111 protein-coding genes and 1 pseudogene are annotated in these 111,594 nt (G+C 66.7%); 62 read left to right on the top strand and 50 right to left on the bottom strand.

Features of this window, described 5'->3' with window-relative positions:
- The 6 genes from G369_RS0126630 to G369_RS0126655 all read right to left on the bottom strand — a co-directional run.
- The coding region (locus G369_RS0126630; protein WP_038115927.1) for an acyl-CoA dehydrogenase family protein at positions 1-702 on the bottom strand (702 nt) is incomplete at its 3' end.
- Between the two features lie 108 nt (positions 703-810).
- The gene (locus tag G369_RS0126635; protein WP_019657110.1) at positions 811-1,347 is read right to left on the bottom strand and encodes a MarR family winged helix-turn-helix transcriptional regulator; all 537 of its coding nucleotides are present in this window, start codon (positions 1,345-1,347) and stop codon (positions 811-813) included.
- 74 nt (positions 1,348-1,421) lie between these two features.
- A complete protein-coding gene (locus tag G369_RS0126640; RefSeq protein WP_019657111.1) occupies positions 1,422-2,228 on the bottom strand; it encodes an alpha/beta fold hydrolase in 807 nt (268 codons plus the stop codon).
- A 130-nt stretch (positions 2,229-2,358) separates the two neighbouring features.
- Positions 2,359-3,576 (bottom strand): xanthine dehydrogenase family Fe-S subunit, encoded by a 1,218-nt coding sequence (locus tag G369_RS0126645; RefSeq protein ID WP_026346655.1) that lies wholly within the window; start codon positions 3,574-3,576, stop codon positions 2,359-2,361.
- A 6-nt stretch (positions 3,577-3,582) separates the two neighbouring features.
- Entirely contained in the window at positions 3,583-4,434 is an 852-nt protein-coding gene (locus G369_RS0126650; RefSeq protein WP_019657113.1) for an FAD binding domain-containing protein, read from the bottom strand.
- Entirely contained in the window at positions 4,431-6,812 is a 2,382-nt protein-coding gene (locus G369_RS0126655) for a xanthine dehydrogenase family protein molybdopterin-binding subunit (RefSeq protein WP_038115901.1), read from the bottom strand. Before G369_RS0126655 ends, G369_RS0126650 begins: the two co-directional genes overlap by 4 nt.
- Before the next feature lie 430 nt (positions 6,813-7,242).
- Between G369_RS0126655 and G369_RS0126660 the strand changes: the two genes are divergently transcribed.
- From G369_RS0126660 to G369_RS0126720, 13 genes are all read left to right on the top strand, one after another.
- Positions 7,243-7,560 carry a non-heme iron oxygenase ferredoxin subunit gene (locus G369_RS0126660; protein WP_019657115.1) on the top strand — a complete coding sequence of 106 codons (318 nt, stop codon included), beginning with the start codon at positions 7,243-7,245 and terminating at the stop codon, positions 7,558-7,560.
- Positions 7,557-8,828: an NAD(P)/FAD-dependent oxidoreductase gene (locus G369_RS36345; protein ID WP_019657116.1), complete on the top strand. Its 1,272-nt coding sequence runs from the start codon at positions 7,557-7,559 to the stop codon at positions 8,826-8,828. Before G369_RS0126660 ends, G369_RS36345 begins: the two co-directional genes overlap by 4 nt.
- Positions 8,829-8,837: 9 nt before the next feature.
- Positions 8,838-10,148: an aromatic ring-hydroxylating dioxygenase subunit alpha gene (locus tag G369_RS0126670; protein ID WP_019657117.1), complete on the top strand. Its 1,311-nt coding sequence runs from the start codon at positions 8,838-8,840 to the stop codon at positions 10,146-10,148.
- Positions 10,145-10,660 (top strand): aromatic-ring-hydroxylating dioxygenase subunit beta, encoded by a 516-nt coding sequence (locus G369_RS0126675; RefSeq protein WP_019657118.1) that lies wholly within the window; start codon positions 10,145-10,147, stop codon positions 10,658-10,660. The genes G369_RS0126670 and G369_RS0126675 overlap by 4 nt, the downstream gene beginning before the upstream one ends.
- A 17-nt stretch (positions 10,661-10,677) precedes the next feature.
- A complete protein-coding gene (locus tag G369_RS0126680; RefSeq protein WP_019657119.1) occupies positions 10,678-11,673 on the top strand; it encodes an amidohydrolase family protein in 996 nt (331 codons plus the stop codon).
- A 23-nt stretch (positions 11,674-11,696) separates the two neighbouring features.
- Positions 11,697-12,740 carry a 2,5-dihydroxypyridine 5,6-dioxygenase NicX family protein gene (locus G369_RS0126685; protein ID WP_019657120.1) on the top strand — a complete coding sequence of 348 codons (1,044 nt, stop codon included), beginning with the start codon at positions 11,697-11,699 and terminating at the stop codon, positions 12,738-12,740.
- A complete protein-coding gene (locus tag G369_RS0126690) occupies positions 12,737-13,381 on the top strand; it encodes an isochorismatase family protein (protein ID WP_019657121.1) in 645 nt (214 codons plus the stop codon). Before G369_RS0126685 ends, G369_RS0126690 begins: the two co-directional genes overlap by 4 nt.
- Positions 13,382-13,470: 89 nt before the next feature.
- Positions 13,471-14,649: an ABC transporter substrate-binding protein gene (locus G369_RS0126695; protein ID WP_019657122.1), complete on the top strand. Its 1,179-nt coding sequence runs from the start codon at positions 13,471-13,473 to the stop codon at positions 14,647-14,649.
- Positions 14,650-14,664: 15 nt separating this feature from the next.
- Positions 14,665-15,534: a branched-chain amino acid ABC transporter permease gene (locus G369_RS0126700; protein WP_019657123.1), complete on the top strand. Its 870-nt coding sequence runs from the start codon at positions 14,665-14,667 to the stop codon at positions 15,532-15,534.
- Positions 15,531-16,544 carry a branched-chain amino acid ABC transporter permease gene (locus tag G369_RS0126705; RefSeq protein ID WP_019657124.1) on the top strand — a complete coding sequence of 338 codons (1,014 nt, stop codon included), beginning with the start codon at positions 15,531-15,533 and terminating at the stop codon, positions 16,542-16,544. Before G369_RS0126700 ends, G369_RS0126705 begins: the two co-directional genes overlap by 4 nt.
- On the top strand, positions 16,541-17,308 hold the full coding sequence (locus G369_RS0126710; RefSeq protein WP_019657125.1) for an ABC transporter ATP-binding protein: 768 nt from the start codon (positions 16,541-16,543) through the stop codon (positions 17,306-17,308). The genes G369_RS0126705 and G369_RS0126710 overlap by 4 nt, the downstream gene beginning before the upstream one ends.
- The gene (locus tag G369_RS0126715; RefSeq protein ID WP_019657126.1) at positions 17,289-18,011 is read left to right on the top strand and encodes an ABC transporter ATP-binding protein; all 723 of its coding nucleotides are present in this window, start codon (positions 17,289-17,291) and stop codon (positions 18,009-18,011) included. The genes G369_RS0126710 and G369_RS0126715 overlap by 20 nt, the downstream gene beginning before the upstream one ends.
- Positions 18,012-18,126: 115 nt before the next feature.
- Entirely contained in the window at positions 18,127-18,999 is an 873-nt protein-coding gene (locus tag G369_RS0126720; protein WP_020723279.1) for a LysR substrate-binding domain-containing protein, read from the top strand.
- Between the two features lie 19 nt (positions 19,000-19,018).
- On the opposite strand, the gene G369_RS0126725 is transcribed toward G369_RS0126720, so the two are convergent.
- The 6 genes from G369_RS0126725 to G369_RS0126750 form a co-directional block, all read right to left on the bottom strand.
- On the bottom strand, positions 19,019-20,002 hold the full coding sequence (locus G369_RS0126725; RefSeq protein ID WP_019657128.1) for a Bug family tripartite tricarboxylate transporter substrate binding protein: 984 nt from the start codon (positions 20,000-20,002) through the stop codon (positions 19,019-19,021).
- A gap of 109 nt (positions 20,003-20,111) precedes the next feature.
- Complete coding sequence (locus G369_RS0126730) at positions 20,112-20,888, bottom strand: enoyl-CoA hydratase/isomerase family protein (protein ID WP_019657129.1); 777 nt, start codon at positions 20,886-20,888, stop codon at positions 20,112-20,114.
- Positions 20,889-20,901: 13 nt separating this feature from the next.
- The gene (locus G369_RS0126735) at positions 20,902-22,092 is read right to left on the bottom strand and encodes a CaiB/BaiF CoA transferase family protein (RefSeq protein ID WP_019657130.1); all 1,191 of its coding nucleotides are present in this window, start codon (positions 22,090-22,092) and stop codon (positions 20,902-20,904) included.
- Positions 22,093-22,135: 43 nt separating this feature from the next.
- A complete protein-coding gene (locus G369_RS0126740) occupies positions 22,136-22,915 on the bottom strand; it encodes an SDR family NAD(P)-dependent oxidoreductase (protein WP_019657131.1) in 780 nt (259 codons plus the stop codon).
- An 11-nt stretch (positions 22,916-22,926) separates the two neighbouring features.
- Entirely contained in the window at positions 22,927-24,063 is a 1,137-nt protein-coding gene (locus G369_RS0126745; protein WP_019657132.1) for a thiolase family protein, read from the bottom strand.
- A gap of 6 nt (positions 24,064-24,069) precedes the next feature.
- On the bottom strand, positions 24,070-24,426 hold the full coding sequence (locus G369_RS0126750; RefSeq protein WP_026346657.1) for a Zn-ribbon domain-containing OB-fold protein: 357 nt from the start codon (positions 24,424-24,426) through the stop codon (positions 24,070-24,072).
- Between the two features lie 187 nt (positions 24,427-24,613).
- Here G369_RS0126750 and G369_RS36350 point away from each other — a divergent pair, with 187 nt between their 5' ends.
- On the top strand, positions 24,614-25,807 hold the full coding sequence (locus tag G369_RS36350; RefSeq protein WP_063827425.1) for a 2-methylaconitate cis-trans isomerase PrpF family protein: 1,194 nt from the start codon (positions 24,614-24,616) through the stop codon (positions 25,805-25,807).
- The gene (locus G369_RS0126760) at positions 25,804-26,583 is read left to right on the top strand and encodes an SDR family oxidoreductase (RefSeq protein ID WP_019657135.1); all 780 of its coding nucleotides are present in this window, start codon (positions 25,804-25,806) and stop codon (positions 26,581-26,583) included. The genes G369_RS36350 and G369_RS0126760 overlap by 4 nt, the downstream gene beginning before the upstream one ends.
- Here the strand turns inward: G369_RS0126760 and G369_RS0126765 are convergent.
- Positions 26,574-27,452, bottom strand: a complete 879-nt coding sequence (locus G369_RS0126765; protein WP_019657136.1) for an AraC family transcriptional regulator — start codon at positions 27,450-27,452, stop codon at positions 26,574-26,576. The genes G369_RS0126760 and G369_RS0126765 overlap by 10 nt on opposite strands.
- 145 nt (positions 27,453-27,597) lie before the next feature.
- Here G369_RS0126765 and G369_RS0126770 point away from each other — a divergent pair, with 145 nt between their 5' ends.
- From G369_RS0126770 to G369_RS0126790, 5 genes are read left to right on the top strand one after another with little or no spacing between them, the layout of a single operon-like run.
- The gene (locus tag G369_RS0126770; RefSeq protein WP_019657137.1) at positions 27,598-29,625 is read left to right on the top strand and encodes an FUSC family protein; all 2,028 of its coding nucleotides are present in this window, start codon (positions 27,598-27,600) and stop codon (positions 29,623-29,625) included.
- A complete protein-coding gene (locus G369_RS0126775; protein WP_019657138.1) occupies positions 29,622-29,828 on the top strand; it encodes a DUF1656 domain-containing protein in 207 nt (68 codons plus the stop codon). Before G369_RS0126770 ends, G369_RS0126775 begins: the two co-directional genes overlap by 4 nt.
- Before the next feature lie 27 nt (positions 29,829-29,855).
- Complete coding sequence (locus tag G369_RS0126780) at positions 29,856-30,842, top strand: HlyD family secretion protein (RefSeq protein ID WP_051127655.1); 987 nt, start codon at positions 29,856-29,858, stop codon at positions 30,840-30,842.
- Positions 30,839-32,293, top strand: a complete 1,455-nt coding sequence (locus G369_RS0126785) for an efflux transporter outer membrane subunit (RefSeq protein WP_026346660.1) — start codon at positions 30,839-30,841, stop codon at positions 32,291-32,293. Before G369_RS0126780 ends, G369_RS0126785 begins: the two co-directional genes overlap by 4 nt.
- Before the next feature lie 53 nt (positions 32,294-32,346).
- Entirely contained in the window at positions 32,347-33,282 is a 936-nt protein-coding gene (locus G369_RS0126790) for a LysR family transcriptional regulator (protein ID WP_019657141.1), read from the top strand.
- A gap of 150 nt (positions 33,283-33,432) precedes the next feature.
- On the opposite strand, the gene G369_RS0126795 is transcribed toward G369_RS0126790, so the two are convergent.
- Complete coding sequence (locus tag G369_RS0126795; protein ID WP_019657142.1) at positions 33,433-34,323, bottom strand: LysR substrate-binding domain-containing protein; 891 nt, start codon at positions 34,321-34,323, stop codon at positions 33,433-33,435.
- A gap of 112 nt (positions 34,324-34,435) precedes the next feature.
- Between G369_RS0126795 and G369_RS0126800 the strand changes: the two genes are divergently transcribed.
- The 9 genes from G369_RS0126800 to G369_RS39580 are packed head-to-tail and all read left to right on the top strand — an operon-like array spanning position 34,436 to position 42,017.
- On the top strand, positions 34,436-35,449 hold the full coding sequence (locus G369_RS0126800; RefSeq protein WP_019657143.1) for a Bug family tripartite tricarboxylate transporter substrate binding protein: 1,014 nt from the start codon (positions 34,436-34,438) through the stop codon (positions 35,447-35,449).
- 10 nt (positions 35,450-35,459) lie between these two features.
- Positions 35,460-36,278 carry an alpha/beta fold hydrolase gene (locus G369_RS0126805; RefSeq protein WP_019657144.1) on the top strand — a complete coding sequence of 273 codons (819 nt, stop codon included), beginning with the start codon at positions 35,460-35,462 and terminating at the stop codon, positions 36,276-36,278.
- Positions 36,279-36,330: 52 nt separating this feature from the next.
- Positions 36,331-37,758 (top strand): FAD-dependent oxidoreductase, encoded by a 1,428-nt coding sequence (locus G369_RS0126810; RefSeq protein WP_019657145.1) that lies wholly within the window; start codon positions 36,331-36,333, stop codon positions 37,756-37,758.
- The gene (locus tag G369_RS36355) at positions 37,755-38,573 is read left to right on the top strand and encodes a sugar phosphate isomerase/epimerase family protein (protein ID WP_019657146.1); all 819 of its coding nucleotides are present in this window, start codon (positions 37,755-37,757) and stop codon (positions 38,571-38,573) included. Before G369_RS0126810 ends, G369_RS36355 begins: the two co-directional genes overlap by 4 nt.
- Entirely contained in the window at positions 38,560-39,375 is an 816-nt protein-coding gene (locus G369_RS0126820; protein ID WP_020723280.1) for a shikimate dehydrogenase family protein, read from the top strand. Before G369_RS36355 ends, G369_RS0126820 begins: the two co-directional genes overlap by 14 nt.
- Positions 39,372-40,262: an alpha/beta fold hydrolase gene (locus G369_RS0126825; protein WP_019657148.1), complete on the top strand. Its 891-nt coding sequence runs from the start codon at positions 39,372-39,374 to the stop codon at positions 40,260-40,262. The genes G369_RS0126820 and G369_RS0126825 overlap by 4 nt, the downstream gene beginning before the upstream one ends.
- 23 nt (positions 40,263-40,285) lie before the next feature.
- Positions 40,286-41,347 (top strand): SMP-30/gluconolactonase/LRE family protein, encoded by a 1,062-nt coding sequence (locus G369_RS36360; RefSeq protein ID WP_020723281.1) that lies wholly within the window; start codon positions 40,286-40,288, stop codon positions 41,345-41,347.
- Positions 41,348-41,375: 28 nt separating this feature from the next.
- Complete coding sequence (locus G369_RS39575) at positions 41,376-41,759, top strand: nuclear transport factor 2 family protein (protein ID WP_019657150.1); 384 nt, start codon at positions 41,376-41,378, stop codon at positions 41,757-41,759.
- Between the two features lie 42 nt (positions 41,760-41,801).
- On the top strand, positions 41,802-42,017 hold the full coding sequence (locus G369_RS39580; RefSeq protein ID WP_019657151.1) for a hypothetical protein: 216 nt from the start codon (positions 41,802-41,804) through the stop codon (positions 42,015-42,017).
- A 61-nt stretch (positions 42,018-42,078) separates the two neighbouring features.
- On the opposite strand, the gene G369_RS0126840 is transcribed toward G369_RS39580, so the two are convergent.
- Positions 42,079-43,293 (bottom strand): L-dopachrome tautomerase-related protein, encoded by a 1,215-nt coding sequence (locus G369_RS0126840; protein ID WP_019657152.1) that lies wholly within the window; start codon positions 43,291-43,293, stop codon positions 42,079-42,081.
- Between the two features lie 59 nt (positions 43,294-43,352).
- Positions 43,353-44,072: a type 1 glutamine amidotransferase domain-containing protein gene (locus G369_RS0126845; protein ID WP_019657153.1), complete on the bottom strand. Its 720-nt coding sequence runs from the start codon at positions 44,070-44,072 to the stop codon at positions 43,353-43,355.
- Between the two features lie 119 nt (positions 44,073-44,191).
- Between G369_RS0126845 and G369_RS0126850 the strand changes: the two genes are divergently transcribed.
- The 3 genes from G369_RS0126850 (at position 44,192) to ligD (ending at position 48,799) form a co-directional block, all read left to right on the top strand.
- Entirely contained in the window at positions 44,192-45,103 is a 912-nt protein-coding gene (locus G369_RS0126850; RefSeq protein WP_019657154.1) for a LysR family transcriptional regulator, read from the top strand.
- 176 nt (positions 45,104-45,279) lie between these two features.
- A complete protein-coding gene (gene ku / locus G369_RS0126855; RefSeq protein ID WP_019657155.1) occupies positions 45,280-46,230 on the top strand; it encodes a non-homologous end joining protein Ku in 951 nt (316 codons plus the stop codon).
- Positions 46,231-46,261: 31 nt separating this feature from the next.
- On the top strand, positions 46,262-48,799 hold the full coding sequence (gene ligD / locus G369_RS0126860; protein ID WP_019657156.1) for a DNA ligase D: 2,538 nt from the start codon (positions 46,262-46,264) through the stop codon (positions 48,797-48,799).
- Positions 48,800-48,933: 134 nt separating this feature from the next.
- Here ligD and G369_RS0126865 read toward each other — a convergent pair whose 3' ends face one another.
- The 4 genes from G369_RS0126865 to G369_RS0126875 all read right to left on the bottom strand — a co-directional run bounded on the left by G369_RS0126865 (position 48,934) and on the right by G369_RS0126875 (position 51,602).
- Positions 48,934-49,716, bottom strand: a complete 783-nt coding sequence (locus tag G369_RS0126865; RefSeq protein WP_019657157.1) for an exodeoxyribonuclease III — start codon at positions 49,714-49,716, stop codon at positions 48,934-48,936.
- A gap of 45 nt (positions 49,717-49,761) precedes the next feature.
- Positions 49,762-50,097 carry a hypothetical protein gene (locus G369_RS0126870; protein WP_019657158.1) on the bottom strand — a complete coding sequence of 112 codons (336 nt, stop codon included), beginning with the start codon at positions 50,095-50,097 and terminating at the stop codon, positions 49,762-49,764.
- 69 nt (positions 50,098-50,166) lie between these two features.
- Complete coding sequence (locus G369_RS38750) at positions 50,167-50,592, bottom strand: hypothetical protein (protein ID WP_157773793.1); 426 nt, start codon at positions 50,590-50,592, stop codon at positions 50,167-50,169.
- Positions 50,593-50,690: 98 nt separating this feature from the next.
- On the bottom strand, positions 50,691-51,602 hold the full coding sequence (locus G369_RS0126875; RefSeq protein ID WP_019657159.1) for a LysR family transcriptional regulator: 912 nt from the start codon (positions 51,600-51,602) through the stop codon (positions 50,691-50,693).
- Positions 51,603-51,704: 102 nt separating this feature from the next.
- Here G369_RS0126875 and G369_RS0126880 point away from each other — a divergent pair, with 102 nt between their 5' ends.
- Together G369_RS0126880 and G369_RS0126885 are read left to right on the top strand one after the other, a co-directional pair.
- Positions 51,705-52,031 (top strand): nuclear transport factor 2 family protein, encoded by a 327-nt coding sequence (locus G369_RS0126880; RefSeq protein WP_026346663.1) that lies wholly within the window; start codon positions 51,705-51,707, stop codon positions 52,029-52,031.
- Positions 52,028-52,810, top strand: coding sequence for an SDR family oxidoreductase (locus tag G369_RS0126885; protein WP_019657161.1), 783 nt, complete (start codon positions 52,028-52,030; stop codon positions 52,808-52,810). The genes G369_RS0126880 and G369_RS0126885 overlap by 4 nt, the downstream gene beginning before the upstream one ends.
- A gap of 142 nt (positions 52,811-52,952) precedes the next feature.
- Here the strand turns inward: G369_RS0126885 and G369_RS36370 are convergent, their stop codons facing one another.
- The 4 genes from G369_RS36370 to G369_RS0126905 all read right to left on the bottom strand — a co-directional run bounded on the left by G369_RS36370 (position 52,953) and on the right by G369_RS0126905 (position 57,175).
- Entirely contained in the window at positions 52,953-54,443 is a 1,491-nt protein-coding gene (locus tag G369_RS36370; RefSeq protein WP_063827426.1) for a serine hydrolase domain-containing protein, read from the bottom strand.
- Positions 54,443-55,435: a Bug family tripartite tricarboxylate transporter substrate binding protein gene (locus G369_RS0126895; RefSeq protein ID WP_019657164.1), complete on the bottom strand. Its 993-nt coding sequence runs from the start codon at positions 55,433-55,435 to the stop codon at positions 54,443-54,445. Before G369_RS0126895 ends, G369_RS36370 begins: the two co-directional genes overlap by 1 nt.
- Positions 55,436-55,500: 65 nt before the next feature.
- The gene (locus G369_RS0126900) at positions 55,501-55,806 is read right to left on the bottom strand and encodes a DUF4387 domain-containing protein (RefSeq protein WP_019657165.1); all 306 of its coding nucleotides are present in this window, start codon (positions 55,804-55,806) and stop codon (positions 55,501-55,503) included.
- The gene (locus tag G369_RS0126905; RefSeq protein WP_038115948.1) at positions 55,799-57,175 is read right to left on the bottom strand and encodes an acyclic terpene utilization AtuA family protein; all 1,377 of its coding nucleotides are present in this window, start codon (positions 57,173-57,175) and stop codon (positions 55,799-55,801) included. The genes G369_RS0126900 and G369_RS0126905 overlap by 8 nt, the downstream gene beginning before the upstream one ends.
- Before the next feature lie 92 nt (positions 57,176-57,267).
- On the opposite strand from G369_RS0126905, the gene G369_RS0126910 reads away from it, so the two are divergent.
- From G369_RS0126910 to G369_RS0126945, 8 genes are all read left to right on the top strand, one after another.
- Positions 57,268-58,077, top strand: coding sequence for a GntR family transcriptional regulator (locus tag G369_RS0126910; protein WP_019657167.1), 810 nt, complete (start codon positions 57,268-57,270; stop codon positions 58,075-58,077).
- A gap of 386 nt (positions 58,078-58,463) precedes the next feature.
- Positions 58,464-59,939 (top strand): NHL repeat-containing protein, encoded by a 1,476-nt coding sequence (locus G369_RS37240; RefSeq protein ID WP_019657168.1) that lies wholly within the window; start codon positions 58,464-58,466, stop codon positions 59,937-59,939.
- A gap of 480 nt (positions 59,940-60,419) precedes the next feature.
- Positions 60,420-61,268 carry an STAS domain-containing protein gene (locus tag G369_RS0126920; protein ID WP_019657169.1) on the top strand — a complete coding sequence of 283 codons (849 nt, stop codon included), beginning with the start codon at positions 60,420-60,422 and terminating at the stop codon, positions 61,266-61,268.
- A gap of 20 nt (positions 61,269-61,288) precedes the next feature.
- Positions 61,289-61,663, top strand: coding sequence for an STAS domain-containing protein (locus tag G369_RS0126925; RefSeq protein ID WP_020723284.1), 375 nt, complete (start codon positions 61,289-61,291; stop codon positions 61,661-61,663).
- A complete protein-coding gene (locus tag G369_RS0126930; protein WP_019657171.1) occupies positions 61,653-62,057 on the top strand; it encodes an anti-sigma regulatory factor in 405 nt (134 codons plus the stop codon). Before G369_RS0126925 ends, G369_RS0126930 begins: the two co-directional genes overlap by 11 nt.
- Positions 62,048-63,067 carry an ATP-binding protein gene (locus G369_RS0126935; RefSeq protein ID WP_019657172.1) on the top strand — a complete coding sequence of 340 codons (1,020 nt, stop codon included), beginning with the start codon at positions 62,048-62,050 and terminating at the stop codon, positions 63,065-63,067. Before G369_RS0126930 ends, G369_RS0126935 begins: the two co-directional genes overlap by 10 nt.
- Before the next feature lie 3 nt (positions 63,068-63,070).
- Positions 63,071-63,943, top strand: coding sequence for a sensor histidine kinase (locus G369_RS0126940; protein ID WP_019657173.1), 873 nt, complete (start codon positions 63,071-63,073; stop codon positions 63,941-63,943).
- Positions 63,940-65,955: a hybrid sensor histidine kinase/response regulator gene (locus G369_RS0126945; RefSeq protein WP_019657174.1), complete on the top strand. Its 2,016-nt coding sequence runs from the start codon at positions 63,940-63,942 to the stop codon at positions 65,953-65,955. Before G369_RS0126940 ends, G369_RS0126945 begins: the two co-directional genes overlap by 4 nt.
- Positions 65,956-66,161: 206 nt before the next feature.
- On the opposite strand, the gene G369_RS0126950 is transcribed toward G369_RS0126945, so the two are convergent.
- From G369_RS0126950 to G369_RS0126960, 3 genes are all read right to left on the bottom strand, one after another.
- On the bottom strand, positions 66,162-67,079 hold the full coding sequence (locus G369_RS0126950; RefSeq protein ID WP_019657175.1) for an MBL fold metallo-hydrolase: 918 nt from the start codon (positions 67,077-67,079) through the stop codon (positions 66,162-66,164).
- A 7-nt stretch (positions 67,080-67,086) separates the two neighbouring features.
- A complete protein-coding gene (locus tag G369_RS0126955) occupies positions 67,087-68,082 on the bottom strand; it encodes a Bug family tripartite tricarboxylate transporter substrate binding protein (protein ID WP_020723285.1) in 996 nt (331 codons plus the stop codon).
- A 609-nt stretch (positions 68,083-68,691) separates the two neighbouring features.
- On the bottom strand, positions 68,692-69,225 hold the full coding sequence (locus G369_RS0126960) for a TetR/AcrR family transcriptional regulator (RefSeq protein WP_019657177.1): 534 nt from the start codon (positions 69,223-69,225) through the stop codon (positions 68,692-68,694).
- Between the two features lie 126 nt (positions 69,226-69,351).
- On the opposite strand from G369_RS0126960, the gene bdcA reads away from it, so the two are divergent.
- Complete coding sequence (gene bdcA, locus G369_RS0126965; RefSeq protein WP_019657178.1) at positions 69,352-70,071, top strand: SDR family oxidoreductase; 720 nt, start codon at positions 69,352-69,354, stop codon at positions 70,069-70,071.
- 5 nt (positions 70,072-70,076) lie between these two features.
- On the opposite strand, the gene G369_RS0126970 is transcribed toward bdcA, so the two are convergent.
- Positions 70,077-71,054, bottom strand: a complete 978-nt coding sequence (locus tag G369_RS0126970) for a Bug family tripartite tricarboxylate transporter substrate binding protein (protein ID WP_019657179.1) — start codon at positions 71,052-71,054, stop codon at positions 70,077-70,079.
- Positions 71,051-72,040 (bottom strand): amidohydrolase family protein, encoded by a 990-nt coding sequence (locus tag G369_RS0126975; protein WP_019657180.1) that lies wholly within the window; start codon positions 72,038-72,040, stop codon positions 71,051-71,053. The genes G369_RS0126970 and G369_RS0126975 overlap by 4 nt, the downstream gene beginning before the upstream one ends.
- A 93-nt stretch (positions 72,041-72,133) precedes the next feature.
- On the opposite strand from G369_RS0126975, the gene G369_RS36380 reads away from it, so the two are divergent.
- Positions 72,134-73,039 (top strand): LysR family transcriptional regulator, encoded by a 906-nt coding sequence (locus G369_RS36380; protein ID WP_167333979.1) that lies wholly within the window; start codon positions 72,134-72,136, stop codon positions 73,037-73,039.
- 270 nt (positions 73,040-73,309) lie between these two features.
- Here G369_RS36380 and G369_RS0126985 read toward each other — a convergent pair whose 3' ends face one another.
- Complete coding sequence (locus G369_RS0126985; RefSeq protein ID WP_019657182.1) at positions 73,310-74,194, bottom strand: AraC family transcriptional regulator; 885 nt, start codon at positions 74,192-74,194, stop codon at positions 73,310-73,312.
- Positions 74,195-74,373: 179 nt separating this feature from the next.
- Between G369_RS0126985 and G369_RS0126990 the strand changes: the two genes are divergently transcribed.
- Genes G369_RS0126990 through moaA form a run of 4 tightly spaced genes read left to right on the top strand, consistent with a single transcriptional unit; the run spans position 74,374 to position 79,230 of the window.
- Positions 74,374-76,500, top strand: a complete 2,127-nt coding sequence (locus G369_RS0126990) for a molybdopterin-containing oxidoreductase family protein (protein WP_019657183.1) — start codon at positions 74,374-74,376, stop codon at positions 76,498-76,500.
- A 38-nt stretch (positions 76,501-76,538) separates the two neighbouring features.
- Positions 76,539-76,844, top strand: a complete 306-nt coding sequence (locus tag G369_RS0126995; RefSeq protein WP_019657184.1) for a ferredoxin family protein — start codon at positions 76,539-76,541, stop codon at positions 76,842-76,844.
- Entirely contained in the window at positions 76,841-78,199 is a 1,359-nt protein-coding gene (locus G369_RS0127000; RefSeq protein WP_020723286.1) for an FAD-dependent oxidoreductase, read from the top strand. The genes G369_RS0126995 and G369_RS0127000 overlap by 4 nt, the downstream gene beginning before the upstream one ends.
- Positions 78,193-79,230, top strand: coding sequence for a GTP 3',8-cyclase MoaA (moaA, locus tag G369_RS0127005; RefSeq protein ID WP_019657186.1), 1,038 nt, complete (start codon positions 78,193-78,195; stop codon positions 79,228-79,230). Before G369_RS0127000 ends, moaA begins: the two co-directional genes overlap by 7 nt.
- 57 nt (positions 79,231-79,287) lie before the next feature.
- On the opposite strand, the pseudogene gstA reads toward moaA, so the two are convergent.
- Positions 79,288-79,917 (bottom strand): annotated as a pseudogene (gene gstA, locus G369_RS36385) (glutathione transferase GstA).
- Positions 79,918-80,056: 139 nt separating this feature from the next.
- On the opposite strand from gstA, the gene G369_RS0127015 reads away from it, so the two are divergent.
- Positions 80,057-80,380 (top strand): winged helix-turn-helix transcriptional regulator, encoded by a 324-nt coding sequence (locus G369_RS0127015; protein WP_019657187.1) that lies wholly within the window; start codon positions 80,057-80,059, stop codon positions 80,378-80,380.
- 117 nt (positions 80,381-80,497) lie between these two features.
- Here the strand turns inward: G369_RS0127015 and G369_RS36390 are convergent, their stop codons facing one another.
- Positions 80,498-81,049, bottom strand: coding sequence for an MFS transporter (locus G369_RS36390; protein ID WP_157773794.1), 552 nt, complete (start codon positions 81,047-81,049; stop codon positions 80,498-80,500).
- Here G369_RS36390 and G369_RS36395 point away from each other — a divergent pair.
- The 6 genes from G369_RS36395 to G369_RS0127050 all read left to right on the top strand — a co-directional run bounded on the left by G369_RS36395 (position 80,986) and on the right by G369_RS0127050 (position 86,814).
- Positions 80,986-81,564, top strand: a complete 579-nt coding sequence (locus tag G369_RS36395) for a LysR substrate-binding domain-containing protein (RefSeq protein WP_080647913.1) — start codon at positions 80,986-80,988, stop codon at positions 81,562-81,564. The genes G369_RS36390 and G369_RS36395 overlap by 64 nt on opposite strands.
- A 376-nt stretch (positions 81,565-81,940) precedes the next feature.
- On the top strand, positions 81,941-83,062 hold the full coding sequence (locus tag G369_RS0127030) for an ABC transporter substrate-binding protein (RefSeq protein ID WP_244164386.1): 1,122 nt from the start codon (positions 81,941-81,943) through the stop codon (positions 83,060-83,062).
- Between the two features lie 13 nt (positions 83,063-83,075).
- The gene (locus G369_RS0127035) at positions 83,076-84,113 is read left to right on the top strand and encodes an adenosine deaminase (protein ID WP_019657191.1); all 1,038 of its coding nucleotides are present in this window, start codon (positions 83,076-83,078) and stop codon (positions 84,111-84,113) included.
- A gap of 31 nt (positions 84,114-84,144) precedes the next feature.
- Positions 84,145-84,951: an ABC transporter ATP-binding protein gene (locus tag G369_RS0127040; RefSeq protein ID WP_019657192.1), complete on the top strand. Its 807-nt coding sequence runs from the start codon at positions 84,145-84,147 to the stop codon at positions 84,949-84,951.
- The gene (locus G369_RS0127045) at positions 84,951-85,772 is read left to right on the top strand and encodes an ABC transporter permease (RefSeq protein ID WP_019657193.1); all 822 of its coding nucleotides are present in this window, start codon (positions 84,951-84,953) and stop codon (positions 85,770-85,772) included. The genes G369_RS0127040 and G369_RS0127045 overlap by 1 nt, the downstream gene beginning before the upstream one ends.
- Positions 85,773-85,803: 31 nt before the next feature.
- On the top strand, positions 85,804-86,814 hold the full coding sequence (locus G369_RS0127050; protein ID WP_019657194.1) for an isopenicillin N synthase family dioxygenase: 1,011 nt from the start codon (positions 85,804-85,806) through the stop codon (positions 86,812-86,814).
- 12 nt (positions 86,815-86,826) lie between these two features.
- Here G369_RS0127050 and G369_RS0127055 read toward each other — a convergent pair whose 3' ends face one another.
- On the bottom strand, positions 86,827-87,777 hold the full coding sequence (locus G369_RS0127055; protein ID WP_019657195.1) for a LysR family transcriptional regulator: 951 nt from the start codon (positions 87,775-87,777) through the stop codon (positions 86,827-86,829).
- A 260-nt stretch (positions 87,778-88,037) separates the two neighbouring features.
- On the opposite strand from G369_RS0127055, the gene G369_RS0127060 reads away from it, so the two are divergent.
- Positions 88,038-88,367, top strand: coding sequence for a hypothetical protein (locus G369_RS0127060; protein WP_019657196.1), 330 nt, complete (start codon positions 88,038-88,040; stop codon positions 88,365-88,367).
- A gap of 53 nt (positions 88,368-88,420) precedes the next feature.
- Entirely contained in the window at positions 88,421-90,205 is a 1,785-nt protein-coding gene (locus tag G369_RS36400) for a RecQ family ATP-dependent DNA helicase (protein ID WP_347876445.1), read from the top strand.
- A gap of 63 nt (positions 90,206-90,268) precedes the next feature.
- Here the strand turns inward: G369_RS36400 and G369_RS36405 are convergent, their stop codons facing one another.
- Complete coding sequence (locus G369_RS36405) at positions 90,269-91,402, bottom strand: YihY/virulence factor BrkB family protein (RefSeq protein WP_019657198.1); 1,134 nt, start codon at positions 91,400-91,402, stop codon at positions 90,269-90,271.
- A gap of 340 nt (positions 91,403-91,742) precedes the next feature.
- Positions 91,743-92,645, bottom strand: coding sequence for a LysR family transcriptional regulator (locus G369_RS0127075; protein ID WP_019657199.1), 903 nt, complete (start codon positions 92,643-92,645; stop codon positions 91,743-91,745).
- 127 nt (positions 92,646-92,772) lie between these two features.
- On the opposite strand from G369_RS0127075, the gene G369_RS0127080 reads away from it, so the two are divergent.
- Positions 92,773-93,783 carry an aldo/keto reductase gene (locus tag G369_RS0127080; protein ID WP_019657200.1) on the top strand — a complete coding sequence of 337 codons (1,011 nt, stop codon included), beginning with the start codon at positions 92,773-92,775 and terminating at the stop codon, positions 93,781-93,783.
- 24 nt (positions 93,784-93,807) lie between these two features.
- Here G369_RS0127080 and G369_RS0127085 read toward each other — a convergent pair whose 3' ends face one another.
- Both G369_RS0127085 and G369_RS0127090 read right to left on the bottom strand, forming a co-directional pair.
- The gene (locus G369_RS0127085; protein ID WP_019657201.1) at positions 93,808-94,029 is read right to left on the bottom strand and encodes a hypothetical protein; all 222 of its coding nucleotides are present in this window, start codon (positions 94,027-94,029) and stop codon (positions 93,808-93,810) included.
- A 155-nt stretch (positions 94,030-94,184) separates the two neighbouring features.
- Complete coding sequence (locus tag G369_RS0127090; RefSeq protein WP_019657202.1) at positions 94,185-95,078, bottom strand: SDR family oxidoreductase; 894 nt, start codon at positions 95,076-95,078, stop codon at positions 94,185-94,187.
- A gap of 128 nt (positions 95,079-95,206) precedes the next feature.
- Here G369_RS0127090 and G369_RS0127095 point away from each other — a divergent pair, with 128 nt between their 5' ends.
- Complete coding sequence (locus G369_RS0127095) at positions 95,207-95,728, top strand: TetR family transcriptional regulator (RefSeq protein ID WP_244164388.1); 522 nt, start codon at positions 95,207-95,209, stop codon at positions 95,726-95,728.
- A 314-nt stretch (positions 95,729-96,042) separates the two neighbouring features.
- Entirely contained in the window at positions 96,043-97,641 is a 1,599-nt protein-coding gene (locus G369_RS0127100; protein ID WP_020723288.1) for a phospholipase D-like domain-containing protein, read from the top strand.
- Between the two features lie 39 nt (positions 97,642-97,680).
- Here G369_RS0127100 and G369_RS0127105 read toward each other — a convergent pair whose 3' ends face one another.
- The 5 genes from G369_RS0127105 to G369_RS0127125 all read right to left on the bottom strand — a co-directional run bounded on the left by G369_RS0127105 (position 97,681) and on the right by G369_RS0127125 (position 102,295).
- Positions 97,681-98,223 carry a TetR/AcrR family transcriptional regulator gene (locus G369_RS0127105; protein WP_020723289.1) on the bottom strand — a complete coding sequence of 181 codons (543 nt, stop codon included), beginning with the start codon at positions 98,221-98,223 and terminating at the stop codon, positions 97,681-97,683.
- Between the two features lie 97 nt (positions 98,224-98,320).
- Positions 98,321-99,121 carry an SDR family NAD(P)-dependent oxidoreductase gene (locus G369_RS0127110; protein ID WP_019657207.1) on the bottom strand — a complete coding sequence of 267 codons (801 nt, stop codon included), beginning with the start codon at positions 99,119-99,121 and terminating at the stop codon, positions 98,321-98,323.
- 39 nt (positions 99,122-99,160) lie between these two features.
- Positions 99,161-100,114 (bottom strand): enoyl-CoA hydratase/isomerase family protein, encoded by a 954-nt coding sequence (locus G369_RS0127115; protein ID WP_019657208.1) that lies wholly within the window; start codon positions 100,112-100,114, stop codon positions 99,161-99,163.
- 23 nt (positions 100,115-100,137) lie between these two features.
- Positions 100,138-101,124: an acrylyl-CoA reductase (NADPH) gene (acuI, locus tag G369_RS0127120; RefSeq protein WP_019657209.1), complete on the bottom strand. Its 987-nt coding sequence runs from the start codon at positions 101,122-101,124 to the stop codon at positions 100,138-100,140.
- Between the two features lie 259 nt (positions 101,125-101,383).
- Complete coding sequence (locus G369_RS0127125) at positions 101,384-102,295, bottom strand: LysR family transcriptional regulator (protein WP_019657210.1); 912 nt, start codon at positions 102,293-102,295, stop codon at positions 101,384-101,386.
- A 94-nt stretch (positions 102,296-102,389) separates the two neighbouring features.
- On the opposite strand from G369_RS0127125, the gene G369_RS0127130 reads away from it, so the two are divergent.
- Positions 102,390-102,836: an ester cyclase gene (locus G369_RS0127130; RefSeq protein WP_019657211.1), complete on the top strand. Its 447-nt coding sequence runs from the start codon at positions 102,390-102,392 to the stop codon at positions 102,834-102,836.
- A gap of 22 nt (positions 102,837-102,858) precedes the next feature.
- Positions 102,859-103,779 (top strand): NADP-dependent oxidoreductase, encoded by a 921-nt coding sequence (locus tag G369_RS0127135; RefSeq protein WP_019657212.1) that lies wholly within the window; start codon positions 102,859-102,861, stop codon positions 103,777-103,779.
- A 125-nt stretch (positions 103,780-103,904) separates the two neighbouring features.
- Here the strand turns inward: G369_RS0127135 and G369_RS0127140 are convergent, their stop codons facing one another.
- The 8 genes from G369_RS0127140 to G369_RS0127175 form a co-directional block, all read right to left on the bottom strand.
- A complete protein-coding gene (locus tag G369_RS0127140) occupies positions 103,905-105,293 on the bottom strand; it encodes an amidase (protein ID WP_019657213.1) in 1,389 nt (462 codons plus the stop codon).
- Between the two features lie 33 nt (positions 105,294-105,326).
- Positions 105,327-106,079 (bottom strand): SDR family NAD(P)-dependent oxidoreductase, encoded by a 753-nt coding sequence (locus G369_RS0127145; protein WP_019657214.1) that lies wholly within the window; start codon positions 106,077-106,079, stop codon positions 105,327-105,329.
- A 10-nt stretch (positions 106,080-106,089) separates the two neighbouring features.
- Positions 106,090-106,851 carry an SDR family NAD(P)-dependent oxidoreductase gene (locus G369_RS0127150; RefSeq protein WP_026346672.1) on the bottom strand — a complete coding sequence of 254 codons (762 nt, stop codon included), beginning with the start codon at positions 106,849-106,851 and terminating at the stop codon, positions 106,090-106,092.
- Positions 106,848-107,681: a polysaccharide deacetylase family protein gene (locus G369_RS0127155; protein WP_019657215.1), complete on the bottom strand. Its 834-nt coding sequence runs from the start codon at positions 107,679-107,681 to the stop codon at positions 106,848-106,850. The genes G369_RS0127150 and G369_RS0127155 overlap by 4 nt, the downstream gene beginning before the upstream one ends.
- Positions 107,682-107,761: 80 nt before the next feature.
- Positions 107,762-108,553 carry an ABC transporter permease gene (locus tag G369_RS0127160; protein WP_019657216.1) on the bottom strand — a complete coding sequence of 264 codons (792 nt, stop codon included), beginning with the start codon at positions 108,551-108,553 and terminating at the stop codon, positions 107,762-107,764.
- Complete coding sequence (locus G369_RS0127165; RefSeq protein WP_019657217.1) at positions 108,550-109,401, bottom strand: ABC transporter permease; 852 nt, start codon at positions 109,399-109,401, stop codon at positions 108,550-108,552. The genes G369_RS0127160 and G369_RS0127165 overlap by 4 nt, the downstream gene beginning before the upstream one ends.
- Positions 109,398-110,504 (bottom strand): ABC transporter ATP-binding protein, encoded by a 1,107-nt coding sequence (locus G369_RS0127170; protein ID WP_019657218.1) that lies wholly within the window; start codon positions 110,502-110,504, stop codon positions 109,398-109,400. The genes G369_RS0127165 and G369_RS0127170 overlap by 4 nt, the downstream gene beginning before the upstream one ends.
- 43 nt (positions 110,505-110,547) lie before the next feature.
- A complete protein-coding gene (locus tag G369_RS0127175; protein ID WP_019657219.1) occupies positions 110,548-111,573 on the bottom strand; it encodes an ABC transporter substrate-binding protein in 1,026 nt (341 codons plus the stop codon).
- Positions 111,574-111,594: the final 21 nt, after the last annotated feature.

Raw genomic sequence — 111,594 nt, forward strand, 5'->3', positions numbered from 1 at the left:
GAGGAACTTCGGCACGACGAACAGGCTGATGCCCTTCACGCCCTCGGGCGCGCCGGCCACGCGTGCCAGCACGAGGTGCACGATGTTCTCCGCCATGTCGTGCTCGCCGTAGGTGATGAAGATCTTGGTGCCGAACACTTTGTAGGTGCCGTCGGGCTGCGGCTCGGCGCGGGTGCGCACCAGGGCGAGGTCGCTGCCGGCCTGCGGCTCTGTGAGGTTCATCGTGCCGGTCCACTGGCCGCTCACGAGTTTCTCGAGGTAGGTGGCCTTGAGTTCGTCCGAGCCGGCCGTGAGCAACGCCTCGATGGCGCCGTCGCTCAGCAGCGGACACAGCGCGAAGCTCATGTTGGCCGAGTTGAGCATCTCGCCGCAGGCCGCGCCGATGGTCTTGGGCAGGCCCTGGCCGCCGAAGTCCGCCGGATGCTGCAGCCCCTGCCAGCCACCCGCCACGTACTGCGCGAAGGCTTCCTTGAAGCCCGGCGTGGTGGTGACGGCGCCATCCTTGAACGACGAGGGATCGCGGTCGCCCGCCACGTTCAGTGGCGCGATCACGTCCTGGTTGAAGCGCGCGCACTCTTCGAGCACGGCCTGTGCGGTTTCGAGGCCGGCATCCTCGAAGCCGGGCAGCTTCGCGATCTCGCCGATGTTGGCCAGGTGTTCGATGTCGAACAGCATGTCTTTAAGGGGCGCGACGTAACTCATCTCGATTTTTCTTTCGAAGCAGATCCAAGGTAAATGAAAATCCCGGCCCCTCCCGAAAAGGAGCGCCGGGCACACGGCAGGACGACGCGAAGCTTCAAGCCAGACGGGCTAGCTCTGCTTCTCCATCTTCTCGTGGGCATCCACGAGCTGAGCGAGTAACCTCATGAAGACGGCGCGGTCCTCGGGCGACAGCGGCTCGATCAGCAGCTCCTGCGAGCGGTGGATGCTCTCCTGCAGGCCGTTGATCAGGTTCAGTCCGTCCTTGGTGATCACCGACAGCCTCGATCGACGATCGTCCGGATTGACGCGCGTCTCGACCAGTCCCTTGTCGACCAGGCGCTTGACCACTTCGGCCGTCGTCGTTCGATCCAGTGAAAGCTCGCGGCCGAGGGCCTTCTGATCGAGCCACGGATTCATCGAAAGCGCGGTCAACATGCCGATCTGCAGCGGCGTGATGCTCTCGGACTTGCAGAGATCGAAGAAGATCGCCTGACCGATCTGAGTGAGCCGGCGGATCAGGAAGCCCGGGCGCCGCCACATGACTTCGCGCAGCGGATTGAACGGCTCTGGACCCTTGGGCTTTGGCGCCTCCACCTCGGTGGTGCCACCTGTCTTCTTCCGGGCGGGAGAACGCTTCGTCATCATCTCGAGATCGCCAATAGTGTCAGCCGGCGAGTGTATCGGCTCCCTCATGTGCAAAGGAACGAGAACGCCCGCCGCTACGGCAGGTCGACCTCGAGGTACTCGCCCAACAGGCGGTGGAAGTCCAGCTCGTCGTCCCACGGGATCATGTGGCCGGCATCGCTCGCCGTGCACTGCCTCAGGTGGGGTGCGAGGGTTTCGATCTCCGCCAGGTCTTCGGCGAGCACGACGCCGCCACGCCCCGCGGTCATGAGCAGCCCGGGCGTCTGCAGGCTCGCCAGATCGGCGTGGATGTCGTCGCCGTGAAAACCGGCATGCGCCTGGGCGACCGCCTCCTCGCTGCAGGTGTGGAGCCACTCGGCGCGCAGCTGCAGTTGTTCGTCCGTCCAGGTCGGCGCGTAGGGACGCAACTCGTCTGCCGTGATGCCCTGGATGGCCATCCGGATGGAATCCACGTACCACGACAGCGGCACGGGATAGGGGCGGCGGCTGGGGCCGGAGACGGGCGGATCGATCAGCAGCAACCGGTCGAGGCGGCGTGCATCGCGCGACGCGGCGCGGATCGCGACGCGCGCTCCCATGGAGTGCCCCAGCAGCGTGACGGACGACCACCCCTGCACCTCCAGCAGATCGAGCACGTCGTCCGCCATGGCATCCAGGCTGGCGTCCATGCCGGGCGCGCTGGAGGACAGGCCCCGCCCGCGGAAGTCCAGCACATGGACGTCGAAGTGGCGAGTCAGGCGCTCGGCGACGAAGCCCCACGTGATGGCCGGGCTCGTGATGCCGGGCAACACCAGCATGCGCGGGCCCTGGCCGCCATAGCGCAGCAGGTGCAGCCGCACCCCGTTGGCGCGCACGTGGTAGCCATGAAGAAATGAACTCATTGCGACTCCGAGGTGTTGCGTTCACCGACCGATCCCACTCCCGCTGCGGTTCCGGCTGGCAACGCAAACGGCATCGACACGTAGCTTCGCCGCTGCGCTGGAAGGGATGCGGCAGCCGGCACGAACGGTCTCATGACTGCGGCGGCCTTCCCAACCAGCCTCGAATGCGGTTCCACAGCACGCTCCACATCATTGCGGCCATGGAGACCGTGGGTTGCGACTCGTCGACCGAAGCAGCCTGCCCGCACAGCCTGCGGGAGATCTGCTTGCCGAAGTCCGCCACCATGCGGCGTACGAAATCCTTCACGAGCCCCGATCGCGAGAACTGCGCGAGCGGCCCCTGCAGTGCGTAGATCATGTCCACGTGGACGCGGGTGCTGTCAGCGGTGAGCGCTTCGAGCCGATAGGTGATGTCGCCCTGCGTGCGCGACTTGCTCAGGCTGTCCTGGCCCGCACCTCGAAGAACGGCGCGCCGGGCGGCGTCGTCGCGCTCCAGCCGCGCCGCACCGGCGAAGGCTGCGGACATCGGACCGAACTTGATGGCGATCGTGCCCTTGACTTTTTCACCCTCGTGCGAGTCGATGGTCGCGCCCGGCAGGCAGGACGCCACCGCGGGCAGGTCGCCCATGAATGCCCACACCCGGTCGACCGGATGAGGCACGTCGAAATGAACCTCGATGGCGTTGCCTTTCGCCTTGGCCTTGGCCATCGCCACGGGATCGACCTCCGCCATGTCCGTCGCGGCGGCAGAGCCGGATGCCGCGGTCCTGCCGGGCGACGGCATCGGCGATTCGGCGGGCGCCGCTGCGGCAACGCGTTTCAGCGCGATCGTTCGCGGTGCGGCCAGTCGCTGGCGCAGCTGCTCGAACTGCGCGTCGGGGGTGTCTCGCTGCTGCTGGAGCACGTCCAGGATCGCGTCGACGATGCCCTGGTAACCCGTGCAGCGGCACAGGTTGCCCGACAGCTCGAGGCGCACGCGCGCTTCGTCGGCGTCGGGTAGGCGAAGCACGATGTCACGTGCCGTGGTCAGCATTCCCGGCGTGCAGAAGCCGCATTGCAGCGCATGGTGGCGCGTGAATGCCTGCCGCAGCCGCTGCATCGCCGCATCGTCTTCGTAGCCCTCGATGGTGGTGACCTCCCGGCCTTCGCATGCCACGGCGAAGGTGATGCACGAGCGCGTGGGCTGGCCGTCGACGAGCACGGTGCAGGCGCCGCACACGCCGTGCTCGCAGCCGAGGTGCGTTCCGGTGAGGCGCAGTTCGTCGCGCAGGAAATCGCCCAGATGCACCCTGGGCTCAGCCGGCCGGCTGATGCTGCGACCGTTCACTTGAATGGAAATCGGGTCCAAGTCTTTTTACTCCGCGTGTTTGGCGCCCGCCAGGACGCCGGACTGCTCGAGTGCGCGTTCCAGGCAGGCGGTGAAGAGCTTCTGGTCGATGGCGTCGCGTTCGGGGAGCGCAGCGCGCACCGCTGAGCGCAGCGACTCGCGGCCAGCCGCGCCGGCACCGTTGCGCGCGATCTCGGCTGCGAGCGCAAGCAGCAAAAGGGGAGGGCCGTCGGCAGCTCCGAGGACGATCCGCGCACGCTCGCGCGAAGCGTCGAAATACACCGCCGCACTGGCCTCTGCGAACTCGCCCGGCTTGCGGCAGACCTTGTGATATCCCCAATGCGTGGAGGATGTCTCCGAGGGCACGGCGACCGACACGATCAGTTCATCGGACTCGAGCACGGTCGTGTAGGCGCCGAGCATGAGCGCATCGGCGTCGATCGTGCGTTCGCCGCGCGGCGACCTGACCATCATGCGCGCGCCGAGGGCCGCCAGCACCACCACCCAGTCGGCCGCGGGGTCGGCATGCGCCAGGCTGCCGCCCACGGTGCCTCGGGTGCGGATCGCGCGGTAGGCGATCCCGCCTGCGACCTGGCGCATGGGATGCGCGGCCAACGGCGGGTACACGCCGTCCTCCACCTCCGCATGGGTGACGGCGGCACCGATCTCGATCCAGTCGCCCTTGCGGCTGACGGTGCGCAGGCTGGGAATCTGCGCGACGTCGACCACCTGGGCAGGCCGCGCCAGCCGCAGGTTGAGCATCGGGCCGAGGGACTGGCTCCCGCTCATGGCCTTCGCGGCGCCTGCGCCTGCTGCCAGCGCAGCGATCGCCTCGTCGACATCGAGGACGCGCGTGTATGCGAACTTCGGCGCTTTCATCGGGCGTGCTCCTCTTCGCGCTTCGCGCTTTCGAGGGCCGCGAGCAGGCGGCGTGGCGTCAGGGGCGTCATGAGCACCTCGGCAGCGCCGGTGCCGCGCAGGGCGTCGTTCACCGCGTTGAAGATCACCGCCGGCGGCGCGATCGCACCGCCTTCGCCGACGCCCTTAGCTCCGAATTCGGTGTGCGGCGAAGGTGTCTCGAAATGGTCGATGCGGATGCGCGGCACCTCGGTGGCGCCCGGCAGGATGTAGTCCGCCAGGGTGGAGGCCAGCGGCTGGCCTTGTTCGTCGTACGGACTCTCCTCGTACATCGCGGTGCCGATGCCCTGTGCAATGCCGCCGATGGTCTGGCCTTCCACGATCATGGGATTGACCATGGTCCCGCAGTCCTCCACGACCACGTAGTCGAGGATCTCGACCTCGCCGGTTTCGGTGTCGACGGCCACCACCACCGCATGCGTCGCATAGGTGAAGGTGCCGGTATCGACCTTGGGCTTGTACGCACGGGACACCTCCAGGCCGCCGAGATGAACGTCGGCGGGCAGGTCCTGCGGCGTGAGGTACCACGCGCCCCCGACCTCCGACAGCGAGATCGACTTGTCGCCGGACACGGCGCGTCCTTCGATCAATGCGACAGTCTGCGCATCCACACCCATGAGGTAGGCGGCGATCGACTGGATGCGCGGCAGCAGTTCCTTGCACGCGACCGAGATGGCGCCTCCCGACATGACGGTGGCGCGCGAGGCGTAGGTGCCCGAAGAAAACGGCGTGAGTGCCGTGTCCCCGTGCACCACCCGGATCCTCGACACCGGAATGCCGAGCACGTCGTTGGCGATCTGCGCGAAGCTGGTCTCCATGCCCTGGCCGTGCGAGTGCACGCCCACGCGCACTTCGAGTCCGCCGTCCGCGGTCATTCTGACGACCGCCTGGTCGAAGCCGGGCACCACTGGCAGGCCCCAGTTCGCGAACACCGTCGTGCCGTGGGCGGACTGCTCGGTATAGGTGGCCGTGCCGAAGCCGATCAGCCGCCCGTCGGGCTCGCCGCGCGCCTGGCGCTCGCGCACGGCCTTCAGTCCGATCATCTCCACGGCGCGGCGCAGGCTTGCCGGGAAGTCGCCGCTGTCGAAGTGCTTATTGGCCACGTTCACATAGGGCATGGCCGAGGCCGGGACCAGGTTCTCCAGCCGCACCTCCCAAGGCTCGCGCCCCACCTCACGGGCCACGGCGTCCATGAGCAGTTCGATCGCGAAGCAGACGCCGGTGCGCGCCACGCCGCGATAGGCCATGAACCCCGGCTTGTTGGTCGCAACGCACAGGGTCTCGCACCGATAGCCGCGGAAGCTGTAGGGCCCGGGCAGGTTGCCGATCGCCTGGCCTGGCTCCAGGCCGACGAAGAAGGGATAGTAGGAATAAGCGCCGCCGTCGATGGTGATGACGGCGTCCAGCGCCAGCAGCTTGCCCGTGCGGTCCGCATAGGCCGTGAGCCGGTAGTGATGCTGGCGCGTGTTGGCGCCGACGATCAGGTGCTCGCGCCGATCCTCGAGGTAGCGAAACGGCGTGCGATAGGTCTTGGCCAGCCAGGCGACGCAGAGGTCTTCGGGATAGAGCTGTCCCTTGTAGCCGAAGGCGCCGCCGACGTCCGGGGACACGACCCGAACGGCTTCCTCGTTCATCGCGAGGTGCTGGGCGATGCCCACGCGCAGCAGATGCGGAACCTGCGTGGCGCTGACGACCACGAGCTGGTCGGTCTGGAAGTCCCAGTAGGCCAGAACGGATTTGCCCTCCATCGGCACGATGCACTGGCGCGACAGCTCGACCGTGCGGCTGACCTTCACCTCCGCTTTCGCGGCGAGTTCTTCGAAGTCGCGATCGGCCCGCAGCGTGAGGAAGACGTTGTCCTTCCATTCGGGGTGCATGAACTCCCCCGTGGCCGCGAGCGCGGAATCCGCGCTGTGGTACACGGGCAGTTCGTCGTACGAGACCTCCACTTCCTCCAGCAGGTCTTCCGCCATGGCGCGCGTGGGGGCCACCGCCATCGCGATCGCCTCGCCGACGTGTCGGACCTTGCCCGACGCTAATGGCGGCAGCGCCGAGTACTGGTAGGTGGGCACCGAAGACGGCGATCCGATGTCCGCCGCATCCGACATCATGTCGCGCAGGAACACCTTCCCCGCAAGCGCTTCGGGAATCTCGACGCCGGTGACCACCGCATGCGCGAGCGGGCTGCGCAGGAACGCGACCTCCTGCAGGCCCGGCAGCACGAAGTCGCCCACGAAGTTGCCTTTTCCCACGAGGTGGCGCGCGTCCTCCTTGCGAGGCACCCGGGCGCCGATGCCCTCGCGCTTCAACAGCCTCGCCGGAATGTCTGCTCGGTCCATGCGTTTCCTTTTATTGACTGGTTTCCTGGTGCCGGACTCCATCGAATCCGCCCACGCCCGGCAATGCCCAGGTGATCGACGCGCAAGAACAGGTCTCTTCGCCGCACCCCGCAAAAGGGCTTTCATCGCCAATGTGCGTTTCGACATCTGAGCCGCACGATATGACAGTTCACGTGCACAAGTATATGGCCGATGTCGAAGCAATGGAAGACAGCTTCTGTCGATGCAAACCCTAACAGTTGAAACTCGCAGAGTTGGTGCATCTACATTGTAATTTCTCCCCTTTTTGGCGTTCTCTTCGGGACCATCAGATCCAACGTGGTGCAGCATCGGACAGTAAAAACCCGTACTTGAAATCGCGAGCGCGTCCAACTAATATGACAGTTCACTGACTACTTTTTGAGAGGTCCGGAAATTACCGGATGGAGCCATGAACTGGATCAAAGTCGCTTCTGCGCGAGAGCTGAAAAACGATGAAGCGAAAACCGTCAACGTCGCAGGCCACGGCGTCGCGCTGTTTCGTATCGACGACGAGTTCTTCGCCACGGACGGCATGTGCACGCATGCCACCGCGCTGCTGTCGGAGGGCTATGTCGAGGACGGCTGTGTCGAATGCCCGCTGCATCAGGGCCGCTTCGACATCCGCACGGGCAAGGCGATGTGCGCGCCGGTCACCGTGGACCTGCGCACTCACGCCGTGAAGCAGGAAGGCGATGACGTCTACGTGATGTCGCCGGCCGCGAAATGACATCGCCCTGCATCGTCATCGTTGGTGCGGGCCAGGCTGCGGCGGTCGCCGCCCATGCGCTGCGCGAACACGGCTACCGCGGACGCATCACGATGCTGGGGCGGGAGCCTCACAGGCCGTATGAGCGCCCCCCGTTGTCCAAGGCCGTGCTGGTGGCGGCCGAGGAGCCGAGCCTCGACGTCCTCGCGCAGGACGCCTGGGCACTTGACGACATCGACCTGCGAAGCAACGCCGATGCGGTAGCCCTGGATCTCTCGAAGCGGCAGGTTCGCCTTGCCGACGGCCAGGTGCTCTCGTACGACACGTGCCTGATCGCCACGGGCGGCGAGGCCAGCACGCTGGCGTGCGCACCGGCCGGCCGGCCGCACGTGCACTACGTGCGCACCCTCGACGACGCGCGGCGGTTGCGCGCCGCTCTCCAGAGCAAGCCACGGGTCGCGATCCTGGGTGGCGGCTTTCTTGGCCTCGAGATCGCCAGCTCCGCGTTGGCGGCCGGCGCGGCGGTGACCGTGATCGAGCGCGCGACATTCCTGCTCGATCGGTTTCTTCCGCCGGAAGCGTCTGCGTGGCTCGAATCCGGTCTGCGGCAGGCCGGCGCGCGCCTGCTGCTGGGCACTGCCCTCGAAGGCGTCCACCCTCTGCCCGACGGCTGCACGCGCCTGTCGACCCATGCCGGTGATCTGGAGGCCGACGAGATCGTCGTTGCCATCGGCCTCTCGCCCAACGACGCACTGGCCCGCGATGCGGGCCTGGAGATCGCTGCGGGCGGCGGCGTTCTCGTCGACGCGCAGTGCCGCACCAGTGACGAGCACGTGTTCGCGTGCGGCGACTGCACCAGCCAGCAACGCCCGGGACACGCGGCGCCGACGCGCCTGGAGTCCTGGCAGAACGCCAACGAGCAGGCACGCACCGCCGCGGCCGCCATGCTCGGTGCGCCCGGCCCGGCACCGGCGGTGCCCTGGTTCTGGACCGACCAGGGCCGACACAACATCCAGATGCTGGGCCTGCCGGGCCCCGGTCTCGCCTACGTGCGCCGCGGCGATCCGGCCGCCGGCAAGGTGCTGTGGATCGGCCACCGCGGTGGCGTTCCGCTGCACGGCGTGGCCATCAACGCCGGCGCCGATCTGCGCGCCATCCGGCCCCTCTTCGAGCAGCGGCGGCCGGTGCCGCTCGACGAATTCCAGCGGGATGCCACCGATCTGCGCGCATGGGCCAGGCAGATGCGAGGCGGCGCCCCTTCCACCGTTCAGCCACCCCTCACAGCCTAAGGAGCTTTCATGTATCAATCGCAGGCGGTCATCGGCATCACGAATGCCCGAAAGAACCCGCCCCTGGAACAGTGCGTCTGGCCCGCGGACGCGCTCAACAACATTCCGGACTGGGTCTATACCAGCCAGGCCATCTACGACCAGGAGATCGAGCGCATCTTCCGCGGCGATACCTGGAACTTCGTCGCACTGGAAGCCGAGATCCCGAACGCCGGCGACTACAAGCGAGGCTACGTCGGCGCCACGGCGGTGGTGATCGTTCGCGCGGAAGACAACACGATCTCCGTCTTCGAGAACCGCTGTGCCCACCGCGGCGCCGAGTTCTGCCGCTCCAGCCACGGCAACGCGAAGGAGTTCGTCTGCCCCTACCACCAGTGGTCGTACGACCTCAAGGGCAATCTGCAGGGCGTTCCGTTCAAGCGCGGAATCAACAAGGTTGGCGGCATGCCGCCGGACTTCAAGAACGCGGAGCACGGTACCCGGCAGCTTCGCGTGGCCACGCGCAACGGCGTGGTGTTCGCCACCTACTCCGACAAGACGCCGCCGCTGGAGGAGTACATGACCAGGGAGATCGTCGAGGAGTTCGACGTTCCGTTCTCGGGCAGGAAGCTCAGGATCCTGGGCTACTGCCGCAACGAGCTTCCGTGCAACTGGAAGATGTACCACGAGAACCTCAAGGACCCTTACCACGCGACGTTGCTGCACTCGTTTCTCGTGGTGTTCGGCCTTCTGGTGCCCGGCATCAAGTCGATCGTCTTCGCTGACAAGGAACACGGCCGCCACGGCTACATGGCGTCGTCCAAGCCCGACCAGGTCTATGCCACCGTCGCCGCCGACGACAAGGCGGAGATGCGGTCGTTCAGCGACAACCTCCGGCTGCGCGACGAGCGGTTCCTGGACTACGTGCGCGAGTTCGATTCGCCCTGGTCCGCCAACATGATGACCATGTGGCCGAACCTGATCGTGCAGCGCCAGATGAACACGATGGGTGTGCGCCAGATCATTCCGAACGGCCCGAACAGCATGGTGATGCAGTGGACCATGTTCGGCTACGAGGACGACACGCCCGAGATGACGCGGCACCGCCTTCGGCAGGGCAACCTGATGGGCCCCTCCGGCTTCCTGGGCCTCGAGGACAACGAGGCATTGAAGTTCGTGCAGGAGGGCATCCGCAATTCGTCCACCGACAACAACGTCGTCAAGCTCGATGCGGGCCACCAGGGAACGGCGCGCAACCTGATTTCGGAGTCGTGCATCCGGTCGCTCTACCAGTACTACCGGGAAGTCATGGGCATCCGTGTCGCGGAGATGGCAGCATGAAAGAACGGCTCGCCTACGCCAGGTCCACGATCTCGCCGCGCCGCGCTGCGGAGCTGCGCGCGGAGGTCGACTGCTTCCACGTCGAGTACTGCGCCGCCCTCGATGCCAACGACATCGAGCGCTGGCCCGAGTTCTTCAGCAAGGAGGCGACGTACCGGATCACCTCGCGCCAGAACGCGCTGCTGGACATGCCTGTGGGCCTCGTCTACTGCGAGGGCCTGGACATGATCACCGACCGCGCGCTCGCGGTAGCCCATTCGCAGATGTTCGCGCCACGGCACATGCTGCATGTGCTGGGAATCACGCGTGTGCTGCAAGAGACGGACGACACGATCAGCTCGCAGACACCCTTCATCCTGATGCAGACCCTGGTCGAGGGGCCTTCCACCGTGCATCTCGCGGGCATCTATCACGACCGCTTCGTGCGCGACGGCGGACGGCTGCTCATTGCCAGCCGCGAAGTGGTGCACGACACCGAAATTCTCGACACGGCCCTGGCGTACCCGGCCTGAATCCATTGAGGACCCCAATGAATCCAACCCCCAAGATCGCGCTCGAAGAGCACTTCAGCGCTCCCGGCTTCGACGCCTACTCAGCGAAGTACACGCGCGCACTGCCGGCCGACTTCGTGGCCCGGCTCGATGCCAGGCTCAGCGACTTCGACGACCAGCGCTTGGCCGAGATGGACGCCGGCAACATCGAGTACGCCGTGCTGTCGCAGACGATGCCCGGCGTACAGGCCGAGACGGACGGCGCCGCCGCGGTGCGGCGCGCACGCGAGAACAACGAATTTCTCGCCGAGCGCGTGGCACGCCATCCGCAGCGCTTCGGCGCCTTCGCACACGTCGCGCTCCAGGACCCGGCGGCCGCAGCGCGTGAACTCGAGCGCACCGTGGTCGAGTGCGGCTTCAAGGGCGCGCTGATCAACGGCCACACCCTGGGCCGCTACTACGAGGACAGCGAGTTCGACGTGTTCTGGGAGCGCGCGGAGGCACTCGGCGTGCCCATCTATCTGCACCCCAACGCGTTCAGCCAGCCGCCGGCATTGCTGGAGGGCATGCCGGTCCTCCAGGGGGCTACCTGGGGCTGGGGCGTGGAGACGGCAGGGCACGCACTGCGCCTGCTGTTCGGCGGCGTGTTCGACCGCTTCCCGCGGCTGACCCTGCTGCTGGGCCACATGGGAGAGGCCCTGCCGTATCAACGCTGGCGCATCGACAGCCGCTTCGCCGCGTACCCCTCGGGCATCAAGCTGGCGCGCAGGCCCAGCGAGTACATCGGCAGCAACATCCTGATCACGACGTCCGGCGTGTGCTCCGCGCCGGCACTGCTGGGCGCCATCGGCGAGCTCGGCGCCCATGCCGTTCTCTTCTCCGTGGACTACCCCTACGAGTCCACCGCCGAGGCCTGCGAATTCATAGAGCAGGCGCCGCTCGACGCGCGCACCCGCGAGCTGGTGTGCCACGGCAATGCCCGCCGGCTCTTCAAGCTCGGCAGCCCGCAGGACCTCGCGCTCCTGCAGATCTGACACTTTCAAACAGAGGACGAAACATGCCAGTCAGCGATTATCAAATGGTCAAGGCCTGGGACGAGGTTCTGAAGCTCAGCAAGGTGGAGCGCGGACAGAAGGTCTCGATCCTGTGCGGTCCCCATACCCATCCGCAGACGCTGCAGACCGCGACGATCGCGGCGCAGGCCGCGGGCGCGGTCGTCACCCGGATCGAGCTGCAGCCCATCAACGCGGAGAAGGCCCCCAGCCGCGACCTGATGAACTACCTGGGGGAGACGCCCCTCACCAACAACCCGGTCGCGCTCGCGGCCATGAAGAACAGCGACATCGTGCTGGACCTGATGCTGCTGCTGTTCTCGCCCGAACAGATGGAGATCCTCGAGTCGGGGACCAAGATCCTCCTGGCCGTCGAGCCGCCCGAGGTGCTGGTGCGGGCGGTGCCCACCGAGGCCGATCGCGAGCGCGTGCTCGCCGCATCGAAGCTGCTCAAGGCCGCCAGGAAGATGCACGTGACCTCGCCGGCCGGTACCGACGTGACTTTCAAGCTCGGCGACTACCCGACCATCTCCGAGTACGGCTTCTGCGAGGAGCCCGGGCGCTGGGACCACTGGCCCAGCGGCTTCCTCTTCACCTTCGCCAACGAGGGCGGCAGCGACGGCACCATCGTGATCGACCGCGGCGACATCCTGCTGCCACAGAAGAACTACGTCTCGGACAAGATCACCATGCAGCTGCGCGAAGGCTTCGTGCGCAGCATCGAGGGCGACATCGACGCCGCCCTGCTGCGCGAGTTCATGGAGGCCTACAAGGACCCCGAGGCCTACGCCATCGCGCACATCGGCTGGGGGATGCAGCCGCGCTGCTACTGGCACACGCTGTCGCTGGTGGACCGCGAAGCCACGTCCGGGCAGGACGCGCGCGCGTTCGAAGGCAACTTCCTGTTTTCGCTGGGCCCCAACAACGAGGCCGGAGGGCCTCGCACCACGCCTTGCCACCTGGACATTCCCTTGCGCAACTGCACGGTGAAGCTCGACGACGTCGTCGTGGTTCGCGACGGCAAGGTCATCGACGAGGCCTTCCGATGAGCGCCGATCCGGAGATCTACCAGAAGCAGGGCTTCGGCAATGCCGTCGCGCCGAAGGCGCCGTACGGCCTGCTGATCATCGACTTCGTCAACGGATTCGCCGACCCGCTCACGTTCGGCGGCGGCAACATCGAGCCGGCCATCGAATGCACTCGGGGCCTGCTGGCCGCCGCGCGCGAGCGCGGATGGCCCATCGTCCACACGCGGGTCGTGTACCAGGACGACGGCGCCGACGCCAACATCTTCGCGCTCAAGGTGCCGCCCATCCTGGCCCTGCGCGAGGACGCGCCGCAAAGCCAGATCGTCGCGCAGCTGCAGCCGCGCAGCGGCGAGCTGGTGCTGCGCAAGATCCATCCGTCGGCCTTCTTCGGCACCTCGCTGGCGTCCTGGTTGTCGCAGCGCGGCGTGCAGACGCTGCTGATCGCGGGATGCACCACCAGCGGGTGCGTCCGCGCCAGCGTGGTCGATGCCATGTGCCACGGCTTTCGCCCCCTGGTCGTCACGGACTGCGTGGGCGACCGGTCGCTGCAGGCGCACGAAGCCAACCTCTTTGACATGGACCAGAAGTACGCGACCCTGATGCCGCGCGACGCCGCACTGCAGGCGACCGAGGCAGCGCGGCCGCAGGGCATCCCGGCCTGAAGCCAGGCCGCGCCCAAGACTCCCGACCCACCTCTCGTCAAAACCCCGGGGCGAATGCCCGCCAGCGACCCCACTACCTGGAGAAGAAGATGACCCTCAAACTCGTTGCCGCGCTCGCGGTCTCACTCGCGACGCTCGCGCTGCAAAGCCGCGCCGACGTCATCAAGGTGGGTGTGATCGCACCCATGTCCGGACCTTTTTCCGCAGTGGGGCAGACCTGGGAAGGAGCGACCAAGGCCTACCAGAAGCTCAACGGCACCACTGCGGGCGGGCACACGATCGAAGTCATCTACCGCGACCTGCCGGACATCAATCCCGCGCAGGCCAAGGCATTGGCCCAGGAGCTCATCATCAAGGAAGGGGCACAGTACATCGCCGGCCTGTACTTCACGCCCGATACGCTGGCTGTCGCCGCGCTCGCGCAGGAGGCGAAGGTGCCCGTCGTGATCTTCAATGCGTCGACCTCGTCGCTCCTCGAGAAGTCCGACTACCTGCTGCGCACCTCCTACACGCTGCCGCAGATGGCCGTGCCGGTGGCCAAGTACGCGCTCGAGAAGAACGTGAAGAACGTTGTGTCGCTGGTCAGCGACTTCGGCCCCGGCCTCGACGCCGAGAAGGCCTTCAACACCGCTTTCGTCGCTGGAGGCGGCAAGCTGCTCGAGGCCATTCGTGCGCCGCTGAAGACGACGGACTTCGGCCCCCTGATGCAGCGCGTGAAGGCGCTCAAGCCCGACGCGCTCTACGTCTTCGGCCCCGGAGGGCCGGCCACCTACGCAATGATCAAGGCCTACAACGAAGCGGGGTTGAGGGCCTCAGGCGTGCGCTTCCTGGGCACGGGCGAAACGGATGAAGACCAGCTGCGCGCGATCGGCCCCGAGCTGCTGGGCATAGAGACCGGCATGTTCTATTCGGCGACGCACAACTCGCCGCTGAACAATGCTGCCGTCAAGGCGTTGGCAGAGGTGGCCCCCAAGGCCATCCCGACCGTCCAGCTCGCGAATGCGTACGACGGCCTGCATGTGATCTATCACATGGTCAAGGCGACGGACGGCAAGCGCGACGGGCCCAAGGCCCTTGCCGCCGCCAAGGGCTTCTCTTGGGAGAGCCCGCGCGGCCCGGTGAAGATCGACCCCACCTCCCGCGAGTTCGTGCAGAACGTCTACATGCGGGTGGTCGAGAAGGATTCCTCGGGACGCTTCGTCAATCGAGAGTTCCGGACCTTCGAGATGCAGCCCGACTACGGACGCATCCAGGGCACGGCCAAGTAACGCAGAGACTGCAGCATGTCTTTCGCGCTTCTCAGCAGCATCCTGATCGACGGCGTGACGTACGCCATGATCCTGTTCATGATCACCGTGGGCCTGTCGATGACGATGGGCTTGATGCGTGTGGTGAACCTGGCCCATGGCGCCTTCGCGATGCTCGGCGGCTTTCTTGCAGCGAGCATTCCACAGCGCCTTGGCGTGCCCATCGGGCTGGGCTTCGTGATGGCGATCGCCCTGGTGGCCCTTTTGGCCGTGATCTTCGAGCGCACCCTGCTGCGCCGCTTCTACCGCCGCGACGATCTCGACCAGATGCTGGTGACGATCGGGCTGATGTTCGTCGCGACCGCAGCGGTCAACCTGATGTTCGGATCGTCGGTGACCTCCGTCGCGCTTCCCGAGGCATTCAGCGGCTCGGTGGACCTGGGCTTTCGCTCCATTCCCCGGCACCGGCTCATCGTCGTCGCCTGTGGGCTGCTGGTCGTCGCCGTCCTGTGGCTCGCCGTGGACCGGTCGTCCTTCGGCATCCGGGTGCGCGCCGCGGTCGACAACGCGCCGATCGCCCGGGCCATCGGCATCGACACGACGAAGATTTACGCAGCCACCTTCGCGATCGGTGCGGCGCTCGCGGCGCTGGGCGGCATTGCCGGGGCCGAGATGCTGCCGATGGAGCCGACCTACGCCTCCAAGTACCTGGTGATCCTCCTGGCCGTCGTGGCCGTCGGAGGAAACGGAAATCTGTTTGGCTCTTTCTTCGCAGCGTTGCTGCTTGGCATCGTGGAGACCTCGATGAAATACATGGTTCCGCAGCTCGCATCGGCTGCCTTCTTCCTGACGATGATCGTCGTCCTGCTGTTCCGGCCCCAGGGGCTCTTCGGGAGGCAGGCATGAGCGCGGTGATTCCGCCCATGGCGATGGCTGCGCCGCCCCGCGCCCGCCCGTGGAAGCAGTTGCGCACCGAGATCGTCCTGACGCTGGCGGGGCTGCTGGCCTTCGCGCTGTTCCCGCAGGACCTCGGGTTGCTGACCAATATGGCGACGATGTCCATCTTCGCGCTGTCGCTGAGCCTGGTGTTAGGACAGGCGGGCATCGCGACCCTGGGCCAGGCCGCGCTGTACGGCGCCGGTGCCTACGTCGCGGGCTGGACCGCGCTCTACCTGACGGCCGATCCGATCGCCGGGCTGCTGCTCGGCGGCCTGGGCGGAGGGTTGATCGCGCTGCTCAGCGGCGCGGTCATGCTGCGCTCGACCAAGCTCACGCTGGTCATGCTGACGATCGCGGTGGCGCAGTTGCTGCTCGAACTCGCCAACTGGGCCCGATGGCTCACCGGCGGCGACGACGGACTCGCCGGCTTCGAGGTCGCTCCGCTGTTCGGCATCTGGGAGTTCAACTTCATGGGCCACACCGGCTACTTCTACGCGCTGGGCGCGCTGGTGCTGGTGTACTTCCTCGTGCGCAACCTGGTCGAGTCGCCCTTCGGCCTGACGGCCAGGGCGATCCGGCAGGACCCGGGCCGCGTCCAGGCTCTGGGCGGGCGCGTGTACCTGCACCTGCTGGCCGTCTACATTATCGGCGGCGTAGTCGCGGGCCTGGCTGGCGCATTGACCGCGCAGACCAGCAAGGTGGCCAATCTCTTCATGCTGGACTTCACGACATCTGCGGGCGTCGTGGTCATGATCGTCCTGGGCGGCACGCGTCGCCTGTCGGGCGCGGTGCTCGGCACCGTCGCGTACATGACCATCCACCACATCGCATCGACATTGAATCCGTACCACTGGCTCTTCGTGATCGGCTCGATGCTGATCTTCGTGCTCATCGTCCTGCCCGAAGGCCTGATCGGACTCGTGGACCGGGCCGCGGCGTACGCCATGCGCCTGCGCGGCAACGGAGGAGCACGATGACCCCCCGGCTGCAAACCCGCAACCTGTGCCACTCCTTCGGCGGCCTGGCCGTCACGCAGAACGTCACGCTGTCGCTCCCGCAGGGCGCCCGCACGGCGCTGATCGGGCCGAACGGCGCCGGCAAGACCACGCTGGTCAACCTGCTCAGCGGAGCGATCCGCCCGAAGTCCGGCGACATCCAGCTCGACGGCCGCTCGATCGTGCAGCTGCCGCAGTACGCACGCGTGCGCAGCGGCATCGTCCGCACGTTCCAGATCAGCCGGCTGTTCAAGGACCTGACCGTGGCGGAAAACGTCAAGGTCGCGGTGCTCCAGCGACTGCGCGCCTCCATGCAGTGGTGGCCTTCGCCGGCGCGTTCGGCACGCGTTCACGACGAGGTCCACGAGACGCTCGGCATGCTGGGCCTGAACCCCTTTGCGGACCGGGTGGTGGGGCGGCTCGCGCTCGGCGAGCAGCGGCTTGCGGAAATCGCACTCGCGCTCGCCATGAAACCCGAGGTGCTGCTGCTGGACGAGCCCGGCGCGGGCGTGCCGCAGGGCGAAGGCGGCCGCATCATGAGCGCCATCGAGCGCCTTCCGAAGGACCTGTCGGTGCTGCTCATCGAGCACGACATGGACCTGGTGTTTCGCTTCGCCTCGCACATCATCGTCCTGGTTGCCGGCGCGGTGATGGTGGAGGGGTCGCCGCAGGAAGTCGCGGCCAACGAACAAGTCAAGCAAATCTACTTCGGACGAGACGGCCACCATGCCCAGCACTCCCATTGAACTTCGGTTCGACGACGTCACGACCGGCTACGCCGGCGTGCCCGTGGTCGAGCATCTGAGCTTCAGCGTGCGCGAAGGCGAGCGCCTGGGGCTGATCGGGCGCAACGGCGCCGGCAAGACGACGACGCTCGCAACCGCGACGGGCCTGGCCGACCTGATGAAGGGGCGCGTCCATTTCGGCGGCAAGGACATCAGCGGCGCCACCACCTTCGCCCGCGCCCGCGCCGGCTTGGGCTACGTGCCGCAGAGCCGGGACATCTTCCCTTCGCTCACGGTGGAGGAGAACCTGCTGTCGGGCCTGCAGGGGCGCTCGGCCGGCGCGGCGCTTCCCGCGGTCTATGAGTTGTTCCCGCGGTTGAAAGAGCGGCGGCGCAACGGCGGCACCCAGTTGTCGGGCGGAGAGCAGCAGATGCTGTCTGTGGCGCGGGCGCTTGTCGGGCAGCCGCGCATCCTGCTGCTCGACGAGCCGCTGGAGGGTCTGGCCCCGATGGTGCGCGAGGAGCTGATGGACGCCATCGTCCGCATGAGCGACAGGCTCGGGGTCGGATGCATCCTCGTGGAACAGCACGTGGACGTCGTTCTCGACTTCTCGACGAATGTCATCGTGCTGGAGCGCGGCGTCGCCGCCTATGCCGGCTCGGCAGCCGCGCTGCGCGAGGACGAGGAACTCCTGAACCGCACCATCGGAATCCAGAAGTGCTGAGGCCGATGCCTGCTGCGCGATCGTTATCGCTATCCCGGTCGTGGTTGCGCATGCCGTCACCGGTTCGCGCTTTCATCGGCAGCGGCAGCTGAATGCGGCACGGCTGAGATCCGCCATGCAGAACCTTCGTGTTTTCCTGAGTCCGCTGCGGGCTTTCGATGCGGTGTACCGGGCCAAGGGCGTCTCGCGGGCAGCTCAGCTGCTTCACGTCACGCCCGGGGCCGTGAGTCAGCAGATCAAGCAGCTCGAGGCCGGCCTGGGCGTGCAGCTGTTCCAGCGGTCCGGCCGCGAGATCGGGTTCACGGCGGTGGGCGAAAGGCTCGCCCACCGCGTCTGCGATGCCTTCGACCGCCTGCAGGACGCGCTCGGCGACCTGGACGAGCATCGGAGCGAAAGAAGGCTGCGCCTCAAGGTGACGCCGAGCCTGGCCATCCGCTGGCTCGTTCCTCGGCTGCATGGCTTCTACGCGGAGCATCCCGACATCGCACTGGAGATCGCAACGATCGCCATGGCCGACGACATGCGGCTCGAAGGCGCGGATTGCGCCATCCGCCATGGCATGGGCGAGTGGGCCGACGTCGAGCTGGACCACCTCTTCGACGACGAGTTCGTCCCGGTCTGCGCACCGGGCCAGGCAGGGCAGTTGCAGACACCTCGCGACCTGCTGCAGGCCAACCTGCTGCACTCCATGATGCGGCCACAAGCCTGGCCGCTCTGGTTCGGTTCCGCCGGCCTCGCGGATCCCGCCCGCTCGCGCGGCATCACGCTGGCGAATGCCGCACTGTGCTATCAGGCCGCGGCGGATGGCCTGGGCATCGCGATGGCCCAGCGTGCCTACGTGGAAGACGACCTGCGCACCGGACGCCTCGTGGTCGCCGTCGACCACAGGGCTCGGACGGAGCTCGGCTACTACCTCGTCTGCGACCCGATGAAGGCGGCCACCGCCCCGGTGCGGCTGTTCAGGGAGTGGATCCGGTCGGTCCGCTAGGCGCCTCCAAGGGGGCCTGCTAGTCGGCCTTGAACCCCGAGGCCTTGGCCACGGGCTCCCAGAATGCGCGCATCTCTGCGAAACTGGCGCGTGCATCGGTGGGTGAGCTTCCCGTGCTCACGAAACCGAGCGTGCCGACCTTCTTCGCGAACTGCTCGGTCGCAACGGCCTTTCGCACGGCATCGCTCCATTCGGCGACGACGGGGGCCGACGTGCCCGGTGCCAGGCAGATGGCCAGCACGCCGACTGTGGTGAGCTCCTTGCGGCCGAGCTCGGCGAAGGTCGGCACGTTCGGCAGGAGCGCGGATCGTTGGGCCGAGGTGACGGCAAGCACGCGCAGCTTGCCGGCATCGTGGTGCTGCGCGAAGTCGCCGACAGTGGAAGTGCCCGCCGCGATGTTGGCGCCGGCAAGGTTCACGATCATCGGGGCTGCGCCCTGGAAAGGAACGTCCTGCAGCGGCGTTCCGATGATCTTGCCGATCTGCAGCCCCAGGAAATGCGTGGGCCCGCCCGACGCCGCATGGCCGAAGTTGGCGCTCTGGGGATGCGCGCGCACCCACTGGGCGTATTCGCCGAAGGTCTTGACCGGCGAGGAGGAGGGCACGGCGAGAGCCATCGCGAACTCGACCACAGTCGACACCGGAAGGATGTCGCGCTGCGGGTCGTAGTGGAGCTTGTTGAAGACGAAGGGGTAGATCGACGTGAGGAAGTCGGGGCACAGCATGGCCACGCTGCCGTCGGCCGGTGCGGCGCGCATCGCGTCGATCGCGATCCTTCCGCCGGCGCCCGGCTTGTTCCCCACCACGACCGAGCGGTGGAGCGGGTCGTGCAGCTGGTCCGCGAGCGCACGCGTCACCACGTCGAGGGTGCCGCCTGGCGAGAAGCCCACGAGGATCCTGACCGGTGGCCGGCTGGCTTGCTGGGCGATGGCCGGCGGTGCGCCGACGAAGGCGGTGATGGCGAGTGCGAGGCTGCATCGCCAGGAAGCAGACGGTGTCTTCACGGGAGGCTCCAGAAGAAAGGTCGGATCGGGTGCCCGAACGCAGGAAGGGCGGGGCGGGTGAACCGGAGGCGGCGTCTTCGTCGACGCCGTCGTCCTCCGGTCGAGGAACTCAGCGGCCTCGGAACACCGGGGGGCGCTTCTCGGCGAAGGCGCGGCGCCCCTCCAGCCGGTCCTCGCTGTCCCTGAGCAGCCCGAAGGCCTGGCGTTCCAGCGCGAGCCCGCCGGCCAGCGGCAGTTCGCGCCCGTTCATCGCGAGGCGCTTGGCGGCCGTCATCGCGAGCGGGGCATTGGCGGCCATCCTGCGCGCGAGCCCGATGGCCGTTTCCTGCAACGCCGAAAGCGGCACCACCCTGCTGACCAGACCGATGCGCAGCGCCTCGGCGGCGTCGATGCGTTCACCCGTCAGCAGCATCCACATGGCATCGGACTGGCCTACCGCGCGGATCAGGCGCTGCGTGCCGCCCGCGCCCGGAATGCTGCCGACGCGCACCTCCGGCAGGCCGAACTGGGCGTTGTCCGAACAGATGCGGATGTCCGCGAGCAGGGCCAGCTCGAGTCCGCCGCCGAGGGCATAACCGTTGATCGCCGCGACGACGGGCTTGTCGGTGTGCAGCGTGCCGAAGTTGAAGTGCCGGTTGCCGCCGCGAAAGACTTCACGCGCGACGCCATCGCCCGACGGCATCGTCTTCTTGAGGTCCGCCCCCGTGCAGAAGGCACGCTCGCCTGCACCGGTGAGGACGAGCACGCGCACGTCCTCGTCGTTGCAGACCCGGTCCCAGATGCCGAGCAGCTGCTCGTTGGACTCCGGGTCGATGGAGTTCATGGCCTCGGGCCGATTCAGGGTGACGATGGCGACGCCATCCTGGACTGTGTAGACGATGGGCATGGTTTTCCGTTCTTCAGGTCTGGGAAGGGCTGGCCGCGGCCACCGAGTCGATGGCGCCGGCTGGCATGCCCAGCGCGGCCAGCACCTCGCGGGTGTGCTCGCCGAGCGTGGGCGCGGCGCGGCGCGCACGCGGCCGCTCGCCCACCGCGCCGAGCACGCTGCGCGCCAGCGTCAAGGTGCCGGCGACGGGGTGCTGCACGCTTTCCGCGAGCGCCGCCTCGACGAAGGGGGCCGACTGCGCCACCTCGGCATAGTCGTTGATGGGGCCGCAGATGATGTCCACCGCCGTGAACTTCTCCAGCCAGAAGGCGCGCGGTTGCGCGAGCATGCGGGCTTCCAACTCGCGCAGCAGCGTTTGGCGGTGCTGCAGCCTGCTCTTGTTCTCGGCGAAGCGCGGATCGCCGGCGAGTTCCGGTGCACCGATGGCGGCACACAGTGCCTGCCATCTGGCAGGGTGATAGGCCGCGACCATGATCCAGCCGTCGGCGCAGCGCAGGGCCTCGTTGGGCGTCGAGTACGGCGCCGCGTTACCTTGCGGTCCGGGCACTATGCCGTCGGCGAAGTAGGACGCGAAACTCACGTGCTGGAGCGCGATGGCGCTGGCGAACATGCTGGCCTCGACATGCTGGCCAAGGCCTGTGCGTTGCCGCTCCTGAAGGGCGGCCAGCACCGAGATGGCCGCCAGCGAGCCAGTGACCAGGTCGACGACCGGCACCGGCACCTTGCAGGGGTTTCCATCGGGCGCCCCGGTGACGCTCATCAGGCCGCTCACGGCCTGCAGCACGCCGTCCACGCCGGGCAGATCCTTGCTGGCGCCGTGCTGGCCGTATGCCGAGACCGAGCAGTAGACGAGCCGCGGATTGCTCGCGGACACCGAGGCGTAGTCGAGCCCGAACCGCGCCATCACGCCGGGACGGAAGCTCTCGACCAGCACATCGGCCTGCGCGATCAGTTCCTGTGCGGCCCGCCGGTGCGACGGCTGCTTCAGGTCGAGCACGATGCCGCGCTTGTTGCGGTTCAGCGCCAGGAAGGCGACGCCCTCGCCATTGACCCATGGCGACAGGGCCCGCGAGAGATCACCCGTGGGCGTCTCGACCTTCACCACGTCGGCGCCGAGGTCGGCCAGGCACAACGTGCAGGTCGGCCCGGCCATCACCTGCGTGAAGTCGATCACTTTCAATCCGGTCAATGCATTCGCGAGCATGCGATCTTCAGCCTTGTTCGATTTCTGTCGGCGCGATCCGGCTCTATACCGACGGGCTGCCGAGACTGCGGCCGCCGCAGACGTACAGGAGCTGGCCGGTGACGTAGCTCGCGCCGGGTTCCGCGAAGAACCGTACGGCGCGGGCGATGTCCTGCGGCTGGCCGATCCGCTCCATCGGCACGGTCTTGTGGAGGCTCTGGCGCACTTCTTCGGTGAGCGTCGCGAACAGCGGCGTCTCCACGATGCCCGGCGCGACGGCGTTGACGGTGATGCCCTTGCGCGCATATTCGAGCGCCAGCGAGCGGGTCAGGCTCACCACTGCGCCCTTGGACGCCGAGTAGGCGGCTTGGCCGCGGTTGCCCAGCCATGCGCGAGAGCCGATGTTGATGATGCGCCCGAAGCGGTTCTGCGCCATGTGCGCCAGGACCGCCTTGGCGCAGATGAACTGCGAAGTCAGGTTGATCTCGATGACGCGGCTCCAGAACGCGAGATCCATCTTGGAGACCAGCTTGTCGCCGCCGATGCCTGCGTTGTTGACCAGGATGTCGATGCGTTCGTGCGATGCCAGCAGCCGGGCCACCGCCGCCTCCACCTGGTTCACGGAGCTGACGTCGACCTTGAAGGTGGTCACGTCGGCACCTTCGCTCGACAACGTCCGCTCGGCTTCGTTCAGCGCGGCGTCGTCGAAGTCCCACAGCGCGATGCGGCAGCCCCCCTGTGCAAGCTCGCGGGCGATGCCCAGGCCGATGCCCTTGGCGCCGCCGGTCACGACGGCGACGAGGCCCTGCAGCGAGGCGGGCGCGATGGTGTTTGTTTGGTTCATGGGGAGTGCCATCAGAGCGAAAGAATGTTGATCGAGCAGGCGGCGTGATCGACGCCCCAGATGCCGCCGCCCGTGACCTGCGTGAGGCCGATGCGCGCGCCCTGCACCTGCCGCGCGCTGGCACGGCCTTGCAGCTGTTCGCAGACCTCCACGACCTGCGCGACGCCGGTCGCACCCGGCGGGTGACCCTTGGCGATCAGTCCGCCGCTCGGGTTGACCGGCACGCGGCCACCCAGGGCGGTCGCGCCGCTTTGCAGCAGGCTCGCCGCATCGCCGCGCTTGCAGAGGCCGAGGGCTTCGTAATAGAGCAGCTCGGAAATGGTGAACGCGTCGTGCACCTCCAGCAGGCTGAGGTCCTCGGGCCCGATGCCGGCCTGCTCATAGGCCAGCCGGGCGGCACGCGCGGTGATCTCGGCCTCGGTCATGTCGACCGGCGCGGTCTCGAACAAGCCCGACTGCACCACGGACGCCAGCACACGCACAGGCTTGGCGGCGCCCCTGGAAGGCTTGGTGCTGAGCACGAGGGCCGCGGCCCCGTCCACCACGGCGGGGCAGCACTGCAGCAGCGTGAGCGGCTCGGCCACCGGGCGCGACGCCAGCACCTCCTCGCGGCTCGCCAGCTTGGCGAACTTGGCGATCGGGTTCAAGGCCCCGTGCTTGCGGTTCTTGACGGAGATGTCTGCCAGCGTCTCCAGCGCGAGGCCGTGATCGTGCATGTAGCGCCTGGCACGCATCGCGTACAGCGCGGGCATGATCATGCCGCGCCTGTTGTTCCAGTCCTTCTGGCTGAGCTGCAGCGGGCCGCCGCCGAGGCTGCTCAGGTGGTCCATGCCGAACACCACCACGGTGTCGTACTGGCCGACCTTGAGCGCCTGCAGCGCGAGATTCAGCGCGGTGGCTCCGCTGGAGCAGGCGTTGTCCACGTTGTAGACCGCGCCGCCGCCGGCATGCAGTTCACGCAACGCGCGCTGTCCGGGCAGCATGGCACCGAGCGCGTTGCCGCAGTAGAACGCCTGCACCTCGCCGAGCTGCGTGCCGGCATCGGCGAGCGCGTCGAGGATGGCGGCCTGGGCCATCGACTCTTCGGTCAATTCGGGGAAGCGGCCGAAGTCGGTGATGCCGACGCCGGTGATCAGTGGTTGCTTCATGGTGCATCACTCCTGGAATGCATAGTCAGGCGTGCCGTCCGGCAACGCGAAGGACACCACCCGCAGGCGGGCACCGATGGCTGGCGGCTGGTCGCCGTACAGCAGCCGGCCGAACGCACGCACGCCGGTATCGAAGTCGACCATGGCAAGGCCGTAGGGCTGCTTGTCCTTGCCGGGGTGGACGATCGTGAAGCTGTAGAGAGAGCCGATGGGCCCGAGCTCGATGTCTTCGACCGTCTGGTCGTCGTGGGTGAATTCGATGGGCGGGAACTGGGCCGGCTGGCCGGCCACGCGGGTCGCGACGAGCACCATGCCGCCGGGGGTTTTACGGAAGGGGGATTCCGTTCGCTTGATGATCTTCAAAGGTGTCTCCTGTTCGTGTGGAGCTCGCCACAGCGAAGGAAAGTATCGAGATCCAGGCCCCCGCGGTCATTGGATTTCTGCTGGGCATTCTTTAGCGCAGCTGAACGATTCGACACATGCAGCCCAGCTAAACAATGGCCAGCAGAACTGAAAGGACAGCGGCTGGCGCGATCTGCATACTGAGCCGATGAAAGAACAAATTCGCGTACCAGTCACCATGATGCGCGGTGGCACCAGCAAGGCTGTTTTTCTCTCGCAGCGCGACGTGCCCACCGATCCACAGGCGCGTCTCCGATTTCTTCTCGCGCTGTTCGGCAGCCCCGACGTGCGCCAGATCGACGGGCTCGGCGGCGCAGACATCCTGACGAGCAAGTGCGCCATCATCGGACCGCCATCGCGCCCCGATGCGGACATCGACTACACCTTCGTGCAGATCGGCATCGACCAGCCGACCGTCAGCTTCGAGATCGTGTGCGGCAACATTTCTTCGGCCACCGGGGTCTATGCATTGCAGGAGGGGCTGGTTCCCGTGCAGGAGCCTGTCACCACGGTCCGGGTCCACAACACCAACACCGGGAAGATCCTGCGGATGGCGGTTCAGTGCGCCGACGGCGAGCCGCGCGTGGAAGGCGACAGCGAAGTCGACGGCGTGCCCGGCACGGGCGCCGAGGTCGCGCTGGATTACTCGGACACCAGCGGCTCCACGACCGGCAGGCTGCTGCCCACCGGCAACGCGCGCGACTGGGTCCACATCTCGAAGCTCGGCCGTGAGATACCGGTCTCGGTGGTGGACGTCGGCACGGCGTGCGTGTTCATCCGCGCGGCGGATCTGGGCATCGCGGGCACGGAGCTGCCGGGCCAGCTCAGCCCCGATATCTACGAGATGGCCGAGGAGGTGAGGCGCTGGGCCGTCGAACGCTGCAATCTCCCGGCGTCAGGAACACTGACGCCCTATCAGATCCTCATCAGCGAAGCGCAGGACTACCGGACCATCGCGGGCGACCGCATCGTCCAGGCGTCGGAGATCGACTTCGTCGCGCGCATGGTGCTCAACGGCGGTGCGATGCATAAGGCCTTCCCAGGCGGCGGCTCGGTTTGCCTTTCGGTGGCGGCGCAGATCGCGGGAACGATTCCCGCCGACGCGCGCGGCACGCATGCCGGTCCCGCACGCATCCGCATCGGCCACCCGAGCGGGGTGCTCAGGATCTTCGCGAACGTCGAGCACTTGGGCGGGAATGAATGGACGGTGCGCGAGGTGCACTTCACGCGCACGGCCCGCCGGCTGCTCGATGGAACGGCCTATGTGAGGCGATCGCGTCTCGAAGCGGAGGGCGCAGAGGGCGCCTCCACGAGCGCTACCGCGGTCGCGGCATTGCCATGAGCGCGCAGGATCTCTTCTCGCTCCAGGGCCGCACGGCCCTCATCACGGGCGGCTCGCGAGGCATCGGCCGCATGATCGCCGAGGGGTTTCTGGCCCACGGCGCACGCGTCTACATCAGCGCGCGCAAAGCCGAGGCCTGCGATCTCGCGGCGCAGGAACTTGCGAACAAGGGCCACTGCGTATCGTTGCCGCACGACGTGTCCACGGTCGCAGGCTGCCAGGCCGTGGCCGACGCCTATGCCCGTCACGAATCGACGCTGGACATCCTGGTCAACAACGCAGGCGCGGCCTGGGGAGAAGACTTCGATGCCTTTCCGGAGAGCGGCTGGGACAAGGTGGTGGACCTGAATCTGAAGACGCCTTTCTTCCTGACGAAGGCGCTCGCCGGACCGTTGCGCGCCGCAGCCAGGGCGCGCGTGGCGAAGATCATCAACATCGCTTCCACCGACGGCATCGGACTCAATCCCCAGGAAAACTATTCCTACGTGGCGAGCAAGGCAGGCGTGATTCACCTGACGCGGCGCATGGCGATGCGCCTGGCGCAGGACAACATCGCGGTCAGCGCCATTGCGCCCGGAGCGTTCCCGTCCGAGATGAACCGCAACGCGCGCGATCACGGGCCGGCGCTGTCCGAGCACATCCCCGCCAGGCGCATCGGCACGCCCGACGACATCGCGGGCGCAGCCATTTTCCTGGCCTCGCGCGCGGGTGACTACGTGATGGGCGCCACGCTGGTGGTGGATGGCGGCGTGACCCAGGCCCGTGCCTACCGGTGAGGGCGTGACGTCGGGGCCTGCGGCGGCATGGGTACAGGCGCGGGCTCGGCCGGCGAGCGCCCTTCGCCTGCCGCCAGCAGCCGGTCGTTGATGTAGGTGGCGGGAGGCTTTCCGAAAGCCTTCTTGAACATCGTGATGAATGCGGACGGCGATTCATAGCCCAGGTCGTAGGCGACCTGCTGCACGGTCGCGCCGCCGGACAGCTCCCGAAGCGCGACCATCATGTGCAGCTGGCGCCGCCAGCGGCCGAAGCTCAGGCCGGTCAAGGCTGTGCACAGCCGGTTCAGCGTCCGCTCGCTCATGCCGAGCTGGTGGGCCCAATCCTTCTGCGTACGGCGGTCGGACGGGTCTCGCATCATGGCGCGCGACACCTTTCGCAGCCGCGCATCCTCGGGCATGGGCAAGGAGACTTCCTCCTTCGGCATGGCGCAGAGCTGGTCCAGCAGCACGTGGGCGAGGCGATCGGTCGGCCCGCCGGGCTCGTAGGAGGGCGGTTGTTCCGCCAGGTACTGGATCATCTCGCCGAGCATCGGGCTGATGCGCAAGGTGCAACAGCTGGCGGGCAAGGGCGCGGCATCGCGCGCAACGAACAGGTAGAAGATCACCGCGTTCGCCGTGCTGTGGTTGCTGTGCGGCGTTCCGCCCGGAATCCACACGCCCGCCTGGGGCGGGACCATCCACATCGCACCGGGCACGTCGCAGGAAACCGCCCCGCGCAGCGCCATGACCAGCTGGCCGGAGCGATGCACGTGAATCGGAACCTCGCGTTCGCGCTCCTCGACATCCACGCGATGTGCCATGACGGGCACTGATGGCTCGTAGTCCAGGTCGAGGCTGGTGCGGGGCGTCACATGGACCCAGCGGCTCATCCGGGATGACCTAAAAAAGAAATCATTTGTCCAAGTTTACGATTCTTGCCTCGCAGGCAGATGCATAGCATCGATACATGCAAATGATTCGCAACAAGTTCGAAGCCGGATCGACTGCTTCAAACCCGATCTTCCGGGGCGCCGCATGATCAAGCGGCCTCGTTTCTCCAAGCAGGAGTGGCTCTTCTCGCTCAAGAGCTTTTTCGCGGCCATGCTCGCGCTGTACCTGTCCAGTCGTTTCGGGCTGCCCCGGCCCTTCTGGTCCATGATGACCGCGTACATCGTTGCCCATCCCCTCGCGGGCCATGTGCGCTCGAAGTCGCTCTACCGCCTGTCCGGGACCGTGCTGGGATGCGCGGCCACCGTGGTGCTGATCCCGTCGTTGTCCGGGTCGCCGGTGCTTCTGTCGCTCGCGCTTGCGCTGTGGGTGGGCTCGTGCCTCTACCTGTCGCTGATGGACCGAAGCGCGCGCTCCTATGCCTTCATGCTCGGAGGCTACTCTGCCGCGCTGATCGGCTTTCCGCTGGTGGACGCGCCCGCGGCGATGTTCGATACCGCCGTCGCCCGAACCGAGGAGATTGCGCTCGGCATCGTCTGCGCGAGCCTTGTGCACAGCATCTTGTTACCCGCCAGCCTCGCGCCTTCACTGCTCGGGTTGATTGACCGCGCGCTGGGCGATGTGCGCCGATGGGCCGGCGACCTGATGAGCTTTGGCGCCGAGGATGAGGTTCGCAAGCGGCTGGTACAGGACAGGCGGCGCATCGCCACCGACATCACCCAGTTGCGCCTGCTTGCAACCCACGTGCCCTTCGATAACGGCGGCCTGCGATGGACGCGGCATGCCGTGGGCGACCTGCACGACGGTCTCGCAGCACTGACGCCTTCGCTTTCGGCTCTGGAGGACCGGCTCGCAGCCTTGCGCGATGCAACAGACGGCGTGCCCGAACCGGTCGCGCGGGCCATGGTGCAAGGCAGCGCCTGTCTCGATGCCGGTCCGCCGTCCGGCGCCTTGGATGGCCTCCGTGCCGCTGTCCGGATGGAGGTCGCGGACCGGCGGAACTCGCCCTGGGTGCGTGCGCTGAGCATCGACGCGGCCGCCCATATTGACGAGCTGGTCGCGGGATGGCGCCGGTGCAATGCGCTTCGCGCCGACATCGCCGCCGGGCTGGCCGGTCATGCGCCTCCGAAGCGGGGAGATGCTTCGTGGCGTTCGGTCCTTCACGTGGACAAGGGCCTGGCGCTGCGCTCCGCATTCACGGTCGTGCTTTCCACCTGCATTGCATGCGCGGCGTGGATCTTCAGCGGTTGGCGCGCGGGATCGTCGATGGCCATGGCGGCAGCGGTCTTCTGCAGCTTCTTCGCCACCATGGACGACCCCGTACCGGGCATGCACAAGTTCCTGGTCGCCCTGCTGTACTCGATGCCGGTGTCTGTCTTCTACATCCTTGGCGTCATGCCGCTGGCGCACGACTTCGGCATGCTGGTGCTGTGCATTGCGCCCCTGTTCCTGGTCGTGGGCGGCTATCTCGCGCGTCCGGCAAGCAGTCTCACGGCATTGGGCATGTTTTTCGGCGTGGCCGGCACGCTGGCACTGCAAGACATTGGCAGCGCCGACTGGGTCAGTTTTCTCGAGGGCAATATGGCGCTCTTCGCCGGTGCTCTGATTGCCGCACGCGTTACCGCCATCATGCGCAGCGTGAGCAGCGAATGGAGCACGCGGCGCATCCACCGGGCCACTTGGCGAGATCTTTCTGGAATGGCCGGGATGTCAGCGCGCTCGAAACGCGCGCGGGCGCGCGACGCGTTCGCCGGCCGCATGCTGGACCGCATCGCGCTGCTGATTCCGCGCACTGCTGGCGATGCCGCATACCAGGGTGGCGATGCGGCACAGCTCGCCATGCGCGAACTTCGAATCGGCGCGAGCATCGGCGTTCTGCAGCAGCAGCGCCACCTGCTGCCCGAAATACCTGTGCGCGAGCTGCTGGCCGCGCTCGAGCGAGCCTTTCTCGCCCAAGTCACGGGATCGCCGGCGAGGCTCGACGCGCTGTTGCCGCAGATCGACCGGCTGCTGGCCCTTTGCCTCGCAAGCACTGCGTGCGAGCCCGCTGTCTCGGCCCTTGTGGGTTTGCGCAGGGATCTCTTTCCTGCTGCGCCTTCGGACCTCCAACCATGATCGAAACAAGCTTCTTCGGCATCTACGTTCCAGGCCTGCTCCTGCTCGCAGGGGGAGCGATGGCTTGCTCCTGGTGGGTTCGCCGCCTGCTGGCGCTGCTGGGTGTCTACCGGTGGGTGTGGCATCCACCGCTCTTCGATCTGGGGCTGTACCTCCTGTCGCTGTATGCGCTGGTCTGGCTGGCCCGCGCTATCTCCTCCTGAACCGACCCGTTGTTCTGCTGCTCGAACATGAATACCAAATCCGTCCATTTTCCCGCCTGGCTGCCGCGCCCGGCTCCATCCCTCTTGCGCATGCTGCTGACCGCGCTCGTCATTGCAGGCGCCTGCTGGGCCGCCCTGCAACTCTGGGACCACTATGAGCTGGCGCCTTGGACACGCAACGGCCGAGTGCGGGCCGACGTCGTCCAGGTGGCGCCCGATGTTTCCGGCATGGTGGCCGTCGTGGCGGTGCGCGACAACCAGCCGGTCATGGCAGGCGAGCTGCTCTTCTCGATCGACGAAGCCCGCTTCACGCTGGCATTGCAGCAGGCCGAGGCTGCAGTCGCCGCGCAGCGGATCGTCATCGACAATCAGCGGGCCGCACTGGCCCAGGCGCAGCGCGAGCGCCGCCGCAACGACGAACTGGGGGGCCTGGTCGCACAGGAGGTGCGCGAGCAGTCGCGCCTGCGTGTCGAGCAGGCCAGGGGTGCGCTGCTGGCGGCCGAAACGGCCTTGCACCAAGCGCAGGTAGCGCTCGACCTGGCGCGCCTGAACCTGCAACGCGCAGAGGTGCGCGCGCCGGCGGCGGGCCGTGTCACCAATCTGGATCTGCGCCAGGGTGCTTATGCGACGGCAGGCCACCCCGCATTGGCACTTGTGGCTGACGGTTCGATCTACGTCGAGGGCTACTTCGAGGAAAACAAGCTGTCGCGCATCCGGCTGGGCGACCGGGTGCGCGTGACCCCCATGGACGCACCCTCGCTCGAAGGCGAGGTCGACAGCATTGCTGCTGGCATCGGTGACCGCGACCGCAGCACCGGTGCCAACCTGCTGTCCAGCGTGAACCCCACATTCAATTGGGTGCGGCTCGCCCAGCGCGTTCCGGTGCGGGTAAAGCTCGACCCGTTGCCGGCAAACGCTCGATTGGTCGTCGGGCAGACTGTCTCGGTCGAGGTGATGGGGCATCGGGCGGCTTCCGCCGCCGCCCCGGCTCGCGTTCAGGAGCCGCGATCATGAATCCGCCTCGCGTCCTTGCTCTTGCAACCGCTGCCGCATGTGTGATGCTGGCTGGCTGTGTCCATGGTCCCGTCGGCCCCAACTACGTCGCACCGGCCGCGCTCACCGCTGCGCAGTCCGCGTCGGCCGGGCCGTTCCTCTCCGGCGGCGCGGCCACATCGGATGCAACGATGCCCGCGCACTGGTGGCGTCTTTTTGAAGACCCGCAGCTCGACGGCCTGATCTCCCGGGCCCTGGCGCACAACACCGACCTGCGGCAAGCCCTGGCCACCTTCGAGCGTGCCATGGCCGTTGAGGCAGAGGCGCGCGGGAGCAAGCAGCCGTCGATCAGCCTCAGTGGCGGTCCGAGCTTCGGTCATGTCTCGGGCCTGTCGGTGCTGCAAGCCGATCATGCGCCTCCGAGCCGGCTCAACTACAGCATGGGCATGGCTGTGTCCTACCAGCTGGACCTGTTCGGCCAGTTGCATCGCGCCATCGAAGCTGCCGAAACGGATGCTGGCGCCGCGCGTGCCGCGGTGGACCTGGTGCGCGTGGGCGTCGCTGGCGGCACGGCGCAGGCATATGGCGCGGTGTGCGCAACTGGGCTGCAGCTGAGCGTGGCACAGGCGTCCATGCGCCTGCAGGAGGACGCTCTCGGGCTGACGCTGCGGTTGCAGCGCGCGGGCAGGGCCGGCACCATGGACGCCGCGCGTGCGCGCGCCCAGCTCGAAACCCTGCGTGCTGCGATTCCCCCGCTGGAAGCCCGGCGCCAGCAGGCGCTGTACCGGCTCGCCACGCTCACGGGTGCGCCGCCGCGCGACTTTCCCGAGGTCGTCAGCCGTTGCGAGCAGCCTCCACGCGTGGCCGGACTGCTGCCAGTGGGCGACGGCGCTGCGCTTCTCGCCCGGCGCCCCGACGTGCGGCAGGCCGAGCGAAGCCTGGCCTCCGCGACGGCGCGAATCGGTGTCGCGACGGGCGATCTCTATCCCAAGGTGACGCTGGGCCTTTCATCGGCGTCTGCCGGCTTTGTCGAACGGTTCGGCAACCGTGAGACCTTCAGCTACAGCGTGGGGCCGCTGATCAGCTGGTCCTTTCCCAACACGGGTGTCGCGCGAGCGCGCATCACCCAGGCCGAAGCAACGGCTCGCGGCGAAGTCGCGCGATTCGAAGGCACTGTGCTGAATGCGCTGCGCGAAGCCGAAGCCGCGCTGGACACCTACGCCCGCGAGCTCGATCGTCATGCGGCTCTTGCTGCCGCGCGCGACCAGAGCCTGACCGTGGCCGATCAGGCGCGGGCGCTGCTGATCGCCGGAAAGGTCGGCCAGCTCGATGCGCTGGACGCCCAACGCACCTTGGCCTCGCACGAAGCCGCGCTGGCTGAGTCGGACGCCCGGTTGGTTGAGTACCAAGTCAGCGTATTCATGGCCTTGGGTGGCGGATGGGAGAGCGACTCCGCTGCGCCGCACCAGTGAGGGCGAAGCGCAGTCATCTGCGATCGGCTGCTTCGTAAGCGACGGGATGAAAGATGGATGGGTTCGAGCTTCTCAGGACGTTTTCGGAGGTGGCCTCCCAAGGCAGCTTCTCACGCGCGGCTGCCAGGCTCGGCATTTCGAAGGCCAGCGTGAGCAAGCACGTTGCGACGCTCGAGTCCCGCTTCAATGTGCGCCTGCTCAACCGCTCGACGCGTTCGGTCTCCCTCACGGACGCAGGCCGCTTGCTTCAGGCGCGATGTGCGCCCCTGATGGAATTGATCGAGCAGACCACGAGCGAGCTGCAGGCGCGCGGCTCGCACCCCAGCGGCCGCCTGCTGATCACCGCGCCCCACGGGATGGTCCAGACCGCGTTTCCGCGCCTGCTGGGAGATTTCCTCACCTGCTATCCCGACGTGCAGCTCGACCTGAAGCTGAGCAACCGCATGATCGACCTGGTCGACGAAGGAGTCGACATCGCTTTGCGCTTCGGGCGGATCGGCGACGAGAACCTGATCGTGCGGCGCCTGCGCCGGATGGGGCTCACACTTTGCGCGACGCCGCGCTACTGGGCGCGGCGCGGCATCCCGCTACAGCCCGATGACATGCGCAAGCACGATGTCCTCGCATACTCCGTCACGCCAGGGCCTCCACAGATCGCATTCGAAGTGGATGGCCAACCGTACAACGTGCCCATCCGGGGACGCATGGACTCCAACGATGCGAGTGCGTTGATCGGCGCAGCACTGGCGGACATCGGCGCGGTATGCGTTCCCGACCTGCTTGCGCAGCCCTACGTGGAAGGCGCCCATCTGGTCCCGGTTCTCCAGGATTTCATGCCCAGCGACGTCTGGCTCTATGCAGCTTACACACAGCGCCGTCAGAACAGCGCCGCGCTGCGTGCTCTGCTCGAGATGCTGGAACTTCGCATGCGGGACAGCGTGCCTTCTCCTGCGGCTTTGGCAGGCGCTGCAGTTGCGCCGCATGCTTGAGGTTAGACCAAAGCTTCCCAATTCGAACTCCAATCCGGGGGCGTTCGGCCCGGTTGGATACTGGAGGGCACATGGAGGCCACTGTGGGGCAGACCGATGCCACAACGAGAGCACGCATCATCGGCGCAGCCTCCCGCGACCGCCGCCGGCTCAGCGCTTCGCCTTGCGCAGCTTGTGGATCAGGAACGCCTCCAGCAGTTCCACCGCCTTGCGCCCCGGGCCCGGGGTGGCCGCCAACCACACCTCGCATTCGGGCATCGCAGGCATGCCCTCGCGCGCACCGAGCACCTTGAGCCGCTGGGAGATCGTCGCTTCCCGGAAGACGCCGATCGCGATCCCCGCGCGCACGGCGGCCTCCAGTCCCGTGACGGTGGTGCTCGTGTAGGCGATGCGCCATGGAATGCCCGCCTGGTCGAGCGCGTGCGTGGCCCAGTCGCGAAGCATCGCTCCCTCCGGGTTCAGCGCCAGCGGCAGCGGACGCTGCAGGTGCGTGGCCGAACCCGCCGTCGAGGCCCACACCACGCGCGACTTCGACAGCCGCAGGCCCTCGCCCGAACCCACCGGTCCGATGCCGATCACGAGGTCGTAGCGTGCGCCGAGTTCCCTGTGCATCAGCGACGAAACGCCGTGCTGCAGCTCGACGTGGATGCGCGGATGCAGCTTGCAGAACTCCGCAATGAGCGCGGGCAGCACGCGCGTGGCGTAGTGCTCGATGGCGCCGATGCGGATGCTGCCCGAGACCTCCTGCGCGTCGATGTCATGGAAGAGCTGATCGTTGAGGCTGAGCATCTGGCGCGCGAGCGGCAGCAACTGCTGGCCCTCCAGCGTCGCGGCGAGCTTGCGCGTGCCGCGCCCCACGAGCTGCACGCCCAGCTGCTCTTCGAGCCGCTTGAGCTGCATGCTCACCGCCGACTGCGTGCGCGACAGCGCCTTGGCCGCCGTGGTGAAGCTGCCCACGCGCAGCACGGTGTCGAGCACGCGCAGCAGATCGATGTCGACGGTATGGCTGCGCGGAGCGCGCGGCGGGGTGGATGCGGGCACAGGACTCCCGGGGAAGGCATCACGAAACGTGATGCGAGGGATCATAAAGTATCACGTTGCACGCTGCATGGCGGGCCAAGAATGCATCCAACAACAAGCGACGGAGACAGCCATGCACACCGATCCCGACTTTTCCTCGCGCGGGCGCCGCCTGCTGTGCGGCACGCTCGCCGCCTCGGTCCTCCCGGCCTCGCTCGCGCCTGCAGCCGCGAGCGCTGCAGCGGGCAACTGGCCGCAAAAGCCGCTGCGCCTGATCGTGGGCTTTCCGCCGGGCTCGTCGCCGGACATGCTGGCGCGCGCCGTGGCCGAACCGCTCGGCCAGGCGCTGGGGCAGCCGGTCATCGTCGACAACAAGGTCGGCGCGGCGGGCAGCATCGGCGTGGCGTCCGTGGCGCGGGCCACCGACGGCTACACCATCGGCCTCACGGGCAACGGTCCGCTGACCACGGCCAAGGCGCTCACGCCCTCCACACCCTACGATGTGGCGCGCGACCTGCGTCCCATCTCGCTCGTGGCCACCAGCCCCTTCGTGCTGGCCGGAAGCATGGCGATGCCGGCCGCCGACCTGCGCGGCTTCCTCGAGTTCGCCAAGGCGCAGGGCGACAAGCTCAGCTACGGCTCCATCGGGCCGGGCTCGGGCTCGCACCTTGCGATGGAACTGCTGAAGACGCACACGGGCATCCGCGCCGTGCACGTGCCGTTTCCCGGCTTTCCGCAGGTGGCGACGGCGCTGATGGGCAAGCAGATCGACCTGTCGTTCATGATCCCGTCGATCGCCGTGCCGCAGGCGAAGAACGGGCGGCTGCGCCTGTACGGCGTCAGCACGGCTGCGGCGTTCCCCGGCTCGGGCGACGTGCCGCCGATCCAGTCGGCGCTCGACAGGCAACGCTTCGACGTTGCCTCGTGGAACGCGGTCTTCGGTCCGGCGAGCCTGCCCGCACCCGTGGCCGAAAGGCTCTCGCAGGAGATCGCGCGCATCCTGCAGACGAGCGAGGTGAAGCAGCGCCTGCTCGAACAGGGCTGGCTCGCGGCCGGCAGTGCGCCCGGCGTCCTCGCACACAAGATCGCCGAGGATACCGCGATGTGGGGCGGCGTGATCCGCCTGACGGGCGCGCGCGCCGAATAGGAGGCGGGCGATGCAACGCAGGCAGCTCTTCATCACCAGCCTGGCCGGCGCCGCCGCTGCGCTCGTGCCGCCCGTGCGGGCGACCGAGAACGCTGCCGATCCTGCGTCCAGGCCGGCCTTCGTGCTCGTGCACGGTGCCTGGCATGGCGGCTGGTGCTGGTCGCGTGTGGCGGCACGGCTGCGCGCGGCGGGACACGCCGTCCATGCGCCCACGCTCACGGGCCTCGGCGAGCGACGGCATCTGCTGTCGCCGCAGGTCAACCTCGAAACGCACATCGCCGATGTCGTCAATCTGCTCGAGTACGAGGAGCTGCAGAACGTCGTGCTCGTGGGCCACAGCTATGGGGGGATCGTGATCTCGGGCGTGGCGGACCGCGCCCGCGATAGGCTGCGTCATCTCGTGTTCCTGGATGCGCTGCTGCTGGATTCCGGCAAGAGCCTGTTCTCGGACTTCCCCGATGCCGTGGTGCAGCAGCGCCTGAAGACGATCCGCGAAACCGGTGCAGGCGTGGGCGCCGCTCCTGCGTTGCCGCCGTCCGCCTTCGGTGTGAAGGACCCTGCCGATGCGGCCTGGGTGCAGCGACGCATGACGCCGCAGCCCGTGGGCACCTACCTGCAGCCGCTGCAGCTGAGGGCGCCGGTGGGCAACGGTTTGCCGAAGACCTACATCGAATGCACTGTCGACCCGATCGCGACGCTGGAGCCCACCAAGGCGCGCGTGCGCGCGGATGCGGGATGGCGCATGCGCACGCTCGCCACGGGCCACGACGCGATGGTCACCGCGCCGGGCCCGCTGAGCGACATGCTGCTGAGCAAGCTCGCCGCCTGAACCCATTCATTCCTTCGTTCACTCCTACCTTCCTTTTTCTCGAAAGCCCGCGATGGGAACCCTCACCTCCGAAGAACGCTATTTCTTTCGCTCCGACGTCAATGCCCGGCAGAGCCAGCGCCGGCAGCGCGTACCGGGCGGCCACGTCACCGAGCCCGCGCGTGAAGTGCCCGTGCACACGGAGTGCGACGTGCTCGTCCTGGGCGGCGGGCCGTCGGGCGTGGCCGCTGCCGTGGCGGCCGCGCGCAACGGTGCGCGTGTGGTGCTGCTGGAGCGCTACAACCACCTGGGCGGCCTTTCGACGGGGGGCCTCGTGATCTGGATCGACCGCATGAGCGACTGGCAGGGCCAGCATGTCATCCAGGGACTCGCCGCGGAGTTCATGGCGCGCATGGGCGCCGAGGCCGTGGCCGGCCCGCCGCGCGACGAATGGGGCTCGCAGGACCCCGACGCCGCCGCCTATTGGGGTCTGCGCACGGCCGCCTTCCACGGTGTGGTCACGCATTCGCCGACCATCGACCCGGAGATGCTCAAGGGCGTGTATCACCAGATGGTCCGCGAGGCGGGCGTCGACCTGATCCTGCATGCCTGGATGGCCGCGCCGATCCAGGAGATGGGTCGCGTGAAGGGCGCGATCTTCGAGAGCAAGCAGGGCCGCCGCGCGATCCTGGCGAACGTGGTGGTGGATACCACCGGCGAGGGAGATCTCTACGCGGCGGCGGGCGCGGCCTTCGACTCCGACATCGACGCGCACGACATCCACCATTGCATCAATACCTCGTGGCTTTTCGCAGGAGTGGACATGCAGCGCTGGCTCGACTTCAGGGCAGGCGAACCGGAGGCCTTCTCGGCCTTCATGGCGCGAGGGCGCGAGGCGCTGGGCAGCTTCGAGAAGCCGATCGTCTCCTGGCGCCCCGATGTCGCGACCTTCCTCGGGCCGCGCAAGGCGGGATACAGCGCGCTCGACGTGGACGAGATGACGCAGGTCGAATGGGAGTCGCGCCAGAGCATGAGCGAGCACCTGGCTTTCTATCGGGCGCACGCCCCGGGCTTCGAGAAGGCGTGGGTCATGCTGATGGCTCCGCAGATCGGCACCCGCCACGGGCGGCGCCTGATCGGCGTAAAGCGCGTGCTGCGCAGCGCGTGGGATGCGGGCGCGGTGGAGCCCGACGAGATCGGCATCAGCCCGAGCCCGTCGCCGCGCTTTCCCTCGATCTCGGTGCCCTACGGCGCGCTGGTACCCGCGTCGCTCGACGGCGTGCTCGCGGCCGGCAAGCACATCGCCTGCGACACCAACTCCCATGGCTTCCTGCGCGAGATCCCCCAGTGCTGGCTCACGGGCCAGGCGGCCGGCACGGCTGCGGCGCTGGCGGCCGACAGCGGCGTGCTGCCGCGCGACGTGGATGTGGCGCGGCTGCAGTCCCTGCTGCGCGCACAGGGTGTGCCGCTGCGAGAGGCCAGCGTGCCGGTGACAGCATGAAGTTCCGTCTCTCGCTCGCGCACCTGGGCATGCTCGATGCGCCTCCGCCCTTGCTGGTCGAGGCCGCGCATGCGGCGGGCTTGCGCGGTGTCGGCATCCGCCTTCAGCCGGCGCGACCCGGCGAGGCGCCGTTCCCGATGGAGGAGGGCGGGCCGATGCTGCGCGAGACGCTCGCACGCGTGCGCGACCTGGGCATGACGGTGCACGACATCGAGATCGTGCGGATCAGGCCGGGATTCGACGTGCAGGCGCTGTCGGGCGTGCTCGCCTCGGCCCAGCGGCTGGGCGCGCGCAGGCTCATGGTCAACGTGGACGATCCGGACCTTGTGCGCGCGGCGGACAACATCGGGGCACTGGCGGCCCGTGCGCAGTCGCACGGCCTCGTGCTGGGACTCGAGTTCATGATCTACACGGCGGCACGCTCGCTGCACGTCGCGCGAGAACTCGCCGTCGCCTCGGGCTCACCTGCGGTTCGCGTGCTCGTCGACGCGCTGCATTTCTTTCGCGCGGGCAGCGCGCCCGACGAGATGGCCGGCCCGCACGTCGACCGCGATTTCATGCAGGTCAACGATGCGCTCGCGCGTCGCCACCCGGGCCTGTCGCCCGCCGAGGAGGGCCGTGCGCACCGCCTGTTCCCCGGAGAGGGCGAGTTGCCCGTGCATCGCCTGCTGGCGCAACTGAACGACGACGCCATCCTCTCGATCGAGGCGCCGAGCGCCATCCGCATGGCCACGCTGGACGTGCATGCGCGCGCCGCTGCAGCGTACCGTGCCACCCGGGATTTCCTGAAAGCAAATGACCATGAACACGAATGACACCCTCGACGGACTGCGACTGGACGGCCGAACGACCGTCCTGGGCATCATCGGCGACCCCATCGCACAGGTGAAGGCGCCGCTGCCATTGACGCGCTTGCTTCAGGCGCGGAGCATCAACGCGGTGCTGGTGCCGCTGCATGTGCACGGCGACGACGTGGCGGCGTTGCTGGGCGCGCTGCATGCGGTGCGCAACGTCGCGGGCATCGTCGTCACGGTGCCGCACAAGCAGCGCGTGGCCGGGCTGTCGATCGAGCTGATGCCCTCGGCAAGGCAGGCTCAGGCCGTGAACGTCCTTCGCCGCACCAGCGATGGCTGGCAGGGTGACCTGCTCGATGGCGCGGGGTTCGTCGCAGGGCTCGTTCGCAGCGGCTTCGACGTGAAGGGGCGCAGCGTGGGCATGGCCGGTGCGGGTGGCGCGGGCAGCGCGATCGGGCTGGCCCTGGCTGCGGCGGGTGCGGCGTCGATCGACGTGCACGACGTCGATGCGGCGAAGTGCGCGGAACTGGTCGAGCGCCTGCGCGCGCTCGGACATGCAGCGGGCCATTGGGATGCCGCGAGCCCTCGCGAGCTCGTCGTCAACGCGACGCCCATGGGCATGAAGCCGGGCGATGCATTGCCGTTCGCGCTCTCGGCGATCCAGGCCGGGCAGACGGTCGCGGAGGTCATCATGGAGCCCGCCACCACACCTTTGCTCCTGGAGGCGCAGGCGCGCGGCGCGCGCATCGTCCACGGCCGGCACATGATGAACGAGCAGCTCGAGGCGATGGCCGACTTCTTCTTCGGCGAGGTGCAGCCATGAGCACGCCGTTCTTCCCCGGCTTCAAGGTCCATCGCGCCGAGCTTGGGGACGCCACGATCCACGCCGAGGTCGGCGGCAGCGGCCCGCCCTTGCTGCTGCTGCACGGCTATCCGCAAACGCATGTGGCGTGGCACCGCGTCGCGCCCGCGCTCGCCCGGCATTTCACTGTGGTCGCGCCCGACCTGCGCGGCTACGGCGACAGCACCGGACCCGGCGGCGATCCGTTGCATATCCATCACTGCAAGCGCACCCTCGGCGGCGACCAGGTCCGGCTCATGAAGTCGCTGGGCTTCGACCGCTTCGCCATCGTCGGCCACGACCGCGGCGCGCGCGTGGCCTACCGGCTGTGCCTCGACCAGCCCGGCGTGGTCAGTGCCTTCACCTCGCTCACGGTGGTTCCGACCGAGGCGATGTGGCGCCGCGCGAACATGGACTTCGGGCTCAAGGCGTTCCACTGGTATCTGTTCGCGCAGCCGTTCGACCTGCCCGAGCGCCTGCTCGACGCGGATCCCGCGTACTTTCTCGACTGGTCGCTGCGCAGTGCGGTGCTCAGGTTCGCAGCCGTCACGCCGCAGGCGCTCGCCGAATACCACCGTGCGTTCGCCAAGCCGTCGGTGCGCCACGCGATGATCGAGGACTACCGGGCTGCCGCGTCGATCGATCTTCGGCACGACAACGAGGACCTCGCCGCCGGCCGCCGCATCGCCTGTCCGCTGCAGGTGCTGTGGAGCGCATCGAACACCGCGCGGCCCGACCCCATCGAGATCTGGCCCCAGTGGGCCGACCACGTGGAGGGCGCGGCCATCGATTGCGGCCACCTGATGGCGGAGGAAGCACCCGACGAGGTGCTGGCGCACGTGCTGCCGTTTCTGCAGCGTCACGCCTGACGATCGAAAGGAGAGACCGAGCCATGCGACTGCCGATGATCCTTGCGGCGCTGCTGTGCGTCCTGCAAAGCCACGCTGAAGTGCCGACACCGGCGCGGCAGCAGGAGTTCTACCCCGCACCGAGCTTCGAGCTCGTTCATTCGGGAGGCTGCGGTGTGATGGAAGGCATCGCGAGCGCCTCGGATGGCAGCGTGTACTTCACCGAGATCACGCGTTCGGTCGGCTGCTCCGACGCGGGTGGCGTGCAGGGTGGCCGCATCTGGGTCGTGCCGCCCGGCGGCAGGCCGCGCATCTTCCGCGAGCCCAGCAACATGGCCGCCGGCCTGGCCATCGACGCACAGGACCGGATGGTCACCGCCGAGGGCGCCGACTACGGCGGGCGCCGCGTCTCCATCACCGACCTGCGCACCGGCGCCTACCGCGTGGTCGCCTACTTCCACGAGAACCGCCAGTTCAACGCACCCAATGACGTGGCGATCGATCGCGCGGGCCGCATCTATTTCTCGGACCTTCGCCTCTTCGGCCCCGAAACGATCGAGCAGCGCATCAACGCCGTCTACAGGATCGACCCGCCCGGGCCCGGCGCCAAGGGGCTGTGGCCGCTCGCGCGCATCCTGGGCGACAACTCGAAGATGAACGGCATCGAGCTCTCGCCCGACCAGCGCACCCTCTACGTGGGCTTGTGCGACCCTGGTACGAATGCGCTCGGCGAACAGGGGCAGGCGGCGCTCGACCGGACCGGCGCGGGCGGCCTCGTCGCGTATCCGCTCGATGAGGCTGGCCGGCCGGGGGCGCCGCGCGTGTTGCTCGATCTTCAGAAGTCAGGCTGTGTCGACGGAATGGCGACCGACAGCGAAGGCAACGTGTACCTCGCGCTGCCCGGCGCCGCGTCGGGACCCGGCATCTATGTGATGACGCCGGGCGGTGTGCTGGCTGCGCGCCTCGCGCTGCCCCACAACGAAAGCCCGGTCAACCTGGGATTCGGGCGGGGGCCGGAAGCGGGCACGCTGTATGTGGCCACCGTCGGCGCAGGCAAGGTCTATCGCCTGCGCACCGGCAGGACCGGCTCGCTGCCGCCACGTTGAGTGAGTTTTTTTGGAATCGAACAGGAACATGGACATGACCGATGCATGGAGCGACAAGCTCGCGATCCGCGAGCTCATCGAGAACTGGGCCGTATGGCGCGATGCCGGCGACTGGAAGCGCTTCGCCACCGTGTGGCACGACGACGGCTTCATGCACGCGACCTGGTTCCAGGGGCCTGCGCGCGAATTCATCCGGGTCACCCAGGAGGGGATGGCCAAGGGAGTGAGCATCCTGCATTTCCTCGGCGGCACGTCGATCGATCTGGCGGGCGAGCGCGCCATTGCGCAAACCAAGATGACGATCTCGCAGCGCGCGGAGGTTCAGGGCGTGCTCTGCGACGTGGTGTGCACGGGGCGCTTCTACGATTTCCTCGAGAAGCGCGATGGCCGCTGGGGCTTGGTCGTTCGCTAGCCCATCTACGAGAAAGACCGCATCGACCCCGTCGATCCCGCCGTGCCGCTGCAACTCGACACCGACCGCCTGGCTGCCTTTCCCGCAGGCTATCGTCACCTGGTCTATGTGCAGACCCAGATCGGCTATGCCGTGAAGCGCGACATGCCGCAGCTGCAGGGGGCGGAGGTCGAGGCGCTCTATGCGCGCGGCCGGGCGTGGCTGAACCAGCAGAGTGGTGGCGTCCCCGGCGCGGAGGGTGCGGCGCATTGGAGATGACGCTTCCTGTCTGCCGCCGCGGGCCGTCGAGGGTTCCTCTTGGCGCGCGGACACCGTGCGCTCAGCGCGCCTTCGCGTTGCTGCCGGTCACCGGTAGGCGCCACAGGTCATAGCGTTCCTCGCCGCCCTTGACCGAACCCGCGAAGTGCTCGTTCAAGGCACTCGAAGTGAAAACCAGATCACCGCCGGGCAGCGTGGACAGGGTGTCCGGCCATCGGACGCGTTCGTCGGCGGCCATCAGCGACATCGCCTTCGAACGAGGGCTGTACCTCACGATCCCGTTGCGTGTGACATCGGTGATGTAGAGGTCGCCCTGCGCATCGACGACGATCCCGTCCGTGTTGCCGCCCACGGCGCCAAGATCGCGGATCGACGCGGCAAGCTGCGCCTCGGTGGCATCGGTCTTGCGCAGGACCGCGGTGGGGATCGCGTGGGCATGAGTCCCTGTGGTCACGGTCCAGTACAGCGTGCGGCCGTCAGGCGAGAGCGCGATGCCGTTGATGCCGAGGAGAAGCGGGTTGCCTGGCCAGACCTCGCTGCCATGAGAAACGACCTTCACGCCGGGCTCGACCTGCAGGGTCGGGTGCTTGTCGAGCACGCGTCGCGCCCGGCCGGAAGCCAGGTCGATCACGATCAGTCCCACCATGTTGTGTGGGGCGCTGCGCATGCCGCTGTCGGAGATGTAGGCCACGCGGCGTCGCTCGTCGACTGCGATGTCGTTCAGGAAGCTGCCCCTGCGGTCGGCAACACCGTCCAGTGGGATTCGCTTGACGGTACGGCCGGACGCGAGATCGATCACCAGCACTTTCTGGGCGCCTTCCGGTGCCTCAGGTTCGCCGGCGATGAAGCCCATGTCGAGGGCCCACAACCAGCCGTTCCTTCGGTCGACGTGGAAGCCGAGTACGTTGCGCAGGCTCTGTTGCGGGTCGCCGTCGATCGCGTTGGCTTGCACCGAAGGGAACGCCGTCAGCCGCGCGGGACCGGTTCGCGCGCGGGTGTCCAGCTTGCTGAGGGTTGCCGGCGCGCCGGCCGAGATGAGGCGCGGGGTGCTCACGTACGCGGTGCCATTGGCATCGAAATGCAGGCCCGCGATCGGCGCGTCGACCGATCCGGCAAATGGCGCGGGGTCCGCATTGTCGCTGGAGGGCTGCCAGCTTACGCCGGCATAGCTGCGCCAGCGTTCGAGTCTGGGGCCGCTGGCGGCACTGGCAGTTTGCGAAAAAGCGAGGAGTGCCGCCAGCGCGAACGCAGCGGTCTGGAAGGAACGAAGGAGCACGAAGAAACCTTGGGTGTGATGTGGAGCGCGGGGATGGAGGTGTTGGCGCCGTTGCGCGACTAGGCCGGCGGGTGCAGCAGCAGGTCGCGCATCGCGGCCCCGACGCCCGCGGCGGATTGCGGGTTCTGGCCGGTGACCAGCCGGCCATCGACGACCACCTTGGCCGTCCAGTCCGGGGCCGGATGGTGATACGCCCCGCGCAGGACGAGCGTGGAGGCGAGCATGAACGGCACGACCTCGTCGAGCTTGACCGCACGCTCTTCGTCGTCAGTGAAGGCGCTGAGGTTCTTGCCAGCGACCAGGTAGGCACCGTTGCCGAGCGTCACGTTCACCAGTGCCGCAGGACCGTGACACACCGCGCCGACCACGCCGCCCGACTCATAAATTTCGCGTGTGACGCGGGACACGTCGTCGTTCGTCGGAAAGTCCCACATCGCGCCGTGACCGCCCGCGAAAAAGATCGCGCTGTATCTCGCAGGGTCGACCTCGCCCAGGCGAAGCGTGTGGCGAAGGGCCTCGCGAAACGCGTCGTCGCGCCAGTAGCGCGCGTTGACCGCGTCATCGAGGTCCAGTCCGTCGACGGGCGGCTCGCCACCCTGGATGGACGCCAGCTCGAAAGGGATGCCTGCCGCTTCGAATTCGGCCAGCGGATGGGTCAGTTCGCCGAGGTAGAAGCCGGTCGCTTCGCCGGTCGCGCCCTTGATGCCATGGCTGGTCAGCACCATCAGAACGGGACGAATCGGCTCGAAGAACGGCTTGGAGGGGGCGGTGGAAATCATCGTGTGCTCCTGGAAAGAAGTGAGGGAAGGGGCCTGGTGCCCGTGGAATCCAATGTATTGGTGACTCTGCTGGAGATAAACTGCCCTGCAGGGAAATGACTTGTTCTTCAGGAGGCAAGATGAGCCGAAAATTCGATCACCTGGGAGATGTCGAGACCTTCGTGACGGTGGTCGACAAAGGCTCCATGACGGCTGCTGCCGTGGCCCTGGCGACCACGCCATCGGTGCTCAGCCGGGCGATCACGCGGCTGGAGACCCGCCTGGGTGTGCAATTGCTGCGCCGTACGACCCGCCGCCTGAGCCTCACCGACGAAGGGCGGCACTACCTGGAGCAGTCGCGCGCGGCCTTCGCCTTGATCGACGACGCCGAACGCGCGATGCAGGGGCATGGCAGCGAACTCACGGGCAGCGTGCGTCTGAGCGCACCCACCACCTACGCCCATCACCGGCTGCCGGTGCTGTTGCTGCGCTTCGCCGCCCGGCATCCGCAACTGCGCGTCGAGCTGAACATCACCAACCGGAACGTGGACCTGGTGGCCGAAGGCTACGACCTTGCGATCCGCATGGGCCAGTTGCCCGACAGCGGGCTGGTAGCGCGCAAGCTCGAGGATGCGCCGATGTGCCTGCTCGCCGCACCGGCCTACATTGCGCGTGCGGGGGCACCGCGCAGCATCGGCGAACTGGCGGCGCATGCTTGCCTGCCGTTCGTGATGCCGAGCACCGGCCGCGTATCGCCCTGGATCCTGCGCGATGAGGGGCGTGACGTGGACTGGACGCCGCAAGGGGGCCTGCAGGTTTCCGACGATGTCCTGGGTGTGGTCTCGCTCGCCCTGAACGGGTTCGGGATCTGTCAGACCTATGACTTCATCGCGCTCGACCTGATCGGCCAGGGTCGTGCCGTCGAGGTGCTATCGCAGACGCGCGGGCGATCCCGGCCGTTCTCGGTGATCCATGCACCGCACCGGCAGGCGTCGCGTGCAGCACGGGCGCTGATCGATGTCTTGGCTGCGGGGGGCGAGGCAGACGTGTGATCGCCGGGGCAGTGAATGCGGTTGGCGCTGGCACTTGTCTGCCCTGCGGGACCGCCGATGTCCCACAAGGTCCGGGCGCCGGATCCGGAAAAGTCGAGGTTTCGAAGTGGCTTCGCGACGCCACTTTGCTTCTTCACTTCCCTGCATCTCCCTGCGCGGCTGAAAAGGAACTCGACATGGCCACTGGCAGCAGAACCCTCTGGAAAGGCGCCATCACTTTCGGACTCGTCCACATCCCGGTGGGTCTGCACACTGCGAGCATCGAGCAGGGCATCGATTTCGACTGGCTGGACAAGCGCAGCATGGACCCGGTCGGCTACAAGCGGATCAACAAGAGGACCGGTCGGGAGATCGACAAGGACAACATCGTCAAGGGCTTCGAGTATGAAGACGGCAAGTACGTGGTGATCTCGCCCGAGGAAATCGAAGCTGTCTACCCGCGCACCACCCAGACGATCGAGATCCAGCGCTTCATCGATGCGCAGGAGCTTCCCTTCCTCTATCTGGAGCGGCCCTACTACGTCGCGCCGATCAACAAGGGCCAGAAGGTCTATGCGCTGTTGCGGGAGGTGCTCCTGAAGACCGGTAAGGTCGGCCTGGCCAAGGTGGTGATCGCCACCAAGCAGCATCTGGCGGTGCTGGTGCCCTCCGGCAGGGCGATGGTGCTGAACCTGCTGCGGTGGGGCGACGAGGTCAAGACGCTGGAAGGCCTCGATCTGCCAGCCGCGGGCGTGAAGGGCGCCAACGTGAGTGCGGCGGAGATGAAGATGGCCGAGCAGCTGGTCGACAGCATGTCCGGCAAGTGGAAACCGGAGGACTTCAAGGACGAGTTCAAGAGTGCCGTCATGAAGATCGTCCAGAAGAAGGTCAAGGCCGGCGATACCGAGACCGTGATCGAGCCCGAGGAAGAAGCGCCCGAGGACAGCTCGAACGTGATCGACCTGACCGAGCTGCTCCAGCGCAGCCTCAAGGGTGGCAAGGCTTCCAGGGCCGACGCTCCCGCCGCGAGGAAGCGCGGAGCCAAGGCGGCGGGCAAGTCGGGCGGCACCGCGCGTAAGACCGCTTCGAAGACCGCTTCGAAGACGGCTTCGAAGAAGGCGGCAGCCCCCACCCGCAAGGCGGCCTGAACACGCGCTCCGGCCCCGAGAGGGACGCCCGATGGCCAAGAACGATGCGCTGTCCACGTACAAGGCCAAGCGGAACTTCGCCGTCACCGCGGAGCCTGCCGATGGTGGCCGGCCCAGCCCGCACGCGCTGACCTTCGTGGTGCAAAAGCATGCCGCTTCGCGGCTGCACTACGACTTCCGGCTCGAACTCGACGGGGTGATGGTGTCCTGGGCCGTGCCCAAGGGGCCGAGCTTCGACCCGAAGGAAAAGCGGATGGCCATCCATGTGGAAGACCATCCGATCTCCTATTCCTCATTTGAAGGCACGATCCCGCCCAGGCAGTACGGCGCAGGAACCGTCATCGTCTGGGACAACGGCACGTGGGAGCCTGTGGGCGACCCCCGCGCGGGCCTGGCCGCCGGGAAGCTGGTGTTCCGGCTGCACGGCCAGAAGCTCGAAGGATTGTGGGAGCTCGTGAAGATCGCCAAGGGCGGCGAGCGTCAGGAGCCCTGGATCCTGTTCAAGAAGAAGGATGCCTTCGCGCGCGCCCATGCCGAGTACGACGTGATCACGGCCCTGCCGGACAGCGTCCTCGCCAAGCCCCTCAGGCAGACCCGTCGCGAGGCGGATGCGCCCGCAGCGAAGCGCGCCGGGAAGGCGTCCGGCCTACCCAGGCCGGCGCGCAAGACGGCGCTTCCCGCCGAGATCAAGCCGCAGCTGGCAACCCTCGCCGCGGGCGTCCCTGCAGGCGGCGAATGGCTGTTCGAGATCAAGTTCGATGGCTACCGGTTGATGGCGCGGTTCGACAAGCGCAAGGTCGCGCTCATCACCCGCGGCGGGCACGACTGGTCGGCACGCATGCCGACGCTGGCGCAGGAGCTCGCCGGCCTGGGCCTTCACGCGAGCTTCCTGGATGGAGAGATCGTCGTGCTCGGGGACAGCGGCGCACCAGACTTCAACGCGCTGCAAAACGCCTTCGACCGCGGCCAGGGTGCCGAGCACATCGTGTTCTTCGTCTTCGACGTGCCCTTCTTCGAGGGGCACGACCTGCGCTCGCTGCCCCTGTCGCAGCGTCGCCAGCTGCTGCGCGACTTCTTCGCGGAAAAAGCCACCGAGCACGTGCGCTTCAGCGACAATTTCGAAGCCGATCCCGCATCGCTGCTGCGCTCCGCGTGCCGGATGCAGATGGAGGGCGTGATCGCGAAACGCGCCGATGCGCCGTACGTTTCCCGGCGCAGCGAAACCTGGCTCAAGCTCAAGTGCAAGCTGCGGCAGGAGTTCGTGATCTGCGGCTACACCGACCGGACGGACCGCACCGACCAGGTGGGAAGCCTCCTGCTGGGCATCCACGATGACCGCGGCAAGCTGGTGTCCGTGGGAAGTGTAGGCACCGGCTGGAGCAGCAAGGAGGCCAGCGAGCTCAAGCAGAGACTGCTGTCGCTTGCCGCGGCCACATCCCCGTTCGACAAGGGCGACCCGAGGCCGGGCCGCTGGTCCAGGCGCAAGGCGGGCAGCGAGCGTTGGGTGAAGCCGCGGCTGCTGGCGGAGGTGAGCTTTGCCGAGTGGACGCCGGACGATCAGATCCGGCACGCGTCCTTCATCGGACTGCGCGACGACAAGCCGGCGAAGGTCATCGTGCGCGAGCGGCCCCGGCAGCTCGGGACGTCCGCCGCCCCGGTTGGCACGAAGGCCGGTGGACCGTCTGCCACCTCCGTCAAGGTGAGCCATGGCGAGCGCGTGATCGACGCGGCCACTGGCGCCACCAAGCTGGACTTGGTGCGCTACTACGAGTCCATCGCGCAATTCATCCTGCCCCATCTGAAGGGGCGGCCCTGCTCTCTCGTGCGCGGGCCCACAGGGGTTGGCGGGGAGCTCTTCTTCCAGAAGCATGGCGAGAAGATCGGCATTCCCGGCATCACCGAACTGCCCGAAGGCCCGTGGCCCGGCCATGCGGCGCTGCTCGAGATCGGCAGCGCCCAGGCGCTGGCAGGCGCGGCGCAGATGAACGTCATTGAGTTCCATACGTGGAATTCCACTGCGAGGAACGTCGATAGGCCCGACAGGATGGTGTTCGACCTGGACCCCGGCGAAGGAACGAGCTGGGAACATGTGCAGGAAGCTGCGACGCTGGTGCGCGCGCTGCTCGATGCCCTGGGCCTTCAGGCGTGGCTCAAGACCAGCGGCGGCAAGGGACTGCACGTGGTCGTCCCGCTGGCGCCGCGCTACGACTACGAGACCGTCAAGGGCTTCTCGCAGGCGATCGTCCAGCACCTGGCACGAACGATCCCGACACGCTTTGTGGCCAAGAGCGGGCCGAGCAATCGTGTCGGCAAGCTCTTCGTCGACTACCTGCGCAATGGCCATGGTGCGACGACGGCGGCAGCGTTCTCCGCGCGGGCGAGGCCCGGACTAGGCGTGTCGATGCCGGTGGCCTGGGACGAACTGGGACAGCTCAAGAGCGGTTCGCAATGGAACATCCGAACCGCGCGCGAGTACCTTTCCTTCCAGACGGTGGATCCCTGGGAGGGCTATTGGAAGAAGCGCCAGCCTCTGGCAGAAGCGATGAAGCGGCTCGGGTACAAGAGGTAAGCAGGCTCATCGCCGCGCCTTCCGCGGCGACGCCGAGGGACCTTCAGTCCAGCGGCGGGGTCGCCTGTTTGGCCAGCGCTCGCGCCGCGGAATCCACGTGCTGCCGAGAACCTCGCCGATGCATGCGCGTTTGTCTACGCCTTGGGCATGTCGAGTTCGATCCACACCGGCGCATGGTCGCTTGCGCCGGTGCGCCCGCGCACGTCGCGGTCCACGCCAGCACTGCGAAGCATCGGCGCGAGTTCCGCGTTGAGCAGCAAATGGTCGATGCGAAGTCCGGCGTCGCGTGGATAGCGGTTGCGCCAGTACGTCCAGAAGGTGAACGGCACGCGCTCAGGGTGGCACGTGCGGATCGCATCGGTCCAGCCTTGCTTGAGAAGCTTTGCGAACGCCGCCCGGCTTTGGGGCTGCAGCAGTGCGTCGTCTTGCCATGAGGCCGGGTTGTAGATGTCGGCATCGGTCGGCACGACGTTGTAGTCACCGGCCAGCACGACGGGCATGCCGCTCGCGAAGAGTTTCTTCGCATGCCTGTTGAAGGCTTCGAACCACTTCAGCTTGTAGTCGAACTTCGGCCCCGGCTGCGGATTTCCGTTCGGAAGGTAGAGGCAGCCGATCAGCACGCCGTTGACCACCGCCTCGATGTAGCGGCTCTGCGTGTCCGCTTCCATGCCCGGCAGCCCACGTCCGGTCTCGATCGGTGTTTTTCCGCGCGCGAGGATGGCGACTCCGTTCCATGCGCGCTGCCCGAATGCGACGATGCCGTAGCCCGCGCCGTGGATCGCATCGATGGGCAGGTTGCCATCGGGGCTCTTGAGTTCCTGCAGGCATGCGACGTCGGGCTTCGATTCGGCGAGCCATTCGAGCAGGCGCTCAAGGCGACTGTTGACGCCGTTGACGTTGAATGTGGCGATCTTCATCAGGCCCCGGGCACCGGGCGGGATGGCGGGAGGAACAGCGCGAAATCACGCGCCTTCAGGTGCGCAGACGCTGTCCGGGGTGATCCTCGATCGGTCGACAGGCACCCGCGAGAGCAGCTCGAGCGCCGAGCGTGACCTGTGCGCGCGCCGCACTGGCGCAATCGTCGCGGGCTGTGGCAACGTCGCGCCCGACGTCCTCGCCAGGCTGGCGAATCGAAGATCCGCCTCCCTGCGCAGCTTGGCAATCTGCTCGATGCGGTGATTCGGAATGCTCCGGCGTCCGCCCTGCGTGTGCTGGTGAAGCTGGTGGATGGCCGTGTAGGCGGCAGCTTCCGCCGCCAACCAGTCAATGAAAGCAGCGGGGTCGGCTTCTTCGGCCATCGGTTTCCTTCAGTGGTGTTGCGCGTTGAATCTAGTGGTCTGTGCAAGGTTGCATGTAGTCCGCCGCCGTCAAGGTTTGCCCGAATGCGCCGTCAGGCCGAACCCGTCGGGCCGATGGCGACGTGGCCCGTGGCCCGCCAGCCGCGTGACAAGCCGCCGGTGACCATGACAGCGGGGTTCAGTTCCGCTGCGTGAATGCCGGATCAGATTGACTTTGGGAAACCTGAGCGCCTCCTGCCTGAAAGGCGTCGGCGTTAACCGGAAGGAGGAACCGCTGTCGCGCCACGCGCGCATGCCGAGCGAGAGCGGTGAGGCGCGCATCGAGATCTCGACCATGCAGCCATACACATCCCGAAGCAGTTGCAGAAGGGGCGCAGCGACTAGGAGATCGCGAACCGGCCGGATCTGTCGGCGCACACGGGGAACGTCCCACATGCGCCAACTGCGCCACCGCTTCGTCGCACACAACCGCGTATAGCCGGTGAACGCGGTCAAGCGGGGCGACAGCGATTTCGGTGTACAGAGTTGACCGCGGGCGGGTGGGGGTGGTAAGTGACCAGCGCTCGTCGGCGGTTTTGCTGACAGGCCCCCTGCTAGAGCCGATCGAACGGTTTTCGATCCAGCAGGCAGTCGATGAATGCGCCGAGGAGGGCTGGTCGATGCTGCCTGTTCGGATAGTAGAGGAACAGCCCCGGGCGCGAGATCGACCAGTCCGCAAGGACTTGGACGAGCCGTCCCTGGGCCAGCAGCTCGCCCACGCCATCTGTCTCGAAGTGATAGGCAATGCCCAGCCCGTTCAGAGCGGCAGCAATGCCGATGTCGGCGTGGTTGGTGACGACAGGGCCATCCACCGCGACTTCGAGTCGTTGGCCCCGCTTCTTGAACTCCCAGCGATAGTGCCGACCGTCCATCTGGAGGCGCCAGTTGATGCATGCATGGTCATGCAGTTCGGCGGGTGACTTGGGCGTTCCTCGACGCGCGAGGTAGTCCGGCGACGCCACGGCGACCATGTTCAGGTCCGGTGTGAGGCGCACGGCCACCATGTCCTTCTCGAGCCGGTTGCCCACCCGGATCCCTGCGTCGAAGCGGCCAACAACGATATCGGCCAGCGCGTCGTCGACCACGATGTCGAGAACCACGTCGGGGTGTGCTTGATGGAAGCGTGAAAGGCGGGGGGCAATGATGGTTCTCGCTGCGATCCCGAGCGTGTTGATGCGCAGCGTGCCGCTCATCTGTCCTGTCGCATCGGCGGCTTCAGCGACTGCAGCAGCCATGTCCCGGAATAGCGGAGCTATGCGCCTGTAGAGCAGCTCGCCGCTTGCCGACGGCGCGACGCTTCGGGTCGTGCGGTTCAGAAGGCGAGCGCCGATGCGGCCTTCGAGCTGACGGATGGTCTGGCTGAGTGCCGAGGGCGAGAGGCCCAGATGCTCTGCGGCACGCGCGAAGCTCTGGCGTTCCACGACGGCCACGAAGGCCTTCAACTCGGCAAAGTCGGATCCGCGCATTATGTATTCGTTTCTACACAGCTCATCCGGATTCTAGGGTATTCATTAAATTCTCCACGGCGCGCATCCTCGGGGCTTCAGTGATCTCATGGAGCCAACAAAGTGAACACCCTGACCCTTCCCGAGCCGATCGCCGCGTACTTTGCGGCGGAGCACAACCCTGAAGCCCTTGCACATTGCTTCACGTCGCAAGCCGTCATGAAGGACGATGGTCATACCTACACGGGCATCAACGCCATCAAGGCTTTCATGGCCGAGGCCTCGGCCAAGTACGGCGCAACGAGTGTGCCGTTCGCCATCGAGCGGGAGGACGGCTTCCAACTCGTGCGCGCCAATGTCACCGGCAACTTCCCGGGCAGCCCGATCGTCCTGTCCTACCGCTTTCGCCTCGAACGCGGCCTGATCGCATCGCTGGAGGTCACGGCATGAACTTCGACCTTCACCTGAATGGCCTGCGGGCAGTGGTCACCGGCGGCACGCTGGGCCTGGGCGCTGCAGTCGTGAAAACCCTTGCAGAGGCCGGCGCTCGCGTGGCGACGTCCGCGCGCACCGTGCCAGCGCAGCCCCTGAAGGGGGTCACTTACGTGGCCGCCGACCTGTCGACGTCAGAAGGCACCAGTCACTTCGCTCAGGCCATCCTGCAGGATTGGGGCGGCGCCGACATCTTGATCAACGTGCTCGGCGGCTCAAAGACTCCTGGCGGCGGCTTCGCTGCGATCAGTGACGAGCAATGGTTCGCCGAGTTGAACCTGAACCTGATGCCTGCCGTGCGTCTGGATCGTGCGCTGCTTCCAGCCATGCTGGCTCAAGGCTCGGGTGTCATCATCCACGTGAGTTCCATCCAGCGCGTACTGCCTCTGCCCGAGTCGACTACCGCCTACGCCGCGGCCAAGGGAGCCCTCACCACGTACAGCAAGTCGCTGGCAAGGGAGGTGACGCCCAAGGGAGTTCGAGTGCTGAGTGTTGCACCCGGCTGGATCGAGACCGAGGCTTCCGTGGCTTTTGCGCAGCGGATGGCTGCACAGGCCGGGACGGACTACGAGGGCGGCAAGAAGATCGTCATGGATTGGCTGGGCGGAATTCCGGTGGGTCGCCCCGCCGCCCCTCAGGAGGTAGCCGATTTGATCGTCTTCCTGGCGTCCCCGCGATCCGCTTCCATCGCGGGGTCTGAATATCGGATCGACGGCGGCACGGTTCCCACGCTGTAGCCAACGGCCGCAACCGGGCGAGCAATGGCTAGCCCGGGACTTGCCGCTCTGGAGGCCTATGAGGTCCTGTAGTGTTGACAGGCCCTGTTCGCGTTGACTGCGTAGCGCATGCGCGATCGCCATCATTCGCTGCCGCAGTGGATCATGGCCATCTCCGCAGCCGAATCGCTGGCAGGCTCGTCGCGCCCCCGTTGACGTTGACGGTGCGCTCCAGCACCAGGTGCTCGCTGCCGAACGTCAGGACAAACCGATCGCGGAATGCCGTCTCCACGTACTGGCAATTGATGGTCAAGGTATCCGGGGCGCTCCAACCCGCGGCGGCCATCGTCACCAGGCGCCCGGGTTCATACCCGTGGTGCAAGCCCATGCCTGGCAGGGTGGTCTCGCCTTCGACACAGAGCCCGAGCAGGCCGGCGTCGATGGCATGCGTGCCCGCCGCGGTTTCCAGGACGAGCTGGCAGCGTGTCGACCCATCGAAGCGCACGGTGACCGCGACCACGCCGGGCTCGTTGGGCGAGGCTTCGAAGCGGACGCCGTGGATCGCTTCTGCGCATCCTGCAGCGACGGAGTGGGGCGCGATCGACAACGACAGGGACGAGAGGCGATCGGCCAGTTCCGTGGTGTGACCAGGATCGGCATCAGGGCCCGCGAGGATCTTCGGCAGATGCGCCCACACCAGCGGCGGGATACCCACGTCGGGGCGGCTGATGGACCCGGGCACCGCTCCGGTGATCGCCAGCGACAGACCGTGCTCCGGCAGCACGAACGCGTATTGGCCGAAGGCGCCGAATGCATAGAAGCCGGGGCGCCCGGGCACCGCCCACCAATGCAGGCCATAGGGTCTGCCGGGCGCACCCTGGCCCACCGCTTCCACCCACGACTCGAGCAGGATCCGGTGGCCATTCCACATCCCGTTGTTCGCGTGTAGCACGGCGAGCTTGAGCAGGTCCTCGGTGGTGGCGCTGGCTCCGTTGCCGCCGGGATTGATGCTCTCGGGGCCGATATCCCAGCGCACCGAGGTGATGCCCAGCGGCGCGAACAGGCGTGGCACCAGGAAGTCGTGCAGCGGGACACCGGCCGTGCGCGTCACCAGCGCTGACAGCATGAAGCTGGTGGCGCTCGAATATTGGAAATGGGTGCCGGGCACGTGTGGAACCGGGATCTTCAGGAACTCGTCGATCCAGCTCGTCGTGATGCTCCGCCATTGCGATCCCGAGGTGCCCTGGTCATGGCCGCTGCACTGCGTCAGGAGGTCGCGCACCGTCATCGCGCGCAGGTTCGCAGACGCCGCAATCGCGGCCTTCTCTGGAAAGTACGCCAGTACCGGATCGTCCAGGGTGAACAGCCCCTCCTGGATTGCCAGTCCGACGCCGGTGGCCGTCAGCGCCTTGGTGACGGAGTGCAGCATGTGCACCCGGTCGGCGCTGTACGGGTGCCACCAGCCTTCGGCCACGACACGGCCATGGCGGGCCAGCATGAAGCTGTGCAGTTCAAGGCCGCCCGACTCGACGGCATCGACGAAACCGAGAATGCCCGCCGCAGAGAGACGCTCTTCCGCCGGCGTGGACCGGGGTAGCGCCGAGGTGCCGTTCCGAGCCAGCCGATCCCGCCTGCGCGCTTCGGACGAGGCCATCAATCGACCTGCGCGCCCGACTCGCGCACCACCGGCGCCCAGCGCGCGATCTCGCTGGAGAGGAAGCGACCGAAGGCCTCGCTGCTGCCACCGGCAGGCTCTCCGCCGCTCTTGCGGATGAACTCGACGAATTCCTCGTCGCGCAGCACCTGGTCCATCGCGGCGTTGAGCCGCTGGACCACCTGTGGCGGCGTGCCCGCCGGTGCGAACAGGCCGGACCAGACGCGCGCCTCGAAGCCTGCCATGCCCTGTTCCTGGAATGTCGGCAGGTCGGGCGTCGAGGCCACGCGAGTCGGGCTGGTGATGCCCAGCAGCCGGACCTTGCCCTGGCGCGCCTGCGGCAGGATGGACGCGCCGGCATCGAAGGCGCAGGCGATCTGCCCGCCGAGCAGGTCCTGCAGGACCAGCGGCGAGCCGCGGTACGGAATGTGGGCGATCTGCAGGTCGGCCCGTGTCTTCAGCAGCTCCATCGTGAGGTGCTGCGTGGTGCCGTTGCCGCCCGAGCCATAGCTGAGCTTCCCGGGTCGTGCCTTCACGTAGGCGATGAACTCCTTCAGGTCTCTCACCGGCAACGAGTTGTTGACGGCCAGATAGAGAAAGCCGTTGTTGATCTGCGCGACCGGGACGAAGTCCTTCACCGGGTCGTAGGGCATCTTCTTGTACAGCGAAGGATTGATCGCCATCTGCCCGCCCGACGACAGCATCAGCGTGTAGCCGTCCTTCGGTGCCGACTTGGCCAGGTCGCCGACGATGAAGCCATGGGCGCCGGGTTTGTTGTCGACGAAGACTGGCTGGCCCAGGATCGCGGCCAGGCGCTGCGCGATCTGCCGGGCGCTCGCGTCGCTGGAGTCACCGGGCGGCGTCCCGATCAGGATGCGGATGGGTCGCGCGGGCCAGTCGGCCTGCGCGCGGCCCACTAGGGGTAGGCCGGCGGCCGCGATCGCCAGCGTGTCGCGCATGATCCGGCGCCGCGTCAGGAGGGTGGGGGTCATTCTGCAAGTCTCCAGGTTCGTTCTGATGATTCAAGAAAGCGGCAGGTCAACCGCAGTGGCGCTGTTCAGAGCACCAGATCCAGCAGCCGCACGTACTGCTGCCCGCCGTGCATGTCGCGCTCCAGCGCGCCGCCCTGCGGTTGCTGGCGCGGGTAGGAGAGCTTGAGCACGCACAGGTCTGGGATCGCGAAGCGCTTGACGTCGGCGGACGCGATGCCGAAGAGCGGCGCCAGCGCGTCGGCCTGCAGCGCAGGGGCGTCGACCCAGCGCGCATAGGCCTGCGCATCGGCGAAGAACAGGTCCACGGTGATCCAGAAGGGCCCCGCGTTCTTCGAGCGGATGTGGCGGCAGACGTCGGCAAGCCTAGGCATGGAGCACCTCCGGTGCCTGCACGTAGGCGATGCGCACGCGCTCCAGCGGGTCGTCCACTTCCACCACGTGGTTCAGGCGGAACTCGTAGACGGCGCCGCGTTCCACCTCGGCGGGCGAGAAGGGAAAGGCGTAGCTGGGCAACTCCATCTCGCGCTCCAGTGGCATGTGGAAGAACAACGGGTTGCAGGTCTTCGCGATCTGCGTGGCCTGCTCCTGCGTGGCGGCGGTGGCGACGAACATCAGGCCGACCTCGACCGGCACATGCGGCTCGGGACTGCCGTTGACGGCGTTCCAGCCATAGGGGCGCAAGGAAATGCTGTAGTCCCCCGCCGATGCGCCCATCGTCTCGCGCACGCGCTGGGTCAGCGCCGCCTGCATCTGCGTGAGGAAACGGGGCAGGGCGGCGAGAACCTTGGGATCGCGGATTCCCACCAGCATCAGCGTCTGGAAGGCGGCGGCCGCGGCACCTTCCAGCTTCATGGTGTAGGCGCCGCGCTCGAAGTGCGAGCCCGTGACGCGCACGCTGCGCTCGTCGAGGGCCTGGTACTGCACATGCCTCACGTCCAGCACGCCGCCCGGTTCATGCAGCAGGAAGGGGTCGGCGTTCTCGTAGAGCATGTGCGCGGAGACCGTGTAGGGCGTGCAGCGGTTGCTGGTGCGCAGCGGCTCGACGTCGAAGTGGTCCCGGCCCACGCGGATCATCACGCCGCCGTCGCGGGTGCTCACGGTGCACAGGCCACCGCACTCGGCGGTCTTGCCTGCATGCCAGGCGGCGCCGGCGTGCATGCCGTGCATGAGCGGAACGGCGGCGAGCACGGCGGTGTCGGTGGTGCGCCCGCCGAGCACGATGTCGGCGCCCGCGCGCAGGGCTTCGATGTAGGACTCCGGGCCCATCAAGGCAACGATGTGGTCGCAGCGCTCGAATGCTTCGGGATCGACCGCGTCCAGCGGCGGCAGCGGCCGAATGCGCCCTTGCCGTGCGGCATCGCGCAGCCCAGCAGGTCGCTGCTCCGAATAGAGCACGGCGATGCGCGGGGACATGCCGCACTCGGCGGCGATCTCCAGCGCGATGTCGCGGGTCCAGTCGAGCGCGCTGTCGCATCCGGAAGTTCCGCACGAGCCGATGAGCAGGGGGACGCCCGCCCGCTCGCGGGCCTTCATCAGCACTGCCAGATCGGTCTTCACGGCCGCGCGGGAGTACTTGCAGCGGCCCGTCGCCAGATAGGCCGGGCCGCTGTCCGTGGAGCCCGCGTCGCAGGCGATGGCGTGGGCGCCGGCTGCCAGGCCTGCGGCAACGTCGGCCTCCTGAATGCCTGCGCCCAGGGCGCCGGTCGGGACCAGCACATTCACTGTCTTGGTAGGTGTCATGGGGCGAAGCATAGGCGTGTCGCCTTCTGGTCGTCAAGTGGTATACCAGTGGTGCTCAAACGGTGCGAACCCAATGCGATACTCGCCCGGCAATGACAGCCGACAAGACCCATTCCAAGAAGCCCGGTGCGGGCGCGACACGTGCCGGTGCCCGCTCTGCCAAGGCAAGTGCGCCCTCCGCGCGTGCCAAGGCTGCTGCATCCAGGGCGCAGAAGGCCGTCGTCGACGGGGTGGATGAGGAAGTGGTCGAGGCCGATGCAGAGGCCTCTTTGGCCGAACGGGCCCACCGCGCCCTGATGGGGATGATCCTCAGCGGCGAACTCGCACCCACCGAAGTCATCACCGAGCGGCAGATCGCGCTGCAGTTGGGCATTTCCAGGACGCCGCTGCGCGAAGCCATCCGGCGCCTGGAAGGCGCCCGGCTGCTGGAGCGTCAGCGCAGCGGCATGCTGGTGGTGCGTGCATTGCCTATCGAGGAATACATCAGCATCCTGGATGTGCGCCGGGTGCTCGAAAGCGAAGCGGCCCGCCTGGCGGCGGGCCAGATCGCGCCAGAAGAAATCGCTCGCCTGCGCAATCGTGCCGAGGCGGTGCTGGCACTGCCCGAGGATGCGCCGCTCCCCGCAGCTGCGCAGGACGAGGACCTGCACTTGCTGATCGCCGATGCTGCCGGCAACCCGGTGCTGGAGGAGATGATCCTGGGCCTGCGCACCCGCACGTCGATGTTCCGCTTCGGCCGACTGCCCTCGCGTCGCCGGGACGTGATGCGCGAGCACCTGGCCATCCTCGATGCCCTTGCGGCCGGCAATGCGCAGGCGGCGCGCGAGGCGATGGAGCAGCACATCGACCAGGTCCGCGCGACCATCATCGCGCGGCTGAGCGACTCGCATCGCCGCCGTTAGGAGGCGGTTTCCCCTTGCTTCCCATGCCGCGTTCATGCGTGGCGCAGCGTTCTGCAAAGACGCTTGAAGTCTCTATGGGACGAGACGCAATGGACCCATGGTTCGCCCGCGCGCAGCTTGAGGGTCGTTGACCTGCCGATACGTTGCGACGGCGGTCGAGGTGACTGGCCGGTTACCGCCGCGCTCGCCAGGCACGTCTCGATTGAATCCTAAAGTTTTCCTATTTGTGACCGATATGTGAACACGTGGGCGTCCAGCATTCGGCGAGCCGTCCATCGACGCGTCCGCCAACGCGGATGCGCCGCCGTTTCGCCCCGTCCCATCGGTGGATGGGCAGTGCCAGCCGCCGCGGGCGGGGCTCTCGCAACCAATATAGGAAAAGACAAGTGACCAATCGGACTTACTGCAGGCCGCTCGCGGCGGTCGGCGCTGCAGCGCTGCTGCTGCTCTCCGCATGCGGCGGTGGTGGCAATGGGGGAGGCTCCTTCTTCGCGGGTGTCGGCGCTGGCGGGAACACCGGCGCCAACAGCAACAGCAGCGTTCCTTCGAACGGCAGCAACGGCAGCGGCAATCCTTCTGGAACCGACAGCAGCAACAGTGGCTCGGCCGCGCGCTTCACGATCGGCGGGACCATCTCGGGCCTGGATGCCGACGGCTTCGTGCTGCAGAACAACGGTGGCGACCTGCTGTCCGTGGCCAGCGGCGCCACAACCTTCAAGTTCGCCACGTACCTGGCATCCGGCGCTGCCTACAACGTGGATGTTGCGCGCCACCCGTTCGGCGAAGTCTGTTTGCTCAACGGCCAGGCGGGCACCGCGAGCGCGGATGTCGTTTCTGTCGCCATCGTGTGCGGCGACTGGGTCGCGGCTTCGGCGAAGGTCGACGTGTTCGCGGGCAGCATCGCGCGCGGCGTGCAGGATGGGGCTCGCCTGGCAGCAGGCTTCTACAGTCCTTATGGCCTGGCGTTCGGTCCCGACGGCGCGATGTTCGTCGCGGACAGCGGCAACAACACGATCCGCGCGATCACGCCCGAAGGCGTCGTCTCCACGCTGGCGGGCGACTCCTCGCTGCTGAACGGGGGGCATGACGACGGCACCGGCACGGCTGCAAGCTTCAAGAATCCCAGGGGCGTGGTGGTCGACTCCAACGGCACGATCTATGTGGCGGACTACGAGAACAACATGATCCGCAAGGTCACGCCCCAGGGCGTCGTGAGCGTCTTTGCGGGCAGCACCGTCGGCGGGAACCTCGACGGCACTGGGGCCGGCGCGCAGTTCCAGTATCCCTGGGGCATCGTGGTCGACGCCAGCGGCAATCTCTTCGTCGCGGACCAGGGCAACCATCTGATCCGCAAGATCACCCCCGCTGGCGCGGTCTCGACCTTCGCCGGCACCGGCACGCCGGGATTCTTGAACGCCAACGGCACCGGCGCGCAGTTCCACTACCCCACAGGGCTCGCGATCGATGCCGCCGGCAACCTCTACGTCGGCGACCAGAACAACAACGTGGTTCGCATGATCACGCCCGCGGGCGACGTGTCGACGTTCGCAGGCAGCGGGACCCCCGCTTCCGTCGACGGCACGGGCACGGCGGCTTCATTCAACCTGCCGATCGGCGTTGCGACGGACGAGGGCGGCAACGTGTACGTGACGGAACTGCTCAGCAACAGCGTGCGCAAGATCTCTCCGGCCGGTCGCGTGACGACTCTGGCCGGCCTCAGCGCAAGCGGTGCCTATGTCGACGGCAGCGGCAGCGATGCCCGATTCAACGAGCCGATGGGCGTGGCCGTCGACCGCAAGGGCGACGTGTACATCGCGGATCGCTCGAACAACATGATCCGCAGGGTCACGCGTACGCACTGACGCTGTCGGTGCGATGAAGCCGCCAAGTGAACCCCATCTCAATTGGGGATCCTGGCGGCGGGGACCTGCTACCAAGCCGGGCACAGCCGAAGGTGTCCGGCTTTCTGCGTTCTGCTTCGAAGAGACTTCTTCAGTCAGATGGGGCGACGACACATGCCTCGATCGGACACAGGTTTGGGGTATCTGAAGAGGTATCAAAACGGCCGTTCTCGGCCCGGAAATCCAGCTCGATAACCTGTGAAGGCAGATCGGCTTCCTGGCCGTGCGAGAGAACCTGCGCGGCAGGAGCGAGAGGCACTTGATTGTCGGAGCCGGCCTACATCAAGAAGCGATGTATGGCATTTGCATGGTGCGTTAGCGCAAGGGTTGGCGCAGGTACGATCTTCTGCGTGAAACAGCACGTGACAGTAAGCGCCGCACGCTCATACGCACATGATCGTCGTTTCACATGAACGACTCCAAAAACCGAAGAGGAACCCAATGAGCAACGACTATCAGACGCTGCTGGCCACGCTGCATGAAGAAAGCGGTCGAGTTGTCGAGAGCTGGCTCGACGAGGCTCGCGTGAGCGACCCCGCCGCGCGTCGCAGCGCGCAGGCCGAGGCAGCCGACATCCTGCGACAGCTCGGCGCCGGCCTGCAGGCTGGCGCCGATCCGGCGCGTTTCGACGCGCCGGCATGGGCCTCGCTGCGCGAGACGATGGCCAATCTCTCGCGCACCCGAGCGGCCAAGGGCCAATCCGCGGCGGATACGAGCGTGTTCGTCTTGTCACTGAAGAAACCGTTGTTCGAATCGATCCAGCGCCGCCTCGGCAGCGACCCGGCCGCCATGAGCAGCGCGATGTGGGCGCTGTCGACCACCGTCGACACGCTGGCGCAGCACACGGTCGGCACCTACCAGCTTGCGCGCGAGGAGATCATCCGCCGCCAGCAGGAAGAACTGCTCGAGCTTTCCACTCCGGTCGTCAAGCTATGGGACGGCGTGCTCGCAGTGCCGATGATCGGCGTGCTCGACAGCGGTCGCACTCAGATGGTCATGGAAGCCCTGCTGCAGAAGATCGTCGAGACCGGCTCCGCGCTCGCGATCGTCGACATCACCGGTGTGCCGACGGTCGACACGCTGGTGGCGCAGCACCTGCTGAAGACGGTCACGGCCATCCGGCTCATGGGCGCCGACTGCATCATCAGCGGCATCCGCCCGCAGATCGCGCAGACCATCGTGCACCTGGGCATCGACCTGCAGGGCGTGCGCACCAAGGCTACGCTGGCCGATGCGCTTGCTATGGCGCTGCAGCAGACCGGCTGGCGCATCTCGCGCGACGGCCAGTGACGGCCAAGGCAAGCCAAGCCATGGACCGCATTCCCATTCTCCGCATGGGCGACACGCTGCTGGTGACCATCCAGGTCGACATGCAGGACCAGACCGCTCTCACGCTGCAGGACGACCTGGCCAACCGGATCGCCACCACGGGCGCCTCGGGCGTGATGATCGACATCTCGGCACTCGAGATCGTCGACTCCTTTGTCGGCCGCATGCTCACCAGCATCTCGGGCATTGCCCGCATCCTCTCGGCCACCACGGTGGTAGTGGGCATGCAGCCCGCGGTGGCCATCACGCTGGTCGAACTCGGGCTCTCGCTCGAAGGCGTGCAGACCGCGCTCAATGTCGAGCGCGGCATGGAGCTGCTGCGGCGCGCCCGCCAGGAGAACGTCCTTGGCCGTTGAACCGACAGGCACGCTGCCACTGCTGGACGAGCAGAACATCGTCGCGAGCCGGCAGATGGTGCGCGCGCTGTGCCAGGACATCAAGCTGTCGCTGGTCGACCAGACCAAGATGATCACGGCCGCCAGCGAGCTGTCGCGCAACACGCTGATCCACGGCGGCGGCGGGCGCATGCGCTGGGAGTTCGCGGAACGCAACGGGCGACGCGGCCTGGTGCTGCACTTCGAGGACGAGGGCCCCGGCATCGCCGACATCGCGCTGGCGCTCACGGACGGCTGGACCAGCGGCAGCGGCATGGGCCTGGGCCTGCCGGGCAGCAAGCGGCTCGTGAACGAGTTCGAGATTTCGTCGGCCCCCGGCGCGGGCACCCGAGTGAGCATCACCAAGTGGAAGTAGCCACCGTCACGGGCTGGACCCACAAGGCCTTCGCGATCGATGACGCCAGCCGCGTCGGCGAGGCGCGCCGGCATGCGGCGCGCGCCGCGGCCGAAATGGGCTGGGACGAGGTCGATGCAGGCCGGCTCGCACTGGTGGTGACCGAACTCGGCACCAACCTTCAGCGCCATGCGCAGGGCGGACAGCTGCTGATCGCCGCCCGGCCGCAGTCGCTCGAGGTCGAGGTGGTGGCCATCGACGCAGGCCCCGGCATTCCCGACTTGGCACTGGCCATGCGCGACGGCCATTCTTCCGGCAGCACGCCCGGCACCGGGCTGGGTGCGGTGAGCCGGCTGGCCGACGAGTTCGACCTCCATTCGTCGACGCCGGGCGGTACGGTCGGGGTGGCGCGGGTGCGCATGAAGAATGCCGCCGAGCTTCCCGCTTCGGCGTTCACGATTGGCGCGATCTGTCTGCCGGCGCCCTACGAAACGGTGAGCGGAGATGGCTGGGCCTGCGCGCTGGATGGCGACCAGGCGACGGTGTTGCTGGCTGACGGTCTGGGCCATGGGCCCGAAGCGGCCAAGGCCGCGGAAGCCGCCATCGGCGCATTTGCCCGAGCACCGGCAGGCGACGTGTGCGAGACGGTGCAGCGAGTGCACCACGAACTGCAGACCACGCGCGGCGCGGCGGTGTGCGCGGTGCGCATCGATGCGGCTGACTCGAGCGTCAGCTACAGCGGGGCCGGCAACATCGCAGGCCGTGTGCTCTCGGGCGTGTTCGACAAATCGATCGTCACGCAGCACGGCACCGCTGGCATGCGGATCCGAAAGCCCGAGCTCGCCTCGCTGGAGCTGCCCGACCACGCGCTCGTGGTGCTGCACAGCGACGGCATCGAGACCCGATGGACAGTCGACCGCATTCGCCCGCTGCTGCAGCGTGATCCCACGCTGGTGGCCGCCGTGCTTTTGCGCGACCATACGCGGCACCGCGACGACGCGACCGTCGTTGTGATCCGCCGAAAGGAATAACCGATGAACAGTCCCGTCGCCGCAACCGACCGGGAAGACGCGCTGGCCGCAAGCCGTCGCGAGGTGGAGGAGCTGCGCGCGGAACTCGAGGAAACGAATCGCGGCGTGGTCGCGCTGTATGCCGAACTCGATGCCCAAGCCGAGCAGCTCAAGAAGGCCACCGAACTCAAGAGCCGTTTCCTGGCCTACATGAGCCACGAATTCCGCACGCCGATCAGCGCCATCCGCAGCATTGCCCGGCTGCTCAGCGACCGCGTGGACGGCCCGCTCACGCCCGAGCAGGAAAAGCAGGTCGGCTTCGTCGACACCACGGCCGCCGAACTGGCCGACATGGTCGATGACCTGCTCGACCTGGCCAAGATCGAGGCGGGTCGCGTCGAGATCTCGCCGGCCTGGTTCGAGATGGTCGACTTGTTCTCTGCGCTGCGCGGCATGTTCCGCCCGGTGCTGAACAACCCGTCCACCACGTTGATCTTCGAGGAGCCCGAAGGGCTGCCCAAGCTCTACACGGACGACCGCAAGCTGTCGCAGATCCTGCGAAATTTCGTTTCCAACGCGCTCAAGTTCACGCCGCATGGCGAGATCCGTGTGACCGCCACTCGCAGTGGCGAGCACGCGGTGAGGTTTTCGGTGTCGGACACCGGCATCGGCATCGCGCCCGAACACCACGCAGCCGTGTTCGACGACTTCTCGCAGGTCGACTCGCCCGTGCAGAAGCGCCTGCGCGGCACGGGCCTGGGCCTGTCGCTGAGCCGCCAGCTCGCTGCGCTGCTGGGCGGGAGCGTGGAGCTGGAGAGCGAACTGGGCAAGGGTTCGGTGTTCTCCGTGACGGTGCCCGTGCTGCTGCCGCCGCGGGGGGCAGCCGGGCCGGAATGAGCATGCCGCCCGAACCTCTGATCAGCACGACGATCGACCGGTCGCGCCACACCGTGCTCGTCGTGGACGACAACCCCACGACGCGCTACACGACCGCGCGCGTGATCCGCGCGGCGGGCTTCGAGACCTTGGAGGCCGGTACCGGCGGCGAAGCGCTGGCGCTCGCGGGCCGCCAGGTCTCGGCCGTCGTTCTCGACGTGCACCTGCCCGACTTCAGCGGCTTCGAGGTGTGCCACGAACTGCGCCTGAAACCCGAGACCGCAACGCTACCCGTGGTGCACCTGTCGGCCGCTTTCGTGCGCAATGAGGACAAGGTCGCCGGCCTCAACGCCGGCGCTGACGCCTATCTGGTCCATCCGGTCGAGCCGCCGGTGCTCATCGCCACGCTGCAGGCGCTGATCCGCGCGCGCATGGCCGAGGAACAGCAGCGCAACAGTGAAGCGCGCTTTCGCGCCATCTACGACCACGCGCCCACCGGCATCGCGCTGATCGATGCCGAAGGCCGCTTTGCCGACGTGAATCCCGCCATGGTGGCCATGCTTGGCCAGTCGCGGGACGCGCTGATCGGCCAGTCGGTGAGCGCGTTCGCCCCCGACGAATGGACTGCCTTCGTGCGGAGCCAGACCTCCGGCACGCAGCCGTCGGCGTCGTCATGGAAGGGCGAGTTCCCGCTGCTGCGGCAGGATGGCTCCTGGATACGGCTCGAATGGACCATGTCGGCGCACATCGAGCCGGGCCTGCGCGTCGGCATCGCGCTCGACGTGTCAGAGCGCTTCGAGCTCGAGGCACGTCGGCGCGAGGTGCTGGAGCGCGAGCAGGCGGCGCGCGCCGCCGCCGAGCGCCTGAATCGCACCAAGGACGATTTCGTCGCCGTGCTGTCACATGAGCTTCGCAACCCGCTCAACGCCATCAGCGGCTGGGTGCATCTGCTCAAGGTGGGCAACCGCACGCCGGAGCAGATGGAAAAGGGCCTGACCGCCATCGACCGCAGCGTGAAGGCGCAGACCCGTCTCATCGCCGACATCCTCGACGTATCGCGCATCAGCTCCGGCAAGCTGCGGCTGCACCGCGAGTGGAACGAGCCGCGCGCCCTGGTGAGCGCGGCCATCGACGCGCTGGCCGTGCCGGCTGCGGCGAAGCGGCTGAACATCGTCTTCGACCAAGGCGACGCCGACCCGCCCGCCTGGCTCGACGCCACGCGCTTCCAGCAGATCGTGTGGAACCTGCTGTCGAACGCCATCAAGTTCTCCGCGGAGGAAGGGCACATCCTCGTCGCGCTGCACCGCGAGGGCGACCTGCTCGATCTGACCGTGCAGGACTTCGGACGCGGTATCGGGCCCGACTTCCTGCCGCACCTCTTCGACCGCTTCTCACAGAGCGATTCGCCCGACAACCGCTTCCACGGCGGGTTGGGCCTTGGCCTGTCGATCGTCAAGAACCTGGCCGAGCTGCACGGCGGCAGCGTGGCGGCGCACAGTGCGGGCGAAGGGCACGGGACCACGTTGCGCGTGGTGCTCGGTGTGGTGCCTGCAGGCGATGCGCCGCTCGCGCTGACCGATGCCGACGATGCACGCCACGCATCGGCGGTGCAGCCGTCCTCGCCGGCCACCGACCGCATGCTGGCCGGACTCGACGTGCTGCTGGTCGAGGACAACGCCGATGCGAGCGAGATCATGACGGTCGTGCTGTCCGATGCCGGCGCCACCGTGCGCCTGGGCGTCGACTACGACGCAGCGCTGCACCTCTTCGAGCAGAAGTGGCCCGACGTGCTGATCAGCGACATCGGGCTGCCGGGACGCGACGGCTACGAACTGATCCGCGAGGTGCGTCAGCGCGAACGCACGCGGGGCAGGCCGCGGCTGTTCTGCGTGGCGCACACTGCCTTCACGCGGCCGCAGGACCATGCCAGGGCCACGGAGGCCGGCTTCGATGCCCACCTCGGAAAACCGCTGCAGCCTCACGCACTGCTTGCACTGATCCGCAACCGCCCGGCGGCGCCGACGGAAGGTTGACGCCGCGCCGCGCGAGCCCCATCCTACGCATCAAGCGCTCGCCCGTGCATCGCGTCACCGCACACCTTGGCAGCGCCGCGGGAGCCGATGCGACGCTTCGCCGCGTGGCTGCGTTCGCGTTGGAGACGCCCCGATCCTCCCCGGCCAGGCCTGAATCAGATGCCGGTTGTGAAGTGGGTCTTACCGAGGCGCGCCCGCGACACCTGTCACCGGAAGTCGAAGCGGTAGACGTGGTCCGGATGCACGGCATCCTCGCCCGGGGTCAGCTTCCGCAGCACACCGGCAGTCGGCGCCGGGAAGTGCGCGGGCAGGACCAGCAATCCCGTCTCGGCCAGGTGCGCCATCATGCGCAGGCGCGTCGCGCGCGAATGCTCCGGGTCCAGGCAGAAGCGGGTGTTCCAGTGCGGATAACAGCACTGCAGCGGGTGATGAAACAGGTCGGCGGTCAACAGCACTTCACGATGGCTGCCACTGACGGACACACCCACATGGCCCGGCGTGTGACCAGGCAGGGGCACGAGCGCGATGCCGGGAGCGATCTCGTGGTCCATGGCGACCAGGTCTGCCTGCCCCGCATGGAACAGGGGCCACACCGAATCGCCGATGTAGTCGCCAGTCCGCACAAGTGCGGGGTGTCCTTCGTTGTTTCGCCAGTATTCCCACTCGGGATGCGTGAACAGGTAGCGCGCATTGGGGAACGTGCGCTTCCATTCATCCCCCACACGCTGCGTGTGCCATCCGACATGATCGACGTGCAGGTGCGTCGATACCGCGAAGTGCACGTCCTGCGGCTGCACACCGGCGGCGGCGAGGCGGTCGAGCCATTGCCATCGCTTGTTGTCGAAATCCGGACGCAATCGCTGCTTGCAGTCGCCCACGCAGGTGTCCACCAGGATGTTGAGGCCGCCGGACTGCAGTAGGAACGACTGGATGGTGATGACCAGCCGGTCCGATTCGGCATCGTAGAAGCGCGGCGACAGCCAGTCCAGGTTTGCCTGGATGATTTCAGGCGTCGAGTCCGGGAAGATCTCGGCCGGGCGCAGTATGGGGTCAGACGCCTCCTCCACCCGCGTCACTCGGACGCCGCCGAGGTCGAGGGCGAGGGCCGCGATGTCGTTCTGCATGTCGCACTCACTCCAGCTTGATCTTCGCTGCCTCGATGGCCGTGCGCCAGACCGTCGCTTCGCGCGCGAGCTGGGCCGCGAAGTCCGTAGGGCTGTTGCCGACCGTGGTCGTCCCGAGCTTGGCCAGTTGCTCGATGACCGCCGGCTGGCGCAGCGCGCCCTGGATCGCCGCGGCCAGCTTTTTGATGATCGTCGGATCGGTTTTCGCCGGTGCGGAAAGGCCCCACCAGTTGCCCACCTTGAGGTCCGGCATACCGAGCTCGGTCACGGAAGGCGTGTCGGGCAGTGGCGCCAAACGCGTCGGGCCCATGATGGCCAACGCGCGCAGGCGACCGTTGAGCACGTAGCCAGACGTGGAGTCGGCCGTCACGAACATGGCCTGGATGTCGCCGGCCACCACCCCCTGTACGGCGGGCGAGGCGCCGCGATACGGCACATGCGTCAGCGGTGCGCCGGTGCGGGAGGAGAAGAGTACGCCACCCAGGTGCGGTGCCGTCCCCGGACCTGGCGAGCCGAAGTTCACCTTGTCAGGGTTCTGCTTCGCGTACGCAGTGAATTCCGCGAATGTCTTGACGGGCAGCGCGGGGTTGACCATGACAACCAGGGGCGAGTTGACGACCATCGTGATGGGCGCGAGGTCCTTCAGGGGGTCGAAACTCATCCTGAAGAGGAATTGGTTCATCACGTAGTTGTTTGTCGCTCCCAGCAGCAGCGTATAGCCGTCGGCGGGAGCACGCGCCACTTCGGTCGCACCGATGTTCCCCGATGCGCCGGACTTGTTGTCGACGTAGAAGGTGGTGCCCAAGGCTTTCTCGAGGTAGGGCTGGATCGTCCGGAACGCCACGTCGCCGGAGCCGCCCGCGCTGTACGGGACCACGACCCGAATAGGTTTGTCGGTCGGCCAGCCCGCCGCGGCGGCGGATGTGGTCAGCACCGCGAGGCCTGCCAGTGATATCGCCGCGGCGCGGCAGGTGAAAATCTTGGTGAGAAGCTGTTTGTTCATGTCGGACCTCATTCGTCGCGCCCAGTGGGAACCGCCGCCGCGGGGTGATGCTGCGCCAGGACCTCGTGCCGCCGGCGCCAGGCGCCTGCGTTCCTGGTTGCGGCGGTATCGACAGCTAGCTCCACGGATACATGGGAGACGGTGGCGCTGGGCATGGCGCGATTAGAGGCGAGGCCCCGCGTCACAACAAACGGGAAATATTCATCGACTTAGAAGTCGGCCTTCTGAATTCGTTGGCAGCGAAGGCGGGTGGGAGCGCCAGCGTGCCTGGAATGAGGCATGGGCATGGATTGCGGAACAGTCGTTGCCTCGTCCTCTATGCCTCTCAGAAGCACGTGCCGCGGAATTGGCAGACGCGGCTCGTTCTCGAAAGTCAGAAGCCGCTCGTCCAACGGATGCAGACCCGATGGCGCAGCGAACCTGTGCACCCGTGCTCTCACTGCAAGGTGAATCGACGCAACGCGCTCTGGAAATGCCTCGAGCTGGTCTACACCTGATCGAGATCGAGGTACGCATTCGCTGAGACGTTCGGGCCGAGCTTTTTCGAGCGTCGGAGGCAGGCATCGCCGGTCAACGAAGACGCATGGACGGCTGCTGCCGTGCACCCGGTCATTCAGGCGGGATGCAATGTGCAAGCGCCGTCGCTGCGATGCGTGCGGTGGCCAGCAGGCGATCCAACGACTGCCCATGGCGAGCGCTCGCGGACATGCCGGCCATGGTGGTGGAAACGAAGTCCGCGAGCCTGTCCGCGTCCCGCGGATTGCGCTTGGCGATGAAATCGCGGATCGCCTCTTGCGCCGCGACGTGGAAAACGCAAGCTGCCGCTCGTGCATCCGGATCGTTGCTGCGTGTCCCCTCCAGCACCAGGCAACCCGAAGTTGCAGGGTTGCCGGCGTAAGCCTTGGCAGCCTCTACCAACAATTCCGCCAGCGACTCCGCCGACGGCCTGTCCGGCCGGAGGATCCTTTGCAGCGGGATGGCCCCCGTCTCGGCATAGTGGTCCAGGATGCGCGCATACAACCCCGCCTTGCTTCCATAGGCCGCGTAGAAACTGGGCGGATTGATGCCGAGTGCCGTGGTGATATCCACCACGCTCAACGCGTCGTAGCCCTTCGCATGGAACAGCTGTTGGGCAGTCGCCAATGCCTCCTCGGGGTCGAAGCGGCGCGGCCGACCCCTTGGGCGAGATTGTTTCGTAGTAACCATTACAAAAATCGTTGACAGGCCTGGTGGTTGATTATGTAATCAAGATTACATTAATCACAAGGAATGACCATGTCAGTGTTCAAGGGCAAATCCGTCCTGGTGCTTGGCGGCAGCCGGGGAATCGGCGCCGCGATCGCTCGGCGCTTCGCGTCGGAAGGTGCCAGAGTCACCTTCACCTATTCGGGCTCGCCGGATGCAGCGAAGCTCGTGGCCGAGGAAACGGGCGCGATCGCGTTTCAGACCGACAGTTCCGACCGTGACGCGGTGATCGCCCGGGTCCGCGACAGCGGGCCGCTCGATGTGCTGGTGGTGAATGCGGGCGTGGCCATCTTCGGCGATGCGCTGGAGCAGGACCCGGACGCCGTCGACCGTCTGTTCCGGATCAACGTCCAATCGCCTTACCACGCTGCGGTGGAGGCGGCGCGCAAGATGCCGCAGGGCGGTCGCATCATCGTGATCGGCTCGGTGAACGGCGACCGCATGCCGGTGCCGGGAATGGCTTCCTATGCGCTCAGCAAGTCTGCGCTGCAGGGCATGGCGCGGGGATTGGCTCGCGACTTCGGCCCTCGCGGCATCACGATCAATATCGTGCAGCCCGGCCCGATCGACACGGACGCGAACCCAGAAGACGGACCGATGAAGGACCTGATGCACAGCTTCATGGCCATCAAGCGCCATGGACGTCCGGAGGAGGTGGCAGGGATGGTGGCCTGGCTGGCAGGTCCGGAGGCCGGCTTTGTCACCGGAGCGATGCACACGATCGATGGTGCGTTCGGAGCTTGACCTCGTCAATTGAGTCTGATGCCGGACGCCTCGACCACCTCCTTCCATTTGCGGTTTTCCGAAGCGATGAAGTCCCGCGCTTCCTTCGGACCGGCTGCGAACGGTTCGATATCCAGGTCCTTCAAGCGCTGTTTCATCTCTTCCGCTCGAACCGCGCCCATAGCCGCCCGGTAGAGTTGGTCGATCACGGCAGGAGGCGTCGCACGAGGCGCCACGAGGCCGAACCAGACCGGAATTTCCAGGTTCGCGATACCCGCTTCCGCGAGCGTGGGGACTTCCGGAAAAAGCGCGCTGCGCTTTCGCCCGGTCACGGCCAGGGGCCGCAATGCCCCCGATTGCACATGAGGCAATGCTGTCGTGGTGTTGTCGAACATCGCGCTCACTCGGCCACCCAGCAGATCCGAGTATGCGGGGGCCGTGCCGCGGTACGGCACATGCAGCCACTCCGTCCCTGTCCGCTGCTTGAAGATCTCTCCGGCGAGATGCAGCGGGCTGCCTGCGCCGGCTGATGCGTAGGTGTATGTGCCGGGCGCGGCTTTGAGCAATTCGACGAAGTCCGCCAAATTGCGTGCCGGGACTTTGGAGTTGACGACCAGTACGAGCGACGAAAGGCCGAGAATGGTGATCGGCTCGAAGTCTCGCATCGGCTGGTATCGCAATGATGGATAGATGCTCGAGTTGATGGCCAGAGAAGCGGTGTTGCCCAGCAGCAGGGTGTAGCCGTCCGGAGTTGCACCGGCGACCATCTGGGCGCCCACCGACCCGGCCGCACCGCCGGAACGGTTGTCGACAACCAGGGTTCCGTGCAGCAGTGGTCCCATCGCCTGAGCGAGCGATCGTGCAATCAGGTCGTTGGCGCCTCCAGGCGGGAAGGGGACCACGATGGTGATTGGCTTGTCGGGATATTTCGCCGCCGCCGCCGCGCCGTGCAGGGCGGCCGCAAGCGGCGACGTTGCAAGGGCAAGGAAGTGACGTCTTCTCACGCCTTCACCTTTGCAGGCTCGATGCGCAGGAGGCGGGCGGCGTTCGACCAGCCGATTTTTTCCCGCGTGGCGTCGGACAGCTCGAGCTTCTCGAAGAAAGCTGCGCCTGCCCGGTTGGACTCATACGGCCAGTCCACCGAGAACATGATGTTGTCCTCACCCATGATGTCCACGGCGCAACGAAACGCAGGGGCCGAGAACGCACCACTTGTCGTGATGTAGAGATTCTCGCGGAAGCAGTCGCGAGGCGATCTCTTGAGCCCTCGCCTGGAAGCTACGTAGGGCGTGTGATCGACCATGCGATCGAATCCGAACGGCAGCCCCTCGCCGAGATGACCCAGAATGATCTTCAGTCGAGGAAAGGCGTCGAAAACGCCTGCAAAAACCAGCCGAAGAAGGTGCATGCTGGCGTCCATCGCGAATCCCCATGCTGGTCGCGCCAGATCTTCGTAGCCGTTGAAGTAGCTTCCCATCAGGCCTGGATGCGGTGCACCCGGATGAATGTAAATCGGCACATCCTTGGACTGGGCCAACTCGAACAGGGGCCAGAACTTCCTGTCGTCGAGAAAGAGGCCGCCGGTATGCCCGCTGATCAGCGCGCCCACAAAGCCGCGGCCCAGGTTTCGCTCGAACTCTGACTGGCTCGAACCCACATCCGAGGTCGGAAGCGCCGCGAAAGCACGGAACCGGTCAGGATGCTCGGCCACTGCGCGAGCCATGCGATCGTTCGCGTCGATTGCGATCTCCAAAGCGAGCGGGCCAGAAAAAGCCTGCGTGCCTGGGGTCGTCAGCGACAAGACCTGCAACGAGATACCGCTGCGGTCCATTGCGGCAAGTCTGTTCTCGCCGACGTCAAGCAACTCCTTTTCGATGTCGTGACCGATGTGAGCACTTCGGTCCCGGTACCACTTCTGCCTTGTTTCGTCGTACGTGTTCGTCTTGTGCAAGGGCGTTGTGATGTGTTCTTCAAGAGCGATCAGCGGCATGGTGGTCTGCAATGAACTGGGGAAAGACCGATTACGCCCCGGCCCCATGCATGCGTAAAGTTCAAAACTTCGATATCGCTATTGATGAAATTCATGAATCGGGTCAAGCTTCGCCAGCTCGAGGTCTTTGTCGGCATCTTTCAACGAAAGAAGATCGCGGCTGCGGCTGCCAGCCTCGGTATGACGCAATCCGCCGCCAGCATTGCATTGCGGGAACTGGAACATTCGATCGGTGCCGCACTGTTCGATCGCACCACGCGCTCGATGCTGCCGACGAAGGCCGCACTGGACCTGTTGCCCATTGCCGAGCGAATGCTGCGTGATGCGAGGCTGGCCGTGGGCATGTTCCGCAGCGGATCCGACCCCGCTGCGCGGCTTGGCATCGCAGTCACCCCGACCATCGCCCAGACGTTGTTGCCCGGGCTGCTCCAAGAGTTCCTTCGGCACCATCCGGATGTGGAGGTCGACATCCTCGACGTTCCGCCGTCTCGCTTCGTGATGACGATGGTCTCGGGACAGGCCGACCTTGGACTTGGCTACGTTGGAGCCGAAGAGAAGGACCTGCGCCAGCACCGGCTGCTGAGCGACCAGCTTTGCCTCGTGTCACGCAGAGTTCCTGGAAGTCCTGCGGGTCCGTCGCCGACCTGGAAATCCATCCAGAACCTTCCGCTGGTGCTGATCCAACCGGGCTATGGCATACGCGCGCTGATCGATGACACGGCCCGCGAAGCCGGCATCTCTCTGAAGATCTCGCATGAGGTCAGCCTGCTGACCACAGCGCTGGCGATGGCGCGCATCGGATTGGCGCACACCATCGCCCCTTCGCAGATCGCAGGCATGGGCATGTTCCCAGACCTGGACGCGCGCCGGATCGGCGCACCGATCGTCAGGCGGGACATGTCGGCGGTTTTTGCAGTGGACCGATCGCCCACACCTGTGGCACTCAAGTTCTTGAGCCACTGCCGCGAGACCATGAAGCGCGCGCCACTCGATGGCTAACGAGCCCTCGGCCGTCGATGCAGTTTCCAATGCCGCAACATCCCGTGAGAGATGTGAGGCGAGACATTCATCGAAAAGCGATTGAGGATAAGACGGTTGCTTGTGGGGCTTCCAGGAATTGAGGAGGTGGTGGGTCGATTCCGCACCCAAGCCCAGGGAGCGGGGCCGGGGCTACGCTTCGCCTCGTCCACCGTCAAGCAGTTGCTTCCATTTCGGGATTGCGACAGAGATGCAAGTCAGTCTCGGGCCATCTCTGCGCGCGCTGCGCGTTCAGGAGCGGGCCCTGAACTGGCTGGGCGACAAGCCGGTCGAATGACGGAAGGCCTTGGAGAAGTTGGCCAGAGACGAGAAGCCCGCCGAAAACGCGATCTCCTCGATCGAGCAGCTTTCGTCGCGCAGACGGCGCTTCGCCATCACGAGCCGCCGCTCGGCTACGAAGGCATGTGGCGCCCGCCCCGTTGCCGCACTGAAGCTGCGTGTGAAGTGGCCCACGCTCATGCAGGCAATGCCTGCGAGATCGAGCACGGTGATGTCCTGGTCGAGATTTCCGTCAATGAAGTCGACCACACGCGACAGACGCCGGCTGTCCAACGGCTTGGCCGTCCTGTCCGCTGGCGGCCGGATCAGCCCCAGCTCCGAATAGTTCTTCAAAAGGTGAGCGCTGAGCGCCACCGAGAGACTCTCGACGAACAGCCGCCCTACGCCCGTCTCGTTGGACAGTTCACCCACGATCTGGTCCGCGATCATGCTCACGAAGGGATCGTGGTCGATCGCCTGGTAACGCAGGCCGGCGCGCGCCGGATCGATGTCGAACTCACGCTGAACCATATCGGAGAACGGCCGCCCGGGCAGGAACAAATGCAAGCAATCGCCTATGGGCTCAGCCACATTGATGTACTCCTCCTCGACGCCTGCGGGGCAAAGCCAAATGGTGCCGCGGTGGCCATGGGTGTGCTCGCGCCGGCCACCGCCCGCACGATCGACAAGTGACCGGCCGCTCAACTGGATGGCCACCTCGGTGTCGCGTGGCACCAGTCTCGGAAGCTCGCCTGCTGAATGACTCCAGCGCTCAGCCAGGATGTTCGACCAGCCCTGCGCGTTGGAGGTCTGGCGCATCGTGCTGTTGACGTACTTGTCCAACGAATGCGCGAACATGGTGCGAGGCCGACTCAAGAGGTTGATTGCAGTTGGCAGGCGCAAGAAGCGTGCCGAATCATCATTCGCACCCCAGGAAAAGTAAAGGTCGTAATCGGATAAGGCGCCACGGCCCCTTGCTCGCCAGACTTGCTGCGTAACGCCAATCGCATCAAAGCACCGGAGAGAAAGGACACGCTATGGCCCGACACGTTGTCGTGGGCGCTTGCCCCCACGATTGCCCCGATACCTGCTCGATCCTGACCACTGTCGAAGATGGCAAGGCTATCGCGGTGCGCGGCAATCCGGATCACCCTTTCACGCGAGGGCGCCTCTGTGTGAAGGTCAACAACTACCAGGACCGGACCTACAGCGAACAGCGATCGCTCTACCCAATGCGCCGCAGCGGACCCAAGGGCAGCGGCAAGTTCGAGCGCATCTCGTGGGACGAGGCGCTATCCGAAATCGCCATCCGCTGGAAGGCGCTCATCGCCTCGGATGGCCCGCAGTCCATCCTGCCCTACAGCTACCTCGGAACCCAGGGCATCCTCAACGGCCTGAACGTGGGGGACCCCCTTTTCAACAAACTGGGTGCCACGGTGTGCGAGCGCACCTTCTGCGACTCGGGCTCGTGCACCGCCTACATGATGACCATCGGCCACACGCCGGGCGCGGACCCCGAGAGCTTCGTGCATTCGAAGTACATCGTGCTGTGGGCCTGCAATACGCTGAGCACGAACTCGCATCACTGGCCGTTCATCGAGCAGGCGCGCAAGAACGGCGCCAAGCTGGTGGTGATCGATCCTGTGCGCACGCGCACCGCGCGGCTGGCGGATTGGCACATTCCCATCCGTCCGGGCACTGACGGCGCGCTGGCCCTGGCGATGGCGCACATCCTCATCAAGGAAAACCTGATCGATCGCGACTACATCGAGCGGCACACACTGGGTTTCGATGAACTCGCCGAGCGCGTGGAGACGTACACGCCGGAATTCGCCGCGGAGCAAACCGGCATTCCCGTGGAGGACATCCTCAAGCTGACCCGCGAATACGCCGCGACGCCCCCCGCGGTCGTGCGCATCGGCGTCGCGGTGGAGCGCCATGCAGGCGGCGGACAGACGGTGCGCGCCATCGCCTGCCTGCCCGCGCTGATCGGCGCCTGGAAGCATGTGGGCGGCGGCTTGCTGCAACTGCCGATCTGGGCCTTTCCGGTGAATTGGCCGGGGCTGATGCGCCCGGATCTCCAGCCCGAATCGATGCGGGTGATCAACTCCTGGCGCCTGGGCCCGGCGCTCACGGGCGACATGCCGCTCGACCCGCCGATCCGCTCGCTGTTCGTCTACAACGCCAACCCCATGGCCATGGTCAGCGACCAGGAAAGGATAGAACGGGGTCTCGCGCGCGACGAACTCTTCACCGTGGTCAGCGAGCACTTCATGACCGATACCGCACGCTACGCGGACATCCTGCTGCCGGCCACGACGCAGCTCGAGCAGAAGGACATCATGTTCTCCTGGGGCCATCTCTATCTCTCGTACAACAACCAGGCCATCGAGCCGCTGGGCGAGGCGGTGTCCAACACCGAGCTCTTCAGGCGCCTGGCCAGGGCGTTGGGCATCGACGACCCGTTCTTCTTCCGGTCGGACGACGAGATGATCGAGGCCTCCATGGACTGGAGCAGCCCGGTTCTCGAGGGCATCACCCTGGAGGAGCTGAAGCGCAAGGGCTTCATGCGCCTGAACATGCCTGCATCCGACGACTGGGCGCCGCACCGTGAAGGCAACTTCCCGACGCCCTCGGGCAAGTGCGAATTCAAGTCGTCGATAGCAGCGGGCGGAAACTTCGTGGCGCCGCTCTTCAGGCAGGGCTTCGGCGGCCAGCAGTCGGGTGAGCCGGTGGACCCGCTGCCGCACTACATCGCGCCGAACGAAAGCCCGGCAACCGCGGCCGCCCTGGCGCAGCGCTATCCCCTGAGCCTGATCTCGCCCAAGAGCCACGCCTTCCTCAATTCCAACTACGGCAACCTGCCGGCCCAGCGCGCGCAGGCAGGCGAGGAACAGATGGTGGTGCTGCATCCAGACGACGCGAGTGCACGCGGCATCACCGCCGGGACGCCGATCCGGGTCTTCAATGATCGGGGCACCTTCGAGGCCAAGGCCACGGTCTCGGCGGACGTCTCGCCGGGGCTCGTGATGGCGCCCTCGGGTTACTGGCACCGCTCGAACCGCGCCGGCCCTACGGTGCACGCGCTCACGCCCCTGGCCTTCGCCGACCTGGGCAGCGCGCCGACCTTCTCCGACGCGCTGGTGCAGGTCGTCGCGCTCTGAGCAGGCGCCTCCTTCCCATCTTTTGTTCTTTCACGCAAATGGCCTACGTTGTCACCGACCTCTGCACCGGGTGCCGCTACACGGAATGCGTCACCGTCTGCCCTGTCACCTGCTTCCACATGGATGAGCGGATGACCTACATCGATCCGGAGAACTGCATCGACTGCGGCGGCTGTGCCACCGCATGTCCGGTGGGCGCCATCCAGGCCTCATTCCTTCTTCCTGCCGACAAGGCGCCGTGGATCGAGATCAACAGGCTTCGCTCGGCCGAGACGCCAGTGATCGCCGAACGCCTGCCGCCGTTGCCCACCGCTGAAGCGCGACGAACGGAGTTGGGGCTATGAGTGATGCCGGCACCTCACCTTTCAGGGTGGCCATCGTGGGCGCGGGACCCAGCGGCTTCTACGCCGCAGAGCGCCTGCTGGGCTCGGCGCTGCCGATGCGCGTGGACCTGCTGGAGCGCCTGCCTGTGCCCTACGGCCTCGTGCGCTACGGCGTGGCCCCGGACCACCCCAAGCTCAAGCAGGTGACCGCCGTGTTCGACCGCATCGCGGCGATGCCCGGCTTTCGGTTCGTGGGCGGCCTCGAACTCGGCCCGGACGTGTCGGTCGACGATCTGCTGGCGAGCTACCACGCGGTCATCCTGGCCACGGGCGCACCGCTCGGCCGACACATGGGCATTCCGGGTGAAGACCTGCCTGGCAGCCACCTGGCCAGCGATTTCGTCGGTTGGTACAACGGACATCCGGACCAGAAGAACCGGCACTTCGACCTGTCCGGGGAGCGCGCGGTGATCGTCGGCCAGGGCAACGTCTCGCTCGACATCGCGCGCATCCTGCTCAAGAGCGTGGACGAACTGCGCCGCACCGACATCGCGGCGCACGCGCTCGAGGCCCTGGCTCACAGCCGAGTTCGCGAAGTGCACATCGTCGGGCGCCGCGGACCTGCCGATATCCGCTTCTCGCCCAAGGAGCTGCATGAGATCGCCCAGCTTCCTTCATGCGAGGCGCTGGTGGACGCAGCCGACATCCACACCGAAAGCTTTGCGCTGCCCGCCGGAACGGATGCGGAGAAGGCCGCGGCCATCGCGATGCTGGAACGCCTGGCATGCGTCAGCGCTGCCAGGGAACAACACAAGCGCTGCGTGTTCCGCTTTCACCTGGAGCCGCAAGGCATCGAAGGCGCCGCTTCGGTCGAGCGTATTCGTTTCGGCAGGCCGAGCGGCTGGGCGGCGGAGCCGGAGTCCGTCGGCATCGACTGCGGACTGGTGTTCTCCAGCATCGGACGCCGGTCCTGCTCGCTCGAGGGCGTGCCCTACGACGATGGGCGGGGCACGCACGCCAATCTCCACGGCCGCGTCGTCGACGGCGGCAGGCTGGTGAGCGGTCTCTACGTATGCGGCTGGAGCAAGCGCGGGCCGCAAGGCACCATCGGCACCAACCGCGCCTGCAGCCACGAGACCGCCGCGGCGGTGCTGGCCGACCTGCCTGCCCTGGCGCATCGGACGCTGGCGACCGAACATCCCCTCCTTGGCATCATCGGGCCCACGCACCGTGCCGGGAAGTACATCGACTTCCAGGACTGGGCACGCATCAATGCCGCCGAGGTAGCGCGCGGCGCCAGGCTCGGCAAGCCCAGGGAGAAATTCGTGTCGCTCGAGCATCTTTACGCGGCGGCGCGCGAGGAGCTTCCATGCTGATGGAGCTGCGCCGGCCTGCGTTGGTGCCCTCCGTGGCGCCGCTGGCCGACAGTCTGGGGCGGCGGATCAGCTATCTGCGCCTGTCCGTGACCGACCGCTGCAACCTGCGCTGCGTCTACTGCATGTCGGAGGACATGCAATTTCATTCCAGCCCGGAGTTGCTCTCCATCGAGGAACTGGACCGGGTCGCGCGCCTGTTCATCGCGCGCGGCGTCAGAAAGCTGCGCATCACCGGCGGCGAACCCCTGGTGCGCAAGGGCGTCATCGAGCTGTTCCGTTCACTGTCCGGCTGCCTGAAGGACGGCTCCCTGAACGAGCTGACACTGACGACCAACGCCCTGCGGCTGGCGCACTTCGCGCAGGACCTCGCGGCGGCGGGCGTCCGGCGGGTGAACGTTTCGCTCGACACCCTGGATCCGCAGCGCTTCGCGCAGATCACGCGCGGCGGCGCGCTGCAAAAGGTGCTGGACGGCATCGAGGCCGCACAGCACGCGGGCATTGCCGTCAAGCTCAATGCGGTCGCGCTGCGCGGCGTCACCGACCTGGAGATCCATGAGTTGATCGAGTTTGCGCACGGTCGCGGCATGACCCTGACGCTGATCGAAACCATGCCCCTGGGCGAGACAGGCTGCGACCGCACGGAGCAGTTCCTGGGGCTGGATGCGCTTCGCCGCGAGATCGGCAGGCGCTGGACTCTGAGCGACGTGGCCGATCGCAGCGGCGGCCCCGCGCGCTACGCAAGGGTCGAGCAAACCGGCGGCCTCGTCGGCTTCATCACACCGCTCACCGCGCACTTCTGCGGCGACTGCAACCGCGTCCGTGTGACGGCTGCCGGCACTCTCTATACCTGCCTCGGGCATGAGAACGGCGTCGATCTCGGAAAGCTGCTGCGCAACTCGATGAGCGAGGCGCGCCTGTATGAAGCCATCGGGCATGCCGTGGAGCAAAAGCCCAAGGGACACGACTTCTCGCTTCAAGGACGCGTCTTGCCGGTCAAGCTGATCCGCCATATGTCCGCGACTGGCGGGTAGGCATTGCCTCGTCGTTCCTGATCCCAAGGTTGCTGCATGCTCGGCATCCTGCGCAAGCTACTTCAGCCTTTCCGTGTCCAGCGCTTTGCGGACGGAAGGTCGTTCGCGCATGCGGACATACCAGGCTTCGAGGTTGCCAAGGCCGTCGAAATGGATGTCGGCGCTGTAGACGGATGCCAGCCACGGTGCCTGGCCCCATCCAGCGAGCGCGTACAGGTAGGCGTCGGCCACGGTGAATCTGTCGCCCATGAGGTAGTCGCGGCCAGCCAACTGTTCGTCAATCCAGCTGAAGCGTCTCTCCAGCTTCGGCTTGACGGCTTCCACGTATTTGCCGGCAAGCACCGGGTACAGGAGCGGAATGAAGCCCTTGTGGATTTCGGAAGTCAGGAAGCTCAGCCATTCTTGAAGGCGGTAGCGCTCGATGGTGCCGTTCATCGGTGCAAGGCCCTATTCGGGCTTCAAGTCGGCCAGGTATTGCACGATGGCAGGGCCTTCGCGCAGTGCCGTGCCGTCGTCGAGCTCCAGGAGTGGGACATAGCCGAACGGACTGATTTCGCGGAAGTCGCGGCCGTCCTCGGTCTTGTGAGTCTTGTAGTCCACTTTGACCAAGTTGGCTTCCAAGCCCAGTTCATTGAGGACGATATGGGGCGAAAGCGAGCAGGCCCCGGGTATGTAATAAAGCTTCATGCAGGTTCATTCCAATGTGATAGGCGTCGAAGCGCGCCGCCGGGCCATGCTATGGCGCAGGGATAAAATTGGAAGAAGGCAATAAAACTGCACGTAGGCTAAAAAAGTATACCGACGGCCCTTTTCTGGACGACGTGCTATGAAAGCAAACGTGACGGGGTGTTCGGTGGAGGAAGCCATGCGCCTCCTGGGTGGCAGATGGCGGCTCCTTCTCGTGTCCTATCTCGTCGACGGGCCCAAGCGCTTCAGTGAGTTGCGGCGAGACGTCCCCGGTATTTCGCAGCGCTCTCTCACCCTTGACCTTCGCGCGCTCGAGGAGGCCGGCTTGGTCAAGCGCACCGTGCATCCCACCGCACCTGTGAGGGTCGAATATGCGCTGACTGCCGACGGTGAGCGCTTGAAGCCCGTCGTGAAGGTGATGATGGACTTCGGGCTTTGGCTGAAGCAAAAGGCGCAGGCTTGAGTTCATCGAAGCTCCGTTGAAGTGGCCTGCGCCGTGGCGCGCACCTGACCCGCACCGAGGCGTCGCTGGGCAGTTGCCCGGAGCGCAGGGATGCGCAACCGCAAGCACGGGCGTCCCTCAACCCTCGGATGCGCGCCGGCGCCCGGATGGAAATCCCCGGCTCCGGCCGCGCCATGCGATGAACCATCCGGCGAACGCCAGCGCGGTGAGCATCCAGGGAAACACGAAGCTGCCCACCGTCTCCAGCAGCACGCCGCCGAGGAGGCCGCTGCCCGCGAAAGACAGGTTGAAGACCGTGACCAGCATGGACTGGGCAACATCCGCGTCTTTGCCGGCCTCGTCGGCCAAGGCCGTCTGCAACAACGTCGGCGCTCCGCTGAAGCTCAGTCCCCAGAGCACAACGCCGGCCAGCATTGCCGCAGCCGATGAACCGCAGAGGCCGAACACGAGACCCGAGGCCGCAAACATGCAAAGGGAAGAAAGCAGCAGTGCGCGCGGGCATCGATCGATGAGCCATCCAACCACCCACAGGCCCGCCATGGTGCAAAGCCCGAAGATCAGCAGCACCGCATCGAGTCGGTCCGCCAGGCCGACGGAAGCGAGGAATGGCGCGATGTACGTGTAGAACAGGTAGTGCGCAAGAATCCAGAGCATCACGACGAGCAGCACGGGGCGCACGCCCGGGATGGCAGCCCGAGAACAGCGCCCTGATCGCACGGCGCCTGGCACCCAACTGCCGCGTGCTGTGCGCTTCGCCCGACTATCTGGCCCGCCATGGAACGCCGCGCACGCCGGAGGACCTGGGGCAGCACCGCTTCATCGTGCTGGTCACGGCCAGCGGACCGCTCAACCAGTTCCACTTCGCCAAAGGCGACCGTTCCTGGCAGTACACCGTGCCGATGGCCGACGCATGGGAAAGCAATGACGGTGCGCTGGTGCGCGCATGGGCGCTGGCAGGACGCGGCATCGCGCGCAAGACGATCTGGGATGCGGCCGAAGATCTGCGCGCAGGCAGGCTTCGAATCCTGCTGCCGGACTACGTGGCACACGAAGCGGGTGTCTATGCCCTGCGGCACGGCACGCGGTACATGACGCCGCGTGTTCGAGCGTTCCTCGACTTTCTGGTCGTGCAGTTCGCCCGCGAGGCAGCCGCGCTGTCCGACGTATTTCCGTTCCAAGAGTAGGCCCGCAGCATCGCAGCCGAGGGCTCGTTCGTCTCAGCGCTCGGACGGGAGGCATTTTTCAGCGGCGCGGTCGGAATTGTCCTGGCGGCCCGGCACGCAATCGATGCCAGGTCTTTGAGCGTGACGTATGTCTCTCTGGGGTGGCCGGCCACAAGGTCCTTGTGGTTTTCTTGGCGCACCAACCAAGTGCCGCGTCAGCGCTGCATGCAAATCCGCGCCTCTACGTGCTCGAGCGGGGTGCGAAATGCGCCAGAACTGCGCGGGCAACGCCCCGAAGAATGCTCTGATTATTCGATCATTTCCTTCTAAATATTGATCTGCAGTCGCGCATTCCAATCGATAACCTTCGTCGGAAGTTTTCCCTCAAGGCCATTCGATGAAGCACTCTCTTCGCACCCGTTGGAATCGCCTCGCGGCATTGGCGGCAGGCACCGCATTCGGCCTGTTGGCCCTGCAGGTGCAGGCTCAGCAGTCATCCGCCAAGCCCCTGAAGCCCGTCACCATCGCCCTGGGCACCCAGGTGGTGAACGTCACCTACCCATGGCTCACCCTGCCCATCGCGCTGGGCTACTGGAAGGACGAGGGCTACGACGTCAAGATCGTCACGACCGGCGGATCGCTGCAAGGCATCCAGCAGATGGTGGCCGGCGGCGTGGACTTCGCGCAAGTGAACTCCACAGGCCTGATCCAGGCCAACGCCGAGAACAACGTGGCGGTGCGCGGCCTCATGGGCACGGGCGTCATCGACTGGGGCGTGGGCGTGCCTCAGGACAGCAGCATCAAGACGGCGGCCGACCTCAAGGGCAAGAAGATCGGCATCTTCAGCCTGGGCACCGGCGGCATGCCGCTGCTCAAGGGCTACCTGCGCGCCAACGGGGTCGATCCGGACAAGGACGTGCAGATCATCGCCACCGGTGCCGGCGCACCGGCGCTCGAAGCCCTCAAGTCGGACCGCGTGCAGGCGTTGATGTTCTGGGGCTCGGCACTCACCGGCTTCCAGAACACGGGCACCAGGATGCGCGTGATCTTCGACCCCAGCTGGCGCGCGCTGCCAGACTTCACCTTCGCGACCATGCAGAAGACCATCGACGCCGACCCCGCCATGGTCGAGGCGATTTCGCGCGGGGCGGCCAAGGCCACGCTCTTTGCGCAGACCAATCCCGAATGCGCACGCAAGATCCATTGGAAGAACTTCCCCAGCACCAAGCCCACAGGGGCGGACGAGGCCACCCTGGCCAAGTGGGACCTGGCCCTGCTGCAGACGCAGCTGGACACCATGTCCGCCGCGCAGACGATGAACGGCGGCAAGCTGATCGGCTCGATGAGCCCGACCGCCTACGGCCGCATGCAGGACCTGATGCTCAAGGACGGCCTGATCAAGCGCACGCTGCCGCCCGAATCCATGCTCTACCTCAAGCCGGGCTTCGTGGAAGCCATCAACCGCTTCGACCGCAACGCGGTCATCGATGCGGCCCGGTCCTGCAGCGTGGGCCTGTGAGCCGGCGACCGCGATGACACCGGAGCAATTCGTGGCCGGCCTGCCGAAGGCCGAGTTGCACATGCACGTGGAGGGCTCCATCGAGCCCGACCTGTTCCTTCGCCTGGCCCGCCGCAATGGCGTGGCGATACGCTGGAGCACCGAGGAAGAGCTGCGAGCGGCCTACCGTTTCAGCGACCTGCAGGACTTCCTGGACCTGTACTACGACGGCTGCCGCGTGCTGGTGCAGGCGCAGGACTTCCATGACGTGACGCGGGCTTACATGCGCCGCGCGCATGCCGACAGCGTGCTGCATTGCGAGCTGTTCCTCGGCCCGCAGGGGCACACCTCGCGCGGTGTTCCGATCGCCGCCGTGATGGATGGCGTTCTGGGCGCCATGGAGGAGGCCCGCGCGCAGGACGGCATCACCGGCGGCCTCATCGCGGTGGCGCAGCGCCACCGCAGCGAGGAGGAGGCGCTGGCCATGCTCGACGAACTGGCGCCCTGGCACGAACGCCTGCTGGGCTTCGGGCTGGGCGGCGCCGAGGTGGGCAACCCGCCGGCCAAGTTCACGCGCTTCTTCGAGCGCTGCCGCACACTGGGCTTCAAGGTGGTGGCGCATGCCGGCGAGGAAGGCCCGGCCGCCTACGTGCGCGAATCGGTGGAGCTGTTGCAGGTGCAGCGCGTGGACCACGGCAACGCCTGCGTGGACGATGCCGCGCTGGTCAGCGAGCTGGCACGGCGCCGCATGCCGCTGACCATGTGCCCGCTCTCGAATCTCAAGCTGCAGGTGATCGACTCGGTGGCTGAGCACCCGCTCAAGCGGCTGCTCGATGCGGGCCTGTGCGTCACCGTCAACTCCGACGATCCCTCCTACTTCGGCGGCTACGTCAACGACAACTACCTGGCCTGCCAGCAGGCTTTCGGCCTGAGCCGGCAGGACCTGGCCCAGCTCGCGCGCAACAGCTTCGAGGCCGCCTTCATCCCGCAAGAGCAGCGCCTGGCCGCGTTCGCACAGGTGGACGACTGGCTCGCGCGCGCCGTCGGGCCTGAGCTGGAAGCCAAGGAATAGCAACGCCATGTATCTGCAAGCAGGACACCCCATGAGCGCTGCCGCAGCAGCCCAGGCCGCACCAGAGGTCGCGACGGCGTTCCGTTTCGACCGGCTGCGCAAGACATTCCGCTCCAAGGATGGCGGCGATGTGGTCGCGCTGCAGGACGTGGACTTCCGCGTGCGTCGCGGCGAGTTCGTCACCGTCGTGGGCCCCAGCGGCTGTGGCAAGAGCACCCTGCTTCGCATCCTCGCGGGGCTGGAGCGCGCGAGCAGCGGCAACGTCGAGCTGGGCGGGCGCGAGCACACCGGCCCCAGCCGTGACGTCGGGGTGGTGTTCCAGGCGCCCGTGCTGCTGCCCTGGCGCAACATCATCGACAACGTGCTCGTGCCCGCGCAGATCCAGGGCCGGGACGCGAAGACGTCGCGCGAGCGCGCTCTCCACTACCTGAACCTGGTGGGCCTGTCCGGCTTCGAGACCAAGTACCCCAACGAGCTCTCCGGCGGCATGCAGCAGCGCGTGGGAATCGCCCGCGCGCTGGTCAACGATCCGATGCTGCTGCTGATGGACGAGCCCTTCGGTGCGCTGGACGCCATGACGCGCGAGACCATGAACGTGGAGCTGCTCAAGCTGCGCGAGCGCACGGGCGCCACGATCATGCTCGTCACGCACAGCATTCCCGAGGCGGTGTTCCTGGGCGACCGCGTCATCGTCATGTCGCCAAGGCCCGGTCGCGTCACGCAGGTGATCGAGGTCGACCTGCCATCGCGCACGCTGGATGTCATCAACACCGAGCGCTTCGGCGCCTACGTGTCGGGTATCCGGGCCAACCTGAACGCCAGTGGAGGGCTCGACTGATGAGCAGCAACGCCAACACCCCCGCGAACCTGCCGGGCAGTCTCGCGCCATCCAGGCGGCGCACGCTCATCGCGTTGTTCTTCATCGCGGTGATCGCCTTCTGGCATGTGATCGTGTCCGCCTTCGGCGTGTCGCATCTGATCTTCCCCGGGCCCGCGGGCGTTCTCGGCGCGATGCGCGACGTGCTCGCTTCGGGCGAGCTGTGGCCGCACCTGGGCGTCACCCTCTACGAGATACTGGCTGGCTTCGCGGCCGGGGCGCTGGCCGGCTTCGTGCTGGGCGCGCTGATCGGCCAGAGCGCTGTGCTGGAGGCCGTGCTCTACCCGTACGTGGTGGCCTTCCAGACGGTGCCGAAGGTGGCCGTGGCGCCCCTGTTCGTGCTGTGGTTCGGCTTCGGCACCACCTCCAAGGTGGTGATCACCGCGACCATCGTCTTCTTCCCGGTGCTGGCCAACACCATCGTGGGGCTGCGCTCGGCACCGCGCGACCAGGTCGACCTGATGCGCGCCTTCACTGCCTCGGGCTGGCACGTGTTCCGCATGGTCCGGCTGCCGCACGCCCTTCCCTACGTATTCGCGGGGCTGGACATCGGCATCGTGCTCGCCGTCATCGGCGCCATCGTGGGCGAGTTCGTCGGCGCGCAGGCGGGGCTGGGCTACCTGATCCTGCAGCGCAACTTCTCGATGGATGCGGCGGGCATGTTCGCCATCCTCATCGTCCTGTCCCTGATCGGGATCGTGCTGCACGCGGTGGTCAAGACCATCGCGCGGCGCGCCATCTTCTGGGCCGACGCGTTCACCGACCTGTCGCGCGGCTCTTGAACACCTTCATGCCAACCAAGGAGCCAAACCCATGAACACCCAAGAACACCAAGTCGACGCGCCGCGCCGCGCCTCCGCCGAGGAAATGCCCATCCTCGACCTGGGCGACTGGCTGGCCGGCGGCTCCATCGAGCCGCTGGTGGCGCAGTTCAAGGCGGCCTGCACCAACACCGGCTTCTTCTACGTGAAGAACCACGGCGTGCCACAGGCCACCATCGACAAGGCCTTCGAGGCGACGCGCCGCTACATGTCGTTGCCCATGGAGGAGCGGCTGCGCGACAGGATCGACGAGCGCTTCCGTCGCGGCTTCATGCCCATCGGCGTGACGCAGCACCCTGGCCACAAGCCGGACCTGAAGGAAAGCTACGAACTGGGCCTGGACCTGCCCCTGAGCGACCCCGACGTGGCCAGCGGCCGCCCCCTGCACGGCCCCAATCGCTGGCCGCAGGACAAGCCGTGGCTGGAATCGGCTGCCATGGATTACTTCAATGCGACCATCGCACTGGGCCGCAACCTGCTGCGCGTGTTCGCCGTGGCGGTCGGAAAGGACGAAGGCTTCTTCCTGCAGTACGCGCAAAAGCCGATGGTGCAGGCGCGCCTGTTCCACTACCCGCCGCAGGAATCCTTCACCAACCTCGAGCTGGGCGCGGCGGCGCACACCGACTACGGAATGATCACGCTCCTGGCGCAGGACCCTATCGGCGGGCTGGAGCTGTGCACCCGCAGCGGCGAATGGGTGGCCGCGCCTTTCATCGAGGGCACGCTGGTCATCAACCTGGGCGACCTCGTCAAGGTCTGGACCAACGGCGTGTATGTGTCCAACCCGCACCGCGTGGCCAATCGCACAGGGCGCGAGCGCTATTCGATCCCGACCTTCTTCAACCTGGACTACGACACGCCCGTGGCCTGCCTGCCGGAGTTCGCGCCCGAGGCTGGCGAGCCGCTGCATGCGCCGATCAAGTCCGGCGAATACCTCGTCAAGCGTTTCGCGGCGGTGCAGAAGTACAAGACGCCCGCCGAGCTGGCTGCCGCCGCCGCCTGACGACTCCCCGGCTCAGGTCGCGGCCGCACGCGGCGGTCCGGCCTTGGCTCGCCGCTCGATGTCTTCCAGCGTGGCCGTCAACTCGCCCAGGAAGGCCTCGACCGCCAGCGGCAGGTTGCGGCCCTTGTGCACGCTCAGCGCGAAGCGCTGCGGACGAGCGCGCGGGTCCTTCAGCGGCACGTAGGAACCGGCCCTCGGGTTGCCGAAGGGGTCGTCCAGCGGCCGGGTGGTGAAGGTCAGGCACATGCCTGCGGCCGCCACGTTGCGCATGAGCTCGTAGGAGTTGGTCTCCAGCGCCACGCGTGGCCGGATCTTGGCCTTGGCCAGCATCTCGTCGTACTGCTGCTTGGCCCACAGGGAGGTGTCGAGCGTGGACATGCTGTATTCGGCGCAGTCGCTCAGCCGCAGCGTCTCGTAGTGCTCCAGCGGATGCCCCTTGGGCACGAGCACGAACAGCGGCAGCAAACGCGAATAGAGGATCGACAGGTCCTGCATCGCGACGTCGCCGAAGGTGAAGCAGGCATCCAGCTCATCCTCCAGCACCAGCTTGGCCAGCGTGGGGCTTCCGGCCACATGCACATTGAACGAGATGCCGGGATAGCGGCTGGCGAACTTCGACAGGAACCTGGGCATCAGGTCGCGCACCAGCGACTCGGGCATGCCGAAGTTGATGGCCCCGCGCTTGAGGCCCTGGAGCGATTCGATCTCCGAATGCAGCCGCCGCGTCTCATTGCCGACGTTCTTGTAGTAGCGCATGAGCGCTTCGCCTGCGGCGGTCAGCTTGACCTTGCCGCGTCCCTGGCGCCGCTCCAGGACCGGCGCGCCGAGCGCATCCTCCAGCATCGCGAGCTGTCGGCTGATGGCCGAGGAGGCCACGAAGAGGGTCTCCGACGCCGCACGAAGCGAGCCGGTGCGCACGACCTCGGCGAAGTAGCGAAGCGATGTGGTCGAAACGGCATTCAAGGGGCGGCTCCGCAACGTGACAGGGACACAGGATTCAGCCGCGATGATGCCCGAGATGGAATGCCGTACGGGGCCTGCGAATGTCTGTGCACCCGGCTGGAGGCGGGCGGACGTGGCCGAACGCACCGCGCAAGCATCTGCCATGCCGTGCTGAGTTTCGACCGATTTCGGAAGCGGCCGGAACGCGCAAATCTCCTACTTTCTCGACGCCCGGCAGCGCGCAGTCTCGGCGCATCCTTTCTATCGAGGCATGGCAGATCATGGCAACCAGCAGCATCCTCGGCGGCGAGCGCGCGCCGATCACACCCAAGGGCACCGATGCGGAGAGCCTCGGACCGAGCGACTCCAGCGACAGCGGCAGCGACGCATCAGGCGTCAATGAAGCGGCGGCCGAAGGCGGACTCGAAACCCCGACCAATGCCGACATTCTTCCGGACCGTGTGGGCGTGCTCCCGGATGCCGCAGCCGAGGTCGAGGGTTCGGTGGACGACCCGGAGGCGCTGAGCATGCAGGACCTGGCCGACGAGATTGCAGCCGATTCGGAAGGCGAGGGCGAAGAGGCCGACGACCAGGGCAGCGGACAGCGCTGATGCCTTCGACCCGATCCCCTGCCACCGCCGGGCGGCGGTCATCCTCCAGCCAGTTGAATCGAACCCTGCGCGGCGTGTTCGGCCACACCCGATTGCGCGCCGGTCAAGCCGAAGTCATCGAGCGGGTCATGCAGGGGCTGTCCACGCTCGCCGTGATGCCCACGGGTGCGGGAAAGTCGCTGTGCTATCAGTTGCCGGCGATGTTGCTGGAAGGGCGCACGGTGGTGGTCTCGCCACTAATTGCGCTGATGAAGGACCAGTGCGACAAGCTCAGGGCCCTGGGTGTACAGGCGATCCAGGTCAACAGCGCCCTCTCGGCGGACGAGCTCGCTGCGGCCGAGACGGCGCTGCGAGACGGCAGCGCGCGCATCGTGCTGACAACGCCCGAGCGGCTCGCCGACCACGCCTTCCTGCAGCAACTCGCGGCCCATCCGGTCGCCCTGGTGGCGGTGGACGAGGCGCACTGCATCTCGCAATGGGGCCATGACTTTCGGCCGGCTTTCCTGGACATCGGCCCTGCCATCCGGGCGCTGGGCAGTCCCACCGTGCTGGCACTCACCGCCACGGCCGGCTCGGAGGTTGCCGCCGACGTGATGAAACACCTCGGGATTCCGCGCAGCGGGCTGATCGACACGGGTGCCTATCGCGCCAACCTGCACTTCGCGGTGGAGCAGATGCAGCACGAGGACGACCGCCAGCGACGCATCGTGGAGCTGGTGCAGGAGGAAGGCGGCAGCGGCATCGTCTACGCAGCCACGGTGAAAGCCGCCGAGCAGGCCTTCGAGACTCTCCGTGCGCGCGGCGAGTCGGTTGCGCTCTATCACGGCAAGTTGGGAGCGCGCGAGCGTGACGAAGCGCAAGAGCGTTTCATGAGCGGTGCCGCGCGGGTGATGGTGGCAACCAACGCCTTCGGCATGGGCATCGACAAGCCCGACATCCGCTTCATTGTTCATTCCCAGATGCCGTCGAGCCTGCACGCCTACTATCAGGAAGCAGGCCGCGCCGGCCGCGATGGACAGCGAGCACGTTGTGTTCTGCTCTTCCACGCCAAGGACCGGGCGGTTCAGCAGTTCTTCCTGGCCGGAAAGTATCCCCAGCTCGAGGACCTCGATGCGGTCTATCGCCAGCTGCTCGCCGCGCCGCCTGCCCACGAGAGCTGGACCTCGACCAGCCTCCTTGCCGCCCTGGATCGCCCGCGCAGCAGGATGCAGGCCGCCGTGGCGCTGCTGCGGCAGGAGAAGCTGCTGCGCATCGGCCGGCGAGGAGAGATGTCGCTTCGAAAGGAGGCAGTCTCGGGCGCCGACCTGGGCAAGATGCTGGACGCCTACAAGGAGCGCCGGGTGCAGGACCGGGAGACGCTCGAGCGCATGCTCTCGTACGCGCAGTCGGGTCAGTGCCGCTGGCAGATGCTGCTGGCCGATCTGGACCCTTCGGCCGGCGCGAAGCGCTGCGGCACATGCGACAACTGCCGTCGTATCGCAGCCCACGAGGCCGCGCTGGCGCAGCCGATCCTCGTGAGCACGCAGTCGACAACGGCGACTGCGGACAGGGCGCAGAGCTCTTCGACGACGGCGCCCGCCCGACCGCCGGTGCGTTTCGCCGAAAGCGATCCGGTCAAGGTCAGGCGTTTCGGGGCGGGCGTCGTCGTCGCCTCGACGGAGGGATCCATCACCGTGGCTTTCGAAGATGGCACCCAGCGTTGCATCCACCCGGACTACGTCACCCGCCGCCGCGTGCCACGAAAGTCGGCGGGCTCCGATCCCGAGACGGAGGCCGGTTCGCTCTTGGCCGGTGGCGCTCCGGCGCGCGGCCTGCTCAAAGCAAGCATGCCGGCCTGAGTGCCTTGGCCGGGCGCTGTGTCGCCTTGGAGCCCAGGCCTCGACAGCATGGCGACGCCGGGCTCAGGTCGGGCCTCGGCGATGCCGCGCGCGTGAAGTGCGGCGCCTGCCGCTCAGCAGCGAGCGGAGCATCGCGAGACCCGCCACCACGATGACCCGCGAAGCGATCGCCACGATCAGCTCCTTGCGCTCCACAGCCGCGTGCACCTCCGAAGGTTCGCGCAGGCTCCGGGGCGTTCGTTCGACATCGTCCGTTCCCGCTTCGGCCTGGCGCGCTGTTTCCTGGGTGGCGGCTTGTGCCTTGCTCGCTGCCACGGAACCGTGCGCATGGGCGTAGACCTTGGTGAACTCCGCGCCGAGCAGGAAGATCTGCGCCGCGTAGTAGACCCAGGCCAGCAGGACGACGAGCGAACCTGCCGCCGCAAACGACTCGTTGACGCCGCTCTTGCCGAGGTACAGGCCGATCAGCACCTTGCCGATCTCGAACAGCACCGCCGTGACGGCCGCGCCGGTCCAGACATCCCGCCAGGCGATCGGTGCGCTTGGCATGAACTTGAAGATCATCGCGAAGAGGACCGTCAGGATGGTGAGCGACACCAGCAGGTTGAGGCCCTGCAGCATCAGCTCCCATCCCGGTACGAGGTTCGTGCTCCAGGTGCCGAGAGCGGCCAGGGCGGCACTCACCACGAGGGAAACCATCAACATGAAGGCCAGGCCCAGGATCAGTCCGAACGACAGCACGCGCGCGCGCAGGACGCCCCACACGCCGTGCGGTTTAGCGCGCTCCGGCACATGCCAGATGCGATCAAGCGCGCTCTGCAGTTCGGCGAAGACCGTGGTTGCTCCCACGACAAGCACGATGATGCTGATCGCGCCGGCGATGAGTCCCCGTTCGGGCTCGCTGGCACTTCGGATCAGGCCTTGCACGGCGAGCGCGCCTTCCTCGCCCACCAGGCCCGACAGCTGCGCGGCGATCTGGCCCTGCACGGCCTCCGTGCCGAACAGCGCGCCCGCCACCGCAATGACGATGATCAGCAGCGGCGCCAGCGAGAACATCGTGTAGTACGCGATCGCCGCTCCCATGCTGGGCGCCAGATCGTCGATCCACGCGCTGATCGCCTCCCTGCACAGAGGCAGGAGGCGGACTGAGCGAGGGCTGCCTGATGCATCGGCTGCCGGGAGAGGCGTTGGTGTCATCCGCTGGCCTTCCCCGCAAGGTGCGCGTGACGCTGAAATCGGTCCATGGCTGCATGATGCGCAGCCGAGCGACTCGCCCCGTAGGAGGGCGGCGGCAGCGGGCGTCGGGCAGCACTGCGGCCGGGGACATTGCTCAGTGTTGGATCCGGTGCGCGAGGTCAGCCTCAGTGTGTCGATGGCCGGTTTCCGTCGTTGTCGCTCCAGTGCGTCCTGCACATTCAGCCGGGAAGGCATTCGTGGAGATGCGGCCGCGGGAGGTGTAGCGTTCCAGGGGCAAGGCACGGCGCCCGAGGGTGCTGAAAGCCGCCGGGCCAGCGCGATGGCTCCGCAGGATATGGCCTCAGGTCGACAGGCTCTGTGCCTTCAGGAAATCGACGAATGCCCGCAGCGGCGCCGGCATGTGCGTGCGGCTCGGGTAGTAGAGAAAGGGCCCCGAGAAGCTCTGCCACCAGTCCTCCAGGACCGGCACCAGCGTGCCCTTGTCGATGGAAGGGCGCAGGTACTCGTCGAAGGTGTAGATCACGCCCAGGCCCGACTCGGCGGCATGCAGCTCCAGGTCGAGCATCGACGCGATCAGCGGTCCGCTCGGCGTGATCTTCACGGCCTTTCCCTTGCGCACGAAGCCCCAGGCCGCAAGCACGCCGCTCGGGAAGCGGTGGCCGATGCAGGCGTGCTGCAGCAGATCGGTCGGGTGCTTCGGCACCCCATGCTCGGCGAGGTAGCCCGGTGACACCGCGGCCACGAAGCGCTGCGTGCGCGGACCCAGGGGCACGGCGATCATGTCGCGGGCGATGCTCTCGTCGTAGCGCACGCCGGCGTCGAAGCCCGCTGCGAGCACGTCGATGAAGGTGTCGTTGGTCGTGATCTCCAGCGTGATGCCCGGGTGCGTGCGCAGGAAGCGGCTGGCCAGCGGCGGCAGCACGCGCTGCGCCACGATGGTCGGTACGTTGAGCCGCAGGGTGCCGGTGGGGCTGTCGCGAAAGCTGTTGAGCGTATCGAGCGCGCCGGCGATGTCGTCCAGCGCGGGCGAGATGCGATCGAGCAGCCGCTGGCCCGCTTCGGTGGGGGTCACGCTGCGTGTGGTGCGGTTCAGCAGGCGCACGCCGAGTTGTGCCTCGAGCCGCCGCATGGCCTCGCTGAGCGAGGAGGGCGACACGCCGCGCAGGGCGGCCGCGCCCCGGAAACCGCGCGCGCGCGTGACGGCCACGAAGGCGCCCAGGTCGGAGAGATCGGGTTCGGTCATCGGGCAATTGTGCGTTTTTCCGCACAACCTGTGCAGTCTCGGGCGGATTATCGAACGGGGTGTTTGCTTCCAGACTACCGCCATGCCGCTCGCCATCGCGTCCGGCCCCTCTGAAAGGACAGATCCAATGAACACCCTCCAACTCGGTGCCACCGGCCCCAAGGTTTCCGCGATCGGCCTCGGCTGCATGGGCATGTCGGGCATGTATGGCCCCTCCGACCGCGCGGAAAGCATCGCCACCATCCACGCCGCCACGGATGCGGGCATCACGCTGCTCGACACCGGCGACTTCTACGGCAGCGGCCACAACGAGATGCTGATCGGCGAAGCGCTCAAGAGCCTGAAGCCCTCGCAGCGCGACGCGGCACTGCTCAGCGTGAAGTTCGGCGCCATGCGCGATCCGGCCGGCGGCTGGGTCGGCTACGACGCGCGGCCCGCAGCGGTGAAGAACTTCGCCACCTACTCATTGCAGCGCCTGGGCGTGGATCACATCGACATCTACCGCCCCGCGCGGCTCGATCCGAATGTGCCGATCGAGGAGACGGTGGGCGCCATCGCCGACCTGGTGAAGGCGGGCTACGTGCGCCACATCGGCCTGTCGGAGGTGGGCTCGAACACCATCCGCAAGGCCGCGGCGGTGCATCCGATCAGCGACCTGCAGATCGAGTATTCGCTGATCTCGCGCGGCATCGAGGACGACATCCTCGCGACCTGCCGCGAGCTGGGTATCGGCATCACCGCGTATGGCGTGCTGTCGCGCGGCCTGATCAGCGGGCACTGGAAGAAGGACGCCACGGGCGAGAAGGATTTCCGTGCGCACAGCCCGCGCTTTCAGGGCGAGAACGTGGAACGCAATCTCGCACTGGTCGAGGCGCTGCGCCGGATCGCCGACGCGAAGGGCGTGACCGTCGCGCAGATTGCCATCGCCTGGGTGGCGGCACAGGGCGACGACATCGTGCCGCTGATCGGCGCGCGGCAGCGCGCACGGCTTGAAGAAGCGCTCGGCGCGCGGGCCGTGAAGCTGGGACCTGACGATTTCGCGGCCATCGAGCGCGCGGTGCCCAAGGGCGCCGCCGCCGGCGAGCGCTATGCTGCGGCGCAGATGGCCAGCCTGGACAGCGAATCGCGCAGCGCCTGAACGGCGCCCTCCACGCAGACGCAGTCAGCCAGGCGTCTGCCCGACCTCGCCGGCAAACCAGCGGAAGATGTTGTTCTGGCTTCGTCTTCCGTTGCTCAGCCGCACGAACAGAAAGCCATGCTGCGCATTGCCCATGGCGTCGACCGGTATGCCGGCCGCCCGCAACGCGGTGAGTTCCGCGTGGGCTCCAATGTCGAAGGGTAGCTTCAGGGTCACGGTTGCGTTGTGGATGGTTCGTTTGGACATGCGCTGGCTTCCTCACCGTGGATGCAGTGGAATCGCAAAGCGCGGTGTCTGGAATCCCATGTTCATAGGAGGACCGGCGAGAGATCGCGCAGCGCCGCAACCCGCCGCGACATGCCAGCCAGGTGCGAGGCTTCAGGAGAGGCTCCCGATGTCTTTCAGGTGCCCGGGTAGTGGCCCGCCGCGATGTCTTCGAGCAATGTCGGGTGCTGCGGCTTCCAGCCCAGCAGTTCGCGTGTCTGGGCACTTGAAGCCGGTGCGTCGGCACCGAAGAACATGCCGATCCAGCCGAAATGCGCGGCCGCAAGGTCCGAAGGAATCGATTGCACCGGAACGGCCAGCTGCTGCCCAAGCGCAGTGGCGATCGTGTGCGCGGTGATGGCCTCCTCGGCGACCGCGTGGAGTATGGAGCCAGGCGCAGCCTTGTCGATGGCAAGCCGCACCAGCTTCGCGGCATCGAGCCGGTGGACCGCCGACCAGCGGTTCTGGCCGGTGCCCAGATAGGCCGAGACACCCTGAGTGCGCGCAGTCTTGGCCAGCGTTGCCACGAAGCCGTGGTCGCCGCCGGCGCCATGGACGGTCGGCGCAAAACGCACCACCAGGGATCGGATGCCGCGATCGGCCAGGCCCAGCGTGTAGGCCGCATTGCCGACGCGCGGATGCACCGCCGGGTCCGGCACGTCTGCTTCGGTGCCGATGCGTCCCGGCGCCAGGCCCAGCGTGCCCGAGGCGATCAGCAGCGGGCCGCGGGTGCCCTGCAGCACCTCGGCGAAGGTGTCGATCGCCGCGCGATCGGTTCGCGCAGCGTCGGCCATCTGGGAAAAGTCGTGCTTGTAGCCCAGGTGCACGACGCCCTCGGCGCGGGCGGCAGCAGCGCGCAGGCTGTCCAGGTCGTCGAGCGAGCCGTGCGTCACCTCGGCTCCCAGGGCCTTGATCCTGGTGGCGGCCGCGTCGTTGCGTGCAAGTCCGATCACGTGGTGTCCGGCCGCGATGAGCTCGGTGACGCTGGCCGAGCCGATCCAGCCGGAAGCGCCGGTCACGAGGATGCGCATGGATGTCCTTTTGATGTCATTAAGTGACATCATTGTAGGCCTATGATGTCACTTTGTGTCAACACCATGAGGAAGCGACGATGGGGCGTTGGGAGCCGGACGGCGAGGGCCGTCTTCGGATGGCGGCCATGGAACTGTTTGCGGAGGTCGGCTACGAACAGACGACCGTCGCCGCCATCGCCGAGCGCGCAGGGCTCACTTCGCGCACGTTCTTCCGCTATTTCGCCGACAAGCGCGAAGTCCTCTTCAGCGGCTCGGAAGTGCTGCAGGCGTCGATGGTGGCGGCGCTTCGAAGCGCGCCGGTGGATGCCACGGCCATGGATGCGATGGCGTTCGCGCTGCAGGCACCTGCCGATTTCTTCAGCGAGGACCGCCGCGACTTCGCTCGCCTGCGCGCCTCGGTCATCGCGGCCAATGGCGAACTGCACGAGCGGGAGCTCATCAAGCTGGCGAGGCTCTCCGCGGCGCTGGCTGCGGCGCTGCGCGCAAGAGGCATCGGCGAGCCCGACGCGAGCCTCGTGGCGGAGGTGGGCATCGCCGTCTTCCGGGTGGCATTCGCGCAGTGGGTCGGGCCGTCCGAGCGGCGCACGTACAGCGGCATCGTCGGTTCGCTGCTGGCGCGACTAAAGACGCTCGCGGCGCTTCATTGAGGTTGGCAGGTCCGTCTGCCGGGGCGATGGCCTGCGGTCGTGCAACGAATGAAGGTAGCTTCTCGGTGCAGTGCCGTGGTACGGGCCATATCGCGGCGCCCGCGCTCATCGCCCTGTCGGCAGAGATCGAAAGTCGGCGGGCTGGGTGGGACGGCGCTGTGCGTCACTGCTTCGGTTTCGGCTTCGGCCTTTCGACGGTCGACTGAACCTGCGCCATCGAGGCCAGTGCCTATGACGGCTTGTGGGCGAAGTTTGCGCACTGCATAATATGACCGGTCGTCTTAAAAAAGACCTGTTGAGGAAAGACCGTGATCATGTCGAGCTGGCGCCTGTGGGGCCTCAGGTTCTTTGCTTCGGCCGCATGGGTGGCCGCCACCATCGTGATGAGCGGGTGCGCCACGCCGTTGCCGAACGCACCGCGGGAAACCTCCCGCGCGCTGCCGCCGGCGTCAGGATCGCCCCTGGTGGCGCTCGTCGAATCATCCGGCATTCCTTCCGGGCAGTCGGGCTTCTGGCCGATCCCGCAGGGGGCCTATGCACTGGACGCGCGCCTGACTCTGCTGCGGGAGGCCACCCATTCCTTGGACTTGCAGTACTACTTGCTTGGAAACGACGGTGTTGGCCGTGCGGTGATGCGTGAGTTGCGCAATGCGGCCATGCGTGGTGTCCGCGTGCGCTTGCTTCTCGATGACCTGTACACCCAGGACATCGAATCGGACCTGCTGGCGTTGCAGACCTTTGCGAACGTCGAGATTCGACTTTTCAATCCGTTCACCTTTGGGCGCCAGTCGGCCAGTGGTCGCCTGCTCAACTTCGTCGGCGATTTCCGACGACTGAACCATCGGATGCACAACAAGACGTTCATCGCGGACGGTGCCCTGGCGGTGGTAGGTGGGCGCAATCTTGCCGATGAGTATTTCCTGCGCAGCAAGGACGCCAATTTTCTCGATATGGACGTCCTGGTCGGCGGTCAACTGGTTCCGGAGCTCTCTTCGATCTTCGACCGATACTGGAACAGCGATCAGGTCTTTCCGTTGCATGCGGTGGATGCGGCACCGGGCGCAGCGTCGGATCTTCAACGGGCCTTTGCGCACCGTGTGGAAGATCCCGGCCCGAACCCCGTCATTTCGGCTCCCGAAGAGCCGGACGCCATGGGGCAGCCACCGTTGAGTCGAGCCCTGCGGCAGGGCCGGCAGCCGTTCGTGCCAGCCAGGGCGATCGCCGTGGCGGACCTTCCATCCAAGGCCGATACGCGCGACCACCACCCCGCGCCGGCGTTCGAGGACACGGTCACGCACCGCTACATCGACACCCTGCGCCGTGCGCAGTCCGAGATCGTGATCTTCTCTCCCTACTTCGTGCCGGGACGCAAGGGCGTCGAGTACCTGCGCGAGGCCCGGGATCGGGGTGTGGAGGTGCGCGTCGTCACGAACGCCATGAGCACCAGCGACGAGCCCATCGTCAATATGGGATACCAGCGATATCGAGAGCAGCTGCTTCGCATGGGCGTGCAGCTCTACGAGCTCAGTGCAACACGCTCGGCGACCGACCCGGCGCTCATGCAAGCGCTCGGTGGTTCGCGGGGGAGACTGCATGCCAAGATGGCGTTCGTCGATCGGCGCATCGTCATGGTGGGATCGATGAACGTCGACCTCCGCTCCGCCTACAGCAACACCGAGATCGGGGTGGGGATCGACAGCCCGGAGCTTGCGAAGCTCATCCTGGATGCCTATCGTGCCGACAACTTCTCCGGCGTGTACCAGGTACAGCTCAAGCCCGACGGTGGCGGAGTGCAGTGGAGCGGACACGATCCCCAAGGAGAACAGGTGCTCGTCGACGAGCCCGAAGTCAGTGTGATCCAGCGGTTCAAGCTCTGGCTTCAGTTCCTGTTCGTGCCAGAAGACCTGCTGTGATCCGCCTGGGGCGCTGTCGTCCGGCGGATGAGTCCTCTCCTATTTCAAGAGGACATCGAAGACCATCGAGATGAAATCCTTGAGGGGCCCCTCTCCCTTGACGACCTTCATCCGTACGAGCGTTCCCTGCCATGCGTTCAACACGAAGCGGGAAAGGAGCGCCGGGTCGCGGTCTTTCGCAACCTCACCGCGTTCCTGCGCTTCTTTGATGGCCCGCTCGATGAGCACGCTCCATACCTGGAATACGTTCAGGAAGGCGGCACGCGATTTTTCGTGCGTGTCGGCGATCTCGGAAGCCATCGTGCCCAGGAAGCAGCCTGCCGTATAGCCGCGGTCCTTGGCGGTTTTCCAGTTCGCGCGGAAATGGCGCTTCAGCCGGTCGAGGGGCTCGAGCCGCTCATCGCGCAGAATCTCCGCGCCGCTGCATTCCAGATACAGCTTCAGTGCCTCCAGAGCCAGGTCTTCCTTGCTCTTGAAGTGGTTGTAGAACGATCCCTTGGGAACACCTGCAGCATCGGTCAGGTCCTGCACGCTGGAGCCATTGAATCCGTGCGCCTGGAAGACCCCCAGGGATGCCGCCACAAGTTGCTCTCGAACGCTGGGTCGTCCCATGCTGCACCTGACAAAGAAAGCGCCATTATCCCGTACGGTGTGGCGGGCGGCTGACGCTGTGCAGGGGTCAGTTCTTTCGATACCGGGACGCGGGGAGCCCCCTTTGGGTGGCGCCGAACAAGCGGGCTCGGGCCTGGTCGAAGTCATTCCACAATTGCACGTCTTCCACCGAAGGCCAGGTCACCGATTCGCCGTCGTCCAGTCCTCTCAGGGCGGCGTCCACGAGGTCCCGTGTCGACATCACGCTGTCCTTGTCGAGCACCGCAAGCGGCACGCCGGACACATCTTCGCTCCAGAGGTCGGTCGCAGTCACGCCGGGGAGGACCAGCTGCACCCTCACGCCAGTGCCGGCGAGCTCGCTCTGCAAGCTCCTCGTGAAGGCCATGACATAGGCCTTGGTCCCGCTGTAGACCGCGCTGATCGGCAATGACTCGATCGCCAGCACCGAGGCGACGTTGACGATGGCCCCGTCGTTTCTCGCAAGGAAGCCAGGCAGCGCGGCCCGGGTCAAGCGCGTCAGCGCGACGACGTTGAGCGAGATCTGCGATTGCGAGTCGTGGCCGGAAGCCTTCGCGAACGGCGTGAGGCGGGCAACGCCAGCGTTGTTGACGAGCATCCTGATGCCATCGTCCTCGGCCAGCACGGCTTCGATCCGGCCGACGTCGGCATCATTCTCCAGGTCCGCAACAACGGAACGGATCCGCACGCCATGGGCTTGCGACAGCGTCTGCGCCAGGGCTTCGAGGCGATCAGCCCGGCGGGCCACCAGGATCAGGTGGTAGCCGCGCGCGGCCAAGTGCTCGGCATAAACGGCGCCGATGCCCGAGGAGGCGCCGGTGACGAGCGCCGTCTTGTCAGAAGGGGACATGGTTGTCTCTTCTAAAAAAAGCGGTGTTTGCGGATGCGGTCATGGCCCGACCTTGCCCAGGTATTCGCCCAACTGGAGTTCGACGTCGAGTCCCTTGTCCGCCACGAACTTGCCGAGCCTGGGCACGCGTTCGCGATACCCTGCCCAGCCCAGCGAGCGCGTGTATTCGCCGTAGGCGGCCCGCAGATCCGCATCCGGCGGCAACGACGCGCGATTGACCTGCTCCTTGGCCATCATCAATGCTGCCTTGTCGAAGGACGCGAGACGCGCGGCCATCGTATCGACGAGGTGATCCAGCTGCGCATCGGGAACGGCGCGTGTCACCCAGCCCAATTGCCGGGCCGATTCGGCGTCATAGTCCTGGCTGCTCAGGATGGCCTCGAGCGCGCGGTCGCGTCCGATCAGGCGCGGCAATCGCTCCGAACCGCCTCCACCGGGCAGGATGCCGGTGCCGACCTCCGGCTGGGAAAAGAACGCCTGCTCCTTGCTCGCGTAGCGCAGGTCCATCGCCAGGGCCAGCTCGTTGCCGCCGCCTCGCGTTCGCCCACGCACCAAGGCAATGCTGACGAACGGCGCCTTCGACAGCCGGATGACCAGGTCGACCCAAGCGGGAGACGACGGGTCGCCGGGGACGCTCGGAAATTTCGCGGCCTGACGCAGGTCGAAGTGGTTGTAGAAGAAGCGAGGCGTGCTGCTGGTGAAGATGACGACCTGAACGTCAGGATCTGCACTCAGGGCGATGACGACCTCGCGCAGGCCGGCCACCGTTTCCGGAACAATCAAATTGGCGGGTGGATTGGAGAAGATGACCTTGCGGATCTTCGGCGTCACCGTCTCGATGGTGATGGTGGAGCCCGGATTCGTCGCAGGTGCCTGCGATTGGGCGACGGCGGCATGGAAGGGCGCCAGCGCAGCAGCCGCAACACATGTCGCCAGCATTCTGGAAAAGGTCTTCATGACGCCCCGGCTCAGCGACACCTGCAGAGCCGCCATCGTCGATCGCACTTCAGGTCGCCTCACAGGTTCACGTCGACCAGGGTCCGACCGCGCACGGTGCCCTTGAGCACCTGGACGGCACGGGCGGCAGCTTCGCCCAGTCCCACCGTCGAAACCATGCCTTCCAGCAGGCCCGGGTCCAGGTCGGAGGCGAGCCTGGCCCAGGCACGCTCGCGCACATGCATGGGCGCATTGACGGTGTCGATGCCCGCGAGCGTCACGCCGCGCAGGATGAACGGGGCCATGCTGCCAGGAAGATCCATGCCTTGCGCCAGCCCGCAGGCCGAGACCGTGCCGCCGTAGCGGGTCTGGGCCAGGACATTGACCAGCGTGTGGCTGCCGACCGTGTCGACGGCGCCGCTCCAGCGTTCTGCGCCAAGAGGCCGCTGCGCTGCAGCGGAAAGACTCGCCCGGTCGATGATCTCGGCGGCACCCAGATGGCGCAGGTACGCCTCCTCCGAGGAGCGCCCCGTGGATGCCAGTACGCGGTATCCCAGCTTCGCGAGGATGGCGATGGCCACCGAGCCGACGCCACCGGCGGCACCCGTGACGAGCACCTCGCCGTCTCGAACGCCTCCGTGCTCCAGTGCAAGAACACTCAGCATCGCCGCGAAGCCGGCGGTTCCGATCGCGGCCGCCTGCCGGGTCGAGAGCCCCGGTGGTAGCTTCACCAGCCAGTCCCCTCGCACACGCGCGCGTTGGGCGAAGCCGCCGTGGTGAGTCACGCCGGCCTCATAGCCGTTGAGGACCACCTTGTCGCCCGCCTGGAATTTCGGGTTGGACGACGCCAGCACGGTGCCGGCCAGATCGATCCCCGGCACCATCGGAAAGCGCTTGATGAAGCCACCGAGGCCGGTGATGGCCAAGCCGTCCTTGTAGTTGACGGTCGAGTACTCCACGGCGACGGTGACGTCGCCCGAATCCAGATCTGCGTCGCTCAGGTTCGCCACCGTGGCTGCCAGCTTTCCTTCTTCCTGCGTGACGCGCACGGCCTTGAATGTTTCCATGAATGCTCCATTGATTGCACGTCCGGCCGGCAGCGATTGCTGCCAGAGACGAGCGCGGTCGATATTAAGATGACCGGTCATATTGTGCAAGGGCAAGAATGGAGACGCAATGCCGACAATTAAGGGCGTCTTTTTGCTGATGGAGATGGCGAGTTGGCGCTGCAAGCCACTGCGAGCCTCCGGCTACCGCCGCGTCGATGGCGCTGACTGCATCCGAAGTGCGCATCAACTCAGGGGTGGCTTTCTGCCGCGCATCCGGTCACAACAACGCCGCATGCTCCCCGATGAACTTCCTGAACCATACCTGTGCAGGATGCGAGTCACTGCGTCGATGCCAGATCAGGTCGAATTCCACTTTCGGCAGCGAGACTGGAGGCGGAAAAAGGACGAGCTTCCGGCCGGCTTGCGCGTGAAGGGCAACGCGTTTCAAGACGGTGGCCGTCATGTCCGTCTTGGCCACGATGGCTGGCACGGCGAACATTTGTGGCAGGGTCAGCGCAAGCGTGCGCCTCTTCCCCTGCTGTGCGAGTGCCTGGTCCACGATGCCGTGGAGCTCGCCTTCGGGAGACACGAGTACGTGCGGGAGCTCCAGGTAGTTCTTCATGTTCATCCCGCGCCTGGCTGCCGGGTTGCCGTGCGCGACGATGGTGACGAATTCATCCTGCAATACAGGGCGCATCAGTATCCGAGCGTCTGCATGGGTGGGCGGCACACCGATGGCGGCGTCGATGAGGCCCGCGTCCAGCAGGTCGACGGCCTGATCCCGGTCGTTGAACGCCTGCACGTTCAACGACACGCCGGGCGCAGTCTTCCCAAGCGCCTGCAGCAGTGAAGGAAGCAGCGCGAACGCTGGATAGTCGGACAGCCCCAGCTTGAAAGTGAACGACGCCTTCCCGGGCACGAACTCGGGCTTCTTCACCAGTGTCGACTCGAGCTGTTGCAAGGCCCGCGCAATCGGCTCGGCCAACTCCCTTGCGCGTGCCGTGGGCGTCAAGCCCTCGGCGCTGCGCATGAACAACGGGTCACCGAATAGTTTTCGCAACCTCGAAAGGGCTGCACTCATTGCGGGTTGGCTCACGCCAACTTGCGTCGCGGCGCGCGTGACGCTCTGCTCGTTCATCAGCGCGTCGAAGGCCACCAGAAGGTTCAGGTCGATGCCATGAAAATCCATGCGACGAATAGAAAGATATATCGGATATTTGTTGGACGGATTCTAGGTCGGTGCCCAGAATCGCGCCATCTTCAACAACTGGCGAAGCCCAGCCATGAGCACCCTCCCTACCGAACACACCGAGCGCCTTCGCATCGAGCGCCAGGCGGTGGAAACCTTCTACCGTGCCTTCTCCAACAAGAACCCCGACCTCGTCGATGAGGTTCTCGCGCCCAACTGGGACGACATTCCGCTTGCTCCAGGCCAGGGGCCCGGGCCAGAGGGCATCAAGCCCATCATCCGCAGCGTCGTTCAGGCATTTCCCGATGTCAGGATCACCGTCCACGACATGGTCCAGGAGCCCGGCCGTATCGGCGTCCGCGCGGAGATCAGCGGCACGCACGAGGGCGAACTGTTCGGCATTGCTCCGACGGGCAAGAGCGTCGGCTTTCGCCTCCATGAATTCCACACACTCGTCGACGGGCGTCTGACGGCGACCTGGCACATGGAGGACTGGTTCGGTCTGTTCCTCCAGCTCGGCCAGTTCCCACCGCAAGCCTGAGCCCGGCTTTGGAGATATTCAAATGAAAACTGCATCCATCAATGCCTTCGGCAGCCCCGACGCCGTGGTGATCGGGCAGCGCCCTGTGCGCGCAACCAACCCCGGCGAAGTCCTCGTGCGTGTGCAGGCTGCGAGCGTGAACCCGCTGGACGTGAAGATGATCGCCGGCCACATGCAGCAGGTCTTCCCCGTGAAGCTTCCCTATGTGCCGGGAACGGACTTCAGCGGGGTCATCGAGTCCGTTGGCGCCGAGGTCACCGCCGTCAAGCCGGGCGACCGCGTCGTCGGACGCACGACTCCGAACGCCGGCGGCGCCTTTGCTCAGACGGTGGTGGTTGCCGTCGATGATGTGTGCATCATCCCGGCGGACATGAGTGCCGAACAGGCGGCGGCCCTTCCAACCGCCTTCGGCACCGCTCAGCAAGCCCTGTTCGATTTCGGTCAACTGAAGCGCGGGCAGCGCGTGTTGATTCATGCGGCGGCGGGAGGCGTGGGCAGCATGGCCGTCCAGCTGGCTCGCCAGGCGGGCGCCTACGTTGTCGCCACCGCGTCGGCAAGGAACACGGATCTCGTCAAGAGCCTCGGTGCGGACGAAGTCATCGACTACCGGACGCAGGACTTTGCGACAACGCGCGACATCGACCTCGTGCTGGACACCGTCGGGGGAGACACACTGGCGAAGTCCTGGTCCGTGCTGCGCGCAGGCGGGCGCATCGCAACGCTCGTGGAGTTCGAGATCAAGTCGACCAATGGACACCACGGCGAGTTCATCTTCTTCGCAAGCGCGTCGCCTTTTCTCCCGCGAGCCACCCACATGTTCCAGGTGGGGCACCTGCAGGTCATCACGGACTCCGTCTTTCCGTTGGAGGAGGCCCGATCAGCGCTGGAAAAGGTAGCCACCGGACATGCCTGCGGCAAGGTGCTCATCCGCGTCGACAACTGACCCGTGGCCGCTTCTGTGGCAAGCGATGCGCAAGTGGCCCTGGGGAAAGGAACTACGACACAGGATTGCGCCTGGGCATGGTTGGCTCTAGACAGCGCGAGGAAGACGGACGCGCGAGGTGGAAGCTATGCAGATGCCTGGTCGATCACGCGCTCGATCAGACCTGCGATGGCGAGCAAGTAGTCGTCGTCGTACCAGCGTCCCGCGAGCTGCAGTCCGATCGGCAGGCCGTTCGAGCTTCTCCCGCAAGGCATCGACAACGCCGGATGCCCGGTGAGGTTCATCGGGTAGGTGTACGGATACCACGCGCCACGGACGGTGCCGGCGGGTCGGCCTGCAATCTCGATCTCGCCGCTTACGTCCATGTCGATGGGAAGCGGGGGCGCAGACACCGTTGGAGAAACCAGCACGTCGAAGCGGTCGAGCAGCGCCTGCAACTCGCCAAAGCACCGGGTCTTGGCGAAGGTCGCGTCGTGCAGGTCTACCGCGCTGTGGCGGCGCCCCTTCTGCACCGCGTCGATCAACGTGGGATCGAGCCGTGCTCCGAAGCGCTCGAGGTTGGCACCCACGCGTGCGGCCAGCATCGACTGCAGCACCACCAGGAAATGGCGCTCGAGCGAGACAAAGTTCAGCGGCACGTCCTCCACGATCGCTCCTTCGCGTTCCATGGCCCGCACGGCGGCGGTAGTCACGGCTTCGACCTCGGGATCGACCCGGTTACCCGCCGTGGGGAGCCACGCCACGCGTAGGCCTCGCAGCGAAGCTGGCGCTGCACGCCGCGGCATGGGTCCTCCCAAGCCATAAGGGTCGCGCAGATCGAAGCCCTTGATCACGTCGAACAGCAACTGCGTGTCGGCGACGTCTCGCGCCATCGGACCGGTGAAGGAGTTCGCGGAAAACAGATCGGGCGCCTGCAGGTTCGGCACCACGCCGAGCGTGGCCTTGAGCCCGACGATGCCGCAGCATGAAGCGGGAATGCGGATCGACCCGCCGCCGTCGGTGCCCAGCGCGAGCGAGCCCATGCCTGCGGCGACGGCCACGGCCGCGCCGCTGCTCGAGGCGCCAGGGGTATAGCGCGGATCGATCGGGTTGAGCGTTCGTCCGAAGATCGGCGCGGCGGCCACCTGCTTGTGGCCGAACTCCGGCGTGGTTGTCTTGCCGATGAGGATGGCGCCAGCCGCCTTGGCGCGTGCCACGGCCACGGCATCCTCCTTCGGGACGAAGTCTTCGTAGATGGCCGACCCCATCGTCGTGCGCACGCCCGCGGTCAGCGTGAGGTCCTTGACGGAGTAGGGCACACCATGCAGCGGCCCGAGCATCTCGCCCTTCATGACCGCCGCCTCCGCCTGACGTGCGGCTTCGAGGGCCTGCTCGCCCGTAACGGTGATGAAGGCATTGAGTTCGCGCCGCCCCTCGATGCGATCCAGTGCCGAGCGCACGGCCTCCACGGGAGAGGCCTTCTTGTTGCGGATCAGCACGGCGAGATCACGCGCGTTGTGGTCCATCAGGTCCATGTTCGTATCCTTGGAACAGCAGGTATGGAAGGCTCAGAGCATCCAGCGGCCGCCGTCGATCAGCAGCGTCTGGCCGGTGATGAAGCGTGCTTCTTCACTGGCCAGGAAGCGCACCGCAGCGGCCACGTCCTGGGGCGAACCGACGAAGCCCGCCGGGGTGTCGGCGACGATCCTCTTCAGGACTTCGGGCTTGAGCTTGTCATGTGCACGTGTGCGTATGGCACCGGGGCTCACGGCATTCACCGTGACACCGTGCGGGGCGAGCTCGCGTGCCAGCGAGCGCGTGAAACCGATCACGCCCATCTTCGCGGCGGCGTAGTCGGCAAGGCCCACGTCGCCAGCGAAGGCGGCGTCGGTGCTCATGTTGACGATGCGCCCGAAGCCGCGGGCCTTCATGCCCGGCGCGGTGCAGCGCGAGGCGCGCATCGTCGTCAGCAACGAGACCTCCAGGACGAACCGCCAGGTGGCCTCTTCGGATTCGGCGAACAGGCTGCCGCGATCGCGCGCGCTCTGGCCGACGTTGTTGAAGAGGATGTCCACCGGCCCCATGTCTTTCTCGACCTGGCCGAAAAAGGCAGAAACCACTGTGGCGTCGGTGCAGTCCCCTGTCATACGCAGGCAGCGCGCCGCCATGTCCGGGTGCGCAGCCAATTTCCGGCTGAGCGGTGCGCAGTCGAGGTCCAGTACGGCGACGCGAGCGCCCTTGTCGAGGAAGTCGAGCGCAGTGGCTGCGCCGATGCCCTGGCCGCCGCCGGTGACGACGGCGATGCGTTGGTCGAAGCCCATGCCTGCCGCCTCAGTGGAAGGTGCGGCCGCCATCGACGGCCAGCGCGGTGCCGGTGATGTAGCTGGCGCCGGGACCGCTCAGGTAGAGCACGGCCTCGGCCACTTCCTCCGGCGCTGCCACGCGGCCGAGCGCGTAGCGCTGCCGGATCTCCTCGAGTGCGCCCTCTGGATCCTCGCTGCGTTCGTAGCTGCTGCGAAACAGCGGCGTGTCGATGGCGCCGGGGCACACCGCGTTGACGCGGATGCCGTCGGCCGCCGCCTCGATGGACAGCGCCTTGCCGAACATAATGACGGCCGCCTTCGTCGCGCAGTACGCCGTGCGGTTCGGCAAAGGCCGCAGCCCCGCGCCGGAAGCGATGTTGACGATGCTGCCGCCTCCGGCCGCGCGAAGGTGCAGCATGGCGGCTCGGCACGTCAGCATCGGGCCGGTCAGATTGACAGCCAGCGTGCGGGCCCATTCGTCGTCGCCGGTCTGCTCCAGCGGCTTGAGCGAATCGATACCGGCTGAGTTCACCAGTGCATCGAGGCCGCCCAGCCAGTCGACGGCATGGTTCATCGCGGCCATCACGGCCTCCGAGTCGGTGACGTCGCACACCAGTGGCAACGCGGCGTCGCCCAGGGCTTCGGCGCTGGCCTGCACGCGGGACGCATCATGGTCGAGCAGCACGACCCGGGCGCCCCTTTCCACGGCCAGGCGAGCCACCGCGAGCCCGATGCCGCTGGCGCCCCCGCTCACGATGAAGCGCCGGGGGGTGGAGGCTGCGGTGTTCATGCCGGTACGGCCCGGGCGGCCGCCTTCAGGCGCGGGCGCATGTCTTCGGAGATGCGGTCGCAGCGATCGATCCACACCTGTGAGTGCGCCAGCGCATGCTCGATCAATCCTTCGAGCACCTTCAGCCGGGACGGCTGGCCGATGATCTGTGGGTGCATGCCGACCATCATCATGCGGTCCTCGGCGTAGAGCATGTCGAACTCGCTCTTCCACGCCTCCAGCGCGGCGGAGGGCGCCTGCAGCGTGCGGCCAGGCAGCGTGATCGAGTATTGGAAGAAGGGTGCGTCGTCGAGCACCCAGCGAAAGGGCAGTTCCACGATGTCGGTGCGCTCGCCCCCGATCTCCAGCAGGTAGGGCGAATCGTCGTCGAAGAAGTTCGAGGAATAGTCGAAGCCGTATTCCTTGAGGAGATCGAGCGTGATGCTGCTGAACTCCGCAGCCGGAGAGCGCCAGCCGCGCGGGCGGGCGCCTGTCAGGCGCGTGAGCGTCTCCATGCCGCGTTCCATCTCCTCGCGCTCTTCTTCCGGGCTGAGGCTGACGATCCAGCGGTGGCTGTAGCTGTGATGGGCCACCTCATGGCCCCTGTCCACCACCTCGCGTACCAGGTCGGGATGCTTGTCGGCCACCTCGCCGGGGATGAAGAAAGTAGCGGAAATGCCGTAGCGCGCCAGCAGTGCGAGGATGCGCGGCATGCCCACCTTCCAGCCGTAGGCGCCCTGCGACATCAGGATGGGCCGCTTGGCGTTGGCCGGATCGCGTCCGGTCCACATGGTCTCGGCGTCGAGATCGAAGGTCAGCATGAGCGGGAAGCCTTTGCTCGTGGTCGGCATCAGAAAACTCCTTGGCGGATGTCGAGGTGAACGACGTGAGGATGGGGTGGATCGACGAGGCTGGGAGGTGTCCGGGCGCCTCAGACGTGCTTGTGGAAACCGGTCCACCGTTCGGCCAGCAGCAGCGCGATGCCGGTCGCCACAATCAGCAGGGTGGAGACCGCAGCCACGCTCGGGTCCACTCCTTGTTCGACGGAGGTGAATATCTTCACGGGCAGCGTGGTCTGGCTCGCCGACAGCAGGAACACCGAGACCGGCACGTTGTCGAGCGAGGTGATGAACGCGAAAAGACCGCCCGCGACGAGACCGGGCTTCACCAGTGGCAGCGTGACGAGGCGAAAGCTCGTGAGGCCGTCGGCACCCAGCACGCGGGCGGCATCTTCCAGCGACTCGTCGACCGCCGCAAGGCTGCTGAGGCTGGCGCGCACCACATAGGGCACCGTGATGACCACGTGCGCGATCCAGAGCCCGAAGGGGCTTCCACGCAGGCCGGTCAGCGTGTAGTACTGCAGCAGTGCGACGCCCAGCACCACCGATGGCAGGATCAGGGGCGCCATGAACAGTGAGGTGAGCGCCGTGGCACCGGGCAGCATGCGGCGGTGGATCGCATAGGCCGCGATGAGCCCCAGGACGAGGGCAGCGGCGGTCGAGGCACCAGCCAGCCACACGCTGGTCCACGCGGCGCTGAGATATTCCGGATCGCGCAGCACCACATCGAACCAGTGGAACGTCAGGCCCCTGGGCGGAATCGTGAGGTAGGCGGTCTTGCTGAAGGCCGCGAGCATCACGACCAGCACCGGCACCTGCAGGAACACCACCACCGCGATGGCGGCAGCCGCGAGCAGCGGCATCTTCCTGTTCTCGAGGTTCATGCATGACCTCCCCAGCGCCTGAGCATGCGGCTCGACAGGCCGATGACCACGAGCGTCAGCAAGGTCAGGGTGAATGACATCGCGGCGCCTGCCGGCCAATCGAGAGTCTGCAGGAAGTCGTCGTAGATCAGGGTGGCCATCACCTTGTAGGTCGGGCCACCCAGCATGCGCGGCGTGACCAGCGCGCTGATGGTCAGGACGAACACCAGGATCGAGCCCGACAGGATGCCGGGCGCGCTCATCGGCAGCGTGACCGACCAGAACACCCGCAGCCGGCTCGCTGCCAGCGTGTACGCCGCAGCTTGCACGTCCTTGGAGACTGCCTGGATGGCTGGCACCAGCATCAGCACCATGAAGGGCAGGAAGATGTGCGACATGCCCACGAGCAGGCCGAACAGGTTGAACATCATTTTGATGGGCCGCTCGATCAGGCCCATGTCGATCAGCAGGTTGTTCACCAGGCCCCGATTGGCCAGCAGGGCGATCCACCCGAAGGAGCGAACCACGAGGTTCAGCAGCATCGGAAAGATGACGAGCATGGTGAGCGCGAGCCGTATCTTCGGTCCCGCGTTGGCGATGTAGCAGGCCAGCGGATAGCCCATCAGCAGGCAGATCAGCGTCACGCCAAAGCCCAGCACCAGCGTGCGCACGACGACCTCTCGGTAGTACTCGTCGGTGACGATGCTGGTGTAGTTGGCAAGCGTCCAGCCCGAGGAGATGCCGGTGCCCGGCTCGTACGGATGCAGGCTCAGCGGCACCATCAGCAGCACTGGCGCGACGAAAACCAGCAGCAGGAGCAGCAGCAGCGGCGACGCCAGCAGCGCGCCGTTCGTCTTGCGCGTCGTCATGGCTCGGTACGCACTTCCGCGGTCGCGGCGGGCGTCACGTAGACATGTTGCGGGTCGATGCTCACGCGCGTAGGCGCGTCGACCGCCAACCCGGCATGCGGTCCGTTGGTGGCGGTTTCGGCGAGGAGTTCGATGCCGCCGAAGGAAAGCAGGTATTGCACGCGGGCGCCGATGAAGGAGCGCATGGCGACGCGGACCGACAGGGCATGCGCGTGGGATGGAGGCGTTTCGCCGAAGCTGATGTCCTCCTGGCGGATCACGATGTCCACCGGGCTGCCGAGCGCCATGCCGTCCGCGCCGGACGCCGCGAGCACGGGACCGTCGTCGATCTGCACGCCGGCGCCGCCGGACGGCGTTCGCGCGACCCGGCCCGCGAGGCGATTCGGGCGGCCGATGAAGCTTGCAACGAAGCCTGTGGCAGGACGGTGGTAGATGGCCTCGGGCGTGTCGAACTGCTGCACGACACCGTGCGCCAGGACGCACACGCGGTCGGACATCGACATCGCCTCGCCCTGGTCGTGCGTGACGAACAGCGTCGTGATGCCGACGTCGCGCTGCAGGCGCTTGAGTTCGATCTGCATCTCGTCGCGCAGCGAGGCATCGAGATTGGACAGCGGTTCGTCGAAGAGAAGGATGCTCGGCCGCGGCGCGATCGAACGCGCCACCGCCACCCGCTGCTGCTGGCCGCCGGAGAGTTGCCGCGGCATCCGCGCGCCGAGCGCGGACAGGCGTACATCCGCCAGCGCTTGGTCCACGCGCCGCTTCAGTTCTGGGCCCTGCACGCCCTGGCGTCGCAGGCCGAAGGCGACGTTCTCGAACACGCTCATGTGCGGGAACAGCGCGTACGACTGGAAGACCAGCCCGATGTTGCGCTTGTTGGTGGGCAGCGCCGTGATGTCGCGGCCGTCGACCAGGATGCGCCCGCCGGTGGGCTCGATCAGGCCGGCCACCATGCGCAGCACGGTCGTCTTGCCACAGCCCGAGGGACCGAGCAGCGAGATGAACTCGCCATCGTGCACGTTGAGGGAGACCGACTTGGCGGCGGTATGGGAGGGAGGGCCCGGGTAGTGTTTCTCGAGTCGATCGAGCGTGAGCGCAGGCATGTCGGTCGGTCCAGGAGTGGGTGGGCGAGGCGTCGCAAAGGCTTCAGCGGGCAACCTCGCGCTGCCAGCGCTTGGTCCAGTCGGGAAGCGACTTGGCCACGGCCTCCGGGTCGGGCAGCCACAGGTTGTCGAAGGTCTCCTTGTACGGAACGATCCTGGCGGCCTTGTCGCTGAGCTTGACCTGTGTGTTGACCGGACCCGCGTACTTGCGTTCGGCGAAGCAGGTCTGTCCTTCCTTGGACAGCACCTCGTCGATGTACTTGAGCGCGAGTGCGGGCGACTTCGCGCCCTTCGGGATCACCAGCGCAGGCAGGATGCCCACCGCACCTTCCTTCGGGTAGACGATGGCCAGCGGCAGGCCCTTGTCGATGGCGGAGCCTGCGCGGTCGGGATACCAGACGGCCGCGGCGATCTCCTGGCGCTCGAAGAGCGAGACGATCTGGTCCGCCTGCGTGTAGAGCGTGACCGAGGACTTCGCGATCGGCTTGACGGCCGCGAAGCCCGCGTCCATGTTCGCAAGCGTGCCGCCCTTCATGCGATTGAGCGCCATCAGGAACTGCGAGCCCGAGGTGCCGCTGATGTCACCGATGGCGAGTCGCCCGTCGTACTCCGGCTTGGCGAGATCGGCCCATGAGCTGGGAGGCGTCTTGATCTGCTTGGTGTCGTAGACGATGACGGTCGCACCCGTCATGAACACCACGTATTGCCCGTCCTTGTCGAGCGCACGCGGGGAGATCTCGGCGACGTTGGCGAGCTTGCCTTTGTCGATGGTCTCCAGGAGCTTCTCGTTCTTGAGCTGCGCCGCGAGCGAGTTGTCGATGTAGACCACGTCGAAGTCGGACTTGCCGCCCGTCGCACGGATCGAGGCCGCGAACTGCGACGAGCTGCCAAGCTTGAGCGAGACCTTCGCGCCGGTTTTCTTTTCGAACGAACTGATGTGGCAGGTCTTGGAGTCTTCGGCGAACGAGCCGCCGAAGATGCCGACCACGAGCTCTTCGGCGTGTGCCGCACCCGCGAGAACGGTGGCCACGAAGCCGGAGACGACACAACGCGAGAACGTGCTTTTCATGAAGAGCTCCTGTGAGGCGAG

Source organism: Variovorax atrisoli 110B, assembly GCF_000382045.1.
GTDB classification, from domain to species: domain Bacteria; phylum Pseudomonadota; class Gammaproteobacteria; order Burkholderiales; family Burkholderiaceae_C; genus Variovorax; species Variovorax atrisoli.

Excerpts from the sequence above, each read along its gene's own strand:
- G369_RS0126635 (WP_019657110.1), bottom strand. The coding sequence starts at position 1,347 with ATGATGACGAAGCGTTCTCCCGCCCGGAAGAAGACAGGTGGCACCACC.
- G369_RS0126640 (WP_019657111.1), bottom strand. The coding sequence starts at position 2,228 with ATGAGTTCATTTCTTCATGGCTACCACGTGCGCGCCAACGGGGTGCGG.
- G369_RS0126650 (WP_019657113.1), bottom strand. The coding sequence starts at position 4,434 with ATGAAAGCGCCGAAGTTCGCATACACGCGCGTCCTCGATGTCGACGAG.
- G369_RS0126655 (WP_038115901.1), bottom strand. The coding sequence starts at position 6,812 with ATGGACCGAGCAGACATTCCGGCGAGGCTGTTGAAGCGCGAGGGCATC.
- G369_RS0126660 (WP_019657115.1), top strand. The coding sequence starts at position 7,243 with ATGAACTGGATCAAAGTCGCTTCTGCGCGAGAGCTGAAAAACGATGAA.
- G369_RS36345 (WP_019657116.1), top strand. The coding sequence starts at position 7,557 with ATGACATCGCCCTGCATCGTCATCGTTGGTGCGGGCCAGGCTGCGGCG.
- G369_RS0126670 (WP_019657117.1), top strand. The coding sequence starts at position 8,838 with ATGTATCAATCGCAGGCGGTCATCGGCATCACGAATGCCCGAAAGAAC.
- G369_RS0126675 (WP_019657118.1), top strand. The coding sequence starts at position 10,145 with ATGAAAGAACGGCTCGCCTACGCCAGGTCCACGATCTCGCCGCGCCGC.
- G369_RS0126680 (WP_019657119.1), top strand. The coding sequence starts at position 10,678 with ATGAATCCAACCCCCAAGATCGCGCTCGAAGAGCACTTCAGCGCTCCC.
- G369_RS0126685 (WP_019657120.1), top strand. The coding sequence starts at position 11,697 with ATGCCAGTCAGCGATTATCAAATGGTCAAGGCCTGGGACGAGGTTCTG.
- G369_RS0126690 (WP_019657121.1), top strand. The coding sequence starts at position 12,737 with ATGAGCGCCGATCCGGAGATCTACCAGAAGCAGGGCTTCGGCAATGCC.
- G369_RS0126695 (WP_019657122.1), top strand. The coding sequence starts at position 13,471 with ATGACCCTCAAACTCGTTGCCGCGCTCGCGGTCTCACTCGCGACGCTC.
- G369_RS0126700 (WP_019657123.1), top strand. The coding sequence starts at position 14,665 with ATGTCTTTCGCGCTTCTCAGCAGCATCCTGATCGACGGCGTGACGTAC.
- G369_RS0126705 (WP_019657124.1), top strand. The coding sequence starts at position 15,531 with ATGAGCGCGGTGATTCCGCCCATGGCGATGGCTGCGCCGCCCCGCGCC.
- G369_RS0126710 (WP_019657125.1), top strand. The coding sequence starts at position 16,541 with ATGACCCCCCGGCTGCAAACCCGCAACCTGTGCCACTCCTTCGGCGGC.
- G369_RS0126715 (WP_019657126.1), top strand. The coding sequence starts at position 17,289 with ATGCCCAGCACTCCCATTGAACTTCGGTTCGACGACGTCACGACCGGC.
- G369_RS0126720 (WP_020723279.1), top strand. The coding sequence starts at position 18,127 with ATGCAGAACCTTCGTGTTTTCCTGAGTCCGCTGCGGGCTTTCGATGCG.
- G369_RS0126730 (WP_019657129.1), bottom strand. The coding sequence starts at position 20,888 with ATGCCCATCGTCTACACAGTCCAGGATGGCGTCGCCATCGTCACCCTG.
- G369_RS0126735 (WP_019657130.1), bottom strand. The coding sequence starts at position 22,092 with ATGCTCGCGAATGCATTGACCGGATTGAAAGTGATCGACTTCACGCAG.
- G369_RS0126740 (WP_019657131.1), bottom strand. The coding sequence starts at position 22,915 with ATGAACCAAACAAACACCATCGCGCCCGCCTCGCTGCAGGGCCTCGTC.
- G369_RS0126745 (WP_019657132.1), bottom strand. The coding sequence starts at position 24,063 with ATGAAGCAACCACTGATCACCGGCGTCGGCATCACCGACTTCGGCCGC.
- G369_RS36350 (WP_063827425.1), top strand. The coding sequence starts at position 24,614 with ATGAAAGAACAAATTCGCGTACCAGTCACCATGATGCGCGGTGGCACC.
- G369_RS0126760 (WP_019657135.1), top strand. The coding sequence starts at position 25,804 with ATGAGCGCGCAGGATCTCTTCTCGCTCCAGGGCCGCACGGCCCTCATC.
- G369_RS0126765 (WP_019657136.1), bottom strand. The coding sequence starts at position 27,452 with ATGAGCCGCTGGGTCCATGTGACGCCCCGCACCAGCCTCGACCTGGAC.
- G369_RS0126770 (WP_019657137.1), top strand. The coding sequence starts at position 27,598 with ATGATCAAGCGGCCTCGTTTCTCCAAGCAGGAGTGGCTCTTCTCGCTC.
- G369_RS0126775 (WP_019657138.1), top strand. The coding sequence starts at position 29,622 with ATGATCGAAACAAGCTTCTTCGGCATCTACGTTCCAGGCCTGCTCCTG.
- G369_RS0126780 (WP_051127655.1), top strand. The coding sequence starts at position 29,856 with ATGAATACCAAATCCGTCCATTTTCCCGCCTGGCTGCCGCGCCCGGCT.
- G369_RS0126785 (WP_026346660.1), top strand. The coding sequence starts at position 30,839 with ATGAATCCGCCTCGCGTCCTTGCTCTTGCAACCGCTGCCGCATGTGTG.
- G369_RS0126790 (WP_019657141.1), top strand. The coding sequence starts at position 32,347 with ATGGATGGGTTCGAGCTTCTCAGGACGTTTTCGGAGGTGGCCTCCCAA.
- G369_RS0126800 (WP_019657143.1), top strand. The coding sequence starts at position 34,436 with ATGCACACCGATCCCGACTTTTCCTCGCGCGGGCGCCGCCTGCTGTGC.
- G369_RS0126805 (WP_019657144.1), top strand. The coding sequence starts at position 35,460 with ATGCAACGCAGGCAGCTCTTCATCACCAGCCTGGCCGGCGCCGCCGCT.
- G369_RS0126810 (WP_019657145.1), top strand. The coding sequence starts at position 36,331 with ATGGGAACCCTCACCTCCGAAGAACGCTATTTCTTTCGCTCCGACGTC.
- G369_RS36355 (WP_019657146.1), top strand. The coding sequence starts at position 37,755 with ATGAAGTTCCGTCTCTCGCTCGCGCACCTGGGCATGCTCGATGCGCCT.
- G369_RS0126820 (WP_020723280.1), top strand. The coding sequence starts at position 38,560 with ATGAACACGAATGACACCCTCGACGGACTGCGACTGGACGGCCGAACG.
- G369_RS0126825 (WP_019657148.1), top strand. The coding sequence starts at position 39,372 with ATGAGCACGCCGTTCTTCCCCGGCTTCAAGGTCCATCGCGCCGAGCTT.
- G369_RS36360 (WP_020723281.1), top strand. The coding sequence starts at position 40,286 with ATGCGACTGCCGATGATCCTTGCGGCGCTGCTGTGCGTCCTGCAAAGC.
- G369_RS39575 (WP_019657150.1), top strand. The coding sequence starts at position 41,376 with ATGGACATGACCGATGCATGGAGCGACAAGCTCGCGATCCGCGAGCTC.
- G369_RS0126845 (WP_019657153.1), bottom strand. The coding sequence starts at position 44,072 with ATGATTTCCACCGCCCCCTCCAAGCCGTTCTTCGAGCCGATTCGTCCC.
- G369_RS0126850 (WP_019657154.1), top strand. The coding sequence starts at position 44,192 with ATGAGCCGAAAATTCGATCACCTGGGAGATGTCGAGACCTTCGTGACG.
- ku (WP_019657155.1), top strand. The coding sequence starts at position 45,280 with ATGGCCACTGGCAGCAGAACCCTCTGGAAAGGCGCCATCACTTTCGGA.
- ligD (WP_019657156.1), top strand. The coding sequence starts at position 46,262 with ATGGCCAAGAACGATGCGCTGTCCACGTACAAGGCCAAGCGGAACTTC.
- G369_RS0126865 (WP_019657157.1), bottom strand. The coding sequence starts at position 49,716 with ATGAAGATCGCCACATTCAACGTCAACGGCGTCAACAGTCGCCTTGAG.
- G369_RS0126870 (WP_019657158.1), bottom strand. The coding sequence starts at position 50,097 with ATGGCCGAAGAAGCCGACCCCGCTGCTTTCATTGACTGGTTGGCGGCG.
- G369_RS0126875 (WP_019657159.1), bottom strand. The coding sequence starts at position 51,602 with ATGCGCGGATCCGACTTTGCCGAGTTGAAGGCCTTCGTGGCCGTCGTG.
- G369_RS0126885 (WP_019657161.1), top strand. The coding sequence starts at position 52,028 with ATGAACTTCGACCTTCACCTGAATGGCCTGCGGGCAGTGGTCACCGGC.
- G369_RS36370 (WP_063827426.1), bottom strand. The coding sequence starts at position 54,443 with ATGGCCTCGTCCGAAGCGCGCAGGCGGGATCGGCTGGCTCGGAACGGC.
- G369_RS0126895 (WP_019657164.1), bottom strand. The coding sequence starts at position 55,435 with ATGACCCCCACCCTCCTGACGCGGCGCCGGATCATGCGCGACACGCTG.
- G369_RS0126900 (WP_019657165.1), bottom strand. The coding sequence starts at position 55,806 with ATGCCTAGGCTTGCCGACGTCTGCCGCCACATCCGCTCGAAGAACGCG.
- G369_RS0126905 (WP_038115948.1), bottom strand. The coding sequence starts at position 57,175 with ATGACACCTACCAAGACAGTGAATGTGCTGGTCCCGACCGGCGCCCTG.
- G369_RS0126910 (WP_019657167.1), top strand. The coding sequence starts at position 57,268 with ATGACAGCCGACAAGACCCATTCCAAGAAGCCCGGTGCGGGCGCGACA.
- G369_RS0126920 (WP_019657169.1), top strand. The coding sequence starts at position 60,420 with ATGAGCAACGACTATCAGACGCTGCTGGCCACGCTGCATGAAGAAAGC.
- G369_RS0126925 (WP_020723284.1), top strand. The coding sequence starts at position 61,289 with ATGGACCGCATTCCCATTCTCCGCATGGGCGACACGCTGCTGGTGACC.
- G369_RS0126940 (WP_019657173.1), top strand. The coding sequence starts at position 63,071 with ATGAACAGTCCCGTCGCCGCAACCGACCGGGAAGACGCGCTGGCCGCA.
- G369_RS0126945 (WP_019657174.1), top strand. The coding sequence starts at position 63,940 with ATGAGCATGCCGCCCGAACCTCTGATCAGCACGACGATCGACCGGTCG.
- G369_RS0126950 (WP_019657175.1), bottom strand. The coding sequence starts at position 67,079 with ATGCAGAACGACATCGCGGCCCTCGCCCTCGACCTCGGCGGCGTCCGA.
- G369_RS0126955 (WP_020723285.1), bottom strand. The coding sequence starts at position 68,082 with ATGAACAAACAGCTTCTCACCAAGATTTTCACCTGCCGCGCCGCGGCG.
- bdcA (WP_019657178.1), top strand. The coding sequence starts at position 69,352 with ATGACCATGTCAGTGTTCAAGGGCAAATCCGTCCTGGTGCTTGGCGGC.
- G369_RS0126975 (WP_019657180.1), bottom strand. The coding sequence starts at position 72,040 with ATGCCGCTGATCGCTCTTGAAGAACACATCACAACGCCCTTGCACAAG.
- G369_RS36380 (WP_167333979.1), top strand. The coding sequence starts at position 72,134 with ATGAATCGGGTCAAGCTTCGCCAGCTCGAGGTCTTTGTCGGCATCTTT.
- G369_RS0126985 (WP_019657182.1), bottom strand. The coding sequence starts at position 74,194 with ATGTTCGCGCATTCGTTGGACAAGTACGTCAACAGCACGATGCGCCAG.
- G369_RS0126990 (WP_019657183.1), top strand. The coding sequence starts at position 74,374 with ATGGCCCGACACGTTGTCGTGGGCGCTTGCCCCCACGATTGCCCCGAT.
- G369_RS0126995 (WP_019657184.1), top strand. The coding sequence starts at position 76,539 with ATGGCCTACGTTGTCACCGACCTCTGCACCGGGTGCCGCTACACGGAA.
- G369_RS0127000 (WP_020723286.1), top strand. The coding sequence starts at position 76,841 with ATGAGTGATGCCGGCACCTCACCTTTCAGGGTGGCCATCGTGGGCGCG.
- moaA (WP_019657186.1), top strand. The coding sequence starts at position 78,193 with ATGCTGATGGAGCTGCGCCGGCCTGCGTTGGTGCCCTCCGTGGCGCCG.
- G369_RS0127015 (WP_019657187.1), top strand. The coding sequence starts at position 80,057 with ATGAAAGCAAACGTGACGGGGTGTTCGGTGGAGGAAGCCATGCGCCTC.
- G369_RS36395 (WP_080647913.1), top strand. The coding sequence starts at position 80,986 with ATGGCGCGATGTACGTGTAGAACAGGTAGTGCGCAAGAATCCAGAGCA.
- G369_RS0127030 (WP_244164386.1), top strand. The coding sequence starts at position 81,941 with ATGAAGCACTCTCTTCGCACCCGTTGGAATCGCCTCGCGGCATTGGCG.
- G369_RS0127035 (WP_019657191.1), top strand. The coding sequence starts at position 83,076 with ATGACACCGGAGCAATTCGTGGCCGGCCTGCCGAAGGCCGAGTTGCAC.
- G369_RS0127040 (WP_019657192.1), top strand. The coding sequence starts at position 84,145 with ATGAGCGCTGCCGCAGCAGCCCAGGCCGCACCAGAGGTCGCGACGGCG.
- G369_RS0127045 (WP_019657193.1), top strand. The coding sequence starts at position 84,951 with ATGAGCAGCAACGCCAACACCCCCGCGAACCTGCCGGGCAGTCTCGCG.
- G369_RS0127050 (WP_019657194.1), top strand. The coding sequence starts at position 85,804 with ATGAACACCCAAGAACACCAAGTCGACGCGCCGCGCCGCGCCTCCGCC.
- G369_RS0127060 (WP_019657196.1), top strand. The coding sequence starts at position 88,038 with ATGGCAACCAGCAGCATCCTCGGCGGCGAGCGCGCGCCGATCACACCC.
- G369_RS36405 (WP_019657198.1), bottom strand. The coding sequence starts at position 91,402 with ATGACACCAACGCCTCTCCCGGCAGCCGATGCATCAGGCAGCCCTCGC.
- G369_RS0127075 (WP_019657199.1), bottom strand. The coding sequence starts at position 92,645 with ATGACCGAACCCGATCTCTCCGACCTGGGCGCCTTCGTGGCCGTCACG.
- G369_RS0127080 (WP_019657200.1), top strand. The coding sequence starts at position 92,773 with ATGAACACCCTCCAACTCGGTGCCACCGGCCCCAAGGTTTCCGCGATC.
- G369_RS0127085 (WP_019657201.1), bottom strand. The coding sequence starts at position 94,029 with ATGTCCAAACGAACCATCCACAACGCAACCGTGACCCTGAAGCTACCC.
- G369_RS0127090 (WP_019657202.1), bottom strand. The coding sequence starts at position 95,078 with ATGCGCATCCTCGTGACCGGCGCTTCCGGCTGGATCGGCTCGGCCAGC.
- G369_RS0127095 (WP_244164388.1), top strand. The coding sequence starts at position 95,207 with ATGGAACTGTTTGCGGAGGTCGGCTACGAACAGACGACCGTCGCCGCC.
- G369_RS0127100 (WP_020723288.1), top strand. The coding sequence starts at position 96,043 with ATGTCGAGCTGGCGCCTGTGGGGCCTCAGGTTCTTTGCTTCGGCCGCA.
- G369_RS0127110 (WP_019657207.1), bottom strand. The coding sequence starts at position 99,121 with ATGTCCCCTTCTGACAAGACGGCGCTCGTCACCGGCGCCTCCTCGGGC.
- G369_RS0127115 (WP_019657208.1), bottom strand. The coding sequence starts at position 100,114 with ATGGCGGCTCTGCAGGTGTCGCTGAGCCGGGGCGTCATGAAGACCTTT.
- acuI (WP_019657209.1), bottom strand. The coding sequence starts at position 101,124 with ATGGAAACATTCAAGGCCGTGCGCGTCACGCAGGAAGAAGGAAAGCTG.
- G369_RS0127125 (WP_019657210.1), bottom strand. The coding sequence starts at position 102,295 with ATGGATTTTCATGGCATCGACCTGAACCTTCTGGTGGCCTTCGACGCG.
- G369_RS0127130 (WP_019657211.1), top strand. The coding sequence starts at position 102,390 with ATGAGCACCCTCCCTACCGAACACACCGAGCGCCTTCGCATCGAGCGC.
- G369_RS0127135 (WP_019657212.1), top strand. The coding sequence starts at position 102,859 with ATGAAAACTGCATCCATCAATGCCTTCGGCAGCCCCGACGCCGTGGTG.
- G369_RS0127140 (WP_019657213.1), bottom strand. The coding sequence starts at position 105,293 with ATGGACCTGATGGACCACAACGCGCGTGATCTCGCCGTGCTGATCCGC.
- G369_RS0127145 (WP_019657214.1), bottom strand. The coding sequence starts at position 106,079 with ATGGGCTTCGACCAACGCATCGCCGTCGTCACCGGCGGCGGCCAGGGC.
- G369_RS0127150 (WP_026346672.1), bottom strand. The coding sequence starts at position 106,851 with ATGAACACCGCAGCCTCCACCCCCCGGCGCTTCATCGTGAGCGGGGGC.
- G369_RS0127155 (WP_019657215.1), bottom strand. The coding sequence starts at position 107,681 with ATGCCGACCACGAGCAAAGGCTTCCCGCTCATGCTGACCTTCGATCTC.
- G369_RS0127160 (WP_019657216.1), bottom strand. The coding sequence starts at position 108,553 with ATGAACCTCGAGAACAGGAAGATGCCGCTGCTCGCGGCTGCCGCCATC.
- G369_RS0127165 (WP_019657217.1), bottom strand. The coding sequence starts at position 109,401 with ATGACGACGCGCAAGACGAACGGCGCGCTGCTGGCGTCGCCGCTGCTG.
- G369_RS0127170 (WP_019657218.1), bottom strand. The coding sequence starts at position 110,504 with ATGCCTGCGCTCACGCTCGATCGACTCGAGAAACACTACCCGGGCCCT.
- G369_RS0127175 (WP_019657219.1), bottom strand. The coding sequence starts at position 111,573 with ATGAAAAGCACGTTCTCGCGTTGTGTCGTCTCCGGCTTCGTGGCCACC.